At 72.4% G+C, this 112,908-nt stretch carries 100 protein-coding genes and 1 pseudogene (2 of these 101 only partly in view); 38 read left to right on the top strand and 63 right to left on the bottom strand.

What is annotated here, in order from left to right; translation table 11 throughout:
• The 3 genes in view from ACFZDE_RS01890 to ACFZDE_RS01880 are tightly spaced (at most 51 nt apart) and all read left to right on the top strand, a layout consistent with a single transcriptional unit that may run on beyond the window.
• Window positions 1–196, top strand: the 3' end of a protein-coding gene (locus tag ACFZDE_RS01890; RefSeq protein ID WP_391196494.1) for a methyltransferase domain-containing protein. It extends 656 nt beyond the left edge of the window; only the last 196 of its 852 coding nucleotides appear in the window; its start codon lies beyond the left edge, outside the window; the stop codon is at window positions 194–196.
• Between the two features lie 51 nt (window positions 197–247).
• Window positions 248–958, top strand: a complete 711-nt coding sequence (locus ACFZDE_RS01885; RefSeq protein ID WP_391196493.1) for a ThuA domain-containing protein — start codon at window positions 248–250, stop codon at window positions 956–958.
• Window positions 928–2,037, top strand: a complete 1,110-nt coding sequence (locus tag ACFZDE_RS01880) for a Gfo/Idh/MocA family oxidoreductase (RefSeq protein ID WP_391196489.1) — start codon at window positions 928–930, stop codon at window positions 2,035–2,037. Before ACFZDE_RS01885 ends, ACFZDE_RS01880 begins: the two co-directional genes overlap by 31 nt.
• Before the next feature lie 2 nt (window positions 2,038–2,039).
• Here the strand turns inward: ACFZDE_RS01880 and ACFZDE_RS01875 are convergent, their stop codons facing one another.
• Window positions 2,040–3,518 (bottom strand): glutamate--cysteine ligase, encoded by a 1,479-nt coding sequence (locus ACFZDE_RS01875; protein ID WP_390991232.1) that lies wholly within the window; start codon window positions 3,516–3,518, stop codon window positions 2,040–2,042.
• A gap of 140 nt (window positions 3,519–3,658) precedes the next feature.
• Between ACFZDE_RS01875 and ACFZDE_RS01870 the strand changes: the two genes are divergently transcribed.
• From ACFZDE_RS01870 to ACFZDE_RS01860, 3 genes are all read left to right on the top strand, one after another.
• Window positions 3,659–4,858: an MFS transporter gene (locus tag ACFZDE_RS01870; protein WP_391196486.1), complete on the top strand. Its 1,200-nt coding sequence runs from the start codon at window positions 3,659–3,661 to the stop codon at window positions 4,856–4,858.
• A gap of 68 nt (window positions 4,859–4,926) precedes the next feature.
• Window positions 4,927–5,805, top strand: a complete 879-nt coding sequence (locus ACFZDE_RS01865; protein WP_391196484.1) for an SDR family oxidoreductase — start codon at window positions 4,927–4,929, stop codon at window positions 5,803–5,805.
• 63 nt (window positions 5,806–5,868) lie between these two features.
• Window positions 5,869–6,597, top strand: coding sequence for a maleylpyruvate isomerase family mycothiol-dependent enzyme (locus tag ACFZDE_RS01860; RefSeq protein ID WP_391196481.1), 729 nt, complete (start codon window positions 5,869–5,871; stop codon window positions 6,595–6,597).
• An 18-nt stretch (window positions 6,598–6,615) separates the two neighbouring features.
• On the opposite strand, the gene ACFZDE_RS01855 is transcribed toward ACFZDE_RS01860, so the two are convergent.
• The gene (locus ACFZDE_RS01855) at window positions 6,616–7,008 is read right to left on the bottom strand and encodes a MarR family transcriptional regulator (protein WP_390991240.1); all 393 of its coding nucleotides are present in this window, start codon (window positions 7,006–7,008) and stop codon (window positions 6,616–6,618) included.
• Window positions 7,009–7,095: 87 nt separating this feature from the next.
• Between ACFZDE_RS01855 and ACFZDE_RS01850 the strand changes: the two genes are divergently transcribed.
• Both ACFZDE_RS01850 and ACFZDE_RS01845 read left to right on the top strand, forming a co-directional pair.
• Window positions 7,096–8,580 carry an MFS transporter gene (locus ACFZDE_RS01850; protein WP_390991243.1) on the top strand — a complete coding sequence of 495 codons (1,485 nt, stop codon included), beginning with the start codon at window positions 7,096–7,098 and terminating at the stop codon, window positions 8,578–8,580.
• 80 nt (window positions 8,581–8,660) lie between these two features.
• Window positions 8,661–8,945 carry a DUF6332 family protein gene (locus tag ACFZDE_RS01845; protein ID WP_390991246.1) on the top strand — a complete coding sequence of 95 codons (285 nt, stop codon included), beginning with the start codon at window positions 8,661–8,663 and terminating at the stop codon, window positions 8,943–8,945.
• Here ACFZDE_RS01845 and ACFZDE_RS01840 read toward each other — a convergent pair.
• The 3 genes from ACFZDE_RS01840 to ACFZDE_RS01830 all read right to left on the bottom strand — a co-directional run bounded on the left by ACFZDE_RS01840 (window position 8,906) and on the right by ACFZDE_RS01830 (window position 11,603).
• Window positions 8,906–9,571 carry a response regulator gene (locus ACFZDE_RS01840; RefSeq protein ID WP_391196478.1) on the bottom strand — a complete coding sequence of 222 codons (666 nt, stop codon included), beginning with the start codon at window positions 9,569–9,571 and terminating at the stop codon, window positions 8,906–8,908. The genes ACFZDE_RS01845 and ACFZDE_RS01840 overlap by 40 nt on opposite strands.
• Window positions 9,568–10,812, bottom strand: a complete 1,245-nt coding sequence (locus ACFZDE_RS01835) for a histidine kinase (protein ID WP_390991251.1) — start codon at window positions 10,810–10,812, stop codon at window positions 9,568–9,570. The genes ACFZDE_RS01840 and ACFZDE_RS01835 overlap by 4 nt, the downstream gene beginning before the upstream one ends.
• Before the next feature lie 83 nt (window positions 10,813–10,895).
• Window positions 10,896–11,603: a WHG domain-containing protein gene (locus tag ACFZDE_RS01830; protein WP_391196475.1), complete on the bottom strand. Its 708-nt coding sequence runs from the start codon at window positions 11,601–11,603 to the stop codon at window positions 10,896–10,898.
• Between the two features lie 171 nt (window positions 11,604–11,774).
• On the opposite strand from ACFZDE_RS01830, the gene ACFZDE_RS01825 reads away from it, so the two are divergent.
• Window positions 11,775–12,224, top strand: a complete 450-nt coding sequence (locus tag ACFZDE_RS01825) for a nitroreductase family deazaflavin-dependent oxidoreductase (protein WP_391196472.1) — start codon at window positions 11,775–11,777, stop codon at window positions 12,222–12,224.
• Here the strand turns inward: ACFZDE_RS01825 and ACFZDE_RS01820 are convergent.
• Window positions 12,208–13,449, bottom strand: a complete 1,242-nt coding sequence (locus ACFZDE_RS01820; RefSeq protein ID WP_391196469.1) for a geranylgeranyl reductase family protein — start codon at window positions 13,447–13,449, stop codon at window positions 12,208–12,210. The two genes, ACFZDE_RS01825 and ACFZDE_RS01820, sit on opposite strands and share 17 nt — an antisense overlap.
• 190 nt (window positions 13,450–13,639) lie before the next feature.
• On the opposite strand from ACFZDE_RS01820, the gene ACFZDE_RS01815 reads away from it, so the two are divergent.
• A complete protein-coding gene (locus tag ACFZDE_RS01815; protein ID WP_391196466.1) occupies window positions 13,640–14,995 on the top strand; it encodes a M20/M25/M40 family metallo-hydrolase in 1,356 nt (451 codons plus the stop codon).
• 74 nt (window positions 14,996–15,069) lie between these two features.
• Here ACFZDE_RS01815 and ACFZDE_RS01810 read toward each other — a convergent pair whose 3' ends face one another.
• A complete protein-coding gene (locus tag ACFZDE_RS01810) occupies window positions 15,070–16,371 on the bottom strand; it encodes an RICIN domain-containing protein (RefSeq protein WP_391197425.1) in 1,302 nt (433 codons plus the stop codon).
• A 101-nt stretch (window positions 16,372–16,472) separates the two neighbouring features.
• On the bottom strand, window positions 16,473–17,903 hold the full coding sequence (locus ACFZDE_RS01805; protein ID WP_391196464.1) for an endo-1,4-beta-xylanase: 1,431 nt from the start codon (window positions 17,901–17,903) through the stop codon (window positions 16,473–16,475).
• A gap of 476 nt (window positions 17,904–18,379) precedes the next feature.
• On the opposite strand from ACFZDE_RS01805, the gene ACFZDE_RS01800 reads away from it, so the two are divergent.
• The gene (locus tag ACFZDE_RS01800) at window positions 18,380–19,855 is read left to right on the top strand and encodes a non-reducing end alpha-L-arabinofuranosidase family hydrolase (RefSeq protein ID WP_391196462.1); all 1,476 of its coding nucleotides are present in this window, start codon (window positions 18,380–18,382) and stop codon (window positions 19,853–19,855) included.
• A 181-nt stretch (window positions 19,856–20,036) separates the two neighbouring features.
• Here the strand turns inward: ACFZDE_RS01800 and ACFZDE_RS01795 are convergent, their stop codons facing one another.
• From ACFZDE_RS01795 to ACFZDE_RS01740, 12 genes are all read right to left on the bottom strand, one after another.
• Window positions 20,037–21,122, bottom strand: coding sequence for a dipeptide ABC transporter ATP-binding protein (locus ACFZDE_RS01795; RefSeq protein ID WP_391196458.1), 1,086 nt, complete (start codon window positions 21,120–21,122; stop codon window positions 20,037–20,039).
• Window positions 21,123–21,148: 26 nt separating this feature from the next.
• Window positions 21,149–22,246, bottom strand: a complete 1,098-nt coding sequence (locus ACFZDE_RS01790) for an oligopeptide/dipeptide ABC transporter ATP-binding protein (RefSeq protein ID WP_390991273.1) — start codon at window positions 22,244–22,246, stop codon at window positions 21,149–21,151.
• A gap of 26 nt (window positions 22,247–22,272) precedes the next feature.
• On the bottom strand, window positions 22,273–23,265 hold the full coding sequence (locus ACFZDE_RS01785; RefSeq protein ID WP_391196455.1) for an ABC transporter permease subunit: 993 nt from the start codon (window positions 23,263–23,265) through the stop codon (window positions 22,273–22,275).
• A gap of 78 nt (window positions 23,266–23,343) precedes the next feature.
• On the bottom strand, window positions 23,344–25,032 hold the full coding sequence (locus ACFZDE_RS01780; RefSeq protein WP_390991280.1) for an ABC transporter substrate-binding protein: 1,689 nt from the start codon (window positions 25,030–25,032) through the stop codon (window positions 23,344–23,346).
• A 77-nt stretch (window positions 25,033–25,109) separates the two neighbouring features.
• Complete coding sequence (locus tag ACFZDE_RS01775; protein WP_391196454.1) at window positions 25,110–26,141, bottom strand: ABC transporter permease subunit; 1,032 nt, start codon at window positions 26,139–26,141, stop codon at window positions 25,110–25,112.
• 306 nt (window positions 26,142–26,447) lie between these two features.
• Window positions 26,448–27,491, bottom strand: coding sequence for an NUDIX domain-containing protein (locus tag ACFZDE_RS01770; RefSeq protein WP_391196451.1), 1,044 nt, complete (start codon window positions 27,489–27,491; stop codon window positions 26,448–26,450).
• A gap of 149 nt (window positions 27,492–27,640) precedes the next feature.
• Window positions 27,641–27,841, bottom strand: a complete 201-nt coding sequence (locus ACFZDE_RS01765) for a hypothetical protein (RefSeq protein WP_390991289.1) — start codon at window positions 27,839–27,841, stop codon at window positions 27,641–27,643.
• Between the two features lie 65 nt (window positions 27,842–27,906).
• Window positions 27,907–28,143: a hypothetical protein gene (locus ACFZDE_RS01760; RefSeq protein WP_390991291.1), complete on the bottom strand. Its 237-nt coding sequence runs from the start codon at window positions 28,141–28,143 to the stop codon at window positions 27,907–27,909.
• A 1,077-nt stretch (window positions 28,144–29,220) separates the two neighbouring features.
• Entirely contained in the window at window positions 29,221–31,614 is a 2,394-nt protein-coding gene (locus ACFZDE_RS01755; protein ID WP_390991294.1) for an ATP-binding cassette domain-containing protein, read from the bottom strand.
• 139 nt (window positions 31,615–31,753) lie between these two features.
• Complete coding sequence (locus ACFZDE_RS01750) at window positions 31,754–32,170, bottom strand: VOC family protein (RefSeq protein WP_390991297.1); 417 nt, start codon at window positions 32,168–32,170, stop codon at window positions 31,754–31,756.
• A 10-nt stretch (window positions 32,171–32,180) separates the two neighbouring features.
• Entirely contained in the window at window positions 32,181–32,624 is a 444-nt protein-coding gene (locus ACFZDE_RS01745) for a helix-turn-helix domain-containing protein (protein ID WP_391196449.1), read from the bottom strand.
• 170 nt (window positions 32,625–32,794) lie between these two features.
• Window positions 32,795–33,748 carry an ROK family protein gene (locus tag ACFZDE_RS01740; protein WP_391196446.1) on the bottom strand — a complete coding sequence of 318 codons (954 nt, stop codon included), beginning with the start codon at window positions 33,746–33,748 and terminating at the stop codon, window positions 32,795–32,797.
• Between the two features lie 198 nt (window positions 33,749–33,946).
• Between ACFZDE_RS01740 and ACFZDE_RS01735 the strand changes: the two genes are divergently transcribed.
• Together ACFZDE_RS01735 and ACFZDE_RS01730 are read left to right on the top strand one after the other, a co-directional pair.
• A complete protein-coding gene (locus tag ACFZDE_RS01735) occupies window positions 33,947–35,011 on the top strand; it encodes a substrate-binding domain-containing protein (protein WP_391196443.1) in 1,065 nt (354 codons plus the stop codon).
• 7 nt (window positions 35,012–35,018) lie between these two features.
• Entirely contained in the window at window positions 35,019–35,834 is an 816-nt protein-coding gene (locus tag ACFZDE_RS01730) for a hypothetical protein (protein WP_391196442.1), read from the top strand.
• On the opposite strand, the gene ACFZDE_RS01725 is transcribed toward ACFZDE_RS01730, so the two are convergent.
• Both ACFZDE_RS01725 and ACFZDE_RS01720 read right to left on the bottom strand, forming a co-directional pair.
• Window positions 35,780–37,645, bottom strand: a complete 1,866-nt coding sequence (locus tag ACFZDE_RS01725) for a protein kinase (protein ID WP_391196440.1) — start codon at window positions 37,643–37,645, stop codon at window positions 35,780–35,782. The genes ACFZDE_RS01730 and ACFZDE_RS01725 overlap by 55 nt on opposite strands.
• A 154-nt stretch (window positions 37,646–37,799) precedes the next feature.
• A complete protein-coding gene (locus ACFZDE_RS01720; protein ID WP_390991315.1) occupies window positions 37,800–39,101 on the bottom strand; it encodes a DUF6986 family protein in 1,302 nt (433 codons plus the stop codon).
• A 193-nt stretch (window positions 39,102–39,294) separates the two neighbouring features.
• Here ACFZDE_RS01720 and ACFZDE_RS01715 point away from each other — a divergent pair, with 193 nt between their 5' ends.
• Window positions 39,295–40,200: an endonuclease/exonuclease/phosphatase family protein gene (locus tag ACFZDE_RS01715; protein ID WP_391196436.1), complete on the top strand. Its 906-nt coding sequence runs from the start codon at window positions 39,295–39,297 to the stop codon at window positions 40,198–40,200.
• A 57-nt stretch (window positions 40,201–40,257) separates the two neighbouring features.
• Here ACFZDE_RS01715 and ACFZDE_RS01710 read toward each other — a convergent pair whose 3' ends face one another.
• The 4 genes from ACFZDE_RS01710 to ACFZDE_RS01695 form a co-directional block, all read right to left on the bottom strand.
• A complete protein-coding gene (locus ACFZDE_RS01710) occupies window positions 40,258–41,220 on the bottom strand; it encodes an FAD-binding protein (protein WP_391196434.1) in 963 nt (320 codons plus the stop codon).
• Between the two features lie 52 nt (window positions 41,221–41,272).
• Complete coding sequence (locus ACFZDE_RS01705; protein WP_390991324.1) at window positions 41,273–42,061, bottom strand: electron transfer flavoprotein subunit beta/FixA family protein; 789 nt, start codon at window positions 42,059–42,061, stop codon at window positions 41,273–41,275.
• A 221-nt stretch (window positions 42,062–42,282) separates the two neighbouring features.
• Window positions 42,283–42,774: a flavin reductase gene (locus ACFZDE_RS01700; RefSeq protein WP_391196430.1), complete on the bottom strand. Its 492-nt coding sequence runs from the start codon at window positions 42,772–42,774 to the stop codon at window positions 42,283–42,285.
• An 83-nt stretch (window positions 42,775–42,857) separates the two neighbouring features.
• On the bottom strand, window positions 42,858–43,271 hold the full coding sequence (locus tag ACFZDE_RS01695) for a thioredoxin domain-containing protein (protein ID WP_391197422.1): 414 nt from the start codon (window positions 43,269–43,271) through the stop codon (window positions 42,858–42,860).
• Window positions 43,272–43,349: 78 nt separating this feature from the next.
• Between ACFZDE_RS01695 and ACFZDE_RS01690 the strand changes: the two genes are divergently transcribed.
• Together ACFZDE_RS01690 and ACFZDE_RS01685 are read left to right on the top strand one after the other, a co-directional pair.
• Window positions 43,350–43,766, top strand: coding sequence for a DUF4395 family protein (locus ACFZDE_RS01690; protein ID WP_391196429.1), 417 nt, complete (start codon window positions 43,350–43,352; stop codon window positions 43,764–43,766).
• 186 nt (window positions 43,767–43,952) lie between these two features.
• Complete coding sequence (locus ACFZDE_RS01685) at window positions 43,953–44,681, top strand: 1-acyl-sn-glycerol-3-phosphate acyltransferase (protein ID WP_391196427.1); 729 nt, start codon at window positions 43,953–43,955, stop codon at window positions 44,679–44,681.
• An 18-nt stretch (window positions 44,682–44,699) separates the two neighbouring features.
• Here the strand turns inward: ACFZDE_RS01685 and ACFZDE_RS01680 are convergent, their stop codons facing one another.
• The 4 genes from ACFZDE_RS01680 to ACFZDE_RS01665 form a co-directional block, all read right to left on the bottom strand.
• Window positions 44,700–45,401 carry a phenylalanine--tRNA ligase beta subunit-related protein gene (locus ACFZDE_RS01680; protein WP_391197421.1) on the bottom strand — a complete coding sequence of 234 codons (702 nt, stop codon included), beginning with the start codon at window positions 45,399–45,401 and terminating at the stop codon, window positions 44,700–44,702.
• A 143-nt stretch (window positions 45,402–45,544) separates the two neighbouring features.
• Window positions 45,545–46,615 (bottom strand): beta-eliminating lyase-related protein, encoded by a 1,071-nt coding sequence (locus ACFZDE_RS01675; RefSeq protein ID WP_390991339.1) that lies wholly within the window; start codon window positions 46,613–46,615, stop codon window positions 45,545–45,547.
• Window positions 46,612–47,358, bottom strand: coding sequence for an SDR family NAD(P)-dependent oxidoreductase (locus tag ACFZDE_RS01670; protein ID WP_390991342.1), 747 nt, complete (start codon window positions 47,356–47,358; stop codon window positions 46,612–46,614). The genes ACFZDE_RS01675 and ACFZDE_RS01670 overlap by 4 nt, the downstream gene beginning before the upstream one ends.
• A gap of 41 nt (window positions 47,359–47,399) precedes the next feature.
• Window positions 47,400–48,797: a DUF6421 family protein gene (locus ACFZDE_RS01665; protein ID WP_391196426.1), complete on the bottom strand. Its 1,398-nt coding sequence runs from the start codon at window positions 48,795–48,797 to the stop codon at window positions 47,400–47,402.
• A 249-nt stretch (window positions 48,798–49,046) separates the two neighbouring features.
• On the opposite strand from ACFZDE_RS01665, the gene ACFZDE_RS01660 reads away from it, so the two are divergent.
• Window positions 49,047–49,730: a glycerophosphodiester phosphodiesterase family protein gene (locus tag ACFZDE_RS01660; RefSeq protein WP_390991348.1), complete on the top strand. Its 684-nt coding sequence runs from the start codon at window positions 49,047–49,049 to the stop codon at window positions 49,728–49,730.
• Between the two features lie 14 nt (window positions 49,731–49,744).
• On the opposite strand, the gene ACFZDE_RS01655 is transcribed toward ACFZDE_RS01660, so the two are convergent.
• Window positions 49,745–50,293, bottom strand: coding sequence for a GNAT family N-acetyltransferase (locus tag ACFZDE_RS01655; RefSeq protein ID WP_390991351.1), 549 nt, complete (start codon window positions 50,291–50,293; stop codon window positions 49,745–49,747).
• Window positions 50,294–50,364: 71 nt separating this feature from the next.
• Here ACFZDE_RS01655 and ACFZDE_RS01650 point away from each other — a divergent pair, with 71 nt between their 5' ends.
• A complete protein-coding gene (locus ACFZDE_RS01650) occupies window positions 50,365–50,757 on the top strand; it encodes a VOC family protein (RefSeq protein ID WP_391196424.1) in 393 nt (130 codons plus the stop codon).
• On the opposite strand, the gene ACFZDE_RS01645 is transcribed toward ACFZDE_RS01650, so the two are convergent.
• Complete coding sequence (locus ACFZDE_RS01645; protein WP_391196422.1) at window positions 50,739–51,674, bottom strand: GNAT family N-acetyltransferase; 936 nt, start codon at window positions 51,672–51,674, stop codon at window positions 50,739–50,741. The genes ACFZDE_RS01650 and ACFZDE_RS01645 overlap by 19 nt on opposite strands.
• Window positions 51,675–51,848: 174 nt before the next feature.
• Here ACFZDE_RS01645 and ACFZDE_RS01640 point away from each other — a divergent pair.
• Window positions 51,849–52,336 (top strand): annotated as a pseudogene (locus ACFZDE_RS01640) (hypothetical protein).
• Between the two features lie 204 nt (window positions 52,337–52,540).
• Here ACFZDE_RS01640 and ACFZDE_RS01635 read toward each other — a convergent pair.
• Both ACFZDE_RS01635 and ACFZDE_RS01630 read right to left on the bottom strand, forming a co-directional pair.
• Window positions 52,541–53,146, bottom strand: coding sequence for a MarR family transcriptional regulator (locus tag ACFZDE_RS01635; RefSeq protein WP_391196419.1), 606 nt, complete (start codon window positions 53,144–53,146; stop codon window positions 52,541–52,543).
• Between the two features lie 338 nt (window positions 53,147–53,484).
• Complete coding sequence (locus ACFZDE_RS01630; RefSeq protein WP_391196417.1) at window positions 53,485–55,158, bottom strand: FUSC family protein; 1,674 nt, start codon at window positions 55,156–55,158, stop codon at window positions 53,485–53,487.
• A gap of 159 nt (window positions 55,159–55,317) precedes the next feature.
• Here ACFZDE_RS01630 and ACFZDE_RS01625 point away from each other — a divergent pair, with 159 nt between their 5' ends.
• From ACFZDE_RS01625 to ACFZDE_RS01605, 5 genes are all read left to right on the top strand, one after another.
• Window positions 55,318–55,866, top strand: coding sequence for a DUF5134 domain-containing protein (locus tag ACFZDE_RS01625; protein ID WP_391196415.1), 549 nt, complete (start codon window positions 55,318–55,320; stop codon window positions 55,864–55,866).
• Between the two features lie 96 nt (window positions 55,867–55,962).
• Complete coding sequence (locus ACFZDE_RS01620; RefSeq protein ID WP_390991370.1) at window positions 55,963–56,898, top strand: M48 family metalloprotease; 936 nt, start codon at window positions 55,963–55,965, stop codon at window positions 56,896–56,898.
• A 610-nt stretch (window positions 56,899–57,508) separates the two neighbouring features.
• Entirely contained in the window at window positions 57,509–58,177 is a 669-nt protein-coding gene (locus tag ACFZDE_RS01615; RefSeq protein ID WP_391196413.1) for a phosphatase PAP2 family protein, read from the top strand.
• Between the two features lie 61 nt (window positions 58,178–58,238).
• Window positions 58,239–58,928: an HAD-IA family hydrolase gene (locus ACFZDE_RS01610; protein WP_391196410.1), complete on the top strand. Its 690-nt coding sequence runs from the start codon at window positions 58,239–58,241 to the stop codon at window positions 58,926–58,928.
• Between the two features lie 179 nt (window positions 58,929–59,107).
• Entirely contained in the window at window positions 59,108–59,794 is a 687-nt protein-coding gene (locus ACFZDE_RS01605; protein ID WP_390991379.1) for a TetR family transcriptional regulator, read from the top strand.
• Here ACFZDE_RS01605 and ACFZDE_RS01600 read toward each other — a convergent pair.
• Window positions 59,782–61,284, bottom strand: coding sequence for an LVIVD repeat-containing protein (locus ACFZDE_RS01600; RefSeq protein ID WP_391196408.1), 1,503 nt, complete (start codon window positions 61,282–61,284; stop codon window positions 59,782–59,784). The genes ACFZDE_RS01605 and ACFZDE_RS01600 overlap by 13 nt on opposite strands.
• Before the next feature lie 190 nt (window positions 61,285–61,474).
• Here ACFZDE_RS01600 and ACFZDE_RS01595 point away from each other — a divergent pair, with 190 nt between their 5' ends.
• Window positions 61,475–62,128: a DUF305 domain-containing protein gene (locus ACFZDE_RS01595; RefSeq protein WP_391196407.1), complete on the top strand. Its 654-nt coding sequence runs from the start codon at window positions 61,475–61,477 to the stop codon at window positions 62,126–62,128.
• Window positions 62,129–62,181: 53 nt separating this feature from the next.
• Here the strand turns inward: ACFZDE_RS01595 and ACFZDE_RS01590 are convergent, their stop codons facing one another.
• Complete coding sequence (locus ACFZDE_RS01590) at window positions 62,182–62,640, bottom strand: DUF6214 family protein (RefSeq protein ID WP_391196404.1); 459 nt, start codon at window positions 62,638–62,640, stop codon at window positions 62,182–62,184.
• 209 nt (window positions 62,641–62,849) lie between these two features.
• Here ACFZDE_RS01590 and ACFZDE_RS01585 point away from each other — a divergent pair, with 209 nt between their 5' ends.
• Window positions 62,850–64,193 (top strand): FAD-dependent oxidoreductase, encoded by a 1,344-nt coding sequence (locus tag ACFZDE_RS01585; protein ID WP_391196402.1) that lies wholly within the window; start codon window positions 62,850–62,852, stop codon window positions 64,191–64,193.
• Window positions 64,194–64,206: 13 nt separating this feature from the next.
• Here ACFZDE_RS01585 and ACFZDE_RS01580 read toward each other — a convergent pair whose 3' ends face one another.
• Window positions 64,207–64,557, bottom strand: coding sequence for a helix-turn-helix domain-containing protein (locus ACFZDE_RS01580; RefSeq protein WP_390991394.1), 351 nt, complete (start codon window positions 64,555–64,557; stop codon window positions 64,207–64,209).
• A 118-nt stretch (window positions 64,558–64,675) separates the two neighbouring features.
• Between ACFZDE_RS01580 and ACFZDE_RS01575 the strand changes: the two genes are divergently transcribed.
• A complete protein-coding gene (locus tag ACFZDE_RS01575; RefSeq protein ID WP_391196400.1) occupies window positions 64,676–65,755 on the top strand; it encodes a tRNA-dihydrouridine synthase in 1,080 nt (359 codons plus the stop codon).
• A gap of 120 nt (window positions 65,756–65,875) precedes the next feature.
• Here ACFZDE_RS01575 and ACFZDE_RS01570 read toward each other — a convergent pair whose 3' ends face one another.
• Window positions 65,876–67,192 carry a PHB depolymerase family esterase gene (locus tag ACFZDE_RS01570; protein ID WP_391197420.1) on the bottom strand — a complete coding sequence of 439 codons (1,317 nt, stop codon included), beginning with the start codon at window positions 67,190–67,192 and terminating at the stop codon, window positions 65,876–65,878.
• Between the two features lie 365 nt (window positions 67,193–67,557).
• On the opposite strand from ACFZDE_RS01570, the gene ACFZDE_RS01565 reads away from it, so the two are divergent.
• Complete coding sequence (locus tag ACFZDE_RS01565; RefSeq protein ID WP_390991403.1) at window positions 67,558–68,346, top strand: pectate lyase; 789 nt, start codon at window positions 67,558–67,560, stop codon at window positions 68,344–68,346.
• Window positions 68,347–68,425: 79 nt separating this feature from the next.
• Here ACFZDE_RS01565 and ACFZDE_RS01560 read toward each other — a convergent pair whose 3' ends face one another.
• Window positions 68,426–69,184: a PaaX family transcriptional regulator C-terminal domain-containing protein gene (locus tag ACFZDE_RS01560; RefSeq protein WP_391196398.1), complete on the bottom strand. Its 759-nt coding sequence runs from the start codon at window positions 69,182–69,184 to the stop codon at window positions 68,426–68,428.
• Between the two features lie 75 nt (window positions 69,185–69,259).
• Between ACFZDE_RS01560 and ACFZDE_RS01555 the strand changes: the two genes are divergently transcribed.
• On the top strand, window positions 69,260–70,930 hold the full coding sequence (locus ACFZDE_RS01555) for an acyl-CoA dehydrogenase family protein (protein WP_391196395.1): 1,671 nt from the start codon (window positions 69,260–69,262) through the stop codon (window positions 70,928–70,930).
• 133 nt (window positions 70,931–71,063) lie between these two features.
• The gene (locus tag ACFZDE_RS01550; protein WP_391196393.1) at window positions 71,064–73,082 is read left to right on the top strand and encodes a HEAT repeat domain-containing protein; all 2,019 of its coding nucleotides are present in this window, start codon (window positions 71,064–71,066) and stop codon (window positions 73,080–73,082) included.
• A gap of 42 nt (window positions 73,083–73,124) precedes the next feature.
• Here ACFZDE_RS01550 and ACFZDE_RS01545 read toward each other — a convergent pair whose 3' ends face one another.
• Window positions 73,125–73,709, bottom strand: coding sequence for a hypothetical protein (locus ACFZDE_RS01545; RefSeq protein WP_390991415.1), 585 nt, complete (start codon window positions 73,707–73,709; stop codon window positions 73,125–73,127).
• A gap of 157 nt (window positions 73,710–73,866) precedes the next feature.
• Here ACFZDE_RS01545 and ACFZDE_RS01540 point away from each other — a divergent pair, with 157 nt between their 5' ends.
• The 4 genes from ACFZDE_RS01540 to ACFZDE_RS01525 all read left to right on the top strand — a co-directional run bounded on the left by ACFZDE_RS01540 (window position 73,867) and on the right by ACFZDE_RS01525 (window position 77,810).
• A complete protein-coding gene (locus ACFZDE_RS01540) occupies window positions 73,867–75,024 on the top strand; it encodes a WD40/YVTN/BNR-like repeat-containing protein (RefSeq protein ID WP_391196390.1) in 1,158 nt (385 codons plus the stop codon).
• A gap of 91 nt (window positions 75,025–75,115) precedes the next feature.
• Window positions 75,116–75,793, top strand: a complete 678-nt coding sequence (locus ACFZDE_RS01535; protein ID WP_390991421.1) for a uracil-DNA glycosylase — start codon at window positions 75,116–75,118, stop codon at window positions 75,791–75,793.
• Window positions 75,790–76,776, top strand: a complete 987-nt coding sequence (locus ACFZDE_RS01530; protein ID WP_391196388.1) for a BadF/BadG/BcrA/BcrD ATPase family protein — start codon at window positions 75,790–75,792, stop codon at window positions 76,774–76,776. The genes ACFZDE_RS01535 and ACFZDE_RS01530 overlap by 4 nt, the downstream gene beginning before the upstream one ends.
• Window positions 76,777–76,886: 110 nt before the next feature.
• Window positions 76,887–77,810 (top strand): sirohydrochlorin chelatase, encoded by a 924-nt coding sequence (locus ACFZDE_RS01525; protein WP_390991426.1) that lies wholly within the window; start codon window positions 76,887–76,889, stop codon window positions 77,808–77,810.
• Window positions 77,811–77,880: 70 nt separating this feature from the next.
• Here ACFZDE_RS01525 and ACFZDE_RS01520 read toward each other — a convergent pair whose 3' ends face one another.
• Both ACFZDE_RS01520 and ACFZDE_RS01515 read right to left on the bottom strand, forming a co-directional pair.
• Entirely contained in the window at window positions 77,881–78,915 is a 1,035-nt protein-coding gene (locus tag ACFZDE_RS01520) for a beta-propeller fold lactonase family protein (RefSeq protein ID WP_391196386.1), read from the bottom strand.
• A 182-nt stretch (window positions 78,916–79,097) separates the two neighbouring features.
• On the bottom strand, window positions 79,098–80,588 hold the full coding sequence (locus ACFZDE_RS01515) for an FUSC family protein (RefSeq protein ID WP_391196383.1): 1,491 nt from the start codon (window positions 80,586–80,588) through the stop codon (window positions 79,098–79,100).
• 198 nt (window positions 80,589–80,786) lie between these two features.
• Between ACFZDE_RS01515 and ACFZDE_RS01510 the strand changes: the two genes are divergently transcribed.
• The 3 genes from ACFZDE_RS01510 to ACFZDE_RS01500 all read left to right on the top strand — a co-directional run bounded on the left by ACFZDE_RS01510 (window position 80,787) and on the right by ACFZDE_RS01500 (window position 83,051).
• Window positions 80,787–81,263, top strand: a complete 477-nt coding sequence (locus ACFZDE_RS01510) for an Lrp/AsnC ligand binding domain-containing protein (RefSeq protein ID WP_390991435.1) — start codon at window positions 80,787–80,789, stop codon at window positions 81,261–81,263.
• Window positions 81,264–81,310: 47 nt separating this feature from the next.
• Entirely contained in the window at window positions 81,311–82,006 is a 696-nt protein-coding gene (locus ACFZDE_RS01505) for an HAD-IA family hydrolase (RefSeq protein ID WP_391196381.1), read from the top strand.
• Window positions 82,007–82,298: 292 nt separating this feature from the next.
• Complete coding sequence (locus tag ACFZDE_RS01500) at window positions 82,299–83,051, top strand: DUF4142 domain-containing protein (RefSeq protein WP_390991441.1); 753 nt, start codon at window positions 82,299–82,301, stop codon at window positions 83,049–83,051.
• Between the two features lie 48 nt (window positions 83,052–83,099).
• Here the strand turns inward: ACFZDE_RS01500 and ACFZDE_RS01495 are convergent, their stop codons facing one another.
• Window positions 83,100–83,912 (bottom strand): LysR substrate-binding domain-containing protein, encoded by an 813-nt coding sequence (locus ACFZDE_RS01495; RefSeq protein ID WP_391196379.1) that lies wholly within the window; start codon window positions 83,910–83,912, stop codon window positions 83,100–83,102.
• 58 nt (window positions 83,913–83,970) lie between these two features.
• On the opposite strand from ACFZDE_RS01495, the gene ACFZDE_RS01490 reads away from it, so the two are divergent.
• A complete protein-coding gene (locus tag ACFZDE_RS01490) occupies window positions 83,971–84,354 on the top strand; it encodes a DUF5997 family protein (protein ID WP_390991447.1) in 384 nt (127 codons plus the stop codon).
• Between the two features lie 137 nt (window positions 84,355–84,491).
• Here the strand turns inward: ACFZDE_RS01490 and ACFZDE_RS01485 are convergent, their stop codons facing one another.
• From ACFZDE_RS01485 to ACFZDE_RS01390, 20 genes are all read right to left on the bottom strand, one after another.
• A complete protein-coding gene (locus ACFZDE_RS01485) occupies window positions 84,492–85,382 on the bottom strand; it encodes a peptidoglycan-binding protein (protein WP_390991450.1) in 891 nt (296 codons plus the stop codon).
• Window positions 85,382–86,929 carry a DUF6519 domain-containing protein gene (locus tag ACFZDE_RS01480; RefSeq protein WP_391196376.1) on the bottom strand — a complete coding sequence of 516 codons (1,548 nt, stop codon included), beginning with the start codon at window positions 86,927–86,929 and terminating at the stop codon, window positions 85,382–85,384. The genes ACFZDE_RS01485 and ACFZDE_RS01480 overlap by 1 nt, the downstream gene beginning before the upstream one ends.
• Before the next feature lie 60 nt (window positions 86,930–86,989).
• Entirely contained in the window at window positions 86,990–89,137 is a 2,148-nt protein-coding gene (locus tag ACFZDE_RS01475) for a hypothetical protein (RefSeq protein ID WP_391196373.1), read from the bottom strand.
• Window positions 89,137–92,961, bottom strand: coding sequence for a putative baseplate assembly protein (locus ACFZDE_RS01470; protein ID WP_391196371.1), 3,825 nt, complete (start codon window positions 92,959–92,961; stop codon window positions 89,137–89,139). Before ACFZDE_RS01470 ends, ACFZDE_RS01475 begins: the two co-directional genes overlap by 1 nt.
• Window positions 92,958–96,068 carry a putative baseplate assembly protein gene (locus ACFZDE_RS01465; protein WP_391196369.1) on the bottom strand — a complete coding sequence of 1,037 codons (3,111 nt, stop codon included), beginning with the start codon at window positions 96,066–96,068 and terminating at the stop codon, window positions 92,958–92,960. Before ACFZDE_RS01465 ends, ACFZDE_RS01470 begins: the two co-directional genes overlap by 4 nt.
• Window positions 96,065–96,460 carry a GPW/gp25 family protein gene (locus tag ACFZDE_RS01460; protein ID WP_390991465.1) on the bottom strand — a complete coding sequence of 132 codons (396 nt, stop codon included), beginning with the start codon at window positions 96,458–96,460 and terminating at the stop codon, window positions 96,065–96,067. Before ACFZDE_RS01460 ends, ACFZDE_RS01465 begins: the two co-directional genes overlap by 4 nt.
• Window positions 96,457–96,792, bottom strand: coding sequence for a hypothetical protein (locus ACFZDE_RS01455; RefSeq protein ID WP_391196367.1), 336 nt, complete (start codon window positions 96,790–96,792; stop codon window positions 96,457–96,459). The genes ACFZDE_RS01460 and ACFZDE_RS01455 overlap by 4 nt, the downstream gene beginning before the upstream one ends.
• Window positions 96,793–96,807: 15 nt before the next feature.
• The gene (locus ACFZDE_RS01450) at window positions 96,808–97,344 is read right to left on the bottom strand and encodes a phage baseplate assembly protein V (protein ID WP_391196365.1); all 537 of its coding nucleotides are present in this window, start codon (window positions 97,342–97,344) and stop codon (window positions 96,808–96,810) included.
• Window positions 97,345–97,376: 32 nt separating this feature from the next.
• Complete coding sequence (locus ACFZDE_RS01445) at window positions 97,377–98,516, bottom strand: hypothetical protein (RefSeq protein ID WP_391196363.1); 1,140 nt, start codon at window positions 98,514–98,516, stop codon at window positions 97,377–97,379.
• Window positions 98,509–98,880, bottom strand: a complete 372-nt coding sequence (locus ACFZDE_RS01440; RefSeq protein WP_390991477.1) for a hypothetical protein — start codon at window positions 98,878–98,880, stop codon at window positions 98,509–98,511. The genes ACFZDE_RS01445 and ACFZDE_RS01440 overlap by 8 nt, the downstream gene beginning before the upstream one ends.
• Window positions 98,881–98,888: 8 nt before the next feature.
• Entirely contained in the window at window positions 98,889–99,596 is a 708-nt protein-coding gene (locus ACFZDE_RS01435) for a hypothetical protein (RefSeq protein ID WP_391196361.1), read from the bottom strand.
• Window positions 99,597–99,612: 16 nt separating this feature from the next.
• Window positions 99,613–100,311: a hypothetical protein gene (locus ACFZDE_RS01430; protein WP_391196360.1), complete on the bottom strand. Its 699-nt coding sequence runs from the start codon at window positions 100,309–100,311 to the stop codon at window positions 99,613–99,615.
• 13 nt (window positions 100,312–100,324) lie between these two features.
• The gene (locus ACFZDE_RS01425) at window positions 100,325–107,194 is read right to left on the bottom strand and encodes a DUF4157 domain-containing protein (RefSeq protein WP_391196357.1); all 6,870 of its coding nucleotides are present in this window, start codon (window positions 107,192–107,194) and stop codon (window positions 100,325–100,327) included.
• Window positions 107,191–107,583 (bottom strand): hypothetical protein, encoded by a 393-nt coding sequence (locus tag ACFZDE_RS01420; RefSeq protein ID WP_391196355.1) that lies wholly within the window; start codon window positions 107,581–107,583, stop codon window positions 107,191–107,193. The genes ACFZDE_RS01425 and ACFZDE_RS01420 overlap by 4 nt, the downstream gene beginning before the upstream one ends.
• Window positions 107,574–109,553, bottom strand: a complete 1,980-nt coding sequence (locus tag ACFZDE_RS01415; RefSeq protein WP_391196352.1) for an AAA family ATPase — start codon at window positions 109,551–109,553, stop codon at window positions 107,574–107,576. The genes ACFZDE_RS01420 and ACFZDE_RS01415 overlap by 10 nt, the downstream gene beginning before the upstream one ends.
• A gap of 32 nt (window positions 109,554–109,585) precedes the next feature.
• On the bottom strand, window positions 109,586–110,485 hold the full coding sequence (locus ACFZDE_RS01410; protein ID WP_391196349.1) for a Pvc16 family protein: 900 nt from the start codon (window positions 110,483–110,485) through the stop codon (window positions 109,586–109,588).
• A 175-nt stretch (window positions 110,486–110,660) separates the two neighbouring features.
• On the bottom strand, window positions 110,661–111,407 hold the full coding sequence (locus ACFZDE_RS01405; protein WP_391196347.1) for a hypothetical protein: 747 nt from the start codon (window positions 111,405–111,407) through the stop codon (window positions 110,661–110,663).
• Window positions 111,400–112,134, bottom strand: coding sequence for a hypothetical protein (locus ACFZDE_RS01400; RefSeq protein WP_391196344.1), 735 nt, complete (start codon window positions 112,132–112,134; stop codon window positions 111,400–111,402). Before ACFZDE_RS01400 ends, ACFZDE_RS01405 begins: the two co-directional genes overlap by 8 nt.
• Window positions 112,135–112,238: 104 nt before the next feature.
• Window positions 112,239–112,763 (bottom strand): phage tail protein, encoded by a 525-nt coding sequence (locus tag ACFZDE_RS01395; RefSeq protein WP_004003113.1) that lies wholly within the window; start codon window positions 112,761–112,763, stop codon window positions 112,239–112,241.
• Window positions 112,764–112,823: 60 nt separating this feature from the next.
• Window positions 112,824–112,908: the end of a phage tail sheath subtilisin-like domain-containing protein gene (locus tag ACFZDE_RS01390; RefSeq protein ID WP_391196342.1), read on the bottom strand. 1,781 nt of this gene lie beyond the right edge of the window; 85 of the gene's 1,866 nt are visible here — the last part of the coding sequence; its start codon lies beyond the right edge, outside the window; it ends in the stop codon at window positions 112,824–112,826.

Below are 112,908 nucleotides of genomic sequence, written 5' to 3'. Positions count from 1 at the left end.
GAAGGAACTCGTCACCTACTTCACCCGGCTCGGTCCCCTCGGCACGGTCCTGCCCGGCGCCGACGAGCGGACCCGGGCGGAGATCGTCGAGGTGGTCCGGCCCGCCTTCGATCCGTTCGTGCAGGGCGCGGACGTCCGTTTCACCGCGGCCTGCTGGCTGGTCTCGGCGCGGGCCGGCGCCGCGAAACTTTCGTGAGGTCCGGCCCTCTTTTCCGATCGCGGGCGTCCGGCGCATAGTGAGATCACGATGACGCAGAAGAGAGCCCTGGTGGTCCGAGGCGGCTGGGAAGGACATCAGCCGGTCGAGGCCACGGAACTGTTCCTGCCCTTCCTCCGGGACAACGGATACGCGGTCCGGGTCGAGGAGTCGACCGAGATCTACGCGGATGCCGCCGAACTGGCCCGCACGGATCTGATCGTGCAGTGCGTGACGATGTCGGAGATCACGCGCGACCAGCTGGCGGGGCTGAGCTCCGCGGTCGTGGCCGGGACCGGCCTCACCGGCTGGCACGGCGGCATCGCCGACTCCTTCCGGGCTTCCTCGGACTATCTCCACCTGGTGGGCGGTCAGTTCGCCACTCACCCCGGCAAGGAGCCGTGCGAGCGGCGGGGCGGCGCGGACGACAACTTCCTGCCCCACACCATCTCCCTCACCGAGGCCGGCCGGGAGCACCCGATCACGGCCGGTATCGAGGACTTCGCGCTGGACACCGAGCAGTACTGGGTGCTCCACGACGACCTGATCGAGGTCCTGGCCACCACCACGCATCCCGTCCGGCCGTGGGAGCCCTGGCACCGCCCGGTCACCTCACCGGCGGTCTGGACCCGCCGGTGGGGCGCCGGGCGGATCGTGGTGAGCACGCCGGGGCACAGCGTCGACGTGCTGAAGAACCCCCAGGTCCGCACCATTGTCGAGAGGGGCATGCTGTGGGCGACGCGCACCGCGTCGGGATCGTAGGGCTCGGCGTCATCTCCCGCGCCTACCTGGACACGCTCATCGGCCGTCCCGGCGTACGCGTCACCGCGGTCGCCGACCTCGACGCCTCCCGGTCGGCGACGGCCGCCGCCGAACTGCCCGGCGCCCGGGCCCTGACGGTCGAGGAGCTGCTGAGCAGCCCGGACGTGGACACGGTGCTGAACCTGACCACGCCGGCCGCCCACGCGGAGATAGCCCTCGGGGCGATCCGGCACGGCAAGAACGTGTACGGGGAGAAGCCGCTGGCCGCCGGCCTGGAGGACGCCCGGGCCGTGCTGGAGGCCGCCGCGAAGGCGGGCACCGGTGTCGGCTGCGCCCCGGACACCGTGCTGGGCACGGGAGTTCAGACCGCGCGGGCGGCGGTGGAGGCCGGGAGCATCGGCCGCCCCCAGTTCGCCACGGCCGTGATGGTCACCCCGGGCCACGAACGCTGGCACCCCCACCCCGACTTCTACTACACGGACGGCGGCGGCCCGCTGCTGGACATGGGGCCGTACTACCTCTCGTCCCTGGTGCACCTGCTGGGGCCGGTGCGTGCCGTGACCGGCGCGGCCGGGCGGCTGCGCGACGAGCGGGTCATCGGGTCCGGACCGCGCGCCGGCGAGCGCATCCCGGTCGAGGTGGACAGCCATGTCACCGGGGTGCTGGAGCACGTGAACGGGACGCTGACGACGCTCACGACGAGCTTCGACGGGGTGGCCACCACGGCCGCGCCCATCGAGGTGCACGGCGAGAGCGGCACCCTGTCGGTCCCCGACCCCAACCACTTCGACGGGGAGGTGCGCCTCCACGCGCTCGGCGACACCGGCTGGCGGACCCTCGCCACCTCGGCGGGTTACGCGGAGGGCGCGCGCGGCGTCGGCCTGCTCGACCTCCTCACCGCGGACGAGCGGCGGGCACCGCGCGCGAGCGGTGAACTGGCGTTGCACGTGCTGGAGGCGATGACCGCTCTGTTGCGTTCGGCGGCCGAGGGGCGGCGGATCGAACTGACCACGACGGCCGAGGTGCCCGCACCCGTGCCCCTGACGGCTGCCGCGCGTTGGCGCGGCCTGCCGGGCTGAGGTCAGTCCACGGGCCAGGTGTGCGCGGGCGCGTTCATGTGCATGTAGTCCATGTACGTCCTGGTCATCTGCCGCAGGGCCTCGCGGCGGTCGGAGATGCCGGCCTTCTCCAGGTGACGCACCATCTCCGCCTGCCACGTGGCGCCGTTGCGGCCGCTGACGCAGCGCTGCTCGATGATGCCCAGCAGGGGTTCGCGCCACGCGGCGTCCATGCCGGTCAGCTCCAGGCCCTTGTGGGCCAGGGGCAGCAGCCGCCGCAACACCAGTTCCGTGACCGGCACTTCGCCCACTCCGGGCCAGTACAGGCGGGCGTCGATGCCGTCGCGGGCCGCGGTGTGCAGGTTCTCCTCGGCGACCGAGAAGGACATCCGTGTCCACACCGGCCGGTCCTCGTCGACCAGGGCGCGGGTCAGTCCGTAGTAGAAGGCGCCGTTGGCGATGATGTCGGCCACGGTGGGACCGGCGGGCAGCACGCGGTTCTCGATGCGCAGATGCGGGCCGCTGTCGGTGACGGCGTAGATGGGGCGGTTCCACCGGTAGATCGTGCCGTTGTGCAGGGTCAGCTCGCCCAGCTGGGGGACGCCGCCGCTGTCCAGCTCCTTCTGCGGGTCCTCGTCCTCGCACAGCGGCAGCAGGGCCGGGAAGTAGCGCACGTTCTCCTCGAAGAGGTCGAAGACGCTGGTGATCCAGCGCTCCCCGAACCACACCCGGGGCCGTACGCCCTGGGCCTTGATCTCCTCGGGGCGGGTGTCGGTGGCCTGCTCGAACAGGGGGATGCGGGTCTCGCGCCACAGCTCCTTGCCGAACAGGAAGGGCGAGTTCGCCGCGAGGGCGATCTGCACGCCCGCGATGGCCTGGGCCGCGTTCCAGTAGTGCGGGAACTCCTTGGGGGCGACCTGGAGATGGAACTGGGTGCTGGTGCAGGCGGCCTCGGGCGTGATGGTGTCGGCGTACGTCGACAGGCGTTCCACCCCGTCGACCTTGATCCGCAGGTCCTCGCCGCGGGCCGCGAAGATCTGCTCGTTGAGCAGCCGGTAGCGCGGGTCGCCGGAGAGGGCGGAACCACTGACGTCCGACTCGCCCAGGGTCGGCAGGATACCGACCATGATCAGGTGCGCGCCCACCGCGGCGGCGCCGTCCTCGGCGTGGTTGAGGGCGTCGCGGATCGCCTGCTCCCAGGCGCCCGGGCCGCCGGTCGTGAGCAGCCTGGGCGGGATGTTGATCTCCAGGTTGAAGCGGCCCAGCTCGCTGGACCAGGCGGGGTCGGCGATCGCCTGGAGCACGTCGGTGTTGCGCATCGCGGGCAGCCCGGCGTCGTCCACGAGGTTGAGCTCGATCTCCAGCCCGACCTGAGGGCGCTCGCTCTCGAAGCCCGACTCGCTGAGCATCCGGGCGAGGACCTCGAGGTCGGTGTGCATCTTCTCGCGGTACCGACGGCGGTCCTCCCGGGTGAACACCAGGGCCGGCACGTCACGTCCCATGTGCCCTCCTGCGCTCCTGCGGCGGCTGTGTCCGCTCCTCGGCGATGGGTCTCGTCCCAGAGTCGCACCTTGTCCTCGCCTCCGCACCCACCTAGCCTGACTTTGTGCCGCGAATAAACAAAACCCGATCGCACAAGGACGTGCCGGGTGACAGCAGCTCCCTGACCCGACTCCGCATCGCCCTGACCGTCTTCTTCGCCCTCGACGGCTTCGTCTTCGCCGGCTGGGTCGTGCGCATCCCCGCCATCAAGGCGCAGATCGGCGCCTCCGCCAGCGCCCTCGGCCTCGCCCTGCTGGGCGTCTCCGCCGGGGCCGTGGTCACCATGACCCTCACCGGCCGCCTGTGCCGCCGCTACGGGAACCACCAGGTCACCGTCGTCTGCGCGGTGCTGCTCTCGCTCTGTGTGGCCCTGCCCCCGCTGACCCACTCGGCGCTCGCGCTGGGCCTCGTCCTGCTGCTCTTCGGGGCCGCGTACGGCGGGATCAACGTCGCCTTCAACAGCGCGGCCGTCGAACTCGTGGCGGCGCTGCGCAGGCCGGTCATGCCGAGCTTCCACGCGGCGTTCAGCCTGGGCGGCATGGCCGGGGCGGGGCTCGGCGCCCTGGTCGCGGGAGTCCTGTCCCCCACGCGGCACCTGCTGCTGCTCACGCTCGTCGGCCTGCTCGTCACCGCGGCGGTGGGCCCCGTCCTCCTGCGGCACGAACCGCCGGCGCCTCCGGAGCGGGACGTTCCCGCCGCGGGAGCCCGGCGCCGACCGGACGGCCGCACCCGGGCGCTGGTGATCGTCTTCGGCCTGATCGCGGGGTGCACCGCGTACGGCGAGGGGGCGCTGGCCGACTGGGGCGCCCTGCATCTCGAACAGGACCTGCGCGCCTCGGCGGGTGCCGCGGCCGTGGGCTACTCCTGCTTCGCACTCGCCATGACGGTGGGGCGACTGTCCGGCACGACGCTCCTGGAGCGCCTGGGGCAGACCCGGACCGTCGTGGCCGGCGGCACCACCGCGGCGGCCGGCATGCTGCTCGGCGCCCTCGCCCCCGCTCTCTGGGCGGCCCTCCTCGGCTACGCGATCACCGGCCTCGGCCTCGCGAACCTCTTCCCGGTGGCCGTGGAGCGGGCCGGGGCCCTCGCCGGCCCCGACGGCGTCGCCACGGCCTCCACCCTGGGCTACGGGGGGATGCTCCTCGGCCCGCCGGCGATCGGCTTCATGGCCGACTGGTTCTCCCTGCCGGCCGCTCTGACCAGCGTGGCGGTCCTGGCGGCGGTGGCGGCGGCCGTAGGGGCGCTGGTGGGCACGGCCGGAGACCGGGAGACGGTCCACCGCCAGGGGGTATGCCGGTGATCCTGGGTACCCGTGGCCACGCCCGGTGTGATCACCGGGCCCTAGGCCGTGGACGAGGAGGCAGACCCGTGACCGAACAGCAGCACCCCGGAGAGCAGCACCCGACCCCGGAGTTTCCCTCCCAGGACCAGCCGCATCCGGGCTGGACGGGCCCGATGGACCCGCCGCCGGACCACGGCGAGGACTCCTACCGGGGCAGTGGCCGGCTGGCCGGTCGCAAGGCCGTGATCACCGGCGGGGACTCCGGGATCGGCCGCGCGGTCGCCCTGGCGTTCGCCCGCGAGGGAGCCGATGTGCTGTTCACCCATCTGGATGACGAGAAGGACGACGCCGCCGAGACGGCCCGGCTCGTCGAGGAGGCCGGCCGGAGCGCCGTGCCGGTCGTGTGCGACGTACGGGAGGAGGAGAACTGCAAGGCGCTGATCGACCGCGCCGTGGCGGAGTTCGGCCGGATCGACGTCCTGGTGAACAACGCGGCGTACCAGATGTCGCAGCCGGACGGCATCGAGGCGATCACCACCGAGCAGTTCGACCGGGTGCTGCGCACGAACCTGTACGGGATGTTCTGGCTGTGCAAGCTGGCCCTGCCGCACATCCCGCAGGGCGGCAGCATCATCAACTCCACGTCGGTGCAGGCGTACAAGCCCAGTCCGCACCTGCTGGACTACGCGACGACGAAGGGCGCGATCGTCACGTTCACGCAGGGGCTGGCGCAGATGCTGATCGACAAGGGCATCCGCGTCAACGCGGTGGCGCCGGGCCCGGTGTGGACGCCGCTGATCCCGGCGACCCTGCCGGACACGAAGACGTTCGGCGAGCAGGCCCCCATCGGACGGCCCGCCCAGCCCGCCGAGATGGCTCCGGCGTATGTCTTCCTGGCCTCGCAGGAGGCGTCGTACATCACCGCGGAGATCGTCAACGCGACGGGCGGGACGCCCCTGCCGTAGCGCCGGGACGGGCGCCGGAAAACCCTGGACGTCGAGAGCGCTCCATGGGGCAGACTCGGCGCCATGGAGATCGCCGAGTTCATAGAAGCCCTGGAGACGGAAGGCCGGTTGCTGGCCGCGGCGGCCGAGGAGGCCGGGACGGAGACGAAGGTGCCGACCTGCCCCGAGTGGCAGGTACGCGATCTGCTGCGGCACACGGGCGCCGTGCACCGCTGGGCCGCCGGCTTCGTCGCCGAGCGGCTCACCGAGCGCCGCCCGCTGGTCGAGCCCACCGGCCTCGACGGCGCGGAGCTGATCGCCTGGTACCGCGACAGCCACCGCCATCTGGTGTCCACGCTGTCCGCCGCGGCGCCCGACGTGGAGTGCTTCGCCTTCCTGCCCGCCCCGTCCCCGCTGGCCTTCTGGGCCCGGCGGCAGGCACACGAGACGGCGGTGCACCGGGTCGACGCCCAGTCCGCTCGCGGTGGCGCCCCGACGGAGGTCACCCCCGAGTTCGCGACCGACGGCATCGACGAACTGCTGCGCGGCTTCCACGCCCGCCCCCGGAGCCGGGTACGCACTCCCGGGCCGCGTGTGCTGCGGATCCGCGCCGAGGACACCGGCGCGGTGTGGACGCTGCGCCTGTCGCCGGAGCCGCCCGTGACCACGCGGGACGACTCCGGTGCGGCGGAGTGCGAACTGGCCGCCCCGGCCGGGCGGTTGTACCTGGCGCTGTGGAACCGGGCGCCGCTGCCGGCCGCCACGGGCGACCAGGCGCTCGCCACGCTGTGGCGGGAGGCGTCGGCGATCTGAGCGGCCCCCGGCGCGCGGTCAGTCGCCGGTGAGCATCCTCGCCAGTACCGCGCGCTGCACGGGAAGCACCTCGCCGTGCAGCGCGCGCCCCTTGGCCGTGAGGCAGACCTTCACGCCACGCCGGTCCTCGGAGCACATGCCGCGCTCGACGAGGCCCTCCTTCTCCAGCCGGGCGATCAGCCGCGACAGCGCGCTCTGGCTGAGGTGGACCCGCTCGGAGATCTCCTGCACGCGGTAGGACGGCGTGCCCTTCGGTGTCCGGCACCCGGCGAGGACGTCGAGCACCTCGAAGTCGCTGGCGCACAGCCCGTGGCCGTGCAGCGCACGGTCGAGCTCGCACTGGGTCCGCGCGTGCAGCGCCAGAATCTCCCGCCACTGTTCCACGAGCGCCTGCTCGGCCTGCTGAGCCATGCGCCGCACCGTAACAGAGAACCGAGATTGTTGCACCCGAATTAAATGCGTTTGCATCTCATGCATACGCATGTAGTGTCCTGGGACATGACCTCTCCGCTCATCTCCCCCACGTCCGAGGTGCGTTGGACGCCGCGGCTGTGGGGCACCCTGCTCGTGCTCTGCGCCGCGATGTTCCTGGACGCCCTGGACGTGTCCATGGTCGGCGTCGCCCTGCCGTCCATCGGCGCCGACCTCGGCCTGTCGACCTCGGCGCTGCAATGGATCGTCAGCGGCTACATCCTGGGTTACGGCGGTCTGCTGCTGCTCGGTGGACGCGCCGCCGACCTGCTGGGCCGCCGCCAGGTCTTCCTGGTCGCCCTCGGCGTCTTCGCGCTCGCCTCGCTGCTCGGCGGGCTCGTCGACTCCGGGCCGCTGCTCATCGCCAGCCGCTTCATCAAGGGCCTGAGCGCGGCCTTCACGGCCCCCGCCGGCCTGTCGATCATCACCACGACGTTTCCCGAGGGCCCGCTGCGCAACCGGGCGCTCTCCATCTACACCACCTGCGCGGCCACCGGCTTCTCCATGGGCCTGGTGCTCTCGGGCCTGCTCACCGAGGCCAGTTGGCGCCTGACCATGCTGCTGCCCGCCCCCATCGCCCTGATCGCGCTCGTCGCCGGTCTGAAGCTGCTGCCGCGCAGCGAACGGGAGAAGGACCACAACGGCTACGACGTCCCCGGCGCCGTCCTCGGCACCGCCTCGATGCTGCTGCTGGTCTTCACCGTCGTCCAGGCACCGGAGGTCGGTTGGGCGTCGGCCCGCACCCTGCTGTCCTTCCTCGCGGTGGCCGCGCTGCTGACGGTGTTCGTCCTGGTGGAGCGGCGCTCGGCGGGACCGTTGATCCGGCTCGGCGTGCTGCGCTCCGGCAGCCAGATCCGCGCCCAGCTCGGCGCGATGGCGTTCTTCGGCTCGTATGTCGGCTTCCAGTTCCTGGCGACGCTCTACATGCAGTCGCTGCTGGGCTGGTCGGCGCTGCACACGGCGCTCGCCTTCCTGCCCGCGGGCGCGCTGGTGGCGGTGTCGTCGACGATGGTGGGCACGATCGTCGACCGGTTCGGCACCCAGCGGCTGATCGCGGGGGGCTTCGCGCTCATGGTTCTCGGATACGGGCTGTTCCTGCGCGTCGACCTGGACCCGGTGTACGCCGCGGTGATCCTGCCGAGCATGCTGCTGATCGGCGCCGCCTGCGCCCTGGTCTTCCCGTCTCTCAACATCCAGGCCACCAACGGCGTCGACGACCACGAGCAGGGCATGGTCTCCGGTCTGCTCAACACCTCCGTCCAGGTCGGCGGAGCGATCTTCCTGGCCGTCGTCACGGCCGTGGTCACCGCGGGTGCCCCCGCGGACCCCACTCCGCAGGCCGTCCTGGACAGCTACCGGCCCGGGTTCATGGTCGCCACGGGCATCGCCGTCGCCGGCCTGCTGATCACCCTCACCGGCCTGCGTCCCCGCCGCGACCGGCCGTCCGGGCCGTCCGTCGTGGTCGCCAAGTCCACCCCCAAGGAGGCGGAGCGCGTCGCCGTGCGCGACTAGCGCGACCCGGGGGGCCGCCTCCGACCGTGCGCCCGGCGGGCTGCCTTGCCCGCCGGGCGCACCCCTGTTTGACTCGCCGTATGACCAGTCACGGGGGACGGCGCAGTCAGGGTGAACGCGACGCGATCACCGTCGAGATCGGGTACGCGCTGTTCAGTGCGGCCTTCGCCGCCGCGGTGGTGTTCGGGGCCGTGGCCGGGCCCGCGCTGCTCTTCGACCTGCCGGGCACGGCCGAGCGCCTGCTGCTGCGCGCCGGTGCGGTGCTCGCGCCGGTCCTCTTCCTCGCGCGGGTCGTCAGTGTCCTGGTCCGCTTCCGGACGGCGGATCAGCCCAGCCAGCCCGGCCGCACCAGCCCCGACTCGTAGGCGAGCACGACCAGTTGGGCCCGGTCGCGGGCGCCGAGCTTCACCATCGTGCGGCTGACGTGGGTCTTCGCGGTGAGCGGGCTGACGACCAGGCGGCGGGCGATCTCCTCGTTGGACAGGCCGATCCCGACCAGCGCCATCACCTCCCGCTCCCGCTCGGTGAGCCGGGCCAGGGCGCCGGCCGCCGCGGGTTCCTTGGAGCGGGACGCGAACTCGGAGATCAGCCGCCGGGTCACGCCCGGTGACAGCAGGGCGTCGCCCGCGACCACCGCCCGGACGGCGCGCAGGAGTTCCTCCGGCTCGGTGTCCTTGACCAGGAAGCCGGAGGCGCCGGAGCGGATCGCCTCGAAGACGTACTCGTCGAGCTCGAACGTGGTGAGCATGACGACCCGGACGTCCTCAAGACGGGGGTCACCGGTGACCTGCCGGGTGGCGGCGAGACCGTCGAGGACGGGCATGCGGATGTCCATCAGGACGACGTCGGGGCGCAGTTCGCGGATACGGCGCACGGCCTCCTCGCCGTCGGCGGCCTCCCCGGCCACCTCGATGTCGGGCTGCGCGTCGAGCAGCGCCCGGAACCCCGCCCTCACCAGTGACTGGTCGTCGGCCAGCAGTACGCGGATCAACGCTCCTCCTGTGTCGGTCCGGGGGACGTGGACGCGGATGCGGTCAGCGGCAGCACGGCGAGCACCCGGAACCCTCCGTCCGGGCGGGGGCCCGCCTCGATGGTGCCACCCAGGGCCGCGGCCCGCTCCCGCATCCCGGCGAGCCCGTTGCCGCTGCCGCCGGCGTCGTCACCGGTCGCGGGTCCGTCGTCGTCCACGCGCAGCCGCAGCACGCCCGCCTCGGACGCGAGGTGCACGCGCGCGTGCCGCGACCCCGAGTGCCGGACGACGTTGGTCAGGGCCTCCTGGACGATCCGGAAGGCGGCCAGGTCGGTGCCGGGCGGGAGACGCGGCGGCTCCCCCTCGACATCCACCGTGAGGCCCGCGCTCCCGGCCTGCTCCACCAGCTCGGGCAGCCGGTCCAGCCCGGGTGCGGGGGCGCGCGGCGCGTCACCGGGGGTGCGCAGGGTGTCGAGCACCTGGCGCACCTCGCCGAGGGCCTCCTTGCTCTGGTCCTTGATCGTGGTGAGGGCCGTGCGGGTCTGCTCGGGGTCGGTGTCGAGGAGGGCGAGGCCGACCCCGGCCTGCACATTGATGACGGAGATGCTGTGGGCGAGGACGTCGTGCAGTTCCCGCGCGATCCGCAGCCGCTCCTCGTCGGCCCGCCGCCGCGCGGCCTCGGCCCGTTCGGCCCGTTCCCGCACCCACTGTTCGCGCCGGACGCGGAACAGCTCCGACACCGCCGCGATCGCCACCACCCAGGTGGCGACCACGATCTCCTCGCCCCAGGAGACGGCTGAGTCACCGGAGGGCGGCAGCCAGCGGAAGAGCCAGTGCGCCACCAGGACGTGTCCGGCCCAGAGCATGCCCATCGCGGCCCATGCCGCCCTGCGGTGCCCGGCGACGATCGCGCTGAAGCAGGCGAGGGCGACGGTGAAGAGCACCGGCCCGTAGGGATACCCGGCCCCGAGGTAGACCATGACGGCGGCCGCCGTGCCGAACACCACGGCCACCGGATACCGCTTCCGCCACAGCAGCAGTCCGCCGGCCACCAGCAGCAGCGCCCTGGCGAAGAGATCCAGCTGCGCCCGCTCGCCCTGCTGCCCGTGGGCGGCGAAGTTCGACCCGGCCAGGACGAACGCGGTCACCAGGACCGTGGACCGCCAGGGCCAGCGCGGCTCGCGCCCCTCCCACCGCTCCCACCAAGCGGGCCCGTGCCGCCACCACCGCGGCGAACCACCCCGCGCACGCTGCTCGTCCATACCGGCCACGCTAGACGCCCCGCTCCCGCGGCCGCGTCACCCCGGCGTGGTGATCAGGCGTACTCCCCGGGAAGTACGCCCGGTCACCGGGCCGGTGGCCACGACGACGCGGGCACCAGCCCGACCCCCCGGGCGAGCTGCCCCACCGCGTGCCGGAAGAACGTCTCCCGGTCCTCCACCACCCGGTTGAACTGGCCGAACAGCTCGAAGCCGACCAGCCCGTACAGCTGGGCCCAGGCCGCGACGAGCGCGGTCACGACGGCCGGGGGGAGGTCGGGGGCGAGATCGGCGGTCATCCGTTCGGCCTCCGGGCGGAGCTCGTCCGCGATGGAGGGGCGGGCGAGCCCTGGGTCCTGGTGGGCGTCGCGGGCGATGCCGATCAGCAGGAGCCCGACGCGGGCGGCGGCCGGGACGGTGGTGTCGGGGGCGGTGTAGCCGGGGACGGGCGAGCCGTAGATCAGCGCGTACTCGTGCGGATGGTCCAGCGCCCAGCGGCGCACCGCCTCGCAGACCGTGGTCCAGCGCTCGAACGGGCCGGCCGCCGGATCGTGCGCGGCCTCGGCGCTCTGCCCGAGGGAGTCGTAGGCGTCGATGATGAGGGCGGTCAGCAGGTCGTCACGGCTGGGGAAGTAGCGGTAGAGCGCGGAGGAGACCATGCCGAGCTCACGGGCCACGGCTCGCAGCGAGAGCCGGGTGGCTCCCTCGGCGGCGAGCTGTCTGCGGGCCTCGTCCTTGATGGCCGCGGTGACTTCGATCCTGGCCCGGGCACGGGCGCCGTGTGCGGTGCTCATGCCGAGCAGTCTCCCATGAAATTGGAGCAGTGCACACAAAAGAGAGCGGCGAACACATTCGAGAGCGATGCTCTTGCTTTGACGTGCGGCCTCGTGCAGACTGACACCAGAGAGAACGAGAGCGGTGCTCTCGCAAGAGCGCACCGCTTCGCCACCACCCGAGGGGACCTCATGTCCACGCACGTCAAGAAGCCCGGCTGGTTCACCAACAACGTCCTCAACCGCTTCGTGGCCTGGCTGACCCGTCGCGGCGTGAGCGTGTGGGGCTCCCGTGTCCTCGCCGTCCGCGGCCGCAAGAGCGGTCAGTGGCGCACCACCCCGGTCAACCTGCTGACCCTGGACGGCAAGGAGTACCTGGTCGCACCGCGCGGCCATGTGCAGTGGACGCACAACATGCGCGCGGCGGGCGGCGGCGAACTGCACCTGGGCAAGCACGTGGACACCTTCACCGCGTCCGAGGTCGCCGACGACGACAAGACCCCGGTCCTGCGCGCCTACCTCAAGCGCTGGAAGGCGGAGGTCGGGATCTTCTTCAACGGCGTCGGCCCCGACTCCCCGGACGACGAGCTGCGCCGCATCGCCCCGGACCACCCCGTCTTCGAGATCACTCGGACGAACTGACCTCCGGGGCCGCGGCGGGACGGCGGTCCAGCGCGGCCAGGGCACGCTGGGCGAGGGGATACGTACGGACGATCTCACCCAGCGACGTCGAGCCCTGCGTGATCTCCTTGAACGCCCGCCACGCCGGGCGCAAGCCCGTCAGCGCCGCGTGGAACAACCCGGGACGGCGCTCGAAGGCCGCGAGCATCCGCTTGCCCACGCTCATCTCCACCCCGAGCCCGGCCTTGACCGCGAAGGCGTAGTTGAGAGCCTGCCGGCGAGTGTCCACGGCGTCGTGCGCCTCGGCGATCCGCACCGCCCACTCCCCCGCCAGCCGGCCGGACCGCAGCGCGAAGGAGATGCCCTCGCGGGTCCACGGCTCCAGCAGCCCCGCGGCGTCACCGCACACCAGCACCCGTCCACGGGAGAGCGGCGAGTCGTCGGCGCGGCAGCGGGTCAAGTGCCCCGAGGAGATGCTCGGTTCGAAGCCCGCGAGGCCGAGCCGGCCGACGAACTCCTCCAAGTACCGCTTGGTGGCGGCGCCTTCGCCGCGGGCCGAGATCACCCCGACCGTCAGGGTGTCGCCCTTGGGGAAGACCCAGCCGTAACTGCCGGGCATGGGGCCCCAGTCGATGAGCACCCGGCCCTTCCAGTCCTCGGCGACGGTCTCCGGCACCGGGATCTCCGCCTCCAGGCCGAGATCGACCTGGGCGAGCTTGACCCCGACATGCGCCCCTATCCGGCTGGCGCTGCCGTCGGCGCCGACGACGGCCCGGGCGAGGACGACCTCGCCCCCTTGGAGGACCACGGCGACCGTGCGCCGGTCCGGCACCGTCGAGCCGTGCTGCTCGACCCGCTGGACCGTGACACCCGTGCGCAGCTCGGCGCCCGCCTTCTGCGCGTGCTCGACGAGTTGCTGGTCGAACTCGGGCCGGTTGATCAGCCCGAAGAGCATCTGCCGGGAGCGGCGGGTGCGGGTGAAGCGGCCGTTGTTCGAGAAGGTCACCGCGTGCACGCGGTCCCTGAACGGCAGCTCGAAGCCGGGCGGCAGGGCGTCGCGCGAGGGGCCGATGATGCCGCCGCCGCACGTCTTGTACCGCGGCAGTTCGGCCTTCTCCAGCAACAGCACGCGTCTGCCGGCCACTGCCGCCGCGTACGCGGCCGAAGCGCCCGCGGGTCCCGCGCCCACCACGACGACGTCCCACACCTGCCGCGCGTCGTCCGCCGAAGAGTTCTCGCTGCTCACGATGGTCTACTGCTCCCGATCAAGCCGCCTGCCGCTGTCTCCCGCATCCTACGGCGGCGGTCACCGCAGGCCGCTGTGGGAGGATCGGCGACGTGGGTGCCCCTTACACGGGGCCGCGCCCACACCACACGATCACCGCGTACCGAGAGGTACGCACCCGTACAACGTCGCACCCACGAGGAGCGTGCCCATGTCGTCGAATCCGGTCGCCGAGACCGTCGCCTCGCTGATGCCCAGGGCGAAGGAGGAGCTCGCCGAACTGGTGGCCTTCCGGTCGGTGGCGGACTTCGACCAGTTCCCGAGGAACGAGAGCGAGGGCGCCGCCCGCTGGGTGGCGGACGCGCTCGCCGCCGAGGGTTTCCAGGACGTGGCGCTGCTCGACACCCCCGACGGCACGCAGTCGGTCTACGGCTTTCTGCCCGGCCCGCAGGGCGCGAAGACCGTCCTGCTCTACGCCCACTACGACGTGCAGCCGCCGCTGAACGAGGCCGCCTGGACGACCCCGCCGTTCGAGCTGACCGAGCGGGGCGGCCGCTGGTACGGACGCGGGGCCGCCGACTGCAAGGGCGGCCTGATCATGCATCTGCTGGCGCTGCGCGCGCTCAAGGCGAACGGCGGCGTGCCGGTGCATGTGAAGGTGATCGCCGAGGGCTCCGAGGAGATGGGCACCGGCGGTCTGGAGCGGTACGCCGAGGAGCACCCGGAGCTGCTGGCGGCGGACACGATCGTGATCGGCGACGCGGGCAACTTCCGGGTCGGGCTGCCGACCGTCACCTCCACCCTGCGCGGTATGACCATGGTGCGCGTCCAGGTCGACACGCTCGCGGGCAACCTCCACTCGGGTCAGTTCGGCGGTGCCGCTCCCGACGCGCTCGCCGCGCTGATCCGCGTGCTGGACTCGCTGCGCGCCGAGGACGGCTCGACGACCGTCGAGGGGCTCTCCGGTGACGCGGGGTGGGACGGACTCCAGTACGAGGAGGAGCAGTTCCGCCGGGACGCCAAGGTGCTGGACGGCGTCGAGCTGATCGGGTCCGGGACGGTCGCCGACCGCATCTGGGCGCGGCCGGCCGTCACGGTCATCGGCATCGACTGCCCGCCGGTGGTCGGAGCCACCCCGTCCGTGCAGGCGAGCGCCCGGGCCCTGATCAACCTGCGGGTGCCGCCGGGGGTGGACGCGGGCGCGGCGACCAAGCTGCTCCAGGCGCACCTTGAGGCGCACACGCCGTGGGGTGCGCGGGTGAGCACCGAGCAGATCGGCGAGGGCCAGCCGTTCCGCGCCGACACCACCAGTCCGGCGTACCAGGCCATGGCCGCCGCGATGGCGGTCGCCTACCCCGGGCAGGAGATGCAGTACGCGGGGCAGGGCGGTTCGATCCCGCTGTGCAACACACTGGCCGCGCTCTATCCGAGTGCGGAGATCGTGCTCATCGGGCTGAGCGAGCCGGAGGCCCAGATCCACGCGGTGAACGAGAGCGTGTCGCCCGAGGAGCTGGAGCGGCTGTCGGTGGCGGAGGCGCTGTTCCTGCGCACCTACGCGGCGAGCTGACCGCCTCGCCCGCGACGGAAGGCCGACGGGGTGGAGCCGGGGTCGTACCGGCTCCACCCCAGGGTGCGGGTCTGTCACTGGAACTGTGCGAAGAACCTCCAGATCTCTGCCTTCGTCCAGGTGGTGACGCCGCTTTCGCCGGAGGAGCCGTCGACCGGACCGGGTATGTGGCCTCCGTCGAACGCGGCCCACTGCACCGGGTACCCGGCGCGGCAGCCCGAGTAGGTGGTGGTGATGTGCGTTCGGCTGCCCGGTGCGGGTTCGCGCGGGCTCTGGGGGGTGCAGCCGTTGTTGCCGACGAACCTGTCGCGCAGGGACCGTCCTTGCCCGACGCCGAGGACGGAGTCGCTGATGCCGTGGATTCCGAAGTAGGCGATGGGCTGGGTGCCGCCGGCGCACCCGCTGATCTGGGCGCCTGAGATGACCGCGACGGCCCGGAAGACGTTCGCCCGGCTGCACGCGAGTGCGTAGCTCATGCCGCCGCCCCAGCTGAACCCCGTGGCGAAGCGCTGTGCCGGGTCGACACAGAGGCCGCCCTCGATGCGCCGGATCATGTCGTCGACGAAGGTGATGTCCTCACCGCCGGAATTGGCCCAGCCGTTTCCGAGGCCCTGGGGGGCGACGAGGATCGCGGTGTTGTTCGACCGTTCCTGCTGGCCGTAGTAGGACCAGGCGCTTCCGCTCGTGCCGCCCGAGGCGACGTCGCCGGCGGTTCCGCCCCGCCAGTGGAAGGCGAAGATCAGCCGGTAGCGGTGGCTGCTGTCGTAGTCGGCGGGCACCCTGAGGATGAAGCTGCGGCTCTTGCCGCCGCTCTGGATCGTGTGCGTACCGCTCGTCAGGGTCGGAGCGCTGCCGCACGCTCCGCCGCCCCCGGCCTGCAGCTTGACCAGCTGCCACTGCTGGTTGGCGCCGCCCCAGTCGGTGTACTGGACGACGTTGCCGCCGTCGGCGGTCGAGGCGCCCTGCACCTCCACCGCCTTGCCGCTGGTGCGGTTGATCAGCCTGACGTGGCCCGCGTCGGAGTCGGCCAGGCGGAACTGCTGGTTGCCCCCGCCGTGGTCGGCCCACTGCTGGATCGCGGCGCCGTCCGCGGTCGAGGCTCCGGCCACGTCGAGAACCTTGCCCGAATGCCGGGCCTTGAGGCGGTAGAAGCCGCCGCCGGAGTCCACGAACTGCCACTGCTGGTTGGCTCCGTCACCGCGGCTCCACTGGCCGACGCGCGCGCCGTCGGAGGTCGACGAGCCGGAGACGTCCAGCGCCTTGCCGCTGTTGCGATTGACCAGCGCGTACCAGGCGCCGGTGTCCACCGTCGCCGCCTCGGCGGGCGCCGGGCGCACGGCGGTGAGCATGCCGATGGCGAGGGTCGCGGCCACCAGGGCGGCGACCCGGGACCACCAGCGATGTGCCGGCCAAGAGGCGGGCGAAGCCGCGCCGTGGCTCTTCATCGATGCACCCCCTTCGTCTGTGGCGGGTTCCATCAGGTGCGGGCCCAGCGCTGGTTGCCGCTGTTCGAGCAGGAGTAGAGCTGGATCAGGGTGCCGTTGGCGGTGCCGCTCCCGGCGGCGTCGAGGCAGCGGCCGGACTGGACGCCGACGATGGTTCCGTCGGAGTTGAGGCGCCACTTCTGGTTGTCGCCGCCCCAGCAGCTGTAGATCTGGACCTTGGCGCCGTTGCCGGTGCCGGCGGCGTCCAGGCACTTGTTGCCGTAGACCCTGAGCTCGCCGGCGGAGGTGTACGTCCACTGCTGGTTGGTGCCGCCGTGGCAGTCCCACAGCTGGAGCTGGGTGCCGTCGGTGGTGCTGGCGCTGGGCACGTCAAGGCAGCGGCCCGAACCGACGCCCTTGATCGTTTGGCCGTCCGAAGGAGGCGTGGTGGTGCCGCCGTTGAGTGCGTTGAGGACGGCGGTGTAGGCGGGCTTCTTGCTTCCGTTGCCGTTGAACAGCAGCGGCGTCTGCTCCGCTCGCCAGGAGTCGGTGTCGCGCACGCCCCAGACGGTGATGCCGAGGCAGCGCGGGACGGCCAGGCAGTCGTTCGTCACGTTGGCGTAGGTCGTGGCCGAGGCGCCCTGGATGTCGAGTTCGGTGATGGCCACGTCGACGCCGAGGGCGGCGAAGCTCTGCAGGGTGGTGCGGAAGTTGCTGTTGTAGGGGCTGCCGTTGTTGAAGTGCGACTGGAAGCCGACGCAGTCGATCGGGACACCGCGCTGCTTGAAGTCCCGGACCATGGCGTACATCGCCTGGGTCTTGGCCCAGGTCCAGTTCTCGACGTTGTAGTCGTTGTAGCAGAGCTTGGCGGCCGGGTCGGCGGCACGCGCGGTGCGGAAGGCGACCTCGATCCAGTCGTTGCCGGTGCGCTGCAGGTTGGAGTCGCGCCGGGCTCCCGAACCGCCGTCGGCGAAGGCCTCGTTCACGACGTCCCACTGGACGATCTTGCCCTTGTAGTGGGCCATGACGCCCTTGATGTGGTCGATCATCGCCTGGCGCAGGGTGCTGCCGCTGAGGTTCTGCATCCAGCCGGGCTGCTGGGAGTGCCAGGCCAGGGTGTGACCGCGCACCTGCTTGCCGTTCTGCACCGCCCAGTTGTAGACGCGGTCGGCGGCGGAGAAGTTGAACTGGCCCCGCTGCGGTTCGGTGGCGTCGATCTTCATCTCGTTCTCGGCCGTCACCGAGTTGAATTCACGGCCGGCGATCGACGTGTACGCCGAGTCGCCCAGCCTGCCCGAGGCGATGGCGGTGCCGAAGTAGCGGCCGCTCTGCGCCGCCGCGGCGCCGAGGGTGCTCTCGGCGGCGTGTGCGGCCGGTGGCGCGATCAGGGCGGCCACCACACCGAGGGCGCCGGCGACCAGCACCAACAGCAGGCTGCGGATCTTCCGGCGAATGGCCGGTCCGGGAAGGGCGTACGAGCCCATGGCTCTGCCTCCAAAGTAGAGATGGGGGGACCGTCACGCGGCGTCGCGTACTTCTCCACCTGCGCGACGAGTGCTTTGGGGTGCGCTGATCGGTCGTGCTGCGGTGCGTGGATCTGCCTGAGACGCAGATTGCTCAGGCCCAACGTGGTTCGACATTTCGAACTGCGACCGGTGCTCAGACACGGATGATTGAGGGATTGACGATGCATCGTCAATACTCACGACAGAGGAAGTTTCGGTTTCCAGTCCGAAGATTTCGACATCCCTGCGCACTCACAAGGCACCGCGTCGCCCACGCCGGTGGGCGCGATATGAGCCACATCCGCAACAGCCCTTGACCAGAGGGCCTCGCATTCCTAGCTTGTGGCGTCGAAGCTTCCGGGAATTGCGCGAAATGTTTCGAGCTTCACCGCCTCCTGGCAGCCCGTACTGCGGTTCATCGGGCTCACCCCCCGCCCACGAAGGAGTGCCCTCTGATGTGGTTCCGCCAGACGTCCCCGCTCCGTCCAAGACGCTTACTCGCCGTTCTCGCGCCCCTGCTGCTCGTGGCCACGTTCCTCGGCGCTCAGCCCGCCCACGCGGCGACCGTGGACCCCAACGCCTCGTATGTGCTGGTCAACCGCAACAGCGGCAAGGCCCTCGACGTCTACAACATGGCGACCGGCGACGGCGCCCGCATCACCCAGTGGACGAGGAACGACCAGGCGCAGCAGCAGTGGCAGTTCGTCGATTCCGGGGGCGGCTACTACCGCCTCAAGTCCCGTCACTCGGGCAAGGTCCTGGACGTCCACAACTGGTCCACCGCGAACGGCGGCTCGATCGTCCAGTGGGCCGACCTGAACGCCACGAACCAGCAGTGGCGGCTGGCCGACAGCTCCGACGGCTATGTGCGGCTCATCTCGCGCCACAGCAACAAGGCCCTCGAAGTGCAGGGCGCCTCCACCGCCGACAACGCCAACGTCGTCCAGTACGACGACTGGGGCGGCACCAACCAGCAGTGGCAGCTCGTCAAGGTCGGCGCCGACACCCCCGGCCAGTGCGCCCTTCCCTCGACATACCGCTGGACATCGACGGGCGCGCTGGCGCAGCCCAAGCCGGGGTGGGCCTCACTCAAGGACTTCACCGTCGTCCCCTACAACGGCAAGCAGCTCGTCTACGCGACGACACACGGCGCCGCGGGAACGGGGAAGGCCTGGGGCTCGATGAACTTCACCCCGTTCACCAACTGGTCGGAGATGGCCTCGACCGGCCAGAACACGATGTCGAACTCCACGGTCGCGCCCACGCTCTTCTACTTCGCGCCGAAGAACATCTGGGTGCTCGCCTACCAGTGGGGCAGGACCGCCTTCGTCTACCGGACGTCGAGCGACCCCACCAACCCCAATGGCTGGTCGTCCGAGCAGCCGCTCTTCTCCGGAAGCATCTCCGACTCCGGAACCGGGCCCATCGACCAGACGCTCATCGCCGACGGCACGAACATGTACCTGTTCTTCGCCGGTGACAACGGCAAGATCTACCGCGCCAGTATGCCGATCGGGAACTTCCCGGGCAGCTTCGGCTCGAACTCGACAGTGATCATGAGCGATACGAGGGACAACCTGTTCGAAGCCCCTCAGGTCTACAAGCTCCAGGGCCAGAACCGCTACCTCATGATCGTCGAGGCGATCGGTTCGCAGGGCCGCTACTTCCGCTCGTTCACGGCCACCAGCCTGAACGGCTCCTGGGCGCCCCAGGCCGCGACCGAGAGCAATCCCTTCGCCGGCAAGGCCAACAGTGGCGCCACCTGGACCAACGACATCAGCCATGGCGAACTGATCCGCACCAGCCCTGATCAGACCATGACCGTCGATCCCTGCAATCTGCAGTTGCTCTACCAGGGGCGCAGCCCCAACTCCGGCGGCGAGTACGGTTTCTGGCCCTACCGTCCCGGTCTGCTGACACTGCGGCGCTGACGGCGCGGCACGAGTCCGGCTCGGGTAGGGAGCCGGCGTGGCGGGCTCGGCGGAGAGCCGGGCCCGCCCAGCTCGTTGTGACCTGGCTGGGGCCTGTCGTTCGGATCAGGTCGCAGGGAATCGGCGGTGCTGGTCAACGCCGGTGAGCCCCGCGTCTGCGGGCTGATCCGAACGACAGGCCCTAGTCGAGGGCCGGGTCCAGGACGATGTCCTGCCCTCGGGCGGTGAGGGACGGCTCCTCCGGGAAGTGGCAGGCGGTCAGGTGCCCCGAGGGGCTGCCCTCGACGCGCGCCAGCCGCGGTTCCTCCAGGGCGCACTTCTCCTGTGCCTTCCAGCAGCGGGTGCGGAAGCGGCAGCCGGAGGGCGGGTCGATCGGGGAGGGCACGTCACCGGCGAGCCGGATGCGTTCGCGCCGGTCGACGGCGTCCGGGTCGGCCTCGGGCACGGCGGACAGCAGCGCGTGCGTGTAGGGGTGCCGGGGCCCGGCGTACAGCGACTCCCGCCCGGCGACCTCGACGATCTTGCCGAGGTACATCACCGCGACCCGTTCGGAGAAGTGCCGTACGACGGCCAGGTCGTGGGCGATGAAGACGAACGCGATGCCGAACTCCCGCTGGAGGTCCTGGAGCAGGTTGACGACCTGCGCCTGGATGGAGACGTCCAGCGCCGACACCGGCTCGTCGGCCACGATCAGCTTGGGCCGCAGGGCCAGGGCACGGGCGATGCCGATGCGCTGGCGCTGCCCGCCGGAGAACTCGTTCGGATAGCGGTTGTAGTGCTCGGGGTTGAGCCCGACCGTCTCCAGGAGTTCCTGGGCGCGCTTCTTGTGGCCCTGGGGCGGGTTGATGCCGTTGAGCCGCATCGGCGTCTCGACGATGGTGCCGACGGTGTGCCGGGGGTTCAGCGAAGAGTACGGGTCCTGGAAGATCATCTGGAGGTTGCGACGGGCCTCCCGCATCCGTCCGGGCGACTGGTGCGTGATGTCCTCGCCGTCGAAGACGACCGAGCCGCCGGTGGGTTCGAGCAGCCGGGTGATCAGGCGGCCGGTGGTCGACTTGCCGCAGCCGGACTCGCCGACCAGGCCGAGCGACTCGCCGGGCCCGACCGAGAAGTCGATGCCGTCGACGGCCCGGACGGCTCCGACCTGCCGCTGGAAGATGATGCCCTGCCGGATGGGGAAGTGCTTGTGCAGACCGCGTACCTCCAGGAGGTTCTCGCCGGTGGGGCGGTCGGTGCGCTGCCCGGTACGGGGCTCGGTGGTGCTCACGGCATGGTCCCTTTCGTCCGCCGCCGTCACTGCGCGGCCCGTACGGCGGTGCCCCGGTCGTCCGGGCCGGCCCCGGCGCGGATCTCCTGCTTGGCTGCGTCGCTGAGATGGCACGCGGCGAGGTGCCGTTCGCTGCCGGTGACGAGGCGCAGCTCGGGCCGCTCCGTCGTGCAACGGCCCTGCGGCGCCCAGCCCTTGTAGGCGCAGCGGGGGTGGAAGGCGCAGCCGCCGGGCAGGTTGATCAGGCTCGGCGGGGTGCCGGGGATCGGGTCGAGCCGCTCGCCGACGTCGCCGCTGAGGTGCGGCATCGACTGCAACAGGCCCCAGGTGTAGGGGTGCTGGGGCTGCTTGAGCACGTCGCGGGTGGTGCCGTACTCGATGCGGCGGCCGCCGTACATGACCAGGATGTCGTCGGCGACGTCGGAGACCACGCCGAGGTCGTGCGTGATGATGACGACGGCCGAGCCGAACTCCTCCTGGAGGTCGCGGATCAGGTCCAGGATCTGTGCCTGGACGGTGACGTCCAGGGCGGTGGTCGGCTCGTCGGCGATCAGCAGTTCCGGGTCGCACACCAGGGACATGGCGATCATGGCGCGCTGGCGCATGCCGCCGGAGAACTGGTGCGGGTAGTCCCGGACCCGCAGTTCGGGCTGCGGGATGCCGACCCGCTTCAGCATCTCCACCGCGCGGTCCCGGGCCTCCTTCTTGGAGACCTTGTGGTGCACCCGGTAGGCCTCGGCGATCTGGGAGCCGACGGTGAAGAAGGGGTGCAGCGCGGAGAGCGGGTCCTGGAAGATCATGGAGACCGTGCGGCCGCGCAGGGCGCGCATCCCGGCCTCGGGCAGGGCGACGAGTTCCCGGCCGTCCAGCCAGATCTCGCCGGACACCTGGGCACGGGTGCCCTTGTGCAGTCCCAGCAGGGCCAGTGAGGTCACCGACTTGCCGGAGCCGGACTCGCCGACGATGCCGAGGGTCCGGCCCTTCTCCAATGTGAAGGAGACGCCGTCGACGGACTTGACGAGGCCGTCCTCGGTCGGGAAGTGCACCTTCAGGTCACGTACGTCGAGGAAGGGTGCGGGCGCGATGGTGAGGTCCGCGGGCTGCGGTGAGGTCGATACGGACACGGGTGTTCCTAAGGACGAGGAAGGGCTCAGGCGAGGCGGACGCGCGGGTCGACGAGGCCGTACACGAGGTCGACGACGACGTTGGCGAGGACGACGAACGTCGCGGCGAAGAGCGTGGTGCCGAGGATGACGGGCAGGTCGGAGTTCTGCACGGAGTCGACCGCGAGCTTGCCGATGCCGTTGATGCCGAACACCGACTCGGTGATGACGGCGGAGCCGCCGATCAGGGAGCCGACGTCCATGCCGAAGATGGTGATGATCGGGGTGATGGCGGCCCGCAGTCCGTGTTTGAGGACGACGGTGGCGGCGGGCAGGCCCTTGGCGCGGGCGGTGCGCATGTAGTCCTCGGCGAAGACGTCCAGCATCGAGGAGCGGGTGAGCCGGGTGTACATCGCGAGGTAGACGATGACCAGGGTGGTCCACGGCAGGATCAGCCCCTGGAACCAGCCGGCCGGGTCCTCGGTGATCGGCGTGTAGCCGGAGGTCGGCAGGATCTGGAACTTGTCGACGAAGAGGTAGAGCAGGAGCAGACCGATGAAGTAGATCTGCACCGACACTCCGAACAGGGCGATGCCGACCGCTGCCTTGTCGGCGGCCCTGCCCCGGCGGACCGCGGCGACGGTGCCGAGGCCGACGCCCAGGACCAGGAAGGCCACCGCGGCACCGAGGCCGAGGGAGAGATCGGCCGGGAAGTCCTGGAGCAGGGTGGTCAGGACGGGGGTGTCGGTCTGGAAGGAGACGCCGAGGCAGGGCGCGCTGCAGTGGATGCGGACGCTCTGGTCGCCGAAGACACGGCCGGCGAACAGCCCCTTGAGGAACTCCCAGTACTGCGTGAGGTAGCTCTGGTCCAGGCCCAGCGAGTGCTTGATCTCCGCGAGGCGCGAGGGCGAGCAAGTCTTTCCGCAGGCCAGGAGGGCGGGGTCGGACGGCAGCGCGAAGAAGATGAAGAAGGTGATCGTGGTGATCACCAGCATGATCACGGCCGCTGCCAGCAGGCGTCTGATGAGGTAACGAAACATGAGGTGCCGGGACCTGACGTGAGTGGGATGCCCGCCGGCGGCCGGGGCCGCCGGCGGGGTGTGGTGGAGACGGTTCCGTCAGTGCTTGATGTAGACGTGGACCAGGCTCGGCTCGGCCAGGATCGAGTCGGAGATGACCCCGCCGACCTTGGAGCCGGACGTTTCGCTGAAGTTCATGTACATCAGCGGCACCACGGCGGCGTCCTTGAGGATCTGCTCGTCCAGCTGCCCGTAGGTCGCGTTGCGCTTGGCGACGTCGGTCATCGTGGCGGCCTTGTCGATCAGCGCGTTGACCTTCGGGTCGTTCAGATAGGAGAGGTCCTGGTTGGACTGCGGGTTCTTCTTGATCAGCCGGCCGTCGAAGAGGGTGGGCAGCACCGTGGAGGCGTTGGGCCAGTCGGCGATCCAGTCGCCCCAGGTCAGGTCGTACTGGTTCTTGGTGTTGTTGATGGTGCTGAAGTAGTTCGACGCGTCGATCGGTGTGATGTTGACGTGGATGCCGATGTGCTCCAGCGAGGTCTTCACGGCGTCGGCGAAGTGCTCCTCGGTGGGGGTGTTCTCCACGGCGATCGACATGGTCGGCTTCGGGTCGCCCGCCTGCTTCATCAGCTCCTTGGCCTTGGCGAGGTTGCCGGCCGGGTTGGCGCTGTACAGGTTGAACTTCCGGTAGCCGCCGATGCCGGGGCTCAGCATGGTGGTGGCGTAGTCGCCGTAGGCGGAGCCGCCGAACGCGCCGCGCACGGTGGTCTTGTCGATCGCGTACTCGATCGCCTGGCGGACGCGAAGGTCCTTGACGCGGGTGGTGTTGATCGCGAGGTAGTTGATGCCCGGCGCGGGAATCTTGTAGTAACGGCTCTTCAGGGCAGGGTCGTTGGCGAGCTGCGCGAGGTCGGATCCGGCGATGGGCCACTGCTGGATCGAGGTCTGGGCGGTGCCGGCGTCGGCCTTGATCTGCTGGTCGATGGCGGACTCGTCCTGGCCGAACCTGACGTCGATGCCGTCGACGTTCTGCTGCCGGATCGGGTCGGTCGCCTGGGACCAGTGCGGGTTCCGGGTGAGGACGAGTTCCTTGTTCTTGGTGTACGACTTGATCATGTACGGGCCGTCGGACCAGACCTTGGTGTCATAGGTCGAGCCGGTGTCGTGGGCCTTGGGCACGGCGGACCAGCCGCTCATCGTGGTGGTCTCGTTGAAGTCGGCCACCGGCTGCTTCAGGTGGAAGACGATCGTGTACTGGTCCGGCGTCTGGATGGAGTCCAGTTGCTTGCCCTGGTAGGGGCCCTTGTAGCCGGAGCCGCCGACGAGCCACTGGGCCGCGTAGGGCGGGCCGCCGTTGATGTCGGAGGAGAAGGACCGCTCGACGCCGTACTTGACGTCCTGTGCGGTGACCTCGGTGCCGTCCTGGTACTTGACGCCGTGCCTGAGGTGGAAGGTCCAGACGGTGGCGCCCTTGCTCGGCGTTCCGGTGTCGGTGGCCAGGTCACCGACCAGCTTGGGCTTCGAGCCGGTCTCGTCCCAGCCCGTCAGGGTGCGGATGATCTCCTGGTCCATGCTCTGGCCCTCGGTCGTGTAGACGCGCTGGGGGTCCAGATGGTCGTAGTCGGCCTTGTTCAGGATGGTGAGGGTGCCGCCCTTGCCCGGGGTGCCGCTGCCGCTGCCGCTGCCGGTGTCGCTGGAGGACCCTCCGCAGGCGGTGGCTCCGAGGGCGATCACCACGGCGGTTGCCGCGAGAGCGACCGTGCGGGATCTGCGCGTTCTGCGCGTCATGGGGGAAACTCCGTTCTTGCTACGGGCTCGGCGGCCGTTCGTGGGACCGCCGGGCCGGAACTCGGGGGGTGGCTCTGTCAGCCGCGTCGGGCGCGGGGGTCAAGGGCGTCCCGGATGCCGTCCCCGAGCAGGTTGAGCGCCAGGACCAGCAGGAGGAGCAGGACGCCGGGCACGAAGAGGTACATCGGGTCCTGGAGGAAGAACTGGGAGGCGTCCGACAGCACGGCTCCCCAGTCGGGGTTGGGCGGGATGACTCCGACGCCCAGGTACGACAGCGCCGCCTCGGTGGTGATGTTCTGCGGGACGGCGAGCGCGAAGGAGATGAGGATCGGCGCCCACAGGTTGGGCAGCAGCTGCCGGAAGAGGATGTGCCGGCGGCCGGCGCTCATCAGCCGTGCGGCGTCGACGAACTCCCGCTCGCGCAGGGACAGTACCTGCCCGCGCACCAGGCGGGCGGTGTACGCCCAGGCGAAGACCGCGATGTTGAGGACCAGGACGAGCAGCCGGAGGTTCTCGTCGGTGCCGCCGTGGGTGTTGGTCTGGAGCGCGTTCTGGATCACCGGGGTGAGCGCGATGATGAACAGCAGCTGGGGGAAGGACAGCATCACGTCCATGATCCGTGACAGCAGGGAGTCGACCCAGCCGCCGAAATAGCCGGCGGCGAGCCCGGCCACGACACCGACCGCGGTGGACAGCACGGCCGAGGCGAATCCCACGTAGAGGGAGGTGCGCAGACCGTAGACGATACGGGCGAACAGGTCATAACCGGTGCCGGGTTCGACGCCGAGCAGATGCGCGGTGCTGATACCGCCCAGCGATCCGTAGGGGAAATTCCCCGTGTCCGGATTGATCGCCTTGTTGTCGGGGGTGATCGGTCCCCAGCCGGTCACCGCGGTGAGGACCGGCGCGAGGAGCGCGATCGCGATGAACAGGACGGTGGCCACCAGAGCGGCCGTGGTGACCTTGTCCCGCCTGATCCGCCGCCAGGCCATCCTGGCCGGTGAGCGGCCGGCGACAACCGTGCCGCCGGGTCTGGAGTCCTGCGTCGACGGGTCGGTCAGCAGCGCGGTGCCGCCGCCGGTGTCGACCGGCTGGTGTTGCGTCGTCATCGTACGGACATCCCGGATCTGCCCCTGGGGCAAGGAAATTGGGTGGCGGTCGTTGCTTCCGCCGTGAGACTCTGCGGACTTTCGCAACGGCGTGCGAGTCCGGTCAAGCCGCGCAGGGGCGAGAAAAGGGATTGTTTGCGGACATGGAAAAGTGTTGACGAGGCCGGGTGATGTGATTACCCGGCCCGTGAATGTTCGAGGGAGATCTCTTGGGAAGTGATTGGCCGTGACCCGGGCGGCATTTCCTTTTGCTTTTCCCTCTGAATCCCCCGCGCCGGGTAAAGGGCGGGCGCGGCGGGGCCCGTGTCAGCCGACCGGCACCCCGGCCTCCAGATAGAGCGCCGCTCCGCGTTCGCGTGCCCGCAGGGCCCAGCGCAGCCGCTCGTAGCGCACCGGGGGCAGCAGACCGGCGGCCTCCTCCTCGGTGACGAACCGCCAGGCGCGCAGCTCCGGTCCGGGCAGCAGCAGCCTGCCCGCCTCCGCGGAGGGCAGCAGACCCCCGTCGAACAGGAGCCGCAGTCCGCCGTATCCGGGGGGTGCGGGGCGCTCCCAGTCGACGACGAGCAGGCTCGGCACCTCGTCGAGGCTGATGCCGGTCTCCTCGGCGACCTCGCGGATCCCGGCGCGCGCGGGGGCCTCGCCGGGTTCGACGACGCCGCCGGGGAACTCCCAGCCGGGCTTGTACGTGGGGTCGACGAGCAGCACCCGGTCCCGCTCGTCGAAGAGGAGCACTCCGGCGGCGACGGTCTCGGCGGTGGGTTCGGGGGTCTGCACGATGTCGCAGACGGGCGCAGCACCGCCGGTCACGGCCTCGGCGATCCTGACGGCCGTCTGGTACGGCGTGAGGTCACCGGTGTCGACGGGGTGGGCGTCGGCGGTGAGCCAGGAGGCGAGAGCGGCCCGGTACGGCTCGATGTGGTCGAAGGACCACTGGCGTATTCGCGTGTCGCCGTCGGGGAGGTCGCGCGGGACCTCGCGGCCCGCGATACGCTCCCGCAGTATCGTTTCGGCCGGAGCGAGCAGGATGTGGCTGACCGGGATCCGGCGCGCGGCCAGGCCGCCGAAGATCTCGTCGCGGTACTCCTGGCGGAGCAGGGTCATGGGGACGACGAGGGTCCCGCCGAGCTCGGCGAGCATCGCGGCCGCCGTGTCGATCACGAGCCGCCGCCAGATCGGCAGGTCCTGGAAGTCGCCGACCTCGGCGAGGCGTTTCGGTGGCAGCAGATGGGCGAGCGCTCCGCCGATGACCTCCGGGTCGAAGAGCGTGCTGTTCGGGATCAGTTCGATCAGTTCCCGTGCGGTGGTGGTCTTCCCCGCACCGAACGCGCCGTTGATCCAGACGACGGTCACAGGTCCCCCTCTTCTGTTGGCCCCCTGAGGCTTGCCCGCTCCACCCTGCCACGGAAACCAGCCGCAGTTGAGGGCGCATGACGACGGCGCCGGCGCCCCCCGTACACGCGGGGAGCGCCGGCGCCGTGGCCGCGGGCCCGTCCGGCCCGTCAGCCCTTCTTCTTCGCCTTGGCGCCGTCCTCCCGGTCCAGGGACAGGCTGTCCTTGGCGACGGTGTCGTTGACGCTCTTGAGGGTCTCGTCGACGCTCAGGGTGCCGAGGCCGTCCCCGAGGGCGTGGGACGGGGTGACCGCCGCGACGACGAAGCCGGTGGCGAGGGAGGCGATGGCGAGCATGCTGCGCTTCTTCATGCCCGACTCAACTGCCGGACCCGCCCCGGGGTCACGCGGTCGGGTACGACCGGGCGAGGCGGGGCCTACGCGGAGTCGCCGTCCGGGCCGGCCGTCCACGCCCCGGGGCCCCCGCCGCGCCACTCGATCAGGCCCGTGGCCGCCACGTACGCCGCGTCCGCGTCCTCGATGCCGGCCCGCCGCAGGAACTCGGCGATGTCGAGCGGCCCGTAGGCGATCCCGAGGAACTGGTCGTCCACACGGACCCGCCGACCGCCGTCCGCGGCGGGCGGGTAGACCACGACGGGCTTCACGGACGCCATGCCACCAGCCTGCGCGCGGCCGCCCCCGCCCGCCCGCCGGACTACTCCGTCCAGCCCGCCTCACCACCGGGGTCGACGCCGGACCGCCGACCTGCTGCGCGCGGGGCGACGGCGGTGCGGGCGCGAGGCCGAAAGCCTCTGCGGCCGTGCGGGGGCGAGGCCGCAGGGGCGGAGGGGCGGAAGGGCGGACGGGCGGACGGCCGGAGGGGTGGACGGGGGGACGGGTGGAGGGGCGGACGGCCGGAGGGGTGGACGGGGGGACGGGTGGAGGGCATCCGGGCGGACGCGAAACGGCCAGGCCGCAGGCCGCCGCGCCGGGCAGGCCGCGAAACTCTGCGGCGCGAGGCCGACGGCAGCGAAGCCACGGGCCGTGCGGACCTCCGAGGGCTGGGGCGCGAGGCCCTGCGGGCGCGAGACCGGCAGGCCGCGCGGACGCGAAACCGGCAGACCACAGGCCGTGCGGGCCAACAAGCTCTGGGCCACAGGCCGTGCAAACCCAAGGCTCTGGGGACGCGAGACGATCAGGATCGGGTCCGTGAACGCCGAAAGGACCTGCGATCAGCATTACTGCTGGTCACAGACCCACGGACCGTGCGGACCCCCGAGCAGCTGGAGGCGCGCAGCTCTGCGGGCGTGAGACCGCCAAACCGCACGGACACGAAACCCGGCAGGCCACAGGCCGTGCGGGCCACAGGCCCCCAGGCCCCCAGGGCACGGCAACCCCGAGGCTCTGGGGACGCGAGGCCATCAGGCCACGGGCCACCGGCCGTGCGGACCCCGAGGCTCTGGAGGCTCTGCGGACGCGACACCGCCAAACCGCGGACACGAAACCCGGCAGGCCACAGGCCGTGCGGGCCACAGGCCGAGCGCGCCGCAGGCCGTCAGGAGCATCAGCCCGCCAGGTCGCAGGCCGCCCGGACCACCGGCCGCCGGGCCCGCACGGGCCGCCAGGCCGAGCGGACCGGCGGGACGAGCGGGCGCCAGGTCGAGCGGGCCGGCGGGACGAACGGGCGCCAGGTCGGGCGGGACGTCGGGCGGGGCCCCGTGCGTGCCGGGGGCCGGGCCGGCGGGCTCCGGTCAGGTGCCCACGTACGTCGCCAGGTGTTCGCCGGTTACGGTGGAGCGGGTTTCGACCAGGTCGGCCGGGGTGCCTTCGAAGACGATTCGGCCGCCGTCGTGGCCCGCGCCGGGGCCGAGGTCGATGATCCAGTCGGCGTGGGCCATGACCGCCTGGTGGTGCTCGATGACGATGACCGACTTGCCGGAGTCGACGAGCCGGTCGAGCAGCCCGAGCAGTTGTTCCACATCGGCCAGGTGCAGACCGGTGGTCGGCTCGTCGAGGACGTAGACGCCGCCCTTGTCACCCATGTGCGTGGCCAGCTTGAGGCGCTGCCGCTCGCCGCCGGACAGCGTGGTGAGCGGCTGCCCGAGGGTGAGGTAGCCGAGCCCGACGTCCGCGAGCCGCTCCAGGATCCGGTGCGCGGCCGGAGTGCGGGCCTCACCACTGCCGAAGAACTCCTCGGCCTCGGCCACCGGCATCGCCAGCACCTCACTGATGTCACGGCCGCCGAGGCGGTACTCCAGCACCGACGCCTCGAACCGCCGCCCCTCGCACTCCTCGCACGGCGTGGCGACGCTCTGCATGATCGCCAGGTCCGTGTAGATGACACCGGCGCCGTTGCAGGTGGGGCAGGCGCCCTCGGAGTTGGCACTGAACAGCGCGGGCTTCACCCCGTTGGCCTTGGCGAAGGCCTTGCGGATCGGATCGGCGAGCCCCGTGTAGGTCGCCGGGTTGCTGCGCCGGGAGCCGCGGATCGGGGTCTGGTCGATCGCGACCACGCCCTCGTCGGCGGGGATCGAGCCGTGCACCAGCGAGCTCTTGCCGGAGCCCGCGACACCGGTGACGACGGTGAGGACGCCGAGCGGGATGTCGACGTCGACGCCCTGGAGGTTGTTCGCCGACGCGCCCCGGATCTCCAGCGCGCCGGTCGGCTTGCGGACCGCCGCCTTGATCTTTGCGCGGTCGTCGAGATGACGGCCGGTGACGGTGTCGCTGCTCCGCAGCCCTTCGAGGGTGCCCTCGAAGCACACGGTGCCGCCCGCCGTGCCCGCACCGGGGCCGAGGTCCACCACGTGGTCGGCGATGGCGATCGTCTCGGGCTTGTGCTCCACGACCAGCACGGTGTTGCCCTTGTCGCGCAGGCGCAGCAGCAGGTTGTTCATCCGCTGGATGTCATGGGGGTGCAGACCGATGGACGGCTCGTCGAAGACGTAGGTGACGTCCGTGAGCGAGGATCCGAGGTGGCGGATCATCTTGGTGCGCTGCGCCTCACCGCCGGAGAGCGTGCCCGACGACCGGTCGAGCGAGAGGTAGCCGAGGCCGATCTCCACGAACGAGTCGAGGGTGTGCCGGAGCTTGGTGAGCAGCGGCGCCACCGAGGGCTCGTCGAGTCCCCGGACCCACTCCGCCAGGTCCCGGATCTCCATCGCACAGGCGTCGGCGATGTTCACGTCCCCGATCTTCGAGGAGCGGGCGAGTTCGCTGAGCCGGGTGCCGTCGCAGTCGGGGCACCGGGTGAAGGTGACCGCCCGGTCCACGAAGGCCCGGATGTGCGGCTGCATCGACTCGCGGTCCTTGGAGAGGAAACTCTTCTGCAGCTTCGGGATCAGCCCCTCGTAGGTGAGGTTGACCCCGTTGATCTTCACCTTGACCGGCTCGCGGTACAGGAAGTCGTGCCGCTCCTTCTTGGTGTACTCGCGGATCGGCTTCTCCTTGTCGAAGAAGCCCGACTCGGCGATGACCCGGACCACCCAGCCGTCCCCGGTGTAGGTGGGGATGGTGAACGGGTCCTCGGACAGCGACTTGGAGTCGTCGTAGAGCTGGGTGAGGTCGATGTCGGAGACCGTGCCGCGGCCCTCGCAGTGCGTGCACATGCCGCCGGTGCGGCTGAAGGACACCTTCTCGGTCCTGGTCTTGTCGGCGCCGCGGTCCACCGTGAAGCCGCCGCTCGCCGAGACCGAGGCAGTGTTGAAGGAGAAGGCGCCGGGCGGGCCGATGTGGGGCGTGCCGAGCCGACTGAAGAGGATCCGCAGCATCGCGTTGGCGTCGGTGGCGGTGCCGACGGTGGAGCGGGGGTCGGAACCCATGCGCTGCTGGTCGACGGCGATCGCGGTGGTCAGACCGTCCAGCACATCGACCTCGGGCCGGGCCAGGTTCGGCATGAACCCTTGCAGGAACGCGCTGTAGGTCTCGTTGATCAGCCGCTGCGACTCCGCCGCGATCGTGTCGAACACCAGCGAGCTCTTGCCCGAGCCGGAGACGCCGGTGAACACCGTGAGCCGGCGCTTGGGGATCTCGATGCTGACGTCCCTGAGGTTGTTCTCGCGCGCGCCGTGCACGCGGATCACGTCATGGCTGTCGGCGGCATGGGGCCCGGGCGACTGTCTGTCCGTCGTCGTGGCCTTGCGCATGGTGTCTCCGTTTCTCGGGCGGGACCGTCGCACTCGTACGGTCTCGTCGCCCGCGCCGCTCCCGAGGGGCGGCGCGGGGACTGCGGTGCGGCGGCGGTACAGGGCTGCGGGGTGTGAAGGGTTCAGTACGGGGGGGCTGTCACGGCGCCTTGACCTGCTGGATGCGGACCATGTTGCCCGCGGGGTCGCGGAAGGCGCAGTCGCGGACGCCGTAGGGCTGGTCCACCGGCTCCTGGACCACCTCGGCGTCGCCCGCCTGCACCCGCTCGAAGGTGCCGTCGACGTCGTCGGTGGCCAGGACGATGCTGGCGTAGGTGCCCTTGGCCATCATCTCGGCGATGGTGCGGCGCTCGTCGTCGGTGACGCCGGGGTCGGCGGCCGGCGGATGCAGCACGATGTTCGTGCCGGGCTGGCCCGCGGGGCCGACGGTGATCCAGCGCATGCCCTCGTATCCGACGTCGTTCCTGACTTCGAAGCCGAGGGTGTCGCGGTAGAACGCCAGGGCGGCGTCGGGGTCGTCGTGCGGAAGGAAACTGGCGTGAATGTGAAGGTCCATGGCCATCACGCTAGTTTCGGCTCGCGGCGGGCGCTTCTCGAATCCTGACCGGTCTGGTCACCTGCTTCGACACGCACGAAGGAATGCCCGCCGTCGAGCGCGCCGCCTCACGCCGGTAGGCGCTGGGCGGCATGCCGACCAGCTCGGTGAAACGCGTGCTGAACGTACCGAGCGACGCGCAGCCGACCTCGAAGCACACCTCGGTGACGCTGAGATCGCCCCGGCGCAGCAGCGCCATCGAGCGCTCGATGCGCCGCGTCATGAGGTAGCTGTACGGAGACTCGCCGTACGCCCGCCGGAACTCGCGGCTGAGGTGCCCGGCCGACATGTGCACGCCCCGGGCGAGCGCCTCGACGTCGAGGGGCTTCGCGTACTCCCGGTCGATCCGGTCCTTGACGCGGCGCAGGCGGGCGAGGTCACGCAGGTGCTGCTCGGAGGCGGGTCTGCTGCTCACAAGCGCGATCGTGCCACATCACGCGTACATGCGGTCGATTTCCGCCGATACGGAACGGACTGGTCCGTATCACCCTGGGAGCGATGCCCCCTTCGCCACCGGGGTGGACAGCGTCACGCCCCGTCGGCACCACGGGGCAAACGTTCCTGCCCGATGAGCGGTTTCCGGCCTCACACCCCGGCCGCCGCCGCGTCCGTCCGCTTCGCCAGTGCGGCCGCCGCCGCGCCCACGAGCCCGGCGTCGGTGCCCGTCCGGGCCGGCGCCACCGTCAGATGCCGCACGAAGGACAGCGTCGCGTACGTGCTCAGGGCCTTGCGCAGGGGAGCGAACAGGACGTCGCCCGCCTTGCCCACTCCCCCGCCGATCACGGCGATGTCGATCTCCACGAGGGTCGCGGTGGCGGCGATCCCGGCGGCCAGGGCCCGGGCGGCCCGCTCGAAGGAGGCGACGGCCACCGGATCGCCGGACCGGGCGGCGGCGGCCACCGCCGCGGCGGAGGTGTCGCCGTCGGGTCCGGGCAGCCAGCCGTTCTCCAGCGCGCGCCGGGCGATGTTGGGGCCGCTCGCGATGCGCTCCACGCAGCCGTGCGAGCCGCACGGGCACAACTCGCCGTCGAGGTCCACGCTGATGTGGCCGATGTGGCCCGCGTTGCCGGTGGGCCCGGCGTGCAGCCGACCGCCGAGCACCAGACCGCCGCCGACGCCCGTGGAGACGACCATGCACAGCGCGTTGTCATGGCCGCGGGCGGCGCCCTGCCAGTGCTCGGCCGCCGTGATCGCCACACCGTCGCCGATCAGCTCGACGGGCAGGTTACCGGCGGCGTCCCGGACCCGGGCGACGAGCGGGTAGTCGCGCCAGCCCGGCACGTTCACCGGGCTCACCGTGCCCGCGGAGGCGTCCACGGGTCCGGCGCTGCCGATCCCCAGGGCGGTGGCCCGCTCCCACAGCGGCGAGACGGTGAGCTCGGCGAGGACCTCCGCCACGGCCCGCATCACGGTGTCGCCGTCCTCCCGGGCGGGCGTCGGCCGCTGGGCGCGTACCAGGATCCGGCCGTGGCCGTCCACCAGAGCGCCGGCGATCTTGGTGCCGCCGATGTCGAGCGCGGCCACGAGGTCGGTGTGCATCAGAGTCGGATCTCCCCGTCGGGCATACATGAGAAAAACGCCGAGAAAGCCGTCAAGCAGGGCACGCAGCGGACCGGTCCCACGGCGGCGCGCGGGTCCGGAGAGTGCGGTGGACAGTCTCCCCCGAGCCTGACAACGTTGTCCAGGCTCTATGCTCGACGCCACATCCTCATACAAACCCAGGACTCGACGCACCCCGTGGACGACAGGACAGGACACCGCACCGTGCCCCAGCCCCCCCTCCGATCCGCAGCGCGCTACGGCACCCGGCCGACCATGAAGGACGTAGCGGCACGCGCCGGAGTCGGCCTCAAGACGGTCTCCCGGGTCGTGAACGGCGAGCCCGGGGTCACCCCGGAGACGGAGCGGCGGGTCCAGGAGGCGATCGATGCGCTCGGCTTCCGCCGCAACGACAGCGCGCGGGTGCTGCGCAAGGGCCGCACGGCGAGCATCGGCCTGGTCCTGGAGGACCTGGCGGACCCGTTCTACGGGCCGCTGAGCCGGTCGGTCGAGGAGGTGGCCCGCGCGCACGGCGCCCTGCTGATCAACGGCTCCAGCGCGGAGGACCCCGAGCGCGAGCAGGAACTGGTGCTGGCGCTGTGTGCGCGGCGGGTGGACGGGCTGGTGGTGATCCCGGCCGGGGACGACCACCGGTATCTGGAACCGGAGCTCAAGGCGGGTGTGGCCACGGTGTTCGTGGACCGGCCGGCCGGGCACATCGCCGCCGACGTGGTCCTGTCGGACAACTTCGGCGGCGCCCGCGACGGCGTCGCCCACCTCATCGCCCACGGTCACCGCCGGATCGGCTTCATCGGCGACATGCCCCGCATCCACACCGCCGCCGAGCGGCTGCGCGGCTACCGGGCGGCGATGGAGGACGCGGGCATACCGGTCGCGGGCTCCTGGATGTCCCTCGGCGTCACCGGCCCCGAGCGGGTGCGCCGGGCCGCCGAGGACATGCTGACCGGCCCGGACCCGGTCACGGCGATCTTCGCCGGCAACAACCGCGTGACGGTCACCGTGATCCGGGTGCTCGCCGAGCAGGCCCGCCGCGTCGCCCTGGTCGGCTTCGACGACATCGAGCTCGCCGACCTGCTCCAGCCGGGCGTCTCGGTCGTCGCCCAGGACGCCTCGGACATCGGCCGCACCGCGGCGGAACGTCTCTTCAGGCAGTTGGACGGCACCCTCGTCACTCCCGAGCGCATCGAGCTGCCGACCCGGCTGATCACCCGCGGCTCGGGCGAGATCCCGCCGGCGGACTGAGCGGCCCATGGACGACGGCACCGATCGCACCCTGCGGGCGCTGGGCCTGGCCGAGGCGCCGCGCGAGCACCCCCTGCTGTATCCGGGGGCGTGGCCCGCTGATTCCGGGCTCCTCGCCGGAGACCGCTTCCTGCCTGCCGAGCGGCTGGTGTACGAGGACCGCACGCCGGTCATCGCCATCGGCTCCAACGGCTGCCCGGGGCAGTTGCGGCACAAGATGACGGAGTGCGGGATCGGCTCACCGCTGCCGATGGTGAAGGCCCGGGTGACGGGCATCGACGCGGGTGTCTCCGCGCATGTGAGCCGCATGGGCTATGTCTCGGCGTCGCCGGTCGGCGCCCCGGGCGCCGTGCGGGAGCTGTTCGTCCTCTGGCTCGACGCCGAGCAGCTCGCTGTGATCGACGCGAGCGAGGGCGTGCCGGTGCCGGGCGGCAATTTCGACCGGGCGTGGCTGCCGTCGCCCGACGTCCGGATCGACCTCGCGGACGGCACCCGCCTGCCCGGGGCGTACGCCTACGTCAACCGGCACGGCGTCCTCCACGACGGCACGGGCACCAGGCGCACGCACCCGGGTGAGCGGGAGCTGCTGACCGAGCTGCTGGTCGGGCTGCCGCGGTTGCGGGAGCTGTTCGGTGTCGTGCCCGAGGAGTTCTGCGCGCGGGCACGCGGAGACCGGCGGTTGTGCGAGCGGGGCACCCGGCTGTTCATCGAGGAGAAGCTGGTGACGGCCTCCGGTCTGGAGCGGTACGTGGCCGCCTCGGCGCGGGCTCAGCAGAGCGGGAGCCCGGGGACCGGTGCGTCGTTGTCACCGCCCTTGATGTAGACGTCGCTGACCCAGACGCCGGTGTTGCCGCTGTCGTCGTCGGTCTTCGCCCACCAGACGTTGGTCCACTGCCCGGAGGTCTCGCGGCGGCCGAGGTTTCGCTGGCAGTAGAAGTAGTTGGTGCCCGCGTTGAGGATGCCGGCCTTGGCGCCGGCGGCGGTGTAGGAGTCGGCGGTCTTCCAGACGTGGCAGTTGTACTTGCCGCCGCCGATGGGATGGCAGACCGGGGCCGGGGTGGTCGTGCCGCCGCCCGTCGGGGCGCCGCCACCGGAACCGCCGCCGGAGGTGTCGCCGTCCCGCGTCCCCTCGCTCGCGCCGCCGCTCGGCTTCTCGGGGGCCGGTGTGGTCGCCGCGGCGGTGGGCCCGGGGTCCTTCTTGCCCGCGGGCCTGTCGGCCGGGGCCTTCCCCTTGTCGTCGCCCTGCCGCGTGGCGGTCGGCGCGTTCGAGCCGTCGTCCGCCCCGGCGGGCTCGGTGGACCCGGCCTCCCCGCGGGCCGCGTCGGTCCGCGCCCCGGTCTCCTTGCCTCCTGGATCACCGAGGAGGGCGACCGTGGTCCCGGCGGCGGCGAGGACGACGGCGACGGCCGCGGCGGCCATCAGGACGCGCGCCTTGCGGCGGGAGGCGGTGCGGTCGGGGTTCATCGAGGTGGTCGGGGCGGTGGGTCCTGGCGTGCTGCCGCCGGGGGCGACGGGAGCGAGGGCCTGTGCGGCGGTGCCCGGGGGCTGCTGGGCGGAGCCCGTGCCCTGCGGGCCGGTGCTCGGGTGTTGCTCGGCGGGGCCGGTGCCCTGCGGGCCGGTGCTCGGGTGTTGCTCGGCGGGGCCGGTGCCCTGAGGGCCGGTGGCGCTCCGCGGAGGACCGAAACCCGGCGGTACCGACGGGACGCTGCGTTCCGTCTGCGCGCGCGGGGGCGTGGGCGCCGGGCCCCGCAGGGTGGACGTCGAGGTGTCGGTGCCGCCCGTGTCCGCGACCGCCTGGAGCAGGGCGCGGGCCTGGTCGGCCTCCGGGCGGGACTCGGGACGCTTGTCCATCAGCCGCTGGAGGACGGGGCCGAGGGGGCCGGCGCGGCGGGGCTCCGGCAGCGGCTCGGAGACGATCGCGGTGAGCGTGGAGAACGTGGACGTGCGGCGGAAGGGCGAGGAGCCCTCGACGGCCGCGTACAGGGTGGCGCCCAGGGCCCAGATGTCGGAGGCGGGGCCCGGGTCGGCGCCCTGGGCCCGCTCGGGGGCGAGGTAGTCGAGCGAGCCGACGAGTTCGCCGCTGCGCGTGAGGTGCGTGGCCGAACCGTCCCCCGGATCGTCCATCGTGGCGATGCCGAAGTCGGTCAGGACGACCCTGCCCGAGCGGTCGAGCAGGATGTTGCCGGGCTTGACGTCCCGGTGCAGGACGCCCGCGCGGTGGGCGGCGGCCAGTGCGTCCATGACCTTCGCGCCGATCCCGGCCGCCTCGCCCGGCTCCAGCGGGCCGCGCTCGCGCAGGACGTCGTCCAGGGACGGCCCGTCGACCAGTTCCATGACGATGAGCGGGCGCCCGTCGACCTGGGCGATGTCGTGCACGGCGATGACACCGGGGTGGCGGACCCGGGCCGCCGCGCGGGCCTCGCGCTGCATCCGCAGCTGCAGAGCGGCCAGTTCGGGACCGGCCGCGTCGGTGTAGGTGCGCAGTTCCTTGACCGCGACCTCACGGCCGAGGACCTCGTCGACGGCCTTCCAGACGATGCCCATGCCGCCGCGTCCCAGCGCCGCCGTGACGCGGTAGCGGCCCGCCAGCAGCCGCCCGGCCCCGTCCGTCTGCCCGTACTCCCCCGTCGACACGCTGCCCCGTTCCTGTGACCCCACCGGATGCGCCGACGACCCGACACCGTCGGCGCGTGGCGTACAGACTACGGGGCTCCGGTGACAGCGACAGGCGCTGGTGACGGCTGTGACAGGCCCGGTACGCGCTGTCCGATCCGCCGGACCGGCGTGGTCACGCGGAAGCCGTCAGGTCCCCGCGCCGGGGCGCCGCGAAGCTCTCCAGGTCCGCCCGGGTCAGGCCGGCCAGGCGGGCGACCTCCCCGATGTCCAGGGCGCCGCAGTCCAGGCCGCGCAGCAGGTAGCCGCTGAGGGCCTTGGCGGTGGCGGGTTCGTCCATGACGTCGCCGCCGGTGCGGTTGGCGTAGCGGGACAGCCGGGCGGCGGCCTGCTCGAAGCCCTCGCGGTAGAAGGCGAAGACGGCGGCGTAGCGGGTGGGGATGTGGCCGGGGTGCATGTCCCAGCCCTGGTAGTAGGCGCGGGCCAGGGCGCGGCGGGTGAGGCCGTAGTGCAGGCGCCAGGCGTCGTGGACCTTGGCGGTGGGGCCGACCGGGAGGACGTTCGTCGAGCCGTCCGAGACGCGTACGCCGGTGCCGGCCGCCGCGACCTGCATGACGGCCTTGGCGTGGTCGGCGGCGGGGTGGTCGCCGGCCTGGTGCGCGGCGGAGACGCCGAGGCAGGCGCTGTAGTCGAAGGTGCCGTAGTGCAGGCCGGTAGCGCGGCCGTCGGCGGCCTGGATCATGCGGGCGACGGTGGCGGTGCCGTCGGCGGCGAGGATGGACTGGCTGGTCTCGATCTGGATCTCGAAGCCGATCCGGCCGGGCTCGAGCCCGTGTGCCTTCTCGAAGGCGTCCAGCAGTCGTGCCATGGCGGTGACCTGCTCGGCGTAGGTCACCTTCGGCAGGGTGAGGACCAGTCCGCCGGGCAGGCCGCCGGCCTCCATCAGGCCGGTGAGGAAGATGTCGAGGGTGCGGATGCCCCGGGCGCGTACGGGCGCTTCCATGCACTTCATGCGGATGCCCATGTAGGGGGCGGCGGTCCCGTCCGCGTAGGCCTCGGCGATGATGCGGGCGGCGCGGGCGGCGGCCTCGTCCTCCTCGGCGTCGGGGCGGTTGCCGTAGCCGTCCTCGAAGTCGACGCGCAGGTCCTCGATCGGCTCGCGCTCCAGCTTGGCGCGCACGCGCGCGTGGACGGGCTCGGCGAGTTCGTCGGAGAGGCCCAGGACGGCGGCGAAGGACGCGGCGTCGGGAGCGTGTTCGTCGAGGGCCGCCAGGGCGCGGTCGCCCCAGGAGCGGACGGTGTCGGCGGCAAAGACGTCACCGGGCACGTAGACGGTGTGGACGGGCTGGCGGGTGCCGGGGTCCCCGGGGTAGCGGCGCTCCAGCTCGGCGTCGACCGGCGCGAGGGAGGCGCTGATCTCCTCGCTGACCGCGCCCGCGAGGCTCGTCGCCACCTTCTCCTGCTGGCCCTGACCCATTCCGAGACCCTCCTCTTTTCCGCTGTACGGAATCAACAATCCGTAGAGCGAAGTTATCGGCCGACCTTCGGCCTGGTCAACACCGTCTCGGAGTGGGGTTCCCCATCCTTCACCCTCGGTCACCGCCGACCCGCCCTCATCTTCCGTATTCAGCGGGCAAGCTTCATCCTGACGTGCAAGGGGAGGAGACCACGTGTCGAACGAGGTCGCGCTGACGCGCCGCCACGGGCTCAAGGCGGCGGCCGCCGCCGTCGTCGCGGGACCGCTGCTCACCACCGCGGGCGCCACACCGCCCGCTTCCGCCGGCGAGCACCCGGGCGCCCTGGACGTGATGACGTTCAACGTCCGCTTCGGGACCGTCGTCGACCGGACCCCGCGCTGGGAGGTGCGCCGACCGGTGATGCGAGAGCTGCTGCGCCGCGAGCGACCGCACGTCATCGGCACCCAGGAGGGGCTCTACCGGCAGGTACGCGCGATCGAGAAGGATCTCGGCGAGCACTACGACTGGATCGGCGTCGGACGAGGGGGCGGCAGCAAGGACGAGTTCATGGCGGTCTTCTACGACACGCGCAGACTCGAACCGCTCGAGTTCGATCACTTCTGGCTGTCCGACACCCCGTCCACGATCGCCTCGAACACCTGGGGTGCGGACTGGCTCCGCATGGTGACCTGGGTCCGTTTCACCGATCTCGCCGACGGGGGACGGGAGTTCTACGTGCTCAACACCCACCTGGACAGCGTCAGCCAGTACGCCCGGGAACGCTCTGCGGGGCTCATCGGCGAGACGATCGCCGCGTGGGACCGGTCCTCACCGGTCATCGTCACCGGCGACTTCAACGCGGCCGCCCACGACAACCGGGTGCACGACCTCATGCTGGACATCGGGCTGGTGGACGCCTGGGACGCGGCGGCCTCGCGGGGTCCGGCGTACGGAACGCACCACGGCTACCGGGCGCCCGAACCCGGCGGGCGGCGCATCGACTGGATCCTCACCACCCCCGGAGTGACCACGCACTCGGCCCGGATGAACACCTTCAGCAGGGGCGGGACGTACCCGAGCGACCATCTTCCGGTGCAGGCCTCGATGACCCTGGGATGAGAAGAGCCCCCGTGACCGTTCGCGCGGTCACGGGGGCCCTGTCCAGCCGGAGGCCGATCAGCCCTTGCGGGTCTTGATCTCCTCGGTGAGGGCCGGGACGACGTCGAAGAGGTCGCCGACGACGCCGTAGTCGACGAGGTCGAAGATCGGGGCCTCGGCGTCCTTGTTGACCGCCACGATCGTCTTCGAGGTCTGCATACCGGCGCGGTGCTGGATCGCACCGGAGATGCCGTTGGCGATGTACAGCTGCGGCGAGACGGACTTGCCGGTCTGGCCGACCTGGTTGGTGTGCGGGTACCAGCCCGCGTCCACCGCGGCACGCGAGGCACCGACAGCGGCACCGAGCGAGTCGGCGAGCGCCTCGATGATCGCGAAGTTCTCCGCGCCGTTGACACCGCGGCCACCGGAGACCACGATCGCGGCCTCGGTCAGCTCCGGACGGCCCGTCGACTCACGCGGCGTACGGCCGGTGACCTTGGTGCCGGTCGCCTGGTCGGAGAAGGTGACGGACAGGGCCTCGACCGCACCGGCGGCCGGGGCGGCCTCCACGGCGGCGCTGTTGGGCTTGACCGTGATGACCGGGGTGCCCTTGGAGACACGGGACTTGGTGGTGAAGGACGCGGCGAACACGGACTGCGTGGCCACCGGGCCCTCGGCGCCGGCCTCGAGGTCGACGGCGTCGGTGATGATGCCGGAGCCGATGCGCAGCGCCAGGCGGGCGGCGATCTCCTTGCCCTCGGCGGAGGACGGGACCAGCACGGCGGCCGGGGAGACGGCGGCGACGGCGGCCTGGAGGGCGTCGACCTTCGGCACGACCAGGTAGTCGGCGTACTCGGCGGCCTCGTGGGTGAGCACCTTCACCGCGCCGTGCTCGGCGAGGGCGGCGGCGGTGTCGGCGGCGCCGTTGCCCAGCGCGACGGCGACCGGCTCGCCGACGCGGCGGGCCAGGGTCAGCAGCTCCAGGGTGGGCTTGCGGACGGCGCCGTCCACGTGGTCGACGTAGACGAGAACTTCAGCCATGGGACTTCTTCTCTCCAGCTTGGATCAGATGAGGGGCGGTCGGCGTGGGGGCTCAGATGAACTTCTGGCCCGCGAGGAACTCGGCGAGCTGCTTGCCGCCCTCGCCCTCGTCCTTGACGATCGTGCCCGCGGTACGGGCCGGACGCTCGGCCGCGGAGTCGACCGCGGTCCAGGCGCCCTCCAGGCCGACCTCCTCCGCCTCGATGTCGAGGTCGGACAGGTCCCAGGACTGAACCGGCTTCTTCTTGGCCGCCATGATGCCCTTGAAGGACGGGTAACGCGCCTCGCCCGACTGGTCGGTCACCGACACGACCGCCGGCAGGGAGGCCTCCAGGTTCTCGGAGGCGGCGTCGCCGTCGCGGCGGCCCTTGACGGTGCCGTCCTCGACGGAGACCTCGGAGAGCAGGGTGACCTGCGGGACGCCCAGGCGCTCGGCGAGCAGGGCCGGGACGACGCCCATGGTGCCGTCGGTGGAGGCCATACCGGAGACGACCAGGTCGTAACCGGCCTTCTCGATCGCCTTGGCCAGGACCAGGGAGGTGCCGATGGCGTCGGCGCCGTGGATGTCGTCGTCCTCGACGTGGATCGCCTTGTCGGCGCCCATGGACAGCGCCTTGCGCAGCGCGTCCTTGGCGTCCTCGGGGCCCACGGTCAGGACGGTGATCTCCACGTCGTCGTCGGAGTTCTCGGAGATCTGCAGCGCCTGCTCGACCGCGTACTCGTCGAGCTCGGAGAGCAGACCGTCCACGTCGTCCCGGTCGACGGTCAGGTCATCGGCGAAGTGCCGGTCGCCAGTGGCGTCGGGCACGTACTTCACAGTGACAACGATCCTCAAGCTCACGCCGGCTCTCCTACTGCATCGTCATTTCCATGCTGCCTACTTGCAGGCAGCATAGGCGCCTCTAGCGTCCGATCCCGGTCGGGGCGAACCCACGCCCCGAGCGAAATATTACTCGTCAGTACACCCAGTTCGTTCCCGCTAAGCAAGCGCTTTGAACTGTGACCTTCGCAACGCAGCGTAACCGGAACTCGACGGTCACGCAGCCCGGGGGGACGCCCGGTTCAGTCGCGCAGGCGCTGGAATCGCCCCTGGTGGTAGAGGAGCGGACGGCCGGTGCCCGAGGGGTCGCCCTGCACCACCTCGGCGAGCACGATCCGGTGGTCACCGGCGGGGACGCGGGTCACGACCCGGCCCACCAGCCAGGCCACCACGCCATCGAGGACCGGGACGCCCTCGGGCCCCTCACGCCAGACGGTGGGCGGGCCGAAGCGGTCGGCGCCGCTGCGGGCGAAGGTGGCGGCGAGCTCCTGCTGGTGCTCGCCGAGGATGTGGACACCGACGTGGTCAGCCGTCCGGATCGCGGGCCAGCTGGAGGCGCCGGTGCCGACCCCGAAGGACAGCAAGGGCGGCTCGGCGGAGACGGACGTCAGCGAGGTGGCGGTGAACCCCACCGGTCCGGCCTCGCCACGGGCGGTGATGACGGCGACTCCCGCCGCGTGCCGCCGGAAGACCGAGCGCAGGAGGTCGGGCGTGGCGAGAAGGTCCGCAGGCATGCGGTCAGGCTGACGATAAATGGCATGCACAGTCAAGTTCGTTCCGTGATGTGGGAGATGACTCACTGGCGGCGTCGTGCCCGTCACACCGCCTCCCCCAGCGCGGCGATCACGTCGGCCTTGCGCGGCTGTCCCGTGGCCCGCCGCACCACCCGGCCGTCGGCGTCGAGGACCAGCACGGTCGGCGTCTTGAGGATGTCCAGCCGTCGCACCAGGTCCAGGTGGGCCTCGGCGTCGATCTCGACGTGGGTCACACCGGGCACCACCGCGGCGACCTCGCCGAGGACCCGCCGGGTCGCCCGGCAGGGCGCGCAGAAGGCGCTGGAGAACTGCACGAGCGTGGCCCGCTCGCCGAGTTCCGAGCCCAGGTCCGCCGCATCGAGCCGCTTGCCGTCGTCCCGCCCGCGCACCCGCACCCTCCCGCTCCGCCGCCGTTGCAGCACTCCGTAGGCGCTCGCCACCGCGAGCACCGCCACGCACACCACCAGTCCGGTCATCACCTGCTGCAAGCGTTCACGAGACCGCAAAGATTCCCGCACCCGCTCCACGGCCGCGCTGCGGAATGCTTGGTTCCCATGGACATCGATGCAAGAGGGCCGCGTTTCGGCGCGGCCGTCACGGCCGCCGTACTGGCGGTCGTTCTGGTCACCGGGAGCGCCTGGCTGCTGGCCTGGCAAACGCTGGCGTTCGCGCTCGGCGCCGCGGGCGGGGTCCGGCGCTCCCCCTACGGCCTGCTGTTCGCCCGGGTCGTACGGCCGCGGCTCGGGCCGCCGACGCGGTTCGAAGCGCCCGAACCGCCGCGTTTCGCCCAGGCGGTGGGGTTGCTCTTCGCCGGGCTCGGGCTCGTCGGGCTCACTCTGGGACCCGGCTGGCTGGGGCTCGCGGCGACCGGCGCCGCGCTCGCCGCGGCCTTCCTCAATGCTGCGTTCGGGTATTGCCTGGGCTGTGAGTTGTACCTGCTCGCGCGGCGCGTGACGGCGCGCGCGGGGTAATGGGGGCGCAAAAGCACGAGGTGGGAAGCCGCGGGCGACGTGACGAGAATCTCGTGGTGTACGGGCACGAGGACTGGCTACCCGGCCGTTCTTCGGGCACGATCTGCGAAAGCCGTAAACCTACGGCTGCGTAACTTTCCACTGGGAATCCCTTCCCAGGCAGAGCAGGAAGGGTCCGACCCGCCCATGGCAGAGCTCGTCTACCGTCCGGTCGTCGGTTTCGCCCGCACGCTGTTCAAGGTGTGGGACCTCAAGATCGACCTCCAGGGTTCGGAGAACATCCCGCGCTCGGGCGGCGCCGTGCTGGTGAGTAATCACATCAGCTACCTGGACTTCGTCTTCGACGGCCTGGCGGCGCTGCCGCAGAAGCGTCTCGTGCGGTTCATGGCCAAGGAGTCCGTCTTCCGGCACCGGATCTCCGGTCCGCTGATGCGCGGCATGAAGCACATCCCCGTGGACCGCAAGCAGGGCGAGGCGGCCTACGCGCACGCCCTGGACTCGCTGCGGTCGGGCGAGATCGTCGGGGTCTTCCCGGAGGCGACGATCTCGCAGTCGTTCACGCTGAAGAGCTTCAAGTCGGGTGCGGCGCGCCTGGCGCAGGAGGCCGGCGTCCCGCTGATCCCGATGGCGGTGTGGGGCACGCAGCGGCTGTGGACCAAGGGCCAGCCGCGCAACTTCAAGCGCAGCCACATCCCCATCACGATCCGGGTCGGCGAGGCGATCGAGGCCTCCCGCGACAAGTACGCGGGCGCCATCACGCGTCAGCTGCGCGAGCGCGTCCAGGAGCTCCTGGAGGCCGCCCAGCGCGCCTACCCCGTCCGCCCCAAGGGCCCGGAAGACACCTGGTGGATGCCCGCCCACCTCGGCGGCACGGCCCCGACGCCGGAGCAGGTGCGGGCGGCCGAGGCGCACTGACGCCGGTCCGGCCGGGGATCACGCCGAGGACTGCGGGGCGCGGACGGCGATGTCCGCTCCCGGGCTGAACCGCTCCAGCAGCCCGGCGAGTTCCTCCGCCGCCGCCGTCACCTCGGCGACCGGCATCGGCGCCAGGCTCTCCAGCAGGAAGACGCCCGACGTCGTCTCCTCGGTGAGCCGGGTGCGCGGGCCCTGGCGCCAGTTCCAGCGGCGGCAGGTCACACCCGCGTCGTCACACCACACCACCTCGCCCGCGTCGGGGTGTTCGACGGTCTCCTCACCTCCGGCGACGGACACGAAGTCCTCCCGCCCCGTGGCCCGGATCAGACGCATCCCGCCCTCGATACGGTCGAGGTCCTCGCCACCGATGGGGATGAGACGGTCGACGGAGACGGCGTTGTAGAGGTCGACGAGCAGGTTGATGCGGGGCAGCCCGGCGTCCGACAGGGCCCGTTTGGCCAGTGCCTCGGCCGAGTTGCGGGTCCTGGACGGCTTCGAGCCGAACGCCGTGTAGACCTGGCGCCAGGCGGCCATGTGCGGGTCCTCGTGCGGGTCGCGGCCCTCCAGCCGGGCGGCGAGTCGGCGTGCCGCGTCGTCCAGCAGGGCCGAACCGGCCTCGCTGCTCGGTCCGTTGACCAGGCCGTGCGCCTCGATCGCGACGTGGGTGAATGCGGGCGCGAGAGCGCGCACGTCGTCGGACACGGTCAGCGTGAGCGTCATGGTCGTCGCCTCGGGGTGCGGTGGCCGGATGCGGTACCACACACAGTACCCGATGGTCCAGTTCATTGGACCACCGGGTCATGAGTGAAGGCGCACTGCTCCTCGCCTTCCCGGCCACCCCCTGCTGCCGGTGACGCCGCTGCTCAGCGGGCCATCTCCTCCTTCAGCGCCGCCACGAACGTGTCCACGTCCTCCTCGGTCGTGTCGAAGGCGCACATCCAGCGGACGTCGCCCGCCGCCTCGTCCCAGAAGTAGAAGCGGAACCGCTTCTGGAGCCGTTCGCTCACGTCGTGGGGCAGCCGGGCGAAGACCGCGTTGGCCTGCACCGGGTAGAGGATCTCCACCCCGTGCACGGCCCGCACGCCCTCGGCCAGGCGCTGGGCCATCTCGTTGGCGTGACCGGCGTTGCGCAGCCACAGGTCCCGGGCGAACAGGGCCTCCAGCTGCACCGACACGAAGCGCATCTTGGAGGCGAGCTGCATGGACAGCTTGCGCAGGTGCTTCATGTGGCTGACGGCGTCGTGGTCGATGACCACGACGGCCTCGCCGAACAGGGCGCCGTTCTTCGTGCCGCCCAGGGAGAGGATGTCGACGCCGGCGGCGTTGGTGAGCGTGCGCATCGGGACGTTCAGGGTGGCGGCGGCGTTGGCGAGCCGCGAGCCGTCCAGGTGCACCTTCATGCCGTGCGCGTGGGCGTGCTCGCAGATGGCGCGTATCTCCTCCGGCGTGTAGACCGTGCCCAGTTCGGTGGCCTGGGCGAGGGAGACGACCTGCGGCATCGCGCGGTGCTCGTCGTCCCAGCCGTAGGCCTGCCGGTCGATCAGCTCGGGCGTGAGCTTGCCGTCGGGCGCCGCAACGGTGAGCAGCTTCAGGCCGCCGACCCGCTCCGGGGCGCCGCACTCGTCGACGTTGATGTGCGCGCTCTCGGCGCAGATCACCGCGCCCCAGCGGTCGGTGACCGCCTGGAGCGCCACGACGTTCGCGCCGGTGCCGTTGAAGACCGGGAACGCCTCGGCCGTGGGACCGAAGTGGCTGCGGACCACCTGCTGGAGGTTCTCGGTGTAGTCGTCCTCGCCGTAGGCGACCTGGTGCCCGCCGTTGGCCAGGGCCAGGGCGGCGAGGACCTCCGGGTGGGCCCCGGCGTAGTTGTCGCTGGCGAAACCGCGGACCTCGGGGTCGTGATGGCGACGGGCGTCGGTCTTCGGCGGGTTCACGGCTTCTCGGTGAGCCACAGACGTTTTCCGTTCACTTCGGCGGCGGGCTTCTCCCAGACTTCGGTGATGGCCTCGGCCAGGTCCTTGACGTCGGTGAAGCCCGCGAACTTCGCGTTGGGTCGGTCGGCGCGCATCGCGTCGTGGACCAGCGCCTTCACCACCAGGATCGCAGCAGCCGACGTCGGCCCCTCGGCACCCCCGGCCTTGCGGAAGTAGTCCGCCATGGCCAGCGTCCAGGCCTCGGCCGCCGCCTTGCCGGCCGCGTAGGCGGCGTTGCCCGCGGTGGGCTTGCTGGCGCCCGCGGCGCTGATCAGCACGTACCGGCCGCGGTCGCTGCGCTGGAGCCCCTCGTGGAAGGCGAGGGAGGTGTGCTGCACCGTGCGCACCAGCAGCATCTCCAGGAAGTCCCAGTCGTCGAGGCTGGTCCGGGTGAAGGTCTCGCTGCCGCGCCAGCCGCCCACGAGGTGGACCAGGCCGTCGACGCGGCCGAAGTCCTTCTCGATGCGGGCGGCCCAGTCACGGGTGGCCCCCAGGTCCAGCAGATCGACCGTGTCGCCGGTGACGGTGGCACCGCCGGACGCGAAGCTCGCCGCGTCCACCGCCTCCGCCAGCCGCTCCGGGTCGTTGTCCGAGCCGATGACGGTCGCTCCCGCCTCGGCCAGCCTGAGCAGCGCGGCCCGGCCGGCGGGTCCACCCGCTCCGGCCACCGCGATCACCGCACCGCTGAGCGCCCCGTTCCCCATGATTTTCGCCTCCTGAGCAGTGTTCCCGGTACGCCGATCGCTCACGCGGCGATCCGCTCGGTGCTGTCCGCAGTGATGCCCTTGGTGGAGGCGATCACGTTCTTCAGCTTCTTGGACAGTGCCTCATAGAACATGCTCAGCGGAAACTCGTCCGGAAGCACGTCATCGACGAGTTTGCGCGGCGGTTGCGTCGTGTCCAGGGCGTCGGGGCCCTTGGCCCACTTGGAACCCGGGTGCGGGGCGAGGTAGGTGGAGACCAGCTCGTACCCGGCGAACCAGTGGACGAGCTTCGGGCGGTCGATGCCGTCGCGGTACAGGTCCTCGATCTCGGCGCACAGCTGGTTGGTGACCTGCGGGGCGCGCTCCCAGTCGATGGTGAGCCGGTTGTCGGTCCAGCGGACGACGTCGTGCTTGTGCAGGTAGGCGAAGAGGAGCTGGCCGCCGAGGCCGTCGTAGTTGCGGACGCGCTCGCCGGTGACGGGGAAGCGGAACATCCGGTCGAAGAGGACCGCGACCTGCACGTCACGGGCCTGCGGGACGCCGTCCGCCTCCAGCTTCACGGCCTCCTTGAAGGCGGTGAGGTCGCAGCGCAGCTCCTCCAGGCCGTACATCCAGAACGGCTGGCGCTGCTTGATCATGAACGGGTCGAAGGGCAGGTCGCCGTGGCTGTGGGTGCGGTCGTGGACCATGTCCCACAGGACGAAGGCTTCCTCGCAGCGCTTCTGGTCGTGGACCATCGCGGCGACGTCCTCGGGCAGCTCCAGGCTCAGGATGTCGACGGCGGCGTCGGTCACCCGGCGGAAGCGGGCGGCCTCGCGGTCGCAGAAGATGCCACCCCAGGTGAATCGTTCCGGCGCCTCGCGCACGGCGATGGTCTCGGGGAACAGGACGGCCGAGTTGGTGTCGTAACCCGCGGTGAAGTCCTCGAACTTGATGCCGCAGAACAGCGGGTTGTCGTAGCGGGTGCGCTCCAGCTCGGCCAGCCAGTCCGGCCAGACCATGCGCAGCACGACCGCCTCGATGTTGCGGTCCGGGTTGCCGTTCTGCGTGTACATGGGGAAGACGACGAGGTGCTGCAGGCCGTCCGCACGGTTCGCCGCGGGCTGGAAGGCCAGCAGCGAGTCGAGGAAGTCGGGCACCTGGAAGCCGCTGTCGGCCCACCGGGTCAAGTCCTTGACCAGGGCCTCGTGATAGGCGCCGTCGTGCGGAAGCAGCGGGGAGAGCTCCAGGACGGCGTCGGCGACCTGGCGGACCGCGAGCTCGGCGTCGGCCGGGTCGGGCGCGCCCTCGGCGTCGAAGTCGATCGACCCGTCCTTGGACTGCCATGGCCGGATCCGCTCCACGGCACCCTTGAGCACGGGCCAAGCCGGGTGTTCCACCACCCTGGCCACGGGAGGAAGACCTTCCTCCGAACCCACCTGCACAAGAATTTCCGTCATGTCGCACCTTCCACGGGAGAATCTCACGTATGCAGACCGTATACACACGAGGTTCCTCCCAGCAAGGGTGAACCCAGGAAATTATCCTGCCTGACCCGCTCCTTCACCGCACTTTTTCCTGCCGACCATGCTCCTGCCCGAATGCGGGGCGACCATGCCCTCACTCTCTGCACAGGGGGGGTCCAGGCGATACGGTCAGGGGGGCCGTCAGGCCCCCAGTGCCGCCTGTCGACGGAAGAGAGTCGCGTCGTGAACTTCCTCACCATCGGTCACCGCGGAGTCATGGGTGTGGAACCCGAGAACACCCTCCGGTCGTTCGTCGCCGCCCAGGAGGCGGGACTCGACGCCATCGAACTCGACCTGCACCTGAGCAAGGACGGCGCGCTCGTCGTCATGCACGACACGGATGTGGACCGCACGACCGACGGCAGCGGGCCGATCGCCGAGAAGACCCTCGCCGAGCTGCGGGCCCTGGACGCGGGCCGGGGCGAGCGGGTCCCGGTGTTCGAGGAGGTCCTGGAGGCCGTGCAGGCGCCGCTCCAGGCGGAGATCAAGGACGCCCAGGCGGCACGGGCCCTGGCCGCGGTCATGAACGAGCGCGGACTGGCCGGCCGGGTGGAGGTGTCCTCGTTCCACGACGAGGCGATCGCCGAGATCAAGCCACTGGTGCCGGGGGTGCGCACCGCCCTGATCGCCAGCCGCTACGGCACCGACATCGTGGACCGCGCCGTCCAGGCCGGTGCCGAGACCGTCTGCCTGAACATCCGCCGGCTCACCCTGGAGATCGTGGAGCGGGCCCGCAAGGCCGACCTGAGGATCATCGGCTGGGTGGTGAACACCCAGGACCAGTTGCGGCTCGTCCGGGCGTTCGGTCTGGACGGCGCGACCACCGACCACCCGGACATCAAGCGCACGGGCCGCTTCACGGCGTAGGGGTCAAAGGAGCTTCACGCGGCTCGGTCGAGCTCCTTGACCAGCAGCTCGAACTGCAGGTCGTCGCGCTGCGGGAGACCGAAGCGCTCGTCGCCGTACGGGAACGGGGTCATCCGTCCCGTACGGCGGTACCCGCGCCGCTCGTACCACGCGATGAGGTCGTCGCGCACGGAGATCACGGTCATGTGCATCTCCTTGACGCCCCAGGCCGCGCGGGCCTGCCGCTCCGCCTCCGCGATGATCACCTTGCCGAGGCCCGCGCCCTGGAGCAGGGGGCTGACGGCGAACATCCCGAAGTAGGCGTTCTCGCCCTGGTGCTCCAGCTGGCAGCAGGCGACGATCCTGCCGTCCCGCTCCACGGCCAGCAGCCGGCTGCCGGGCGACTTGATGACCTCCAGCACCCCCTCGGGGTCGGTCCGCTGTCCCTGGAGGATGTCCGCCTCGGTGGTCCACCCGGCCCGGCTGTCGTCGCCCCGGTACGCCGACTCGATCAGCGCGACCAGTTCGCCGACGTCGGCGTCGGTCGCGTCGCGGAAGGTCAGGGCGGTGGTGGCGGTCTCCATGGGCGTACGTCTTTCGTCTCCGGCACGGCTCGGGCAGAGATGAGCGTAACCCCGCCACTAAGCTCCGCCGCATGGTGCATGTACTCAGCAGCCGGATCCTGCTCCGCCCCACCGACCCCGAGCGCTCCCGGACCTTCTACGGCGAGCGGCTCGGCCTCGCCGTCTATCGCGAGTTCGGCACGGGGCCGGAGCGCGGCACGGTGTTCTTCCTGGGCGGCGGCTTCCTGGAGGTGTCGGGCAGGTCCGAGACGCCCCCGGCGCCCGAGGTACGACTGTGGTTGCAGGTGGCCGACGTGGCCGCCGCCGAGGAGGAACTGCGGGCGAAGGGCGTGGACATCGTGCGGCCGCCGGTCAAGGAGCCCTGGGGGCTGGTCGAGATGTGGATCGCGGATCCGGACGGGACGCCCATCGTGCTGGTGGAGGTTCCGGCGGACCACCCGATGCGCTACCGGCCGGGGATCTGAGGCCGGTCCGGGCGGTGCTCCCACCCCCGGTCGGTACGGGTGAGTTCGCGAAAGCCCGCCCCGGCCATCAGGTCGAGCTGAGCGCGGTCGGCGGCGGACGCGTAGGCGGCGAGCCGGTCGACGCCGCACAGCCGCAGCCAGTCGGCGGCCCGGGCCAGCAGCCAGTGCTCCAGGCCGGTGCCGTACTGCGCGGGGTCGATGTGCAGATTGCCGATGTCGGCGAGACCGGCCGCGCGGGCGTGCCGTTCCGGGCGGGCCAGGGCGGTGTCGATCTCGACGTACCCGAGGTCCCCGCCCTCCGCCCGGGCGGTGAAACGGGTCCCGCACTCCCCCAGCGTGCGCTCGGCCGTGACACCGGGCCGGGGCTCGGCGCCCGGCAGGTCGGCCACCCGGGCGAGCAGGATGACCTCGGTGTCCCCGGTGTGCACGAACCCCGCGCGTTCGTAGAGGGCCCGGATGTGGGGCCAGTTGCGGGGCAGGCCGTAGACGAGCGGGGCGGGCAGGGAGCCGTCGGCGTACCGGACGCGGGAGTTCCAGCGGGCGAACGTGGCGAGGCACGCCCGCATCAGCAGGTCCGCGGCCAGTTCGGCGTCCGGCCAGAAGGACGCCGCGGGGCGATGGACGAACCAGTCGATCTCCGCGGTGTCCCGGTAGTGCGGGCCGACCTCGGCGTCGTCCCGGTAGCGCAGCAGGTGGGCCGCGGCGACGACGTGTCCGCGCTGCTCGGCGACGAGCGTCGTCCGCTCGGCCACCCACGGATCCGTGATGAACTCCCCGGGCTGGCGCTCCAGTTCGCCCAGGACGGTGTTCACGGAGACGGAGACGCCGGGGACGACGGCCGCCACGTGCAGGTTGACCAGGCCGGTCAGCTGGTCGCGGTCGGTGCGGCGGAAGGGGCGCACCTCGAGCTCGGGCATGGGTACCTCCGGGCAGGATGAGGAGAGCTGGAGGCCGCCACGCGGTGCGGTACGAGGCGAGGGTACGCCGGGGCCGCGGCGGCACACCAGTGGGTTTCCCCGGATGGCAGGGAGGCCGGGCGCGTGCTGGAGGGGCCCCGGGGGTGGGTCCCCGCCGCTCGTGGAAGGAGCGCCATGAAGCTCGACGCACCGATGACCGGCGGCCCCTGCTGGACCGAGCTGGGGACCAGCGACCTGGACGCGGCCCGGGGGTTCTACACGCGGCTGTTCGGCTGACGGCCCGAGACGGACGCACGCCAGGAGCCCGGTGGCTACACCGTCGCGCACCTCGGGGACGCGGCGGTGACCGCGCTCGCCCCGCTGTACCAGCCGTCGCAGCCGGTCGCGTGGAACGCAGCTGTGGCAGCCGGGCACCTTCCCGAGCGCCGGGCTGTTCAACGCGCACGGTTCGCTGGGCTGGGTGGAGCTGATGACGCGGGATCCGGAGGGGGCCGTGTCCTTCTACCCGCGGGTGTTCGGCTGGACGGTGGCGCCGTCGGAGCGCTACACCCAGTTCGGCGTCGGTGGTGCGGACTTCGGTGCCCGACGGGCCGCGCATCGCGGTGCTCCAGGGTCCGCAGGGGGCGGTGTTCGGGGTGTACCGGTCGGGCGACGAGGGCTGAGACGGCTGGGCGCGACGCGGGGAGGGGGGCTGACGCGGGTGGGGTTGCCGTGAGCTTGCGCTGAAGTGCGCTCCAGCCCGGTCCGCGCATGAGCGCTGGACCGCCGTCGACGACCGCCGCTCCACGCATCGCCGGACCGTGCACGAGGTGCTGTGACACGAGGTCTGGGACCGGTACGCCGACACGGCCCGGCCGGTGCCCGACTCAGGTCCGCAGCGCGCCGAGCCGCCCTTCGAGCTGGCTCAGCAACTCCCCCAGCAGCGCGGCGAGTTCACCCTGCTCGGGGCCATCGAGGCCGGACAGCACGGCGGTCTCGTAGGCGAGCTGGACAGGCAGGACGCTGTCCACGAGGTCGCGTCCGGCGTCGGTGAGGCGGAGGTGGACGACCCGGCGGTCCCGGCTGTCCCCGCGCCGCTCGACCAGGCCGCGCTCGGACAGCTGCTTGAGGCGTTTGGTGACGGCGGCCCCCGAGGAGAACGTCTCTCGGGCCAGGTCCCCGGGCGTCAGCTCGTGCCCGGTGCGCCGCAGCGCGCCCAGCAGATCGAACTCGGGCCGGCTGAGCCCCGCCCGGCGCAGCGGAGCGTCCTCGGCCTGCTGCAACAGCGCGGCACAGCGGTTGATCCGCCCGATGATCTCCATCGGCCCGGTATCGAGCCCGGGCCGCACGGCCTGCCACTGACGCACCACCCCGGCCACGGTGTCCTCCCGGCGACCAGCACCGGGCGCATCCCCACCCGGAAGCCGGGCGCCCGCGCCGGCCTCACCGGCCGGGCCGCGAGCCGGACCCCCGTCCGCGGGCGCCCGGTCCACACCCGAACGTTCGCCAGGACCCTCGCCCGCGACAGCGGGTTCACCGACAGCGGGTTCACCGACAGCGGGTTCACCGACGGCGGGTTCCCCCGCGACCGAGGGGACCCCGGTTCCGTCCCGGCGACCATCCCCCTCAAGATCGGCGTCCGCGCCGGACCGGTCGCGGCCCGGGACCCCGGCCGTGGTCGCCCGGTCCCCGCCCGAACGGCCGACGGGGCCATCACCGGCGGCGGGCCGGGCGTCGTCCACGGGATGCTGCGCCGTCGGTTCCGGCTCGGCGCCCGGATGCGTGGCCCGCCCCCCGGTGCCCCCCGTGGGCGATGGTCCTTCGGTCGGCGTCATGGCCGTGCGTCCTCCGTTTCGGTGGCCGGGTCCCGGTCCGGGAGCAGGCCCTGGCGTCGGGCCGTCGCGGTGAGCGTACGGTGTCCGGACTGTTCGGCGAGCACGACCCGCTCCTGGGGCAGGGCCCGCTGCCGCCATTCACCTGCCGCAGCGTCGGCCGCGGCGCGCAGGTCGGACAGGGCGGCGGCGAGGCCGCGGCGGGCGGATTCCAGGGCCGTGGGGCCGGGGTCCGGCTCGGCCAGGAGGCGGGCGGCGTGCTCGCGGGCCCGGTCGGCGGTGGCCAGCGCCCGTTCCACGCGGTCGCCCGCGCGCCGGTTGGTGACCGCGACGGCGGCGCCGAACCCGACCAGCGCACCGACGACGGTGTCCACGACCCGCTCCGTCATCAGCGTCCCGGCCTCCTGAAATCCGGCGAACTCCGTGATGAGCAGCGCCATGGGCGTCACGCACACACTGCCGAGCCAGTAGTTCCGGCTGATCAGCACCTCCGCACCGAAGCTGAACGCCAGGCAGCACAGCACGAGCGCCACCGCGCCCAGGTGCGCGAGCGGCACGACGGCCAGGAAGACCAGCACGCCGACGACGTTGCCCACCACCCGCTGGACGGCCCGGCTCCAGGTCAGCACCATGTTCGCCTGGTACAGCGAGGCGGCGGTGACCAGGGCCCAGTAGGGGCGGCCGATCCCGAGGGCGAGGGAGGCGTAACCGGCGAGCGCGCAGCCCAGCGCGGTACGCGCCGCGAGCGGGGCCAGCGGGCCCAGCCGTGCCCGGAGGGGCCTGGCGGCGGCCACGCCGAGCAGTTCGTCGGCGGCCGCGCGCCCCAGCCCGGCCTGCGGGACGGGGCCGGTGCCGCGCAGCGAGCCCGCCCAGGTGCGCAGCAGGGCCGGGTCCGCCTCCGTAGGCGCCGCGAGGGCGACCTCGGCGCGGACGACGAGCCGTTCGAGGGCGCGCCGGGTGCGGGAGGGGGCGCTGGTGGACAGCAGTGACTGCCAGGCGGCCTGCACGACTGCGTACCCCGCGGCGCGGGCGCGAACCTGGCCCTCGTGGTCCTTCCCGGTGCCGCCGGTGTCGGCGTACGCGGCGGCGGCCTTCAGGGCGGTGGCGGTGGCGCGGCGCTCCGGTCCGTGCGGCCGGACCAGCGCGGGCGCCATACAGACCAGCCAGGCCCACGCTCCCGTGGTGGCGGCCAGAGCCAGATGGCCGGGCACCTGGGTGAGGGTCTGCGGTGCGAACAGGGAGGCGGAGCTGACGAAGGTGAGGACGATGTTGCCGGGCGGGCCGACCCGGGTGGCGTCGCACAGCACCTTCTGGGCGGCGGCCAGCAGCGCACCGACCGTGACCAGGACCACGGCGCTGCCGGTGAGCGAGGCCGAGACCAGCGCCGCGGCGACCCCGCCGAGCATGCCCAGTACCACCCACGCCAGGACCCGGGCCCGGGCGGCGTAGGGCCGGTTGTGGGCGTAGAGGGCGCACAGGGATCCGGCCATCGCGTACATCACGAGGTCGAGCCGGCCGAGCACCAGCAGGACGAAGGCGGGCGGGGCGATCGCCGCGACCACGCTCAGCGCGGGCTTGAACCAGATCTCCGAAGGCCTGCCGAGGCGCAGCACACCCGCCAGCGGGAGAAGCGGGGCGGGTGAGGCGGAGGGGGTGGTCGGCGCACTGCTCATGGGGACAACATTAACAGGTGTTTTACCTGTGAAATATCCGGGGAACGCCCTTCTCACCTGGCGTGCTCCCTCGGATGCTCCCCGTGTACACCCTTGCGCTCGCGTGCGCGCCGCATGGCCCGGGCATCGAATGACCGACCACCGAACGGGGAGGTACGCGTGCACGGACCGGCTTCGTCCGGCTGGCTGCTGGTGGCGCTCTGCGCGGTGACCGGCACCTACTGCCTGGTGCGGATGCGCAGCGGCGCCGAGGAGCAGCGTGGCGCCGCGGGCGGCGAGGCGCTGATGGGCTTCGGGATGGCCGCGATGGCCGTACCCGCCGCGGTGTTCACGCCGCCCGCGTGGGCCTGGCCCGTCTACGCGGCGGTGTTCGGGGCGGCGGGGCTCCACGCGCTGTGGGCGGCGCGGACGGGCGCGCACCATCTCCACCACCTGGTGGGGGCCGGGGCGATGGTCTACATGGCCCTCGTCATGGCCGGCTCCCCCGGACACGCACACGGCCGGGGCGGCTCGGGAGTCCCGCTGCTGACCGGGGCGCTGCTGCTGTACTTCGCCGCCTACGTGCTGCTCACCGGCGTCCGTCTGGTGCCGGTCGCCGCCGTGGCCGGGGGCGGTGTGCGGGCCGGTCGGGGTGACCGGCCGGAACTGGCGCGCGCCTGCCGGCTGTCCATGGGGATCGCGATGGTGGCGATGCTGCTGACACTGTGAGCGGGAGCGGCCCGCCGCCCAACGGGTCCGTTGCCTGCGTCACTTTGATGCCACAAGGCGTACCCCTGGGCGTGGCCGCGCTCATAGGCTGCCCCCATGATGCTCACCGCCGCGCTGCTGCTGCTCGGCGCCGTGACCGCCGTGGTCGCCCCCCGGCTGCTCGCCCGGGCCGACTGGCCGGACCGTGAGCCGGTGGTGGCGCTGTGGGTGTGGCAGTGCGTGGTGGCGGCGGTCCTCGTGTGCTGCGCGCTGTCCATGACGCTCAGTGCCGCCGCGGCCTGGCACGCGGTCGGCGGGCACCTCTTCGCGACGGCCCCGGGCGCGGTCGTGGAGGCCTACGCCCTCGGTACGGCCGGCCCCTGGGCGGCGACCACGGCCCTCGCGCTGGCCGGCGGCGGGCTGTGGAGCGCGGCGATGCTGCTCCGTGAGATCGGCCGGGCCCGTGCGAGGCGCCGCCGCCGTCGCGCCGATCTGCTGGTGCGGGCCCCGCTGCTGCCGGGTGAGGTGGCCGTCTCCGGCCGGCTGGTGGTCCTGGAGAGCGAGCGGCCCGACGCCTGGTGGCAGCCCGGCACTCCCCCGCAACTGGTCGTCACCACGGCCGCGTTGCTCCGGCTGAAGGGCCGGCAGCTGGACGCGGTGCTCGCCCACGAGCAGGGCCACGCCCGGGCCCGGCACGACTGGCTGCTGAACTGCTCCTCGGCTCTGGCCGGCGGCTTTCCGCAGGTCCCGGTGTTCGCCGCGTTCCGGGACGAGATGCACCGCCTGGTCGAACTCGCCGCCGACGACACGGCATCGCGCCGCTTCGGCCGCCTCACGACGGCCCTGGCGCTGGTCGAACTGAACGAGCACCGCGGCGTGTTCGGGCCCTGCCCGACCCCGCAGGCCCATGTCCCGGCCCGGGTGCACCGGTTGCTCACTCCCCCGGACCGGCTGACCGCGGCCCGGCGCCTGCGGCTGACGGCTGCGGCCGCGCTCGTGCCCGCGGTGCCGGTGCTGGTGGCGTTCATGCCGGGGCTACGGGCGCTGGGATAGCCCGGGCCCGAGCTCCCCCGGCCCCCGGCCCGGCCCCGAGCGCCCCGCTCGCCCGGCCCCCGGCTCAGCCCCGAGCGCCCGGCTCACCCGCCTCCCGTCCTGGGGCATGCGCGGGGGGGCGCCAGGAGCCGCCGAAACCGCCGGTTCCCCGACGCCTGGTCGGCCGGGGCGGCCATCCACCTCCTCTCACTTGCCCCGCCCACACGCGCCGACTCCCCGGCGAGAGGCCACGCGTCCCGGCCCCAGGCGTGCCCAGCGTGGGGCCGCGCGTTCGATTCCCCGGCGTGAGGCCGCGCACCCCAGCTCCCCACGCGGTCCGCGCAGCCCGCACACCCCGCCTTCCCGGCGTTCCCGGCATTCCCGGCGGGAGGCCGCATGTTCCGGCCACAGGCGTGCCTGGTGAGGGGGCCGGGCCTGGCCACCCGGCATGGGGACGCGCACCTCGGCTCCCCGGCGCGGGTGCGCGCACCCCCGTTTCCCCCGGCACGCGGCGGCACGCGGCGTCCACGCGTCCTCCGGTGGACCCGGCATGGCCGAAGCGCCCCGTGTCGGTGACGGAAGATCTTCCCCGTACTGGATCCGGACCCCCCGGTTCGGCGAGGATCGCTGTATGCACACCACCTCCGTCGACTCCCCGCCCCGTCCGGAACACCGCCCCACCGCGGCTCTCGCCGGTGTCCTGGCCCTGTGCTCGGCGCTCCTGCTGACCCTCGTCGCAGTGAGATGGAGCCCGTTGATCAACGCGGACGGGGAGATCTCCGACACCACGCATCGCTGGGCGGTCGACGAACCGGCGCTCACCCAGGCGTGCCGGATTCTCACGGACTGGGTGTGGGACCCGTGGACGATGCGTCTGCTGTGCGCAGCCGTCGTCGTATGGCTGGTGGTGCGGTTGGCGGCGCGCTGGACGGCGGTGTGGCTGGCGCTGGCCGTCGCGCTGGGCACGCTGCTGCAGCAGGGCGTCAAGGCGGCGGTGGACCGTCCCCGCCCGGTCTGGCCCGATCCGGTCGACTCGGCCCACTACTCGGCGTTCCCGTCGGGTCATGCCATGACCGCCACGGTGGTGTGCGGCCTGCTGCTGTGGCTCCTGCACCGGCACGGCGTCGGCCGGGCCGTGTGGCGTACGGCCGTGGCCGTGGCCGTCGTCTCGGTGGTCGGGGTCGGGCTGACCCGGGTATGGCTCGGCGTCCACTGGCCGTCGGACGTGCTGGGCGGATGGCTACTGGGCACGATGGTGGTGGCCCTGGCGGTGTGGGTGCACCGGCGACGGCAGCCCTGAACCCGGCGCCGCCTCACCGGTCTTCGTCCGCGACGTACCCCGGCCTCGTAGGATCGCCCCCATGACCGCCGTGCTCTTCGACTTCTCCGGAACGCTCTTCCGTGTCGAGTCCACCGCCTCCTGGCTGCGCGGCGCCCTGGCCGCGGCCGATGTGCGGCTCACCGAGGCCGAGTCGACCGCCGCGGTCCTGGCCCTGGAGACGGTGGGGGCGCTGCCCGGCGGCGGTAATCCCGCGCGGGTGCCGGAGGAACTCGCGGACGCCTGGCCGATCCGGGACCGCAGCGCCGCCCTGCACCGGGCGGCCTACACCGCTCTCGCCCGGCAGGTCCCGCTGCCCGACCCGGCGCTCTACGACGCGCTGTACGACCGTCACATGACCCCCGACGCGTGGGTCCCCTACCCTGACGCCGTCGAGGTGCTGCGCGGTTTGCGGGAGCGGGGCGTTCCCGTCGGGGTGGTCAGCAACATCGGGTGGGATCTGCGCCCGGTCTTCCGCGCGCACGGCTTGGACCCGTACATCGACGCGTACGTCCTGTCGTTCGAGCACGGTGTGCAGAAGCCCGACCCGCGGCTGTTCGGCATCGCCTGCGAGGCGCTCGGCGTCGACCCGGGCACGACCCTCATGGTCGGCGACGACCGCCGTGCGGACGGCGGTGCGACCGCTCTGGGATGCGGGGTGCACTTCGTGGACCACCTGCCGGCGGCCGACCGGCCGGACGGGCTTCGGCCGGTCCTGGATCTGGTGAGCTGAGAGCCCGACGGAACGTCCGGAAAGTAGCCCGAGGCCACTACTGGGGCCGCATGCTCGCCCGCCTCGGACGATCCCCCGCGTCGCCCGAGGCAGACGGCATCACCGGCCCGGACCTGACAGATCCTGGTCGGTCCTCTGAGTATAGTTGGCTGGCAGCCAGTCAACACAGGAGTTGCAGCATGTCTCCGCGTAGCGCCTCGGTGAACGAAGAGTTGCGGCGGCGTTCCCGGGAGCGGCTCCTCCAGGCGGCGGTCGAGCTGGTGAGTGAACGCGGTTACGACGCGACCACGCTCGGCGACATCGCGGACCGGGCGGGATCGGCCCGGGGCCTGGTGTCGTACTACTTTCCCGGCAAGCGCCAGCTGGTGCAGTCCGCCGTGCACCGGCTGATGCACCGCACGCTGGAAGAGGCGCTGGAGCGCGAGCCGCGCACGGAGGACGGCCGGGAGCGGATGGCCCGGGCCATCGACGCGATCCTGGGGCTGGCCCGTGACCGGCCCGTGCTGATGCGCCAGCACATGGCGGGGATCCTCCAGGCCGAAGGCTTCATGCAGTGCCCGGAGCAGCGGCGACTGGCCGAACTGCTGCGGGACACCATGGCCCGGCACGGTTCGCCCGACGTCGACAGCGACTACCCGATGATGCGCGCCCTGCTGATGGGATCGGTGTACGCGGCCTTGGTGCCGGGGGCTCCGATGCCGGTGCCGGTGCTGCGCGCCGAGTTGTTCAAGCGCTACCGGCTCGGCTGGGAGCTGGGCCTCCCGCCGGAGGCCGGGGCCCGCGGCGGGAGGGGCGACAAGGATCTGTCGCGGTTCTTCGCGACCGGGGCCGCACCGGAGTGCGACCCGCGGGGTCAGTCGAAGTAGTCCGGCTGGGTCTGGACGTTGAGCTCACGCTGGTGGACCCGGCGGGCCGGGTTCGTACGCCGGTCGTCGATCTTCAGGACGTCGAAGCCCCGGGCGTATTCGTTCGAGTAGATGTAGCCGTTGTAGTAGTAGGCGGACCACGAACCGCCCGACTTGATCGTGTCGGTGGTCAGCGGGCCGCGGTCGAAGTAGGCGATCTCCTTCGGCTTGGCCGAGTCGGTGAAGTCCCAGACGGAGACGCCGCCCTGGTACCAGGCCTGGACCATGATGTCCTTGCCCTTGACCGGGATCAGCGAGCCGTTGTGGGCGACGCAGTTCTCGGTGTCCGCCTGGTGGCGGGGGATCTTGAAGTAGCTGCGGAAGACGAGCTTGCGCTTGTCGCCCTTGCCGACGATGTCGTAGATGCCGTCGGCACCGCGGTCCGGGCCGATCTCCGCGTTGCAGGTGGCCGCGCCGCCACCGCCCAGCTCGTCGGTGTAGACGACCTTGTTCGCCTTCTGGTTGAAGGTCGCCGAGTGCCAGAACGCGAAGTTCACGTTGTCCTGGACGCGGTCGATGACCTTCGGGCGTTCCGGGTCCTTGATGGAGAACAGGATCCCGTCGCCCATACAGGCGCCCGCCGCCAGGTCCTTCGACGGCAGCACGGTGATGTCGTGGCAGCCGGTGGTCTTGGACACGCCCGGGTTGGTGGGTCCGCCCGGGTTGCCGCCGCCGTCCGGCCCCTCACCGGGGAACAGCACGGGGAAGCCCACGACCTTGGCCTTCTCGGGGGCCTTGCGCGGCACCTTGATGACGGAGATGCCGTCGTGCGGCGGCCGGCAGTCGGGGTAGGCGGCGTTCGGCGAGTACGAGGAGACGTACACGTAGACGTTGCGGCGCTCGGGCACCAGCGTGTGGGTGTGCGAGCCACAGGCGGTCTCGACGGCGGCGACGTACCTCGGGTTGCGCTTGTCGCTGATGTCGAAGACCTTCATGCCCTCCCACGAGGACTTCTCGGTCGCCGGCTGGGTGGTGCTGGAGCAACTGCTGTCGCTGCGCGAGGAGTCGGTGGACAGGAACAGCAGGTCACCGGAGACGGAGATGTCGTTCTGTGAGCCCGGGCACAGCACCTGGGCGACGGTCCTGGGCGCCCTGGGGTTGCTGATGTCGAAGATGCGGAAGCCGTCGTAGTTGCCCGCGAACGCGTACCTGCCCTGGAAGGCGAGGTCCGAGTTCGTGCCCTGGAGCACGTCCTTGGGGACGTGGGCCAGGTGCTGGATGTTGTCGGAGTGGACGATCTCGTCCTGGGCGGGTATGTCGCCGTTCCGGATGGCCTCCCGGACCTCTGCCTGGTCGCTCTTGGAGACCTTCTTCGGCGCGGTCGGCGCGTCCCCGGGGTCGGGCGTGGCCCCTGCCGGTGCCGCCGTCAGGAGCGCGGCCAGCAGCCCGGCGGCGGCAGCGGCAACTCCCAGGCGTCTGCGGCGTGTTCTGCGGTCGTTCAACAGGATCACTGTTTTCCTCCCTGGTTCCGTTCACTGCGGAACGGTTCACGCACCACGCAGTATCGTCTTCGTCATGCACATACCAACAGGGGGCAACAGAATCGCAATGAAGTTTTCCGATCAATGACCCGCGGAAACGTGCGAGTACGTCGTCCACACCCCGAGGTGCGTCCCAACCCGCTTGCCACAGGAGGTCGTTGTGCTCTTCCGCCGTGTGTCCCGGGCGTCCGCCGTCACGACGGGGCTGGTCGCCCTGGCCGTGCTCGCGGCCGGAGGCTGTGACTCGGACACGGACCGGGGGCCGGCCGCCGCGGACGGGCCCGCCGTGATCGCGCCAGGGGAACCCGGCGAGGCGAACCGCACCCTGTCCGCCGAGGAGGCCGCCGACCGGCGCTCGGAGAACGACTCCCCCAACTCGGCCGATGTCTCCTACGTGCGGATGATGATCGAGCACCACGCGCAGGCCCTGGTGATGACCGAACTCACCCCGAAGCGCGCCGAGTCGAAGGACGTGAAGAGGATCGCCCAGCGCATCGCGGCCGGCCAGAAGCCGGAGATCGAGGCCATGAAGGGCTGGCTGAAGTCGTACGGCAAGCCACTGAAGGCCGAGGGGCACGAGCACGCCACCATGCCCGGCATGGCGACCCCGGCACAGCTGAAGAAGCTCCGCGCGGCCGACGGGAAGGCCTTCGACCGCCTCTTCCTGACCCTGATGACAACCCATCACCAGGGTGCGATCACCATGGCCACGGACGTGAAGGGGCAGGGCAACAACATCCGCGTGGAGGAGATGGCCGACGAGGTGATCGCACAGCAGACGAGCGAGATCACACGGATGCGGAACATGCTCTGATCCCGCGCGGGGGCGGCACCTCGTCCCGGTTCAGGGCCGGGCGCGCTCTCGGTTCAGCGCCGGGCGCGGCGCGGCGACAGCAGGCCCGCGTCCCGGGCCTGGCCGATCAGCCTGAGCGAGGTCCGACGGCTGTGCCCGGTCGCGCCCATCACGGCGAGGACCGGGTCGGCGCCGTCCTGCTGGGCCGCGCGGTACTCCCGCGCCACCAGCAGCCTCCCCTCCGCCCCACGTGGCCAGGCGGGCCGGGCCCGGCGCCCCTCGCTCCCGCGGCCGTCGGCTGCGGGCTCCGCACCGCACGCCTCGGCGACCGACTCCTCGATCCAGTCGGCGAGCACCGCCAGGTCGTCGAGGGACAGCGCGGGCTGAGCGCGCACCTCCTCGACGCAGACGCATCCGCCGCCCACGACGGCCAGCGCGTCGACCCGGGCGCCGTCCGCGAACGCCAGCCGGACCTCGAACCAGCGCGTGGCGCCCTCGCTCTCCCGCACTTCCCAGGCGGGGCGCACGGCCACCGCACCGTCCGCCGGAGAGCGATCGGAAAGATTCAGAAAGGATGCTTCCAGCACACACTGAACGTAACCGCATGATCACATTCCCTACAGATCGGACACGCGTCGCGGGCGGCTCACTGCACCCTGTCAGCGGAGCCCGCACGGTGCGATGCTGGAGGCGTCAGCGCTCTCCTGAGATGAGTCGGATCCCTCCGGTAAGGAGTTCCGCCGTGCTGCGAGTCGCCGTCGTAGGCTCCGGACCCAGCGGGTGCTACACCGCGCAGAGTCTCGTCCGGCTGGACCCCGAGGTGCGCGTCGACGTCCTCGACCGGCTGCCGTGCCCTTACGGCCTGGTCCGCTACGGTGTGGCACCCGACCACGAGAAGATCAAGTCCCTGCAGAACAACCTGCGCGCCGTCCTGGAGCACGAGCGGGTCCGGTTCCTCGGCGGGGTGCGGATCGGCCCCGGCGGCGTGAGCGCCGGCCGTCTGCGGGAGCTGTACCACGCGGTGGTGTACTGCGTGGGCGCCGCCACCGACCGGCGTCTGGGCATCCCCGGTGAGGACCTGCCGGGGAGCTGGTCGGCGACGCAGTTCGTGTCCTGGTACAGCGCCCACCCGGACGCCGTGGACGCCGGCTTCCTGCGGGAGGCCCGGTCGGCCGTGGTCATCGGGGTGGGGAACGTCGCCGTGGACGTCACCCGGATGCTGGCCCGGGGACTGGCCGAGCTGACCCCGACCGACATGCCGCAGGCGGCCCTCACCACCCTGGCGGGCAGCCGGGTCACCGAGATCCACATGGTGGGCCGGCGCGGTCCGTCCCAGGCCCGGTTCACCACCAAGGAGCTGCGCGAGCTGGGCACTCTGCCGGAGACGGACGTCGTCGTGGACCCGGCGGAGCTGGCCCTGGACCCGGGATACGCGGATCCGTCCGCGCTGCCCGCCCCGCAGCGCCGCAACGTCGAGGTCCTGCGCGACTGGGCCGCGACACCCCCGAAGGGCGCCCCGCGCCGTATCCATCTCCGGTTCTTCCTCCGCCCGGCGGAACTGGTCGCCGAGCGGGGCCATGTGGACGCGGTGCGGTTCGAGCGGACGGCCCCGGACGGCCGGGGTGGCGTGCGCGGCACAGGGCACCACGAGGTCGTCGAAGGGCAGCTGGTCCTGCGCTCGGTGGGCTACCGCGGAGTCCCCCTGGAGGGCCTCCCCTTCGACCCGGTCACCGGCACCGTCCCGAACCTGTCCGGCCGCGTCCTGCGTGAGGGCGACGTCGCGCCGGGCGAGTACGTGGCGGGCTGGATCAAGCGCGGCCCCACGGGCGTCATCGGCACGAACCGCCCCTGCGCGAAGGAGACGGCGACCTCGCTCCTGGCGGACGCGCCCGTCCTCGCCGCGCGGGCCCTGCCCGACGACCCGCTCCCGGCGCTGCGCACGGCGGGCACCGACCCGGTGGAGTGGCCGGGGTGGCAGGCGATCGAGCGGGCGGAGGCGGAGCTGGGAGCGTCGCTGGGGCGCGGCGTGGTGAAACTCGCGGACTGGCCTTCCCTGTTGAAGGCGGCGGCGGGCAAGGCCCCCTGAGGGCGCGGGGCGCTCAGCCTCCGAGCCGGGCGGCCTGCCGGGCAGCGGCGTCGAGCAGGGCGGCCAGCAGCCCGGGGAACAGCTCGTCCAGGTCGTCACGCCGCAGCCCGTTCATCTTGGCCGTGCCCCGGTACACCTGCCGGATCACCCCGCTCTCCCGCAGCACCCGGAAGTGGTGCGTGGTGGTCGACTTGGTGACCGGCAGATCGAAGTGCGAGCAGGACAACTCGCCCGGGGCGGCGGCGAGTTCCCGGACGATCCGCAGCCGCATCGGATCCGAGAGCGCGTGCAGCACATCCTCCAGCCTGATCTCGCCGGACGCGGGATGCGGCAGGTCTCGACTGCTGACTGCGGGGGACGACACGGCGGGCTCCACTTCCTCGGGGACTCCATAGTACGAGAACCCTCGTAGTTTGACATCCGCCGTACTACGATGCCTATCGTACGAGTCGACATCGACCCCGTGACGAATGGAGTCCGCCGTGACCGCGCTCTTCGAGCCCTTCACCCTGCGCGAGCTGACGATCCCGAACCGCGTGTGGATGCCCCCGATGTGCCAGTACTCGGCGGCGCCGAAGGGTCCGGAGACCGGGGTGCCCACCGACTGGCACTTCGCGCACTACGCCGCCCGCGCCACCGGCGGGACCGGCCTGATCATCGTGGAGGCGACCGCGGTGTCGGCGCAGGGCCGCATCTCCCCCTACGACCTGGGCATCTGGAACGACACGCAGGTCGAGGCGTTCCGCCGCATCACCCGATTCCTCACGGCGCAGGGCACCGTGCCGGCGATCCAGCTGGCCCACGCTGGACGCAAGGCGTCGACGGACCGCCCCTGGAAGGGCGGCGCACCGGTCGGCCCGGACGCCCACGGCTGGGACGCGGTCGCCCCGAGTCCGCTCGCCTTCGACGAGCGCCACCCGGCCCCGGCCGAGCTGACCGTCGGCCAGATCAAGGACACCGTCGGACAGTTCGCCGCCGCGGCCCGTCGCGCGCTCGCCGCCGGCTTCGAGGTCGCCGAGATCCACGGCGCCCACGGCTACCTGATCAACGAGTTCCTCTCCCCGCACTCCAACCACCGCACGGACGCCTACGGCGGCTCGTACGAGAACCGCACCCGTTTCGCCCTCGAAGTCGTCGACGCCGTACGGGAGGTGTGGCCGGACGACAAGCCGCTGCTCTTCCGCGTCTCGGCGACCGAATGGCTCGAGGAGGGCGGCTGGACCGCGGACGACACGGTGCGCCTCGCGGCCGATCTGCGGGCCCACGGCATCGACCTGCTGGACGTCTCCACCGGCGGCAACGCCTCCGGCGTCCACATCCCCACCGGCCCCGGGTACCAGGTGCCCTTCGCCTCCCGGGTGAAGAACGAGACGGGCCTGCCGGTCGCCGCGGTCGGGCTGATCACCGACGTCGAGCAGGCCGAGAAGATCCTGGCCAACGGCGAGGCGGACGCGGTCCTGCTGGGCCGCGAGCTGCTGCGCAACCCCTCGTGGGCCCGGCACGCGGCGCGGGAGCTCGGCGGCGAGGTGCGGGTGCCGGACCAGTACCACCGGTCGGTCTGATCCGGTACCACCGGCCGGTCTGCCTGATCCGGTACCACCGGCCGGTCGGTCTGATCCGGTACCACCGTTCGGCATGATCCGACGGCCCGGCCCGGCACCCGCACAGGCCGGTCAACCCGGTCAACCTGCCGCGCACGCCGTTCCGTTGAGCGTGAAGGCGGACGGGGCGGCGCTGTTGCCGCCGTGACTCGCCTGGTAGCCGATGCTCACGCTCGCGCCCGGCGCGATGGTGCCGTTGTACGCGGCGTTGGTGGCGGTGACCGACCCGGACGACGGCGCGTACGTGGCGCCCCAGCCGCCCGTGACCGTCTGCCCCGCGGGCAGCGCGAAGCCGAGCTTCCAGCCGTCGACGGCCGTCGTGCCGGTGTTGGTGATGGTGACGGACGCGGTCAGGCCGGTGCTCCAGGCCTGCACCGCGGCCGTCACCTCGCAGCCGCCGGGCTGGGGCTGGGGGGCCGGTCCGGAGCCGTCCAGGCCGAAGAAGGTGAGCACGCGGGAGGCCATGCCCTGGGCGTAGAGGTTGTGGCCGACGCCCTGGAGGCTGATGGCCTCCACGGGAGCCCGGTCGCCCGTGCCGCCGTAGCGGGTGCGGGTCCAGCCGGACTGGGGCGTGTCGGTGGCGGCGGGGGTCTGGCTCACGCCCCGCACATCGGTCCACTGCTTGATCTGCTCACCGAAGTTGGGGTAGCGCAGGACGTCGTCCTGGGTACCGTGCCAGATCTGCATCCGGGGCCGGGTGCCGGTGTAGCCGGGGTACGCGCCCCGGGCAAGGTCGCCCCACTCCTTCGGGGTGCGGACGATCGAGCCGCCCGAGCAGGCGCTGTTCCACTCGGAGCCGTCGGTGGTGGCGAAGCAGCCGAACGGCACGCCGGAGAAGGCGGCGCCCGCCGCGAACACGTCCGGGTAGTCCCCGAGCAGGACGTTCGTCATCATCGCGCCGGAGGAGATGCCGGTGGCGAAGATCCGGCTGGTGTCGGCGCCGTAGGTCCGGGTCGTCCAGTCGATCATCGACTTGATGCCGACGGGGTCGCTGCCGCCGCCGCGCCGCAGCGCCTGGGGCGACGAGACGTCGAAGCACTTGCTGCTGCGGGTCACGGACGGGTACAGCACGATGAATCCGTAGCGGTCGGCGAGAGTCTTGTACTCGGTGCCGTTGTACATGTCGGGGCCCGAGCCGGTGCACCAGTGCACGGCGACCACGACAGCCGGCTTCGGCGTGACGCTCTCCGGTACGTAGAGGTACATCCGCAGGTTGCTGGGGTTCGCACCGAAGTTCGTCACCTCGGTGAGGGCGGCGGCAGGGACGGCACCCGCGCGAGCGGCGGCACGGGCCGGCTCCGCGGCGGCCGCGGGTGCGGTGAGCGCGGTGGCCGCGAGCAACGGCAGCAGCGCGGCGACGAGCGCGAGGAACAACGACCGCAGGCGTCTGGGCGCCATGGGGTGGGGGGTGGCAGGCACGTCCGGGTTCCTTCCGTCGTGAGATGCGGTTCAGGAGGCATCCGTTCGGCATGGTGACATGCACATGGCCTTCATGGAAGCGCTCCCACACCTTCCTCGCCCTGACCTGGAGCGGCCGAACGCGTTCTGCGCGAGGCGTTGACTAGAAAGCGCTTGCCCCCTACGTTCCGTTCAACAGTGCGACCCGCAGGACAGGTGCAGCCCCGCCATAGGCCTGCACGGGACTGCTGACTGAACGACATTCACAGGCATGAACCAGCTCCATGGAAGCACGCCCCCGACGGGATGCCCGGGCTCCGCAAGAGACCGAAGTGCCCCACCCCCACAACAGAAGGAATCGGGACATGACTTCTGCGACACGTCCGCACGCCCGCAGGCGCGCACTGACCGGCGCACTGGCCACCCTCGGCCTATCGGTTGGCATGATCATGACCACCCACGCGCCCACCGCGAGCGCCGCGACCTGGCCGACCCCCAACGGCAGCCAGGGCACCTCCTCCACCATCTCCGTGTCCGGCACCAAGGACTACGGGATGAAGCGGTACTACGGCACCGGAGACCTGGCCGGTGACGGCCAGGAGGAGGGCCAGGACCCGATCTTCAAGCTCGCGAACGGCGCGGTGCTGAAGAACGTGATCCTCGGCGGTCCCGCGGCCGACGGCGTCCACTGCGAGGGCAGCTGCACCCTGCAGAACGTCTGGTGGGAGGACGTCGGCGAGGACGCCGCCACCTTCCGCGGCGGCAACGGCGCGACCTACCAGGTGATCGGCGGCGGAGCGAAGAAGGCCGCGGACAAGGTCTTCCAGCACAACGGCGGCGGCACCCTGACCATCTCCAACTTCGCGGTGCAGGAGTTCAAGACGCTGTACCGCTCGTGCGGCGACTGCTCCACGCAGTACACGCGCAAGGTCAACCTCAACACCATCGACGTGACCGGCACCGGTTCCACCGCGCGGCTCGTCGGCATCAACGTCAACCGCAACGACGTGGCGACGCTGCGGAACATCACGATCCGCAACGACTCCAGCCGCAAGGTTGTCCCCTGCCAGAAGTACAACAACAACACTGCCGTCGGATCGGGCCCCGACAGCAAGAACTGCCTGTACTCCACCTCGGACATCACCTACAGGTAGCAGGGGCGGTTCAGCCTCCCCCCACGGTGCCGGCGGCCGTGCGGAGCGTCCCGGCGGGCGCTGCGCACGGCCGTCCGCGTCAGGTGCCGCGCACGCGCGCGCGTACCTCCCCGACCAGCTCCCGCTGGTAGTCGGTGTAGGCGGCGCGCAGTGCGGAGCCGGGCCAGTCGGCGGGCAGGAGTGCGGGCGGCAGGACGGGGTCGGCGAGCAGGTGCCGTACGACGGCGGCGAAGGCGGTCAGACGGTCGGCCGGACGGGGCGCGGCGGCGACACGGTCCAGCAGGGCCCGGGCCGTGGCGGACCAGGCGGCCAGCGGCCACAGCGTTTCGGCCAGTTCGCCCGGGGCGCGGTCGGGGCGGGCCGTGCAGCGCTCGGCCACCCGGTCCAGGTCGCCGGGCAGGGCGCGGGCCAGGTTGGCGGGGCGGAGCCAGACGCCCTCGCGGAGTTCGGCGAGCCGGAGGGCGCCCAGCCGGGCGCGCAGCTCGGCCCGTTCGGCGGGGCCGCGGCCGGTCGCGGTGACCACGACCATCTCCCAGTCACCGTCCCACGCGCGCGTGCGCGGATGGACGGCGTCGTCCTGGCGACGCTGGCGCTCCAGCAGCCGGTCGCTGAGGCGGTAGCCGGCGTCCGTGCGCCGCAGGTCCCCCGCGGCGACCATCCGGCTGAGCGCGGCCCGCAGGGTGGAGCCGCCGACGCCGAAGCCCTCCACGAGCCGCACCAGGTCCCTGACCGGCAGCTCGGGGGGATGCGTCCCGAGGAGCAGGCTGAGCACGACCGACCGCGCGGACAGCGGACGCGGATCGAGCGCGCCGGACCGCGCCGGGACGTTCATCGGCATGGTCACGTACTGTACGCGGCGGATTGCGGTGTTGCAGTATTGCTGCGGTCGCAGCCATAGTGCAACACTCGCGGTATGGTCTCGACACTGGACGAACAGCGGGCGCACGGCGGTCCCGGCACGCACGACGTCACCAACCAGGCCCCGCCCCTCACGCCCTACGATGCCTCCGACGACACGGCCCTGCTGGAGGGGCTGCGGCGGGAGGGCGCCGGGTGGGCCGAGGAGGACCTGCGGCGGCTCGGACGGCTGGCCGGCAGCGCCCAGGCACAGGAGTGGGCCGATCTGGCCAACCGCCACGAGCCGGAGCTGCGGACGCACGACCGGTACGGCCACCGCGTCGACGAGGTCGAGTTCCACCCCAGCTGGCACCACCTGATGCGCGCGGCGATCGGGGAGGGCCTGGCCGCCGCGCCCTGGTCGGACGAGCGGCCCGGCGCCCATGTCGTGCGCAGCGCGGGCGGACTGGTGTGGGGGCACACCGAGGCCGGACACGGCTGCCCGACGTCGATGACCTACGCGGCCGTCCCGGCACTGCGCAGGCAGCCGGAGCTGGCGAAGCTCTACGAACCGCTGCTGACGAGCCGGGAGTACGACCCCGTCCTGCGGGAGCCCACGGAGAAGCGCGGGCTGCTGGCGGGCATGGGGATGACCGAGAAGCAGGGCGGTTCCGACGTCCGCACGAACACCACGGCGGCCACACCCACTGCCGAGCAGGGTGTGTACACGCTGCGCGGGCACAAGTGGTTCACCTCGGCGCCGATGTGCGACGTGTTCCTGGTGCTCGCGCAGGCCCCGGGCGGGCTGTCGTGCTTCCTGGTGCCGCGCGTGCTGCCCGACGGCACCCGCAACACCTTCCGCATCCAGCGGCTGAAGGACAAGCTGGGCAACCGGTCCAACGCCTCCTCCGAGCCGGAGTTCGACGGGACGGTGGCCTGGCTGGTCGGGCCGGAGGGCCAGGGTGTCAAGACCATCATCGAGATGGTCAACTGCACGCGGCTGGACTGCGTGATGATGTCGGCCGCGCTGATGCGCAAGTCGCTCGTCGAGGCGGGGCACCACGCGCGCCACCGCAGCGCGTTCGGCGCACGGCTGGTGGACCAGCCGCTGATGCGCAACGTTCTCGCCGATCTGGCGCTGGAGTCGGAGGCCGCCACGACGCTCACCCTGCGGCTGGCGGGGGCGGCCGACCGGGCGATCCGCGGGGACGAGGGCGAGGCGGCGTTCCGCCGGATCGCCACCGCCGTCGGCAAGTACTGGGTGACCAAGCGCGGCCCGGCCTTCACCGCGGAGGCCCTTGAGTGCCTGGGCGGCAACGGCTATGTCGAGGATTCGGGCATGCCCCGGCACTACCGGGAGGCGCCCCTGCTGTCGATCTGGGAGGGCTCGGGGAACGTCAACGCCCTCGACGTGCTGCGAGCGCTGAGCCGTGAACCGGGTACCGCCGAGGCCCTGTTCGGGGAGCTCGACCTCGCACGGGGCGCGGACGCCCGGTTGGACGCGGCCGTGACGCGGCTCAGGGTGGGGCTGTCCGAGGCGTCCGCCACGACGGCACGGCGTCTCGTGGAGCGGATGGCACTGACCCTCCAGGCCTCCCTCCTCGTCCGGCACGCCCCGCCGGCGGTCGCCGACGCGTTCTGCGCGACGCGGCTCGGGGGCGACTGGGGGCACGCGTTCGGGACGCTGCCGGAGTCGGCGGGCCTGGACGTGATCGTGGAGCGGGCGTTGCCGGGCGGGGTCGGCTGACGGCACCGGGGGCGCCTCGAAGTCAAGCCATCGTGCGCTCAGTTCGCGCACTGTCATCGCCCGATTCCGCTTGGTTGTCAGTGCTGTGGTGCAGACTCCCCGTCAGTTGGCAGTTCGCCTGGGGGAGGACACCGTGTTCAGGGGGATCGACGAGGTCGACTGGGCCTCGCTGCGCCATGCCCACGGCAGCGCGGAGGACGTGCCCGGACTACTGCGGGGACTGGCCTCCGCCGACCCGGCCGAGCGACAGACCGCGCTCGACGGGATGTACGGCACGGTGCACCACGAGGGCGGGGTCTACGACGCGGCGGTCGCCTGTGTCCCCTTTCTCCTCGCGCTCGCCGGCCACGAGGAGGTGCGGGACCGGGCGGAGGTGGTGGAACTCCTCGTCAGCATCGGTGACGTCGACGGCGCCCCGGGCGGTCCCGCCGCGAGCGCGCTGGAAGCCCTGCGCGTGCGTGCCGACGTCTTCGAACGCCTCGCGGGGGACGCGGATCCCGGTGTGCGCCGGGCCGCCGCCGGGGCGCTGGTGCCGTTCCTCGGACGGCCGGGGCGGGTGCTCGCCCTGCTGCGGGAGCGGATCGCCGTGGAGCGGGACGACCGGGTGCTGCTCGTTCTGGCGGAGAGCCTCGGCCGCGTCGCGCGGCGGTACGGATCCGCCGACGCCGCCCACGCCGCCGAGGCGGTGCGCCTCCTGACCGAGCTGAGCGGGCCCCCGCACGGTCCCTCCCTGCGGCTCGCCGCGCTCGGGCAGCTCGCGGGGTGTGCCCAGGACCGGCTGCCCGCCGATCTCGTGGCGACCGCCGTCCGCCTGCTCCGGGACAGATCCGGGCAGCGGGCCCCGGCCGGTCGCCCGTACGACGCTCCCGGCCCGGACACGCTCGCCGCCCGGCTGCGGCGGCTGCGCCCCTCGGACGAGGAGGGGGCCGCGCTGCTGCGGACCCTGCACGCGGCGCTCGGCAGCCGGGTGCCCGACCGGGTCGCCCTGCTGTGCGGGCAGTTGACCAGCCCGGATCCCCTGGATCGGTGCAACGGCGTGTGGATGTCCGCCGGGCTGATCCGTGAGTGGCGTACGGGTCATGCTGAGCCGGTCACCCTCATAGGCAGCCAACTGGGCGCGCCGGAGGCCCGGTTGCACGACGCGGCGGTCGCCGTCCTGGTGGAGCTCCTCGCGCTGGCCGCGCCCGCCGCCGACCCTCTCCACGCGCTGCTGGCCTACCGTCCCGAGCTGCGGATACGGCACGGGGAGCGGGGTGCGCCGACCCTGGGTGGTCCGCTCAAGGCACTGGCCGGGGCCGGGGACGCGCGGGCCGTGCCGGTGCTGGCGGAGGTGCTGGCGGGCCCGGTCGTGCCGAACGATCTGGGGCTGGTGATACCCCATCTGGGCGGGTTGGCCGTTCCGCTCGCCCCGGTGCTGCGGCGGCGGCTCGCCCGCGTGCCGCTCGACGCCGCCGACGTGCGCGAGCGGGCCGTTCCCCTGCTGTCGGCCCTCGCCGCGCTGGGCGACGTCGAGTCCGTCCCGGCGGTGCTGCGTCTGCTGCGCGGCATGCCGGACGGTGCGCGGCGGCGCGGCATCGTCATCGCGGCCGCGGTCCGCGCCCTCGGCGTGTTCGGCGGCGCGGCGCGCGAGGCGATACCGGAGCTGCGCGGGCTGCTGGGGACCGGCGGCGCGGTCGGGGCGGCCGAGGCGCTGTGGTCGGTCACGGGTGACGCCGAGGCCGTGCTGCCCGTACTCCTGCGGGAGTTGTCGGACACCGGGAGCGGTCGTCGGCGGCATGCCGCGGCCGTGCTGGGGCGGTTGGGTCCGGCGGCGCGGACGGCCCTGCCCGGGCTGCGCGAGCTGGCCGCCTCCGGCGACCCGGGGACGCGGGCCACGGCCGCGTGCGCGGTGTGGCGCGCGGCCGGTGAACCGGAGCGGTTCCTCCCCGTCCTGCGCTCCACATGGGCGGAACACCCGCGCACACGCACGACGATCGCCGAGTGCGTCGCGGCGCTGGGACCCTCAGGAGCGCCCCTGCACGAGGTGCTACGCGCGGAACTCGCCGCTCCCCGCCGGCATCGCGGCGACTTGGGCGGCCACGGGATACGGGACGACCTGGTGTTGCTGCGGACGTGCCGGGAGGCGCTGGCCGGGCACGCGTACCACCCGTGAGGCGGCTCCGGGCCCACGTACGTCTCGGCCCGCTGCGGGGGCTCACCCCGCCGTGCGCCCCCACATCGGGCCGAAGCGGGACCACTCCGCGTCCCATTGGTCGATGCGGCGGCGCTCCAGAAGGCCGCGGAGGCCGCGGCCGGCGCCCAGGGGGACGAGCGCGGCGCACAGGCCCGCGACGCCGCCGGTCAGGGACGCCCGCACGCGGGCCTGGGGCTCGGTGACGGGCCGGGTCACCTGGCGGCCCTCGGGGTCGGTCCACACGGTGACCGGGGCTCCGGCGGCGGTGCCCGCGGGGACCCGCAGCTGGCCGGAGTGTTCGGAGCCGTCGGCGGCGGACCACCGGGCCGTGGCCCACACCTGCTCTGCCCGGGACACCCGGGTCTTGTCGGAGGGCGTCCCGGGAGCGCGCTCGGCGAGCCGTGCCACGAGCGGGCGCCACTCCGCCCGTTCCCGGGCCAGCCCGTCCTCCACCGAGCGGCTCACCGCCGTCCCGGCCAGCACCCCGACCAGGACCGTGAGCAGCCACACGCCCAGGACGACCCAGGCCTCCACCCGGTCGGCGCGGCGCTTGAGCGGATTGCGCCGCCAGCGCCACAGCCAGACACCCGGACCACGTAACGCCATCGAAGGCCTCCTCCTCACGAGCCCACGACCATCCCGCCGTCCTCCCCATACGGACGGCGGTGCCCTGGTGCTCACCGCAGCTGCCCGACGTGACCCTCGCCACGGCGTCGACACCCCCGCTGACCTGCGCCGGGCCCCGTTGCGGAGGTGACTGTCAGTGGTCGGGTGCAGACTGGCCGGTGTTCGGGACGAGGGCGTCAAGGACGACGCCGCGGAGGTGATCGGCATGACCGAGGTACTGCTCGCCGTGGGCACGCGCAAAGGCCTGTTCATCGGGCGCCGGCGAGGTGGTGGCGGCTGGGAGTTCGACGAGAGCCCCTACTTCAACGCGCAGGCCGTGTACTCGGTCGCCATCGACACCCGCTCCGCCACCCCGCGGCTGCTGGTGGGAGGCGACAGCGCGCACTGGGGCCCGTCGGTGTTCCACTCCGACGATCTCGGCCGGTCCTGGACCGAACCGGCCCGCCCGGCCGTCAAGTTTCCCAAGGACACCGGTGCGTCCCTGGAGCGGGTGTGGCAACTGCACCCGGCCGCCGCCGAACCGGACGTGGTGTACGCGGGCACCGAACCGGCCGCGCTGTACCGCTCGGAGGACCGCGGGGAGACGTTCGAGCTGGTCCGGCCGCTGTGGGAGCATCCCACGCGGTCGAAGTGGGTGCCGGGCGGTGGCGGTGAGGGCCTGCACACCGTGCTCACCGACGCGCGCGACCCGGGGGCGGTGACGGTCGCCGTCTCGACCGCCGGCGTGTTCCGCACCCTGGACGGCGGCGCGAGCTGGGCGCCTTCCAACTCGGGTGTCTCGGCGGTGTTCCTGCCCGACCCGAACCCGGAGTTCGGGCAGTGCGTGCACAAGGTCGCGCGGGACGGCGCCACCCCGGACCGGCTGTACCTGCAGAACCACTGGGGGGTGTACCGCAGCGACGACGCGGGCGCGCACTGGACGGACATCGGCGAGGGCCTGCCGTCCACGTTCGGCTTCGCGGTGGCGGCGCATCCGCACAGGGGCGACACGGCGTACGTGTTCCCCATCAACGCCGACGCCGACCGCGTCCCGGCCGATCGCCGGTGCCGCGTCTACCGGACGGCGGACGCCGGCAAGAGCTGGGAGCCGCTCTCGGCGGGCCTGCCCCAGGAGGACCATTACGGCACGGTGCTGCGCGACGCGATGTGCACGGACGACGCCGACCCCGCGGGCGTCTACTTCGGCAACCGCAACGGCGAGGTGTTCGCCTCGGCGGACGACGGCGACAGCTGGCAGCAGCTCGCAGCGCATCTGCCGGACGTGCTCTGCGTGCGCGCCGCGCGCGTCGGCTGAGGCACGGACGCGGCCGGGAGGGGGCGAGGGTGCGCACAGGCGTTGGCCACCGGTTGATCGCCGGTGCCCGTACGGCAGTAGGGTGACGCCCGTGGCACCACGACCCTTGCATGAGATCGTCGAAGCGGGCTGGGCGAAGGCCCTGGAACCGGTGGCCGAACGCGTCGCCGCGATGGGGGACTTCCTCCGCGCGGAGATCGCCGCCGGGCGCACCTACCTCCCGGCCGGGGCGAACGTCCTGCGGGCCTTCCAGCAGCCCTTCGACGACGTACGCGTCCTGATCGTCGGTCAGGATCCGTACCCGACCCCGGGGCACGCGGTGGGGCTGTCGTTCTCGGTCGCCCCCGAGGTGCGGCCGCTGCCCGGCAGCCTCGTCAACATCTACCGCGAGCTCCACGCCGACCTGGGGCTCCCCCAGCCGTCCAACGGCGACCTGACACCGTGGACGCGACAGGGCGTACTGCTGCTCAACAGGGCCCTGACCACCGCCCCGCGCAAGCCCGCCGCCCACCGCGGCAAGGGCTGGGAGGAGGTCACGGAGCAGGCGATCCGGGCCCTGGCGGGGCGCGGCAAGCCGCTGGTGTCCATCCTGTGGGGCCGTGACGCCCGCAATCTGCGCCCGCTCCTCGGCGATCTGCCCTCCGTCGAATCCGCTCACCCCTCCCCCATGTCGGCCGACCGGGGCTTCTTCGGCTCCCGCCCGTTCAGCCGGGCCAACGACCTGCTGATCCGCCAGGGCGGCCAACCGGTGGACTGGCGCCTGCCGTGACCGGGGTGTCGGAGGGTTCCGGGTTCCTCGCCGTGGACTCCGGCGGTTCCGGTCTCCGGGCCGTGGTGGGGACCGGAGAGCGCGGACCGCTCGCCCGGCGGGAATCCGGTGAGCCGGTCCGCACCGGCGAGCGGGGCATCGACCCCGGGCACTTCATGGCGCGACTCGTGCCGCTGGTACGGGCGTTGACCGCCGAGGCGGGGGCGGTGCCGCTGACGACCGTGGTCGTCGGCGCGACCGGGCTGGCCTCCCTCGGGGACGGGCTGCGCGCCGAACTGCCGGGCGCCCTGGCCCGGGAGTGGGGCGTACGCAGGGTCGCGCTGGCGGCCGACGCGGTGACCGCGTACGTGGGCGCCCTCGGGTCACGCCCCGGTGCCGTGATCGCCGGCGGGACCGGGCTGATCGCGATCGGCACCGACCTCGCCGGCTGGCGGCGGGCGGACGGCTGGGGGCATCTGCTCGGCGACTGCGGGGGCGGCGCCTGGATCGGGCGGGCCGGTCTCGAGGCCGCGCTGCGCGCCCATGACGGGCGTGCGGGCGCCTCCGCCCGGCTGCTGGCCCGCGCCGAGGAGGTGTTCGGGCCCGTGACGGGGCTGCCCGGCGCCCTGTACCCCCGGCCCGACCGGCCGGCCGTGCTCGCCTCCTTCGCTCCCCAGGTGGCCGCCTGCGCGGACGAGGACCCCGTCGCCGCGGGCATCCTGCGGGCGGCCGCCCGGCACATGGCCGACTCAGCGGCGGCCGTGTGCCCCTCCGGCGGCGGACCGTGCCTCGCCGTCACCGGCGGCCTGTTCAAGCTGGGTGCGCCGCTGCTCGGCCCGCTCGACGAGGAACTGGAGCAGCGGCTTCCGCAGGTGCGGCGGGTGCCGGCCGACGGTGATCCGCTGCACGGCTCGGTGCGTATCGCGGCCGAACTGAGCACGGGTTCGCTCACGCTGCCGAGTGACGGGGCGATGCTGTCCGTGACCACCCTTCCGGGTGATTGATCCGATCACGTCCCATCCGTACGTAACTCATCAGACAAAACAGGACGGATACCGCTCACCTGCACCCTCCCCGAACAGGGGAACCCGGGAAACCAGTAACATGCGGCGCCATGAGTTCCCCCACTGGGCCCGCGGATGGCCTGCCTGTACGAATGCCGCGCCCCCGCCAGCCCGGACGGCACCGCCGTCCCGAGCCGCTGGTTGCTCCCGAGGGCGCGCCCGCGCTCGTCCTCGCCGTGCCGGGGACGCCCAGTAGCGCCACGCGCAGCCTCGCCGAGGAGGTCGTGAGCATCGCCCGCTCCGAGCTGCCCGGCCTCGACGCCCGCATCGGTTACCTGGACGGGGACAACGGAGAGTTTCCCTCGCTGCAGGCCGTGCTGGTGCACACCGCCGAGGAGCGCACGGCCCGTTTCGAGCAGGCCCGCGCCGCCGGCATGGACGTGAAGATGCCCGACGGCCCTGTCGCCGTCGTCGTGCCGCTGCTCGCCGGCCCGGACAGCGCGCTGCTGCGCCAGGTCCGCCAGGCCCTCATGGAGAGCCGTGTCGCCGCCGAGCTGACCGATGTCCTCGGTCCGCACCCGCTGCTCGCCGAGGCGCTGCACGTGCGGCTGTCCGAGGCCGGTCTGGCCCGGGCCGACCGCGCCCGGCTGTTCACCGTGGCGACCGCCGCGGACGGCATCGTCCTGGCGTCGGTGGGCGGTGACGAGGCCGTGCAGGCGGCGGGGATCACCGGCATGCTGCTCGCCGCGCGTCTGGCCGTGCCGGTGATGGCCGCGGCGCTGGACCAGGAGGGCTCCATCGCCTCCGTCGCCGAGCAGCTGCGCTCCTCGGGTTCGCAGCAGCTGGCGCTCGCGCCGTATCTGATCGGTCCGGAGATCGAGCAGGGTCTGATCGAGGAGGCCGCGAAGGAGGCGGGCTGTTCCGCCGCCGAGTCGCTCGGCCCCTACCCGGCGATCGGCAAGCTCGCGCTGGCCAAGTACACGACAGCGCTGGGTATCGCGCCGCAGCAGGCGCAGAGCACGCCGGTTCGCTGACGCGAGACGCCGCGCACGACGCCGAGAAGGCCCGCTCCGGTTCGGAGCGGGCCTTCTCGCTGTCGGATCCTCAGTCGAGGACCACGTACGACGCCGCCGTCACCCGGATCGAGCCGCCCCGTCGCGGTACTCCCGTGAGCGGGTCGACGGCGAACCACGTGACGTCGCCGGAGCGCTCGTTGGCGACGTACAGGAAGCCGGCCGAGGCGGTCAGGGCGCGGGGCCAGTGGCCGCCGCAGCGCACGGTGGTGACGAGCCGCAGTTCCTCGCCCCGGGCGCCCTCGACGGCGAGGACGGACAGGACGTCCTCCCCACGGGTGGCGGTCCAGACGAAGCGGCCGTCGGGCGAGGTGACGATCCCCGAGGGGTAGGCGTCGCCCGCCGGTGCGCCCGGCAGCACCGGGGTCTCGGACAGCGGTGTCAGGACGCCGGAGGCCGCGTCCCAGCGGCAGACGGTGACGGAGGGGCTCAGTTCGTTGACGACGTACGCCCGCGAGCCGTCCGGGTGGAAGGCCAGGTGACGCGGCCCCGAGCCGGGGCGCAGAGCGGTCTCCCGGTGCAGGGCCAGGGCACCGTCCGTCAGCATGCACACCCGCACCGAGTCCGTGCCGAGGTCCACGCTGACGGCCCAGCGGCCACTCGGGTCGGGCTGCACGTGGTGAGCGTGCGGACCCTGCTGGCGGGGGGTGTACGGCCCGGCGCCGCGATGCCGCAGCACGCCGGAGGCGGACCGCGCGAGGGCGCCGTCGGGGCGGACGGGGACCGCGGTGACGCTGCCGGAGCCGTAGTTGGCGGTCAGGACGTGGCCGGCGAACAGGCCGAGGTGGGTCGGGCCGCTGCCGCCGACCGGCACGGGACGCCCGGCCGGCACGGGTGTGTCCCCGTCCACGCGGAACGCGGCCACCGCGCCGTCGGCCGTCTCGCTGACCGCGTAGAGCGTCTTCCCGTCGGGCGCGAGGGCCAGACAGGAGGGGTCCTGGACGACGTCCACACTGCTCAGCACGGTCAGCGCGCCGCTGCCGGGGTCGACCTCCGCGGTCACGATCCCGGGACCGCCGGCCGCCGTGAACGACCCGATGTACGCCCGCCGCGCACCGTCCACCACCGGCTGTCCCCTCTCACCGCGCCACCCGGAATCACCGCGCGCCCGATCATGCAAGGTCTAGACCAACGGGTCAAGACCGCACCACCCGGGTGCCGGATCGCGGTCCGCGAGGGCGCCCTGCGGGGGGCAGCCCGGCGCGCGGGGCAGCGCGAGCCCGCAGCGCGCCGTGCCGGGCGGTTACGTCAGGTGCCCACCAGCGGGGAGCCCGACGGGGTGCGCAAGGGGCGGGACAGGGCGGAGAGGGCTTGCTCCAGGGCGTGGAGGTGGGTCAGGGCCGGGGTCGGGTGGGGCGGGCCGTCCGTGTGGACCGTGATGTCCCTGCCCTCCGTGAGGGCCTCGACCGCGGCCTCCACACGGCCGCAGGCCACGGCCAGGCGGGTGTCGTGGGAGGCCTCCGGGTCGGCGGCGACGGTGACCAGGCCGCGGACCTCGCGGGCGCAGTCGTCGAGGAGGGCGAGCACGTGCCGGGCCCGGCGCTTGCGGCCGAGCATCGGGTTCAGCGGGTGCACGAGCGGGGCGACCGAGAGCCGCACCCGGGCGAGGAGCTGCTCCAGCTCGGCCACCCGCGGGGCCGGGTCGGCGTCCGCCGCGCCCGCGAGCCGCCGGGCGGTCTCGACGGCGCAGGCGTGCACACAGCCCAGGGCCCGCCGGATCCAGGCGTCGGTGACGCTGTGGGTCGTGACGGGCAGGACGAGGATCACGGCCAGGGCGGCGCCGAGCGCCCCGACGCCGGTCTCGGCGAGCCGCAGCGCGAGCAGCCCGGGGCCGAGCACGCCGAGGAGTCCGTAGAGCAGGCCGGCGAGGAGGGTGACCCAGAGCATCATCCAGGTGTAGGACACGGCGGCCGTGTAGAAGATGCCGAAGACGCAGACGGCGGCGAGGGCGGCCGTGACGACCGGGTCGCCGTGCACGGGCACCGCCACGAGCAGGCCGAGGGCGATGCCGATGACCGTGCCGAGCAGCCGCCGGAAGCCCCGGACCAGGGTCTCGCCGCGCGAGGTGGTGTTGACGAAGATCCACCAGGTGGCGCCGACGGCCCAGTACCAGCGCTGCCCGGACACCAGCTGGCCCACGATCAGGGCGAAGCCCGCCCCGGCGGTGGCCTGGATCGCCTGCCGGGTGGTGACCCGGGCGAGGCCGGTGCCGCCCGGCGGCGCGGGCACGGCGGGCGGCGGCAGGCGACGCTCGTAGCACCACAGGCCGAAGCGCACCACGGCGGCGGCGAGGACGGACAGCAGGACCGCGACGTACAGCTGGGGCAGCTGGTCGGTGGTGGCGTGCAGGAACTGCGCGACGAAGAAGGTCATGAACGCGAACACGCCGAGGCTGTGCCCGCGCGGACCCCAGCGGCGCGCGTACACCCCGGCGCCGACCACGGCGAGGAAGGTGAGGTCGCGGGCCACCGGATGGTCGTGCAGCTCGGCCGCGGCGGTGAGCACGGGCAGGCCGACGGCGGGCAGCAGCGCGGTCGTGACCGCCTGGCCGCGGACCGTGGCGTCGGTGACGGTGAACAGGGCGAGCAGAGCGGCGAGCCCTCCGGTGACGGCCCCCGCCAGTGAGTGCCCGGCGAGGCCGCACAGGGCGACCGCGAGCGCGATGCCGAGTACGGCCCGCGCACCGAACCGCAACCTCGTCCGCCCCGGATCCGGAGCCGTGAACACCCTCTTCAGCACCGCTTACCGCCCCTCTCGCAACACCGGCCATGAGCACGCATGAAAAAGGCGCCGCGGGATCCGCAGCGCCATCGACGCGTCCATATCAGCATCCCGGGGGCCACTGGCTCAACCGGCCTCTTCTAGACTGGTCCATTGGTACAGCCCGAGCGGCCCGGGGGCGGCCGCGGCCGGGCCAACGGACGAGGAGGAGGAGTCATGGCCGTGGACGAGCTCGACACCCGCATCCTGCGGTTGCTGCTGGAGCAGCCGCGCACGAGCGTGCGCGAGTACGCCCGGATCCTCGGCGTCGCCCGCGGCACCCTCCAGGCCCGGCTCGACCGGCTGGAGCGCGACGGCGTGATCACCGGCACGGCCCCGGACCTCTCCCCCGCCGCGCTGGGGCATCCCGTGCTGGCGTTCGTGCACATCGAGGTCACCCAGGGACATCTCGACGAGGTGGGGGACGCGCTGGCGGCGGTGCCGGAGATCGTCGAGGCCTTCTCGATCACGGGCGGCGGGGATCTGCTGGCCCGGGTGGTGGCGCGGGACAACGCGCACCTGGAGGACGTCGTCCAGAAGCTGATCAGCATGCCCGGCGTGGTGCGCACCCGTACCGAGGTCGCGCTGCGCGAGCGCGTCTCCCACCGGATGCTGCCGCTGGTGGAGTCGATCGGACGGTCGGCCCGCACCTGATCCGACCCGGGCGGCCGGCCCGGAAATGATCTTGAGAACATGGCCCCATGAGCACGCTCCCTGGCACATCGGTCATCTTCGATCTCGACGGAACCCTCGTGGACAGCGAGCCGAACTACTACGAGGCGGGTCGGCAGACCCTGGCCGACCACGGCGTTTCGGACTTCACCTGGGCGGACCACGAGCGGTACGTCGGCATCAGCACGCAGGAGACGGTCGCGGACTGGAAGGAGCGCTACGGCCTGCGCGCCTCGGTGGACGAACTGGTCGCCGCCAAGAACCGCCGCTACCTGGAGCTGGCCCGCGACGCCACGCACGCCTACCCGGAGATGCGCACCTTCGTCGAACTGCTGGCGGCCGAGGGCGTGCCCATGGCCGTGGCCTCTGGCTCCTCGCCGAAGGCCATCGCCGCGGTGCTGGCCGCGACCGGGCTGGACGCACATCTGCACACCACGGTCTCCGCCGACGAGGTCGCGCACGGCAAGCCGGCACCGGACGTGTTCCTGGAGGCGGCCCGCAGGCTCGGTGCCGCACCGTCGGAGTGTGTCGTGCTGGAGGACGCCGCTCCGGGCGCCGCCGCCGCGCACGCGGCCGGCATGCGGTGCATCGCGATCCCGTACGTCCCGGCACAGGCGGACGCACCGGAGTTCACCACCGCGGGGCTGCTGCTGCCGGGCGGCCAGGGGGAGTTCACGGCACGGTCCGCGTACGACTGGCTGGTGACATCGGCCGACTTCTCCTGATCTCATCGGGCTGACTCCCGATCATGTCCGTGACTGCACGCCCGAGCATGGCACCACCTGCTGCGAGGGCACGGGCATGGAGAGCGCCAGGGTGGGGCCGCGATCTGGACGGGAACAGGGTGGTGGCGACGGCGGGAGCGGCCTCGTACCAGCCCTGAGGCCCTCGACCGGCTGTGCGCGAGGGCCGCGGAGCACGCCGTACACGCACGAACTTTTTTGCGGCGGAGGTGATTGTTTCGCACCTGGCATCCGTACCTCTTGGTGTTGGGCCGTTGATATCCCAGGAGGCACGATGCGCATCTCGCGCAGCACGGCAGGAACCGCGTTCGTGGGCGGTGCGTTGATCCTTACGCTCACCGCGCTCGCCTACCCCAGCATGCTGGGCGTGCAGAACACGGCTTCCGGCCAGGACCGCATCATCGCCAACACCCAGTACGGGCCCCTGACGGAGGCGGACCGCGACTTCGTGGTGAAGGTGCGCGCGGCCGGGCTGTGGGAGCACCCCCTGGGTCTGCTGGTGATGCAGCGCGGCGGCTCCGCCGCCATGAAGGAGGCCGGCGAGCACCTGGTCGTCGGACACGGACGGCTCGACGCCGCGTGCCGCAAGGTCGCGCCCGAGCTGGGCATCACCCTGCCCAACCAGGCGTCGCCGCAGCAGCAGCAGTTCGTCGCGACGGTACAGGGCGCGCAGGGGAAGGAGTTCGACTCGACGGCGACGAGCATCATGCGGGTCACGCACGGGCAGATCTTCTCGACGATCGCCAAGATCCGCGCCAACACGAGGAACACGCTGGTTCGCCAGCTCGCCGACCAGGCCAACTCCACCGTGCTGGACCACATCACGATCCTGGAGAAGACCGGCCTGGTCAATCACGAGCAGGTCAACCTCATGCAGACCAGCCCGCCCAAGATGCCGCAGGAGATGACGACGCCCCCGCCTCCGCAGCCGGGTGCGCCGGTGCTGACCCTGCAGATCCCCAAGGGCATGGAGGACCTGCGGACGGATGCCCCGAACGCGATCCAGCCGTCACCTTCGGCGGGCTGAGCGGGACGCGGGGAGGCGCTGGACGCGGGGAGGCGCGGGAGCGGGACGTCAGGAGCGGCGGCGGGGCTTGCCCCGCTTGCCGCTCTTCGGTGTCCCGCCCTTGGCCAAGCCACCCTTGCCCCCGCCGCCCTTCGCCGCACCGCCCTTCGCCCCGCCGCCCGAGGCGCCGCGCCGGTTCGTGCCCGATGACCTCGTCGGCTGTGGCTTGCGGCGGGCGTCGCGCTGGGGCTTCTGCTGCTCGGGGGGCTGTTGACGGCCCCGGGTGCTGTTGACCGTGCGGCCGCGGACGATGCCGATGAAGTCCTCGATCTGGTCCGTCTTCGCGGCCTCGGGCCAGGCCAGGGCCACGCTGGACTCGGGTGCGTCCCTGAGGGGGCGGTGCGTGAGGTCCTTGCGGTGGTGGAGGCGGGCCAGCGACAACGGGACGACGAGGACGCCGATGCCGGCCGCGACCAGTTCGACGGCGTCGGCGGTGGTGGCCGGTCGTTCGAGCGCGGGCCGCCCGGGGAGGCTCTCCCAGTCGAGGACGTCGTCGAGCGGGTGCAGCACGATGTCGTCGGCCAGGTCCTGGGGCGCGACCTCGTCGACCGCGGTGACCAGGTGGTCCTTGGGCACGACGACGACCGTCTGCTCGGTGTAGAGGGCGATCGCGCTGAAGACCTCGCGGTCCACCGGTGTACGGACGAGTCCCGCGTCGGCGTCCCCGCCCAGCAGCCGCTCGGCGGCCGCTGCGGCGGGCACCTGCGTGAGGGTCAGCGGGACGCCGGGCTGCCGTTCGTTCCAGATGCGCACCCATTTGTCGGGCATCACCCCGGGGACGTAGGCGAGCCGGAACGAGGGGGTTGCATCCGAGCCTGTCACCTGGCCAGGTTACCGGCCGTGGTCGGGGGTCGTGCACACGCTCGATACTCTGGAGGGCATGACGTCGCACCAGAACACCCAGACGATGAAGCCCGCGACCGCGGCCAAGAAGCTGGGTGTGTACCTCGAGGCCACACCCGCCGATTTCCGGGAGGGTGTCGTCTCGCGCGCCGAGCTGAACGAGCTCCAGGCGAACCCGCCGCAGTGGCTGCAGGATCTGCGGCGGCGCGGCCCGCACCCCCGGCCGGTGGTCGCCGAGAAGCTCGGCGTCTCCATCGCGGGCCTCGCCCGCGCCGGTGTCACCGAGCCGCTGACCACCGAGCAGATCGATGCACTCAAGCAGGAAAGCCCCGAGTGGCTGGTGCGGGAGCGCGCCACCCAGGCGGAGGTCCGCAAGGAATCGGCGCGGATCAAGAAGAAGAACGCCGAGCGTCAGGCCTGATCCGAGCACCCCTCCAGCAGCGACGGCCCCCACCGGTTGATCCGGTGGGGGCCGTCGCTGTTTCGCGCTGCCTCCTGGCCTCCGTGTGGCCTGGGTGAATTCCTTCGGCCATGTCTTGACATGGCGCGTCCGGGCCCCTACGACTTGGGCACCTTCAGCCGGTCCCAGGAGACCTTGCCGGGGATGCCGTCGGCGTCCTTGCCGGAGAAGCCCTGCTTCTGCTGCCACAGCGCGTAGGACCGGCGGTCGGCCTCGCTCCAGTCGGGGCCCGGCCCCTCCTCGTAGCGGCTGCACCCCTCGGCGACCAGACGGCGGCCCATCGCCGTGATGATCTTGGAGCGCTGCCCGACGTGGAAGAACCCCGCCCCCGGGAAGGGCTCGTGGGACGGCTTGGGCGAGGGCTTCGGGTCGGGGGCCGGAGTGGTGCCGCCCCCGGCGCCCTTGAGCCGGTCCCTGATGCGCCTTCGCATCCCGTCCATGGTGAAGCCGCGCGGGTCGACCTTGCCCGGCTGCCACTCCTTGTGCCCGATGACGGACCGCTCGGACCAGCCGTGATGGCGGCAGATCGCGGCGGACACCCGCTCGATGGCCTCCTTCTGCGCCTCGGGCCACGGATCCTTGCCGTTGCCGAGGTTGATGCACTCGAAGCCGTAGAAGTGCCGGTTGCCGTCGGTGTCGGCCTCGTTGTCGGCGGGCAGCTTCGACTCGTTGATCACGGCGCGCAGGACGTCACTGTCGCCGAGTCCGGCGTGGTTGGCCCGGCCGTTGCCGACCAGGTGGACATGGCCCTTCTTGTCGATGACGCCGTGGCAGAGCGGGCCGGGGAGGTTGGCGTGGCCGTCGTAGCAGAGGTCCACGGAGGAGGCCGTGCCGGAGGTGACGGTGTGGTGGATCATCACTCCGTTCACCGGGCCCCAGGGGCCCTTGCTGTTGCGGTTGTGGGTGCGCCAGCCGCGGACCTCGTGGACGGTCACGCCCTCGGCCCGCAGGATCTCCACCAGCTTGGACGCGCTCAGGGGCTTGGCCATCAGTTGTCTCCTTCCACGGCGGCTTCCGCCTCCGCTGTGGTCTGCGAGCGCCCCCCGGAAGGATCGGCCTCGGCGGCCTGCTCCTCCCGGCGGGCCTGTTCCTCCGCGGCGAGCGTCGCCTCGTCGGCGGCCGGCACGCTGCTCGCCAGCGGCCCGAAGGCCAGCCGCAGATCGACCGCGCTGCCCTCGCCCTTGATCAGGGCCAGCGGGGCGAAGTGCCGGGCGATCCCGGCGGGTCCCTGGAGCAGCGGGCGGCGCGCCCGGTCGGCCGGCCACTCGACGCTGCCGGTGGCCGTGCGGGCCGGCACGATCCAGTGGTCGCCGGTGCGGTAGGTGCCGCCCTGGGCGAAGTGGACCTCGACGCCGTCCTCCAGGGGCAGCCACTCCCCCTCGGTGACGGGGATCGCCCCGCCCTTCAGCTCGGTGCTGCGGCCCTTGCGCTTGGGGCCGCCGGTGTGGTCCCAGCGACGCAGGTACGGGTTCAGGTGCGCGAGCCGTCCGACGCCCGGGGCGGGCTCGTCGGACAGGCGCACCCGGCGCCCGGGCAGGTCGAGTTCCTCGACGCGCAGCAGCGGCAGCGGCTCCAGGCGGGAGGCGTAGGCGGTGTCCACGAACTCCACGTGGTCGCCGACGTCCAGGTCCAGCTTGCCGTCATGACCGAGGGACGCCAACTGCACCCAGGTGCCGTCGAGTTCGTCGACGGAGAAGACCACGGAGCCGTTCTCCCGGGACCACTTGAACGTGGCGTCCTTCGCCTCGCCGCCCGCGTGCACCTCGACCCGGTACAGCTGGTTCTCCGGGCCCCGGTAGCGGGCGTCCGGCCTGACCAGGCAGGGGTCCTCGTCGGCGTGGTCGGGGCGCTCGCCGCGGGCGGCGAGCCGGGCGGAGGGGGCGGCGTGGCGCTGCGCCCAGCGGGTGAAGGCGGCCCGGACGACCTCCTTCGACGGGTCGCTCTCCTCGATCTCCAGCTCGGTGAGGGACAGCGCCAGCACCTGCCAGACGATCTTCATCCGGGCTGCGGTGTCGGGCAGGGCCGCGCCGAGGGCGACCTCGCGCAGCGCCGGGTCCTCGGCGGCGCTCACCGAGCGTTCCCACACCTGGAGGTAGGCGACGAACGGCGTCCGGGCGGGCGAGGGCAGCCGGTCGCCGGGCTTCTCCGGGTCGCGGAAGCCGTCGGGCTGGTCCCAGTAGGTCCAGTGCGCGGGCGGCTCCGGCGTGGACTCATCGCTGTCCTCGTCGGTGACGGGCACCGCCGCCGCGGGCCGGTCGGCGTCGCACAGGATGCCGTCGACGTAGTACCGGCCGCCGTGGATCAGGAGGGTGTCGATCTCGTGCTTGCCGCCCACGTACTCGATGCGGAAGCCGGCGGCGTCGCGCGGTCCGCCGTGCGGTCCGATCAGGTCCGCGGCGAGGGTGCGGGTCTGGTGGAGCTGGATCGCGGTCTGCTCGTTGAGGTCGGCGTCGAGCTGGACGCGGCCCTGCTGGGCGACGACCGCCGAGTAGTGCCGCTCCGGGCGGAACGTGGAGCGGGAGAGGTCTGCGTGCATGAAGGGTGTCCCCCCTGGTTCAGAAGTGCGGGTTCACGAGGTCGGTGGCGGGTGCGCGCCTCATGTCACGAAGAAGATCCCGGCGTCGGCGCCGGCCGGGGTGTACTCGGCGAGCCGGGCCCTCAGGCCGTCCTCGCGCTGCGGCCGGTACAGGTCGTGGAAGGCGCCGAGTTCGGCGCCGTCGTCGGCGCCGCGCCGGATCTCCTCGGGGCAGCGGTCCGCGAGCAGCCCGTACCAGGGCGTGCCGTAGCGCTGGGAGGTGAACAGCGGCTCGGTGTCCGGGCAGCGGTGGCGGCGCGGGGTGCGCGAGCCGGCGGGGACGCGGGAGTGGCGCAGGCAGCCGATGCCGCGCCGGGCCACGTGGAGCCGGCCCGTGAAAACGCAGTTCTCCGCGATCCGCACCGCGTGCGTGTGGATCTCACCGATGACCGTGGTGCGGTGCAGATGGAGCACGGCGTGGGCGTGGCGGCAGTCGGGGGCGGAGAGGGCCTCGCGGTCGTCGGCGGTGGCGTCGAGGACGCTGTCGCGGATGTGGATGTCGAGGGGGTCCTCGCTCACCTCGTCGCCGATGACCTCGATGGTGCCGAGGATGCTGTGCTCGATCTGGAGGCACGCGGTGGTGCGGTCCAGGACGATGCTCGGTTCCTCGGGTGAGTGCGGTGCGCACTCGGGCTCCAGCGACCAACCGGGCACGAGCGTGCTGTGCCGTACGACGACGGCGCCCATGGCGCCGGTGACGTTGATGCCGCGCCCGGCGACGAGCAGCCCGTCGAGCACGACGCGCGGCCGCTGGTGCGGGGCGCAGTCGTCGGACACGGCGCGGATGTTGAGGGCGTCGGGGCGGTTGCTGTACCAGTCGAGCAGCCGGATGACCGGGCGGGTCCCCTCGGCCGCGCGCACCTCCAGCCGGTCGCCGGGGTCCAGGTCGAAGTCCAGCTGCTCCTGGTGGGCGCCGCTGTGGGTGATCTCGATGATGCCGGCGGGGCCGGTGCGGCCGGCCCGGCGGTCGTGCTGCCACGCCCGGTAGGCGTCCATGATCTGCCGGTACGGCTGCCCGGGCCCGACCCGGTAGAACTCCGCTTCGGGCCGCGGCTCCCGGTCGCGCTCGTACTCGCCGCCGCCCAGGTCGGCGGCGAACGCGTAGTGGTGGTCCACCCACACGCCCTGCCGGGGCGCGGAGCGCGAGCCGAAGGCGATCCGGCCCAGTTCCGGGTCGACGGCCACCTGCCCGCGCCGGGGCCGGTAGCGCCAGTCGGACAGGTCGGCGACCACGATGTCCGAGGGCGGTACGGGGTTGTCCTCGCCGTCGCGCCGGATGACCAAGCTCTTGCCGGGGCCGTAGTAGTCGAGCAGCCGGTCGTGCAGGAGGCGGCGGGTGATGAACGCCGGGACGTTGTCGACGGTGGCGATGTGCGTGGGCGAGGGTTCCGGGAACGGCTTGGTGACCAGGGGGGTGTCGTTGCCGAGGATCGAGAAGGTGTACAGGTTGCGGGCCCGGTCGATGCAGTAGGCCGGGGTGCGGGTCAGGGAGTGCGCCTTCAGCCGCCATACGAACAGGGCGACTCCGGTCGGGCTCCAGCCGCCCTGGCGGTGCCGGGAGTCGGCGCGGCGGACGTCGACCGTACGGGCCGAGCTCGCGAAGGGCCCTCCGTCGAGGGCGAGTTCGGCGCCGTCGCGGAGGTCGGTGAGGCGGCCGCGCTCGCCGCGGTGGGTGCCGGTGCCGTACAGCTTCACGGGCTGGGTGTGGGCGACCTGCCGGGACAGCTCGACGGCCCGGGCGGGCCAGGCGGCGACCTGCTCGGAGAGTTCCTCCAGCAGGTGCAGGGTGCCCTTGCGGCGGCGGTTCGCGACGGTGGCGGCCACGTCCCGGCGGGGTGCGACGGCCTCTGCGAGGGCGGCCCGGCCGCCGTCGTGCAGGCCGGTGGTGAGGACCCGTTCGTAGCCGGGCAGGGTGCGGTAGCCGACCAGGTCGCCGAGGTACGGCAGCACCCAGGGCGCCGCCGTCTCCACGAACAGGTCCTCGTAGCCCTGCTGGACGCCGTCGCGGACGCGGTCGAGCTGTTCGGCGACGACGGCGAGCAGCGCGCGCAGCGGCTCGCCCTCCTCGGCGTCGCGCAGCCGGTGCCGGCGGGGCAGCAGGTCGGCGAGCCCGTCCGGTGCCCGGGACGCCGTGGGGGCCGGGGTCTCCAACGGGTGGTCGGGGGACATCACTTGACCTCCGTAAGGATCAGGGTGTCGGCGGCGCGGGGCGACAGCAGCGCGAGCTGGGCCGGGCGGATGCCGCGGAAGACGAACACCGACCGGCCCCGGGGCAGGCGCCGGGTGTCGGTGATGTCGGGGTTGAGGCGCAGCAGTTCGGCGAGCGGGACCCCGTACCGGGCGCAGATCTGCGACAGCGTCTCGCCGTCCTCGGCGCGGACCGTGTGGATCTTCTCGTCGTACGCCGCCGGGCGCGCCGGGACGGACGCCCGGGGCGGGCCGGGCCGGGTGAGCAGTGTGGTGAGTTCCTCGGGGGTGGCCGAGGCGGGTACGCCGGTGAAGACGTCGACGTCCACGTGGTCGACGCCGGGCACGGTGTGGGCGGTGGCCAGGACCTCGGAGAGGCGGGCGGGCCGGCCCAGTTCCCGGCCTTCGAAGCCGAGCCGGCGCAGCAGCGCCTGCCGCAGCCGGGGTTCGACGTAACTCCAGGCGTGGTCGCGGGTGACCTTCACGTTCGCGGCGATCAGCAGCAGGACCGGCTCCCGCACGTCCACCCGGACCGGGAGGCCGGGGTCGCCGTACGCGGCGAGGGCGCCGCGCAGGGCGGTCAGGGTGTCGGAGTCCGGGGCGATCGGTACGTCGTCGGTGCCGGCGACCGTCACGTGCAGCACGCGCCGCCGTCCGTCGAAGAGTTCGCGTGCGGCGGCCCGGCCGATGCCGGCGCGGGAGCGGGCGAAGTCCTCGTAGTCGGACTCGGACACCAGCCGGTCCAGGGCCGAGACGGCCAGCGGGACCGTACGGCGGGTCAGGCCCGGGCCGTCAGCGTCGGCACCCCCGGTGACCGGGCGCGGGTTGGTGACGGCGGTGACGCCGAGCGGCCGGGTGAGGGGCTGTGTGATGCGGTCGGCCGGCATGTTGGCGGCCCTGCCGGTGCCGAAGCGGTAGCGGGCGCGGATGTTCTCGTGGCCCGAGGGCAGCCGGGCGCCGTGCACTCCGTCGCCGAAGGTCACGGTCGTCCGGCCGTCGGCCGTGGAGCCGGTGATGTAGACCCGCTCGGCCGGGCCGCGTCCGGCGAGGCTGTCGACCTCGTGCCACAGCACCCCGTCCACCCGGATCTCCAGCACGGGGGTGGCGCCGAGGGGGTTGTCGTCGGCGAGCCAGGTCAGCGGGGACTGCCAGAGTGCGAAGGTCTGGTTGACGCGGTCCGAGTCTCCGCTGCCGATGGCCTCCTCGCGACTCTCGCCGTGGGTGGCCTCGACGACGTTGCCGAGGACGCGGACCGTCTCGCGACGGTAGCGGTGGGCCAGGTCGCCGGTGAGCACCAGCCGGGTGTGGACGTGGTCGCCGGGCAGCCGGGGGTCGACGGCCGGGTCGGCGGAGGCGACGGTCACGATCTCCGTGGCCTCGACGCTTGCCGTGCCCGGGATGTCGCTGCGCTCGCCCGACACGACGAGCGTGCGGCCGGGCCGCAGGCCCTCGTACAGCTCGGCGAGTTCGATCTCGTTGCCGTGCACGTCCTCGCCGAGGGGTTCGTCCGCGAGGCGCAGGGGTTCTCCGGCGGCGTGCACGGTGGTGTCGCGGATGTGCGACAGCAGGACGTCGAACTCGTCCAGCCAGGGGTCGGCGAGGGTGAGTTCGGTGCCGCGGCCGGTGATGCCGTAGTTGGTGTACGCGGCCGTGCGCGCGGCCACCACCTGGGTGGTGACGAACCTCAGCTTCGGATCGCCGGGCACACCGCCCTCGGCGCCCTTGGCGGGCCGCTGGATCGCCACCCAGCTGCCGACGGTGATGCCCTCGTGCACGGTGTCCAGCTGGAGGGTGCGGCGGTTGACGGGCTCCGGCTTGCCGGCGATGACGACTTCGACGTTCGGCTCGGCGCTGCCCACGGTGTACTTGAGGCCGACCTCGTACTCGCCGTGGGTGAACTGCTCGCCGGCCCCCGGCCGGAGGGCGATCTGCTGGGAGGTGCCGTTGTGCACGCCGACGTGGACGGCGCCCTCGTCGTCGGGCCGTGACACGAACAGGGTGCGCTCGGGCAGGCCGGCGGAGAGACGGGCGGTGACGCCGGGTTCCTGGGAGTCGGCGGACCGCCGGTTGAGCCAGTTCAGGTCGCGGTCCTGGCCGGAGCGCACGGACAGCTCGATCCGGCCGGGTCCGAGCGCGAAGGTGACCGGCTGGGTGACGGGCAGGTTCTCGGCGCGCTGGTCGGAGCTGCTGCCCTCGACGTACTGGAACTCGGCCCGGACCGGCGTCTTGCCGGTCGGGTCGTACACGACCCGCATGCTCGCCAGCACCGCGCCGGTCAGCGGCCAGTCGGCGGTACGGATGACCCGGCCGCGAGCGTCCTGGACCGGCTTGAGCGGGGCCGTGGCGCCGAAGGGGGCCGCGGTGACCCGCAGGGCGAACAGCTCGCGCAGGAGCTGCGGCGCGCCGGGCGCGGCGGCCGTACGCCAGGCCGGGTAGAGGCTGCCGAGGCCGGGGTCGAGGGCGGAGAGGAGGCGCGCGGTGTCGGTTCCGGGGAGCTGACGATCGGTCGGACGTGTGGGCGTGGGGGTAGTGCCGCGCAGGGCAGGAAGCACGGCGCCCAGGGCGTTCCACGCGGCGGCGCGCGAGTCGCCTTCCAGGGGCGCGGGAAACTGCGCGCCAGGCCCCGACGGCGCCGCGGACAGCCGGGAACCCATCGAGGCACCCTCCTCAGCCGTCTGAGCCGGCGCCAACTCCCCCGCTCGCTCGGCGAGTTCCGCGAGCACGGCTTCCAACTGCCCGAACCACGCAGCCACGTCCTCATACGGAGTAGCCAGCACCTGCGCCTCACCCAGCCGCGCGAGAGGCTCCGCGAGACGGCCGGCGAGCCGCTCGGGCGTCTTGACGCCGTCCAGGTCGCCGCGCAGGGGCTCCAGGACCTGGTCCTCGAAGTCCTCGATCAGCCGGCTGACCGGCCGCGGGTTGGGCACCTCGGGCGTGGGCGGCTCCTCCCCCGGCTCGCCGGGCCGCGCGGGCAGCGCGATCCAGCGCCGCACTTCGTCGACGAGTTCCTTCAGCGTCGGAGGCGCCGACTTCGGCAGGGAGATCGCCGTGATGTCGTCGTCGCGGTCGACGCGCACCTTCGCGACCGGCAGCAGCTTGCGTTCGCCACCGGCGCGTTCCCCGAAGACGAACAGCAACTGGTCGCCGGTCCGCAGGGAGAGTCCGGTGCCCTCGACGAACAGCTCGGAGCGCCGGTCGAGGTCCTGTGGGGTGACGAGCGAGGGACGGCGGCGCCGGACCTTCAGCTCGTTGAGGTCCCAGCGGGCGATCAGGTCCCGGGCGGTCTCGAAGGTGAGCGACGCCTCATCGGCGGACGCGGGCACGCTGTGGCTGCGCGCACCGCGCGGGATCAGCACGCTCTGGGCCTCGGCGCGCGGGTCGCGTTCGAGGGTGTACGCCAGGTGTGTGGCGGCGGCGACCCCGGGACGGGGGCGGTGTCCGACGAGCCGGCCGAGCAGCACCAGGGAGCGGTGTTCGTTCGCGGTGCGGATGTAGGCCTCGTCGGCGATCCGCTCGGAGTGGAAGGTGAGCAGGTCGCCGAGGACGGCCGCGGCGTCGAGCAGGCCGATCGCCGGATCGTCGGGGGTGCGCACGGTGAGGCCTCCGAGCGCCGGGTAGGCGGGCGAGGCGAGCCGGTCGAGCAGGGCGGCCCGGAAGGAGCCGTAGGTGCCGACGCGGTAGTCCAGCGCGGTGCGGCCGGGCGGGTTGTGCGGCGGGGCCGGGGCGAGACGCTCGTCGTGGCCGCCGCGGCAGGCGCCGCCGCAGCCGCACGCGTCGGTCGCGGTGACCGGGTGCGGGTCCGTCATCGGGCACCTCCCAGGGTGATCGCCAGCAGGCCGTTCTCCGGCCGGTCCGGGTCGTTGTCGCAGGTGGCGATCTCCAGCGGGCCGAGCCGCAGCACGCCGTCCTCCCTTTCTCCTCGGTCCTGTCCGGACAGCCGCCGCAGCCTGGTGACCTCGACGCTCTCCACCCCGGGTACGGCCGCGGCGGCGGCGACCAGCCGACTGAGCCGGACCGGTCCGCCGAAGGTCAGCGCGTCGGGGTGGAAAAAGCCGAGCCGCCCGCCCGGCAGCCGTCCGCTGCCCAGCACGCGGTACAGCTCGGCGAGGATCTGCCCGTGCTGGTGGCCGGGTCGCGCGCAGACGGTGAGCGCGATGTCCAGCGGCACCAGGCGCGCGGGGCCCACGACGAGGTCGTGGCCGATCCGCCGGTACGCCTCCAGCGCCTGGGCGACCGCGTCGAGGAGGCCGGGTGACGGGACGGCGGTGCCGTGGGCGTCGATCGCGACGTGTGCCTCCTGGGCGCTTCCCGTCCAGCGCAGTTCCGCCGCCGCCCGCCGCACGCTCGGCAGGGCGCCCGCGAGGGCGGCGTAGTCCTCGGCGGTGACCGCGCGCAGCCGGGTGCGCCGCAGGTCGAGCGGGGCCAACTGGCGTACCTGCTCGACGGGTTCGGGCTCGGTGCCGCCGGTGGCCGGTAGCGGGTTGCGCACGACGGCGACCGGTGCCTCGCACCCGTCCCGCACGACGAGGTGGTTGATGGCCTCGGCGCCGACGTTGCCGGCCGTGCCGCCGCCGAGCCGGTGGCGCAGCTCCAGCCGGGAGCCGGGGGTGGGGCGCGCGCCGTGGCGGCCGTCGCCGAAGCGCAGGGCCAGACGGCCGTCGTCCTCCAGTTCGCCCACGAAGTGCCGGTCGCGGGGCCCGCTGTCGAGCAGATCACGGCGCGGTACCCAGGTCTCGTCCGTGCCGTGCGGGCGTACGGCGGGCAGGGCCCGGCGGGGGTCCTGGGCGAGGGCGGCGGTCGCCGGTCCGCGCAGCACCGTCTCCTCGGGGTGGAGTCCGGCCGCGTAGGCGGGGCCCCAGGCGTGGGCGATCTCCCAGGCTATGGACCCGCCGAGCACGGTGCCCGCACGGGCCCGGGCGGCGAGGACCTCGGTGCGGTGCAGCTTGGTGTCGAGCAACTGGTCGCTGCGGTACAGCAGTTCACGCAGGGCGCGGACCGGGTGGGTGCGCAGTTCGAGGCGTTCCAGCACGTCCAGCCCGTAGACGACGGCGAGTTCGGCGATCTCCTGTTCGCCGAGGCCGTCCCCGTCGCGGGCGCTGCGCCACAGTTCGACCAGCCGCTGCCTGACCCGGCCGGGGATGGCGGCGATGCGGGCCGCCTGACCGGCGGCGACGGTGCCGGGGTCGGGGTAGGGCACGGCCTGGGTGACGGGCGCGCGGCCGAGGACCGGGCGGAAGCGGGGTGCGATGCCCGGGTGGACCGACTGGGCGAGCAGGGTGCGCAGTGCGGCGGCCTGGGCGTACGCCGTGCCGGGCACGACCTGCTCGTGCCGTTGGCCGGCGCTCTCCAGACCGAGACCGGCACGGTTCGTGGCGGCCTCGCCGACGACGTCGAAGAGCTCGCGGACGTCGCCCGGTACCAGTGCGTGGCCCGCAGCCGCCTTGTCCGTGAGGGCGTTGATCAGCCGCGCGGGCGCGTTGCCGTCGTCGGGGTCGAGGCAGCCGAAGGCGGGCCCGTCGCACCCGGCGGTGATCGCGGGCACGGGCGGCACGGTGACCGTTTCGGGGAGGCCGGTCAGGGTGCGGCCGTGGTCGACGAGGACGACGTTGCCGCGGGCGAGCGTGACGTCCTCCACGGGCAGGCAGTCGCGGCCGCCGCGGGTCGCGAGGCAGAGCGGGAAGCGCAGCGCGTCCTCGACGGCCCAGGTGACCTCCAGGACCGGCTGGTCCTCGATCCGGTCGAGGCCGGGTGTGACGGAGGTGAGGCGGACGGCCTGGCGGTGGGCGGGGTCGGCGTCGCCCGGAGTGCCGGTGCGCGGGCCCTTCACCTCCTCCAGGACGAGCACGTCGCCCGGCCGCAGGGCCAGCCGGCGTTCCCGGCACGTCTCGGGGTCCACCCACGCGTCCCGCAGGGTGGCGGCCGTGGCGCCCCGGGGCAGGGTGCACACCTCGCCGCCCCAGGTCCACAGCCGGACGGCGTTGTGGGCGACCCTCAGCTCCAGCGGGTCGGTGGCGACGACGGGTTCGAAGACCTCCACCGAGCCGCGCTCGTCGAGGTCCCCGAGGCCGATCTCGTCGATCACGACACCCGGCTCGGGCCGGTCATGCGGGTCGAGGCCGCGCACGTCGACGGAGGCGAAGCGGAAGGTGCCCGGGGCGAGCACCTGGTCGTCCGCCGTCCGGACGGTGACGTAGGCGCGGGCGTTGCAGCCGTCGTGCATCGCGTAGTCGATGAGCCGTACGTGGCGGCGGACGGAGACGCGGCGGCGGGCGGTGTCGAGGTAGGCCTCGGTGGCGACGGCGTCCTGCTGGTAGCTGAGGTGGTCGCCGGTGTAGGCGAGCAGTTCGACGAGGGTCACGCCCAGGTCGGCGGGGTTGCGCTCGGCCCAGTCGGGGGTGGTGAGCGCAAGCCGGTCCAGCAGGAGCTTGCGGATGGTGTCGTAGTCGCGGGCCGTGTAGTCGATGACGGGTGCGGCCGGGAAGGACGGTTCCTCGACCGGGGCGTCCTGGCAGTCGAAAGGGGTGGGGCAGTCGGACCGGAAGCTGAACGCGGCGCTGTGGTAGCGCTGGTCGAAGCTGCGGTACGGCTCGGTGCCGGGCCGCCCGTACGGGTCGGTCTCGACGAGCGAGAGCCGGTAGCGGGAGGTGTCGCCGGTACGGTCGATCGTCACGTGGAGCCGGTCGTCGAGCTCCGGGTCCTCCTCACGCTCGACGCTGACGTCGACGGCGGTGATGCCGGTGACGCGGCGGCCGCCGTCGATGCGGACGTTCTCGGGGCCGAGGCCGTGCGGGGCCTTGCCGAGGAAGGTGACGGTGAGCAGCAGTCCGTCGTCGTCGGCTTCGACGGCGTCGACGCCGTTCAGCTGGGCGGCCCTCACCTTGCCGCGGCGGGACGCGGTGGTGCCGGCGGTCATGCGGCGGCCCTCCCTTCGAAGACGTCGTCGCGCCGGGCGCCGGTGGCGCGGACGGCGTACGACAGGTACACGCGGACCCGGTGGTCCTCGCTGACGATGTCCAGGGCCGTGACCTCGATGAGGTCGCCGAGCCAGCGTTGCAGCGCGGCCTGTACGGACAGTTCGAGCGTGCTGATCAGCTCGGGGCTGCTGGGGGCGAACACCAGGTCCAGCAGTCCGCAGCCGAAGTCGGGGCGCATCACGCGCTCGCCGGGGCTGGTGAACAGCAGCTGCTCGACCAGGTCGTGGACGTGCTCCCCGTGGCGGGCGTGCGCGGTGCGTCCGCGGCGGTCGGCGCGGAACGGGAACGCCACGTCGGAACGGGGCCCGGTGGCCCGGTTGCCGGGGTTCATCGGACGGTGACCTTTCGCTGCGCGGCCTGGACGACGGGCGGTCCCTGCGGGAGGAGGGCCGCGCTGAGGCACTGGGCGGCCGAGGTGTCGAGCAGCACCGGAACGCCGTCGGCGGTGATGCCGGTGCGCCCGGCGGTCCAGCGGACGGTGACGCACGGCGACGGCACCCGGTCGACGGTGTGCGGGCAGCCGGTCACCACATAGCCGTGTGCGGCCGTGGCGACGGTGGCGCCCGCGACGCGCAGGCCCCCGGCGGGCGGTGTGGCGGCGGTGACGCGGCCACCGTGCGGGCAGCCGATCACGGCGCCCGTGTCGAGCAGATTCCCGGACACGTTCCTTCTCCCCGTCTATCGCTTCGAGAGCACGGTCAACTGGCCCTCGTTGATGGTCACTTCACGTCCGCGCAGCACGATCTCGGCGCCCGCGCCGGTCGCGATGACCACGGCCTCCTTGGTGATGCGGACATAGGCGCCGCCCTGGGCCTGGAGGAGGATCCCCTGTTCGGTGCCGGGCGTGTCGTTCATGACGAGCTTGTGCGCCCCCGGTGTCTGCACCACGACCGGTTTGCTCGGCGAGCCGGCCTGGAGTTCGCGGCGCGCGTCGGGCGGCAGCTCGTCGGCGGCCCCGTACCAGCAGCCCGTCCACACCGGGAAGCTGGGATCGCCCTGCTCGAACTCCACCCACACGCCGGCGCCGGGCGGCGGCACCACGAACTGCCCCGACTGCGGCCCGGTGAACGGCAGGCAGGGCAGCGCCCAGGTGGACGGCTCGTCGCCGAGCACGTCCGGGACCTCGACGGTGACGCGGCCGATGCGCAGCGGGTCGTCGTTGTCGACGACCCGGCCGCGGAACTTGCCGAGGTAGCGATTGCTGGGTGCCGCCATGCTGGACTGCTCCTGTTTCCGTTGGGCCGGCGCTAGGGCCGGACGTAGTCGCTGCGGGCTTCGAGGCCCTCCCGGGAGAGGGTGAAGTTCTGCTGGAACGAGCCCGGCCGCAGGTTGTGCGTGACGGACTTGACGTAGTAGTCGCCGTCGTAGGCGCGTCCGGCACCGCGTACGCCGACGAGCTGGCGCGGCTGGAGGATGTAGCCGTGCCGGTTGACGTCGAGGGAACCGGAGCCGGAGACGACGTCGGCGGAGACGGCCGCGCGGGCGAGCAGTTCGGCCTCGGCCTGCTCGCGCTGCTGCTTGGCGGTGCCGGACAGCGTCCTGCGCTTCAGGGCCGGGGTGGGTCGGCGGCCCAGCGGCGGGCGCAGCGGGCTGATCGGCGGCTGCGGCAGCAGGGTGGACTGCCGGGTCCCCGGGTCCTGCCAGCGGGCCTGCGGTTCCTCGCGGGCGGTCCCGTCGTAGGCGAACGTCATCTGGTCGACGGTGGAGTGGGCGTCCAGGTTGACGTTGAGGGCGTGCTGGCGGATGCCGAGCCGGATCTCGGGACCCCAACGGGCTGAGGACTGACCCGGGTTGGGGCCCGGCTCCAGGTAGAAGGTGTAGCCGTTGGCGCGGGCGAGCTCGGTGACGTACTGGAGGTCGGTGCCGGTCTGGTAGTGCACGCGCAGGTCCTGGTGCGGGGGCTGGGCGACCTTCTCGGTGTAGACGTCGGGCCGGATGCCGTAGTCGGAGTAGCGGCGCAGGATGGCGAGCACGCGCTCGGACGGCGGCAGGTTGGGGTAGCGGGCGGTGCGCTCCTCCAGGTCCATGAGGAGGGTGAGGTCCTCTCCGGTGACCGTGAGGGTGGAGTGGCCGGGCCGGTTGCTGGCGCCGACCTCCTGCCGTACGACGAGCCCGTCGAAGAGCACGGCGGGCGTGCCCCGCACGGCGACGGTCACGATCAGCCGGGTCTTCGGGTCGAAGAACCCCTCGGGCAGCAGCCTGCGGCTGATGATGCCGTTCTTGGTGAGGTCGAAGGCGAGCTGGAATCCGCTGCGTTCGCCTGCGGTGGCGGTGATCTGGGCGGAGAGCAGGGCCTCGGTGACCTCGGCGGGCACGGGGCGGGCGAGCTTGGGCCCCATCAGGAGGGTGATGTGGACGGGGCCCTGCCCCACGGGCAGGTCAAACACGCCGGTCCCCCTGCGGGAAGCCACCGGCGAGGGGGATGTCGATGACGCGCCCGGCCTCGTCGGTCAGCTCCCGTGGATCGAGTACGGGGTTGGCGTCGGCGATCCGCCACCATTGGCCCGGGTCGCCGAAGTACTGCTGGGCGAGCAGGTCGGGGCGCTCCCCGGCGGCGACGGCGTGGGGTGCGGCGTCCTGCCCGGTGGCGTCGAGCGGGGGCAGCAACCGGCGTTTGGTGTAGCGCACTTCGGTGCCGTCCGGCCGGCGGTGCACCCCGATCTCGGCGTCGTGGTAGCGGCTGGTGCGCGGGTACGGGTGCGCGCCGGGTATGGCGTCGAGGGCGCTCTCGTACGGTTCGATGTCGGCCATGGTGTGGCTCAGCCCCTCCTGATCGATGCGCTCGCGTGCGCCGCCGTGCCGAGGCCGCCACCGAGCCCGAGGGCGCCGAGGCTGCCGCCCCGGGCCGCGGCGGCCAGCCGTTCCTTCTGGGCGAGGTGCGCCATGTACAGATCGGCCCCGCGGTGCCCGGCGGGCAGGTCGCTGACGGTGAGGATCTTCATCCCGATGCTGAGCGAGGCGCGGATCGGGTTGAGGTTCACGTCGAACGCGGACTCGTTGACCGACAGCTCGGTCAGCCGCACGGGCATGACCCGCTTGCTGCCCCAGGTGAACAGCGTGAGCGGCATCTCGATCGGGCTGATCTCGATGGCGCCCTTCTGCGACAGCTTGCTCGCGGCGCGCAGTTGGGCGGTGGTGGGCTGCACGAGCATCTCCAGCGTGGCGAGCTGGGGGTGGATGCCGTCGGGCGCGGCGACCTCGAACTGGTCGGTCGCGTCGATCTCGGCGGTGAACTTCCAGGTCTCCTGCGCGGGACCCTTCAGCCGCAACGCCTCGTTCCGGTCACCGCTCCCGGTCCCACCGCCTCCGGCGTCACCCCCGTCACCCGCCGACTGGGGGCTCACGCTGCGTTCGAGGGTGTCCGGGTTGAACTGGAGCACGATGACGCGCTGCGGTGTGCCGGTGTCGGGGTCGACGACGACGATGCCGGACCGGATGGGTTTGGGGATATCGGCGTAGCGGGTCATGGGTTCCTGTCCGTATCTAGCGCAGACGCTCGGCGAGTCGGACTCGCAGCGGCTCGTAGTCGTGCGCGGGGAACAAGCCGGGGAAGACTCGGAGCATTTCCTCGAGGAATCGCACGGTTACCTCGAATCGGTCGTGCGCCAGGGAGACATTCGTGAACAAGTACTGCCAGCCGAGCGTTCCCTTGGTGATCCGCAAAGCGTCGAGGTAACCACATAGATCGACATCCATCTGATGAATGCCACCACGCACGTCACTGAACCAGATCTCCGGGTTGTGCACGACGCCTTGTTGAATACGCAGCGAGGCGACCTTGCCTACGCCCGACAGGCTGGTGACGTCGAAATCCCGGAGCTCGGACAGCAATTCCCGCTGATCCGGATAGGGATCGGGCCAGCGGTCGACCGGTGCGGAGTAACGAAGCGCCCGGACGAGAGGGATGACATCGAACTCCCCGGCGAACAACGGGTCTTCGTCCTCGTCGGTCATCCCGGCTCCCCAGCCGGCCGCCATATCCGAAAATCGCAGATGACACCCCTTCAACGAGGATTCGAGGACAATACCGTCTCGCTCTGCGAGCGAGGCGAAAGCGGTATCCGCATCTCCGACATCCCCATCAGGGAACTCAAGGGTATCCATGTCCAAGAGAACATCGGGGCAGTCCCTCAACTCTGCGAAGACATCGATCCAGGCCCGCTCGGCTGCTGTTGGCTCCATTGGTCTCCCCACCTCAGAAATTGATCTTCACTCGTGCAGCGACCAGCTTCGCGAGGTCTTTTCGCAGCCGCTGAGCAGGTTCCCCCGTGAGTCCCGCAGCACCGGAGGACAGCGCCCCGACGAGGTCGTCCACGCTGTTATAGCTTCCGGGAGCCGCAGCGAGCAGCTTGACTATCTTCTGCGCCGTGGAGTCGGATACCCGCGTCACCATTCTCACCATGGCGGCCTTTGCCTTCTTGATATCGAATCCAGCCGCAAAGTTCGGTGCCGGGAAATTCTCCGCCCAGGTACTTGTCGAGCTCTTCTCCTGCCACTGGTTTCCGGACACCTTGTAGCCGCCCCAGCGCACCCCCACCCGCCGCGGAAATCCTGGATACTGGCCCCGGTAGTTGATGGACACCTGATACCAGATCATGTCTTCCGGGTCGGCCGGAATCGTTCCGTGCTCCACCACGTGCCCGAGAGCTGCCTGAGCGGGATGCTCGATCTGCACCATGGCCCTCGTATTGATGGCACCCAGCGCGGGGACGAGGTTGGACGTGGACGAGTGGCCGCCGATCTTCGCCGGAAGCATATGCATGCGCACCCAGAATCGACCTCGCTCGGAGCGCCCACCGGGGAGCTTCTCCAGCTCTTTCCAGCCCACCGGATGGGCACTGCGCCGCTCGTCCGCCTCCGTGCCCTTCGGCGTGCTCTTCTTGATATATCTGGCCTTGAAGTTGAAAGCCATGGGCCCGTCGGCGAACGGCGGCAGGATGGTGTCCGGCATCGGCGGCTCCTTATCGCCGGCATTCCGCTGCTCCAGCAGCTCCGCCAGGCGCTCCATGGCGTCCCGGAGCCCCTCGATGCGACGCTGGAAGGCCACGTCGCCCAGCGTGCCTCGGCTGATGCCATGACGGTTGCGGGGTTTGGGCAGGGAGTTCTGCATGGTTTCGACGGTCTGGGCCTGGCGGCGTGCGGCAGCGATGACATCCGTCATGGCATCCGCGAGGTCCGTCTTTCCCTTGTTCCTGAGTCCCTGGATCTCTGTGTCCCAGTTGCCGAAGTACCCGGCCATGGCCTGCAGGGCACTGCGGACCGCCAGGTCGGCGCTCCTGCCCTTTCCGTCGAAGAGGAGGGTGTGGGGTTCGCCGTCCTTCGTGCGGAACCGGACCCTGGGCAGTTCGAAGTCGGTGATCCCGTTGTTCTCCCGCTGACGCTCCTCTTCCCGTCTCCCGTCCCGGTCACGATCGCGGGTCCGGTCCCTGCCGTGTTCGTTCCGGTGCCGCCACTGGTCTCGCAGCCGTCGCAAGCGGTCGTTCAGGTGATTGCCCATCCTGCGGCGCGCCTTGCCGAAGAGCTTGGCGGCGGCGCGGCGGGCCCTGTTGACCGCCGACTTGATGGTCTGGCGGGCGCGGCGGAGCGGGCGGCGGCGGGGGCGGTCCTTTTCGGTGTCGCGGCGGCGGTCGTCGCCGCGCCGGCGGTCGTTCCGGCGGTCTTCGTCCCGTCGGCGGCGGTTGCCGGGGCCGCGGTCGTTCCCGCGGTCGTCGTCACGCCGACGGTCGTCCGGACGTGTGCCCCTGGGGTCGCGTTCGCCGTCGTTCCTGTCGCGGCGGCGGTCCGGGCGGGCGGGGCCGCGGCGGGTCGGGGTGTCGCGGCGGTCGGCCCTGTCGTCGTCCTTCATCCTGCGGTCGGCGTCCCGTATGCGCTTGCGGGCCGCGTTCACCTCCCGGCCCTCGTCGCGGCGTTCGTCGTCGTCGCGGCGCTTCTTCGGGCGGGTGGTGTGCGCGGGGCGTCGCTTCTTCTCCGGGGTCGAGCGCTTGCCGGGGCGGGGCTTCGACGGGGGGCGGGAGGTCCTGTCCGGGGACGGCTTGCGCGGCGCCGCCGGGCGGTCGGCGGGCCTGTCGTCCGTGCGGTCGGCCGGGCGGTCCGGGGCCGGAGTGCGGTCGTCGGTCGGGGAGGGACGTTCGTCCTTGGGCTTGGTGGGGGCATCCGGCTTGTCGTCGGCGGCACCCGGCTTGTTCCTCTTCGTACGGAGGTTCTTGAGCATGGTGCCGAGACGTTCGGCGACCTTGCCCATGAAGCGACTGACGCCCTCGACGAGGAACTCGTAGATCAGTTCCAGCAGCGCGACCACCCCGGCGGCGACCGCCTTGGCGAAGGGCAGCGCCCCGTTGCCGCTCTTGACCGACTTCAGGAAGTCCATGAACAGACCGAACGCGGCGAGGATCTCGCTGAGCGCGCCCCACGCGGTCTGGAGGGCGTCGATGACGGCCATCACCCAGCCGGCGCCGGGGATGAGCTTGGCGACGACCTTCTCGACGACCATCACGCCGATGATGACGGGGAGTTGGGGAAGCGCCTCGTCCCAGGCCATCTGCGCCATCTGCTCGACGGTGACACCGCCGGAGATCAGCTCCTGGAAGTCCTCCATCGGGACGCCGATGATCTCCTGGACCTTCTCGTTGAACCAGGCCCGGACGGCGGTCTTGATCTCCTCGAAGAGGTGTTCCTTCGCGCCCGTCTCCGCGGCGGCCCCGGCTTTGCTGATCCAGTCGCCCGGGTCGGAGACGATGTCGTTGAAGATGGCCGCCCACTCGCCGAGCGCGGCGACCGCCGCGGCACCGAACTCCAGTGCGCCGACGGTGACCGTCTCGGCGATGTCGACCGCCGCCAGCAGGCCGCCCTCCAGGGCGTCGAGCCCGGCCAGGAGCGCGCCGCACAGGCCGTCGAGAAGCTTGCCGGCGACCTCCTTGAGCGCGTCGGCGAACTCGTTGACCTTCTGCACGGCCCAGTCGCGCGCGCCGTCGATGGTGTCGCGCCACTTGTCGCGCATCGCCGGGTAGTCGGCGAGGAGTTCGTCGCCGAGGGCGATCAGCGCGTCGGCGAAGGTGTTGATCTGGTCGATGACCCAGTTGCGGGCGTCGTCGATGAGCTTGAAGACCTGCTGCTTGAACTGGTCGATGAGGTCGGTGACGACCTGGCGGGCCTTCTCGAACACGCTCTTGATGGCGTTCTTGAGGTTCTCGAAGAACTCCTTCAGTTTCTCGATGGCCTCTTCGAGCCAGTTGTCGGCGTCGCTCTTGCCCTCCTCCTGCTTCTTCTCCGCCTCCTTCTCGGCGCCCGTCTGCTCGTCGTCGATCTTCTTGTTGTCGTCCTCGGTCCGCTTGTCGACGTCCTTGTCGGTGTCCTCCTCCTTCTTCTTGATGTCGTCGCGGACCTTGTCGTACTTCTTGCCCTTCTTGTCGTCGATCTCCGAGACCTTGTCGTCCTGCTCCTTGCGCCACCGGTCCCGGGAGTCGGCGATGTCGGTGCGGCCCTTGTCACGGGCGTCGGCCTGCTTCTTGCCGCTGGCCGTGACCTCCTTCTGGAGGTCCTGGTCGTGCTGCTTGCGGTCGTCGGCGGCCTTCTTGTCCTTGGTCTGCCGCTCCTGGCCCATCTTCGCCCGGCCCTGGGAGAAGCCCGCCTGGATCTGCGGGCCCCGGTCGTGCTCGGCGACCGCGGAGGCCGACTCGATCGGCACGCCGCCGCCGGACACCGACCGCGTGCCGCCGCCCTTCGCGCCCTTCTTCCCGCCGGCCACCTTGCCGGTCAGGGTCTCCTTGGGCACGTCGGGGTAGATCTGGTCCTCGCCCATCGGGCGGGCCGCGTCGTCACGGCCGGACCGGTGCAGTTCGCTCTTGCGCTCGTCGAGCTTCTGCCCCTGCTCGTCGGTGCGCCGCGGGTCGGAGTCGTTCTCCAGCGGAAGCTTCGGGGCGTCGCCCACGCGGGCGTTCTTCAGGCCCTCGTCCTCGGTGGGCAGCCCGAGGATGGAGTCGATCAGGTCGTCGAGCGGGAGGATCTCCTTCAGCAGCTTGCCGAACAGCTGGGCGCCGATGGTGACGGCGATGTCCCACCAGCTGGGCTCGGGCACGTTCGCGCCCGGGACCTCGCCTTCCGGCTTCTGTTCGCCGCTGACCTCGGGCGTCCTGCCCGGGGCGGCCTCCGTACGGGCGACCTTGGCGTTGGTGTACGTGCCCGGGGCCGCCGCCTTCGGGCCGCCGGGGACCGTGCGCGGGGAACCGGCGGGGCGCTGCGTCGTGGGCGGTGCCTTGCGCAGGGCCGTGCGCTCCTTGTCGACCGAACGGCCGACCGCGCTGTCGACGCCCTTGAGGGTCTCCAGAGCCTGGTGCGGCTTCAGCCCTGCGGCCGTCGACAGGCCGAACTCGGGGGTGGCGTTGGAGACGTCCGGGGCCGGAGCCTCCTTCTTCGCCCTGGGGCTCGCCTTGGATCCGCCGGATGCGGAGGGGCGACCGCCGGACCGGACGGGGGCAGGAGCCGGGGACGTGCGGCCGCCGCCCGCGCCGCGGCCACGGCGTGACGCGGTCTTGGCCGCCTGCCGTGCCGCCTGGCGCTTGCCGCCCGTCGGCAGGGAGCGGGAGCCGCTGGACCCACCGCCGGGCCCCCCGCCGGGACCCGGGCCCTCGGTGGCCTTGGGTGTGTTGGTCTTCGGTTCGGGGCCCGCGGCCATCGGGGAAGGCCCGTTGCCCGGTGCCAGCTTCGGCGCGCTCGCGGGTCCGGGGGTGGAGACCTTGTCCGGCCCGGACTGCGGGCCGGGGGTGGTGCCCGGGCCCTTTCCTTCGGTCGCCTCCTGGTCGCCGCCGGGGGACGTCTCGGGTGCGGGGGCCGTCGTCCCCTGGTCCCCGGCGGCCTCGCGCCGACCGCCCGCCGGGCCTCCCTCGGGCTTGCCGGCCTGCTTGTCCTGCCCCTTGACCGCCCCGGCGCTCCCCGAACTCCCCGAACTCCCCTGCTTCGCGCCACTGCGGTCGGGAGCTCCGCCCTCCGGCTTCTGGGCGCTCTCGGGCCGGCTCTCCCCGCCGGAACCCGTACCCGTACCGGACGGTGCACCGGCGCTCTGGGTACGGGCGTCCTCCCCCGCCTTCGCCAACTGGTCCGGTGCCGCGGTCTCCCCGGGAGCCGTGACCGTCCCGGTCGCCGCCCCGTCCGCGTTCCGGGCCTCTTCGTCGCGCCGCGCGGCCTCGGAGTCCTCCTTGCGTTCGTCGGACTGCTTCCGCTCCGGGTCCGCCCCGGTCGCGTCCGGCACCAGGGCTCCCGAGGACGCCGTGGAGAGGCCCCCGGCCAGCTCGGACGCGTCGGCGGCCTGCTGCCCGCCGGACGGACCGCTCAGCAGTTCCTCGAAGGATTCGCCGCCGTCTGCCTCCTCCTCGGTGCGTGACTCGGCACCCCGGCCGGCCCCGGAATCCTGCCCCGCCGTATCCGGCGCCGGGGTGTCGGAGGCGGCCGACAGGCTGGGCAGCGGGGCCGTGCCCTTGCGCCGCTCCTCGACGAGGCTGGGGTTCTTCGCCGCTTCGGTGTATCCGACGAGGTCGGCATCGGGCACCGGCTCCCGACCCGCTGAGGCGGCCGGGTCGTCAGCCGTTTCCGGGCCGGAGTCGTCCTGGGTGGGCTCGGCGTCCAGCCCCAACGGCTCGTCGTCGGCGTCCTGTTCGTTCTCCGGATCGCCCACCGTTCGGGCCGACGCGCCCTCACCGCCGGTACGGGACTTCTCCCCGGGCTCGGCCCCGCTGCGGTCGACGCCGCCGGGCGCGGTGGCCTGCCGGCCGGGCGTCTCGCCCGAGTCCCGGGGCTGCTCCTGCTCGACGGCCTGCCGCTCCGGCTCCGGAGCGGCCTCCTCCTGGGCCCCGCTCCGCTCCTCACCTGCCTCGCGCTCGTCCTGCTGGTCCTGGCCCCGCTGGTCGCGCTCGGTGTCCGACGCGTCCTCGCGTTCGCCGTGGGCGTCCTGTCGCGCGTCCCGTCCGGAGGCGTCTTTCTCCTCCTGCCGGCCGGAGGAGCGCTCCTGCTCGTCCTTGACGCCCATCTGTTGCCGCGCGGCCGAACCCTCGGCACCCTGATGCCGCTCGGCCGAACCCTCCGCGCCCTGCTCCCGGCCGGCGGCCTCGCCGGCTTCCTTCCCCCGGGTGTCCCCAGCCGTGCCGTGCTCCTTGCCCGGCTCCCGCGTCCGTACGTCCCGCTCCGGGGTGCCGCCCGTCTCGGAGTCCTCGCGAGCGCGCTCCGCCTCGATCTCCTCCGTCGCGCCGGGCAGCGCGTGGGGAGCCGCCGCGGCATCCAGCGGCAGCGGGCCCGCGTCCTGTGTCTCCTCCACGCTGTCCAGCAGCCGGTCCACGACCGGCGCGGGCAGCCTCAGTTCCAGCCGGTCCAGGACGGTGTCCTGGACCTCGGGCGCCATGCGGGCCAGCTGGAGTCGTACCCGGCCCGACCGGTCCTCCGGGTCGCCGCGCAGGGAACGCAGCAGGCCGTTGGCGATGCGATCGACGAGGGTCGCCGGGTCCAGCTGCTCCATGCGGCGGCGGTCGGCGTCGACGGTCGCGTAGCGGAGCCAGCCGGGGGTCGCCTGCCCCTCCTCGACGTCCAAAACCGCTTCGGCCGTGCCGGGACCCGGGTCGCGCACCAGGTCCTGCGCCGTCGTCTCCGCCTCCCGCTCGATGGCCTGCTGCGGCAGGCTCACCGCGCCCAGTTCCCGTCCGGCCCGCAACGCACCGAGGCCGTGCGGGTTCTGGACCGTGTGCAGCAGCTCGTGGGCGAGCAGCCGGCGGCCCTCGTCCGTGCCGGGCCGGTACGCCCCCTCGCGGAAGAGGATGTCCTGCCCGACGGCGACCGCGTCCGCCCCGAGCAGATCCGCGAGCTGCCCGGCGTCCCGGCCGGTGTGCAGGCGTACGCGGCTGAGGTCGTGCCCGAGGCGCTCCTCCAGTTCCCGCCGGACACCCGGGTCGAGCGGCTGGCCCGCGCCGCTGACGATGTCCCTGGGCTCGGGGGCGCGGGACCGGGCCGCCCGCTCCTTGCGCTTGCGGCGGCGCTGCTCGGCGGACTGCTCCGAACGGCCGTCCTGGGTACGGGAGTCATTCATGGGGCCACCTCCCCGCGGCCGCTCAGGCCTTCGTGCACGGCACGCGCCAGTTCCTGGCCGAGCCGGCGCGCGGACAGCCCGGCGGGCAGCGGCGGCAGGCCGGACAGGACGTCGGCCGTCCACGGTCCGTCGGCGGGCATGCCGCGCTCGCGGACCAGCCGGGTCAGCTCGACTTCGAACGCGGCGGCCACCCGGTCGGGGTCGGCGCGGAAGCCGTCGAGGACCAGTTCGCCGATGTCCACGCGGATCTCGCGCGGGGCCGTGGCCCGGGCCGGGGCCCCGGCTGTCCCACCGCTGTGCGCGGCCCGGTTCGGGCCCCCCGCGATTCCGCCGCTGTACGCGGCCTGGTTCGGGCCCCCCGCGGTCCCGCCGCTCCGTGTCACACCCATCCGCGGACCTCCGTCGGCGTCAGGGAGCGTTCCAGCTTGAGGTATTCGGTGCGGGCCGCGGCGAGCATGTGCCGCATCTGCAACGCCTCGCCCTCCTCGGCGGCGAGGAACGCGCCGGACAGGGCGATGTTGCGGATCGAGCCGCCCGCCACCGTGAGCCGCGCGAGCAGCTCCGGGTCGATGTCCTTCACCGGTGCCTGCGGCGGCAGCACCCGGCGCCAGATCTCGGCGCGCTCGTGCTCGGCCGGGAAGGGGAAGTCGACGACGAAGCGGATCCGCCGCAGGAAGGCGTTGTCCAGGGCCTTCTTCATGTTGGTGGTGAGGATGGCGAGGCCGCGGTAGGCCTCCATCCGCATGAGCAGATAGCTGACCTCGAGGTTGGCGTACCGGTCGTGGCTGTCCTTGACCTCGCTGCGCTTGCCGAACAGTGCGTCGGCCTCGTCGAACAGCAGGAGGGCACCGCCGCGTTCGGCGGCGTCGAAGACCCGGCGGAGGTTCTTCTCGGTCTCGCCGATGTACTTGCTGACGACCTGGGAGAGGTCGACGACGAACAGGTCGAGGCCCAGTTCCTTCGCCATCACCTCGGCGGCCAGGGTCTTGCCGGTGCCGGAGCCGCCCGCGAAGAGGGCGGTGACGCCGAGGCCCCGGCGCAGGGTCGCGCCGAAGCCCCACTCCTGGTGGACCACCGACCGCTGCCGTACGTGGGCGACGATCTCGCGCAGCACGCCGATCTGCCGCTCGTGCAGCACGAGGTCGCCCCAGCCGGCCTGCGGTTCGATGCGGCGGCCGAGTTCGTCCATGCCGACCCGGGCCTCGTCCATACCGGCCCGCCAGGCGAGAGCGGCGGCGTCGAGTTCGTCCTCGTGGGGCAGTTCACGCCGTACGGTCGCGGCGGCGGACCGCACGACGTGCGGCGGCAGCTGGAACTGAGCGATCAGCGACCGCAGTTCACCCTCCGCCAAGTCGGCGACCTCACTGAACGCGTCGCCCCACAGGGCCAGTTGCTCCTCATCGCCGAGGCTCGGCACGGTCACCCGGGGGCCGTGCGGGCGGTCGGTGCGGCGTGGGTCGGCGCTGGAGACGACGACCGGCACGGCGGCTCGGGCCAGGAACGCCTCGGTGGCCGCCTGCTGCTCCCGGTCGGGCTCGCCGAACTCCACGAGCAGGGCGGCGGGCAGCAGGATCGCCTCGCGCTGCCAGAGCCGGGCGAACCGGTCGCGCTCGGCGGGGTCGACGGGGATGTCCTCGGCGCTCATCGAGTACAGCCCGAGCCCGGCACGGGCGGCGGCCGCGGCGGCGATGTCGGCGCGGCTGCGCAGATCGCCGCCGACGAGTTCGACGAGCAGCGGCGCATCGGGGCGGGCACCGTCCGTCCAGCCGCCCGCGACCCGGCTCGCGGCCAGGTCGTACGAGGGCGGCAGCCGGTCCGGGACGGGGGTGCGGAGCGCCTGGCCGTGCAGTCGGGCGTCCAGGTAGGGCGAGCCGAGGAGGAAGTGCAGGATGCGTTCGTCGAGCCGCAGCCGGGTGGTGGTCAGCTGTGACACGTCGTCGGGTTCCAGGATCCGCCAGCGCCGCAGCGGCGACACGGGCGGCAGCGCGCTCCAGTGCGGCTCGTCCAGGGCGGCCAGGGCGAGGGAGAACGTCGGGTGGGCCCGCTCCGGGTCGCCGGCGGCGGCGCAGCGCGCGGCGGTGGTGGGCTCCAGCTCCTGCGCGGCCGTGAGCAGGACGAGGTCCCGCTCGAACGCGGTGAGCCCGAAACAGGTGACCAGGGCGTCGAGGGGAGCGGTGCCGGGGCCGTCGGCGGACTCGGGGACGGGGGCGTGCGCCTGGCGCTCCTCACCCTTGGCACCGCGCAGCGCATGGGCGTCGACGCGGGCCAGGACACGCCGGATCTCCGCCGTGAGCGTCGTGCCGTCGCCCAGGGCGGCGGCAGCCCCGCTCTGCGCCGCGCCCGTTGCGTGCGTTCCCATGTCCTCACCTGCCCCCGTCGTTCCCATGTGCCTCAGTTCTCCGTGCCCTCACTGCCGTCCGCGTCCGCGCCCGCGTTTCCGTCCTTGTGCCTGGACGCCGGTTGCGTGCGCGCGGACTTGGCGGGCTTGGCAGCCGTCTTCTTCGCGCTCCTGGCGGGCTGCGCCGCCTTACGGCTCCGGGCCGCCTTGGCCGGCGTCTTCGCCTCGGTCCTCGCCTCGGTCCTGGCCACGGCCTTCGTGGGTGGGTCGGCGGGCTGCTCGGCCTCCTGCGAGGGTGGCGCGGCCGGCTCGTCCGGCACCGGGCCGGGCGAGGGCGCTCCCGGTGCCCCGAACGGCAGCACCCGCACCTTCGGCCGTTCCACCGGCTTCGCCGGCACCGGCGTCTCGCGCCCGTCGATGAGGACCAGCACGGCCTGGTAGACGACCGACAGCGCGTACGGCGTCTGGTGCAGCATCCCCCACAGCTTGGACGTCTCGTCGACGTCCATGGCCGTCGGGGTGAACCGCACCCGCTGCACCGCGTCGGCCAGGTCGCTGCCGTTCAAGTGGGGCCGCTGACCGGCGAGTTCGATGATGTCCCGGGGCAGCACCGGTATCTCGTGCAGGGTGCGCACCACCGAACCGATCAGCCGCTGCCCGACCAGCTCGGCCTCCTCGCCGTACGCGCTGATCAGGTAGTGCAGGTCGAGCGCGGCGGCCGGCCTGCGGACCAGGGTGCCGTCGGAGGCCCGGGTCGGCAGGTCGTGGTTGCGCTGCGAGGTGTTGGGCGTGACCTGGTAGAGGAACACGGTGACGGTCGGTTCGAGCGGCGGGTCCACCGGCGGCCTGCGCGGCTCGACCTTGACGGCGATGTCGATGTCCGGCGGCAGGTTGGCCTCGATCAGCAGGGCGAGGGCCTGGGTGACGTGGGCGAGGGCAAGTGCGTTGCTCATGGCGTCGGTTCCTCGGTCCCTCTCCTCGTCGTCCCGCTACTCGCGGCCTGCCCGCCTGCTCTCGCGGCCTGCCCGCCTGCTCTCGCGGCCGGCCCGCCTGCTCTCGCGGCCGGCCCGCCTGGTGTCGCGGCCGGCCCGCCCGCTTCTCGTCGTACGTCCGCCCGCCGGTGCCCGCTCACTCGCGCCCCCTGGCCAGATAGTCCGCCAGGCTGACGGTGGCTCCCGGCCGTTCCGCCTGCCGGGGCCGGGTCGGGCCGCCGCCCTGGGGGGCGCCGCCCGCGGTCACCTCGAGCCGTCCGATCTGCACCTGCACCACTCGCTCGGCCGATCGGCCCGGGCGCCGGGCCGCGACCTGACGGACGGCGTCCCGGGCGGCCGCCGTGTCCGCCGCGCTGGGGAGCAGCGGGGCGGACACGGCGGGGGGAGCGGCGTCCACACCAGGGGGGGTTGGTGCGGACGCCGCGCTCAGGGGGGCCGCCCCCCGGGGGCGGTTTCCGGCAGCCGCGCGACGGGCGGTGTCGGAGACCGGCCGCGGCGCGGGACGCACCGGTGTTGCGGGACGCAACAGCGGCTCGCCGGGCTCGTTCCTTACGGCCGGAGACGTCGCGGGCTCGGCGTGCGCGGGGGCCCGCTCGGTCCGGACGACCGTCCGCTCCCGTTCGGTGCGGACGACCTCGCGGGCCGGGGGGCGTGCCGGGTCCGGCCGGGCGCCCGGCGCCGGGGCGGCAACGGGCCACAGCGGCTCGGTGCCGTCCGGGTCCGGTGCGGTGGTCCGGACGGCCTCGGCCCGTTCGAACGGCCCGGCCAGCCGGGGCCGTACCCGCACCACGCCGGTGCGCCGCGCGGCGGGCGTCGCGTGCCGGGCGAGCAGCCGGTCGAGGAAGTCGGGCTCCGGCCGCCCTCGCGAGGTGGACTCAGACATCCGCACACAGCTCCAGGTAGTAGCGGCGCCGCAGCGGGCTGAGCGCCAGGATCTCCGGCTCGCTCCAGCCGTAGGCGGTGGCGAGCAGATGGACGTCGAGCAGGAGGTCGCGGGCCCAGGCGTCCAGTTCGGTCCACAGGTAGGAGGCGATGTCCAACTCGGCCCGGGTGCCTTCCCCGCACTCGGGGCAGGCGATGGCGAGCGTGACGTCGCCGCCCGGGTCGGCGTCCTGGGCCGCCTCGGCGATCCGGCGCTGCACGGCGGCGGGCAGCGCGTCCGCGCAGACCGGCCGCCCGTCGTGCACGGCCGCGGTCACGCACCGCGTCAGCAGGGCCCGGCGTGGATCGGCCGCACCGGCCGCCGCCGTCAGGTCGGCGACGCCGGGCACCCGGAACTCGACCTCCCAGCCGTCCTCGGCGATCCGCACCAGCGGCTCGCTCCTGCCGGCCAGGGTCCGGGTGAACTCCCCGGCGTCCAGCTCGAACTCCATGTCCGCACCGCACGCCCCGCACTCCAGACGCACCTGCATCCGCTCGCCGAACAGCGCCCGGCGCAGCGCGAACAGATCCGCCTCGCGCTCCCCGACCGGCAGCGCCAGCAGAGTCCGCTGATCACCGCCCAGATCGGGCCGGGCAGCCCGGTGCAGCAGCAGAGCACGCCCGTCCGGCGCCTGAGCCACCCCGGCCTCCCAGGTGGCCAGAAACTCGGCCGCCCGCGCGATGACCATGCCTCCCCCAATACGTGCCCCATAGGGGCGCGGGGAACTGCGCGACCAGCCCCCACGAACCCGCAGACGAACGACAACCCCCCTCGGCGCACCCAGGGGAGCGCCTACGCCGGGTTCAGGAACGAGGGTTCCTCCGGCTCGGGAACCTCGTAGTCCCGCTCCCACCCCTCGCACTCGAGCTTCAGCGACTGAATGGCCACCGCGTTGGCGTTGGCGTCCAGTTCGCCGAGGACCTGGTACTCGCTCGGCCAGGTCCGGTACAGCTTGTGGGAGACGGCGACCTGCCCAGCCTCGTTGAGGACCTGGATCACGATGTCCTTGCGGAAGTCCGCGAGGGACACCTCCGAGCCGAGGCCCGCGCCGACCTGCCAGACCTTGTTGGCCCAGCGGTCGAACTCGGGGTCGTGGGTGACGCCGCGTTCCAGGGTGATGCCCTCGAACTCGGAGCGGCCCGGCGACTTGCGCGGGGAGGAGGGGTCGCCGCCGTGCCGGTGCTTGACGACCTCGGTGGTCCGCTTGAGCGGGCTGATCTTGCTGATGCCGGCCACCGTCCGGCCGTCCCACAGGACCAGGAACTTGAAGTTCTTGTACGGGTCGAAGCGATGGGCGTTGACCGTGAACTCTGCCATCGAAAATGTCCTCAGGGGTTCCTTGGAGCGGTTCCTTGGAGCGGTTCCTTCGAGCGTTCCCTAGAGCGCGAACTGCCCGGACGTCTGCTGGATCTTGACGACCACGAACTCGGCCGGGCGGACCGGCGCGATGCCCACCAGGACG

Source organism: Streptomyces sp. NPDC007929 (assembly GCF_042959065.1).
In the GTDB taxonomy this organism is placed as follows: domain Bacteria; phylum Actinomycetota; class Actinomycetes; order Streptomycetales; family Streptomycetaceae; genus Streptomyces.
Note: the sequence above shows the minus strand (reverse complement) of the source record. Positions and strands in the feature narration are given on the sequence as shown.

What these genes read in the sequence shown, in the direction of transcription:
- ACFZDE_RS01885 (WP_391196493.1), top strand. Translation starts at nt 248, where the DNA reads ATGACGCAGAAGAGAGCCCTGGTGGTCCGAGGCGGCTGGGAAGGACAT.
- ACFZDE_RS01875 (WP_390991232.1), bottom strand. Translation starts at nt 3,518, where the DNA reads ATGGGACGTGACGTGCCGGCCCTGGTGTTCACCCGGGAGGACCGCCGT.
- ACFZDE_RS01860 (WP_391196481.1), top strand. Translation starts at nt 5,869, where the DNA reads ATGGAGATCGCCGAGTTCATAGAAGCCCTGGAGACGGAAGGCCGGTTG.
- ACFZDE_RS01855 (WP_390991240.1), bottom strand. Translation starts at nt 7,008, where the DNA reads ATGGCTCAGCAGGCCGAGCAGGCGCTCGTGGAACAGTGGCGGGAGATT.
- ACFZDE_RS01850 (WP_390991243.1), top strand. Translation starts at nt 7,096, where the DNA reads ATGACCTCTCCGCTCATCTCCCCCACGTCCGAGGTGCGTTGGACGCCG.
- ACFZDE_RS01845 (WP_390991246.1), top strand. Translation starts at nt 8,661, where the DNA reads ATGACCAGTCACGGGGGACGGCGCAGTCAGGGTGAACGCGACGCGATC.
- ACFZDE_RS01835 (WP_390991251.1), bottom strand. Translation starts at nt 10,812, where the DNA reads ATGGACGAGCAGCGTGCGCGGGGTGGTTCGCCGCGGTGGTGGCGGCAC.
- ACFZDE_RS01830 (WP_391196475.1), bottom strand. Translation starts at nt 11,603, where the DNA reads ATGAGCACCGCACACGGCGCCCGTGCCCGGGCCAGGATCGAAGTCACC.
- ACFZDE_RS01825 (WP_391196472.1), top strand. Translation starts at nt 11,775, where the DNA reads ATGTCCACGCACGTCAAGAAGCCCGGCTGGTTCACCAACAACGTCCTC.
- ACFZDE_RS01815 (WP_391196466.1), top strand. Translation starts at nt 13,640, where the DNA reads ATGTCGTCGAATCCGGTCGCCGAGACCGTCGCCTCGCTGATGCCCAGG.
- ACFZDE_RS01805 (WP_391196464.1), bottom strand. Translation starts at nt 17,903, where the DNA reads ATGGGCTCGTACGCCCTTCCCGGACCGGCCATTCGCCGGAAGATCCGC.
- ACFZDE_RS01800 (WP_391196462.1), top strand. Translation starts at nt 18,380, where the DNA reads ATGTGGTTCCGCCAGACGTCCCCGCTCCGTCCAAGACGCTTACTCGCC.
- ACFZDE_RS01785 (WP_391196455.1), bottom strand. Translation starts at nt 23,265, where the DNA reads ATGTTTCGTTACCTCATCAGACGCCTGCTGGCAGCGGCCGTGATCATG.
- ACFZDE_RS01780 (WP_390991280.1), bottom strand. Translation starts at nt 25,032, where the DNA reads ATGACGCGCAGAACGCGCAGATCCCGCACGGTCGCTCTCGCGGCAACC.
- ACFZDE_RS01775 (WP_391196454.1), bottom strand. Translation starts at nt 26,141, where the DNA reads ATGACGACGCAACACCAGCCGGTCGACACCGGCGGCGGCACCGCGCTG.
- ACFZDE_RS01765 (WP_390991289.1), bottom strand. Translation starts at nt 27,841, where the DNA reads ATGAAGAAGCGCAGCATGCTCGCCATCGCCTCCCTCGCCACCGGCTTC.
- ACFZDE_RS01760 (WP_390991291.1), bottom strand. Translation starts at nt 28,143, where the DNA reads ATGGCGTCCGTGAAGCCCGTCGTGGTCTACCCGCCCGCCGCGGACGGC.
- ACFZDE_RS01755 (WP_390991294.1), bottom strand. Translation starts at nt 31,614, where the DNA reads ATGCGCAAGGCCACGACGACGGACAGACAGTCGCCCGGGCCCCATGCC.
- ACFZDE_RS01750 (WP_390991297.1), bottom strand. Translation starts at nt 32,170, where the DNA reads ATGGACCTTCACATTCACGCCAGTTTCCTTCCGCACGACGACCCCGAC.
- ACFZDE_RS01740 (WP_391196446.1), bottom strand. Translation starts at nt 33,748, where the DNA reads ATGCACACCGACCTCGTGGCCGCGCTCGACATCGGCGGCACCAAGATC.
- ACFZDE_RS01730 (WP_391196442.1), top strand. Translation starts at nt 35,019, where the DNA reads ATGGACGACGGCACCGATCGCACCCTGCGGGCGCTGGGCCTGGCCGAG.
- ACFZDE_RS01720 (WP_390991315.1), bottom strand. Translation starts at nt 39,101, where the DNA reads ATGGGTCAGGGCCAGCAGGAGAAGGTGGCGACGAGCCTCGCGGGCGCG.
- ACFZDE_RS01710 (WP_391196434.1), bottom strand. Translation starts at nt 41,220, where the DNA reads ATGGCTGAAGTTCTCGTCTACGTCGACCACGTGGACGGCGCCGTCCGC.
- ACFZDE_RS01700 (WP_391196430.1), bottom strand. Translation starts at nt 42,774, where the DNA reads ATGCCTGCGGACCTTCTCGCCACGCCCGACCTCCTGCGCTCGGTCTTC.
- ACFZDE_RS01695 (WP_391197422.1), bottom strand. Translation starts at nt 43,271, where the DNA reads ATGACCGGACTGGTGGTGTGCGTGGCGGTGCTCGCGGTGGCGAGCGCC.
- ACFZDE_RS01690 (WP_391196429.1), top strand. Translation starts at nt 43,350, where the DNA reads ATGGACATCGATGCAAGAGGGCCGCGTTTCGGCGCGGCCGTCACGGCC.
- ACFZDE_RS01685 (WP_391196427.1), top strand. Translation starts at nt 43,953, where the DNA reads ATGGCAGAGCTCGTCTACCGTCCGGTCGTCGGTTTCGCCCGCACGCTG.
- ACFZDE_RS01680 (WP_391197421.1), bottom strand. Translation starts at nt 45,401, where the DNA reads ATGACGCTCACGCTGACCGTGTCCGACGACGTGCGCGCTCTCGCGCCC.
- ACFZDE_RS01670 (WP_390991342.1), bottom strand. Translation starts at nt 47,358, where the DNA reads ATGGGGAACGGGGCGCTCAGCGGTGCGGTGATCGCGGTGGCCGGAGCG.
- ACFZDE_RS01665 (WP_391196426.1), bottom strand. Translation starts at nt 48,797, where the DNA reads ATGACGGAAATTCTTGTGCAGGTGGGTTCGGAGGAAGGTCTTCCTCCC.
- ACFZDE_RS01655 (WP_390991351.1), bottom strand. Translation starts at nt 50,293, where the DNA reads ATGGAGACCGCCACCACCGCCCTGACCTTCCGCGACGCGACCGACGCC.
- ACFZDE_RS01650 (WP_391196424.1), top strand. Translation starts at nt 50,365, where the DNA reads ATGGTGCATGTACTCAGCAGCCGGATCCTGCTCCGCCCCACCGACCCC.
- ACFZDE_RS01645 (WP_391196422.1), bottom strand. Translation starts at nt 51,674, where the DNA reads ATGCCCGAGCTCGAGGTGCGCCCCTTCCGCCGCACCGACCGCGACCAG.
- ACFZDE_RS01630 (WP_391196417.1), bottom strand. Translation starts at nt 55,158, where the DNA reads ATGAGCAGTGCGCCGACCACCCCCTCCGCCTCACCCGCCCCGCTTCTC.
- ACFZDE_RS01620 (WP_390991370.1), top strand. Translation starts at nt 55,963, where the DNA reads ATGATGCTCACCGCCGCGCTGCTGCTGCTCGGCGCCGTGACCGCCGTG.
- ACFZDE_RS01615 (WP_391196413.1), top strand. Translation starts at nt 57,509, where the DNA reads ATGCACACCACCTCCGTCGACTCCCCGCCCCGTCCGGAACACCGCCCC.
- ACFZDE_RS01610 (WP_391196410.1), top strand. Translation starts at nt 58,239, where the DNA reads ATGACCGCCGTGCTCTTCGACTTCTCCGGAACGCTCTTCCGTGTCGAG.
- ACFZDE_RS01605 (WP_390991379.1), top strand. Translation starts at nt 59,108, where the DNA reads ATGTCTCCGCGTAGCGCCTCGGTGAACGAAGAGTTGCGGCGGCGTTCC.
- ACFZDE_RS01570 (WP_391197420.1), bottom strand. Translation starts at nt 67,192, where the DNA reads ATGGCGCCCAGACGCCTGCGGTCGTTGTTCCTCGCGCTCGTCGCCGCG.
- ACFZDE_RS01565 (WP_390991403.1), top strand. Translation starts at nt 67,558, where the DNA reads ATGACTTCTGCGACACGTCCGCACGCCCGCAGGCGCGCACTGACCGGC.
- ACFZDE_RS01560 (WP_391196398.1), bottom strand. Translation starts at nt 69,184, where the DNA reads ATGCCGATGAACGTCCCGGCGCGGTCCGGCGCGCTCGATCCGCGTCCG.
- ACFZDE_RS01555 (WP_391196395.1), top strand. Translation starts at nt 69,260, where the DNA reads ATGGTCTCGACACTGGACGAACAGCGGGCGCACGGCGGTCCCGGCACG.
- ACFZDE_RS01545 (WP_390991415.1), bottom strand. Translation starts at nt 73,709, where the DNA reads ATGGCGTTACGTGGTCCGGGTGTCTGGCTGTGGCGCTGGCGGCGCAAT.
- ACFZDE_RS01525 (WP_390991426.1), top strand. Translation starts at nt 76,887, where the DNA reads ATGAGTTCCCCCACTGGGCCCGCGGATGGCCTGCCTGTACGAATGCCG.
- ACFZDE_RS01510 (WP_390991435.1), top strand. Translation starts at nt 80,787, where the DNA reads ATGGCCGTGGACGAGCTCGACACCCGCATCCTGCGGTTGCTGCTGGAG.
- ACFZDE_RS01505 (WP_391196381.1), top strand. Translation starts at nt 81,311, where the DNA reads ATGAGCACGCTCCCTGGCACATCGGTCATCTTCGATCTCGACGGAACC.
- ACFZDE_RS01500 (WP_390991441.1), top strand. Translation starts at nt 82,299, where the DNA reads ATGCGCATCTCGCGCAGCACGGCAGGAACCGCGTTCGTGGGCGGTGCG.
- ACFZDE_RS01490 (WP_390991447.1), top strand. Translation starts at nt 83,971, where the DNA reads ATGACGTCGCACCAGAACACCCAGACGATGAAGCCCGCGACCGCGGCC.
- ACFZDE_RS01485 (WP_390991450.1), bottom strand. Translation starts at nt 85,382, where the DNA reads ATGGCCAAGCCCCTGAGCGCGTCCAAGCTGGTGGAGATCCTGCGGGCC.
- ACFZDE_RS01480 (WP_391196376.1), bottom strand. Translation starts at nt 86,929, where the DNA reads ATGCACGCAGACCTCTCCCGCTCCACGTTCCGCCCGGAGCGGCACTAC.
- ACFZDE_RS01475 (WP_391196373.1), bottom strand. Translation starts at nt 89,137, where the DNA reads ATGTCCCCCGACCACCCGTTGGAGACCCCGGCCCCCACGGCGTCCCGG.
- ACFZDE_RS01470 (WP_391196371.1), bottom strand. Translation starts at nt 92,961, where the DNA reads ATGACGGACCCGCACCCGGTCACCGCGACCGACGCGTGCGGCTGCGGC.
- ACFZDE_RS01465 (WP_391196369.1), bottom strand. Translation starts at nt 96,068, where the DNA reads ATGACCGCCGGCACCACCGCGTCCCGCCGCGGCAAGGTGAGGGCCGCC.
- ACFZDE_RS01460 (WP_390991465.1), bottom strand. Translation starts at nt 96,460, where the DNA reads ATGAACCCCGGCAACCGGGCCACCGGGCCCCGTTCCGACGTGGCGTTC.
- ACFZDE_RS01450 (WP_391196365.1), bottom strand. Translation starts at nt 97,344, where the DNA reads ATGGCGGCACCCAGCAATCGCTACCTCGGCAAGTTCCGCGGCCGGGTC.
- ACFZDE_RS01440 (WP_390991477.1), bottom strand. Translation starts at nt 98,880, where the DNA reads ATGGCCGACATCGAACCGTACGAGAGCGCCCTCGACGCCATACCCGGC.
- ACFZDE_RS01435 (WP_391196361.1), bottom strand. Translation starts at nt 99,596, where the DNA reads ATGACCCGCTACGCCGATATCCCCAAACCCATCCGGTCCGGCATCGTC.
- ACFZDE_RS01430 (WP_391196360.1), bottom strand. Translation starts at nt 100,311, where the DNA reads ATGGAGCCAACAGCAGCCGAGCGGGCCTGGATCGATGTCTTCGCAGAG.
- ACFZDE_RS01425 (WP_391196357.1), bottom strand. Translation starts at nt 107,194, where the DNA reads ATGAATGACTCCCGTACCCAGGACGGCCGTTCGGAGCAGTCCGCCGAG.
- ACFZDE_RS01420 (WP_391196355.1), bottom strand. Translation starts at nt 107,583, where the DNA reads ATGGGTGTGACACGGAGCGGCGGGACCGCGGGGGGCCCGAACCAGGCC.
- ACFZDE_RS01415 (WP_391196352.1), bottom strand. Translation starts at nt 109,553, where the DNA reads ATGGGAACGCACGCAACGGGCGCGGCGCAGAGCGGGGCTGCCGCCGCC.
- ACFZDE_RS01410 (WP_391196349.1), bottom strand. Translation starts at nt 110,485, where the DNA reads ATGAGCAACGCACTTGCCCTCGCCCACGTCACCCAGGCCCTCGCCCTG.
- ACFZDE_RS01405 (WP_391196347.1), bottom strand. Translation starts at nt 111,407, where the DNA reads ATGTCTGAGTCCACCTCGCGAGGGCGGCCGGAGCCCGACTTCCTCGAC.
- ACFZDE_RS01400 (WP_391196344.1), bottom strand. Translation starts at nt 112,134, where the DNA reads ATGGTCATCGCGCGGGCGGCCGAGTTTCTGGCCACCTGGGAGGCCGGG.
- ACFZDE_RS01395 (WP_004003113.1), bottom strand. Translation starts at nt 112,763, where the DNA reads ATGGCAGAGTTCACGGTCAACGCCCATCGCTTCGACCCGTACAAGAAC.